Source organism: Flavobacterium rhamnosiphilum (assembly GCF_004349195.1).
In the GTDB taxonomy this organism is placed as follows: domain Bacteria; phylum Bacteroidota; class Bacteroidia; order Flavobacteriales; family Flavobacteriaceae; genus Flavobacterium; species Flavobacterium rhamnosiphilum.
In genome coordinates, this window is the sequence record NZ_SMLG01000005.1 from 115,343 (window position 1) to 230,685 (window position 115,343).

Consider the following 115,343-nt stretch of genomic DNA (forward strand, 5'->3'; position numbering starts at 1 on the left):
CCTGATCCGGAATTACCTTTACTTTTCCTTCTCCACTTACGTTTATTTGAGGAACTTGTTTAACTTCTTGTCCATAAGACATCGAAACAAACAGAATAGACAGAATTAGTAGTGCTTTTTTCATTTTTTATATAATTTAATTAATTGAATTGATTTCTAAACAAAAGTTGTGCCATTATAGCTTTCCCATTTTTTCCATCATAAAAAGAATAACTATTGGAATAGCTAATAATATCACCATCAAAGTGTGATCTACTAACAAAGTAGGTTCTTTGAGCAATGTAATCAAATAACCTCCTACAGCGCCTCCAAAATGAGCCGTATGTCCAATATTATCATTCTTAGCCTTCATACCGTAAATGGAATACAATAAATAAAGGATTCCAAAAATATAAGCAGGCATTGGGATAATAAAAAAGATTCCCAACATCATATCCGGCTGTAATAATATTGCTGAGTACAAAACTCCGGTTACCGCTCCAGATGCACCTACAGCTCTATAACCATAATCATTTTTATGAAAAACCATCGTCAGTAAACTTCCAAAAATTAAACTTCCAAAATAAATCAATCCAAAAGAAAAAGCACCTAAATAACTAATGACTACTGGCGCAAAAAACCAAAGCGTCAACATATTAAAAATCAAATGGGTCATGTCAGCATGAAGAAAACCTGAGGATAACATTCTAATTTGTTCTCCTGCCCGAATACTCCCAACATGAAATTCATATTTTCTAAAAAAAGAAAGGTCGTTAAACCCCTTGTAACTAATTAAAACATTTACTACAATTATTGCTATTAAAACGGTATTCATAAAGTGTGTTTATTGTGAATTGTAAATATAGTCATTCTAAAATACCGATACAGTAAGCGGTCAAAATTAATATCAATCTACATTTTTGACTTATATTTGCAAGAAAAATAACGGCATGCAATTTCTTGTTTTTATCTTGACCTTTCCGCTTTTATGGATTATTTCCATTCTGCCATTTAGGGTTTTCTATTGGTTTTCTGATTGTATCTATTTAATCGTTTATTATATTATTGGCTACCGCAAAAAAACGGTTAAATATAATTTAGCCTTGGCTTTCCCCCATCTTAGTGACAAGGAACGTCTTGTCATCGAAAAAAAATCATACCACCATTTGTGTGATATGTTTTTAGAAATGATAAAAACGATGACTATTTCATCAGATGAGATGAATAAAAGATTTGTGATTACCAATATTGAATTGGTGAAAGAATTCGAAGACAAAGGAAAAAGTACCGTTTTATTGGCATCCCATTATGCGAGTTGGGAGTGGTTATTGTCTTTCAACGCTAAAACAAATTTTAAAGGAATAGGCGTTTATAAAAAAATTGCCAATAAATACTTTGATAAACTGATACGAGACATTCGATCCAAATACAATGCTGAATTAGTGGAAACAAAAAAAGCGATTCCGTTGATGGCAGAAAATCAAAAAAAGGGTATTCTTAGTATGTATGGATTAGCCAGTGATCAATCTCCAAAATTGAATAGAGCCTTTCATTGGGATAAATTTATGGGTGTAGAAGTGCCTGTTCATACCGGTGCCGAAATGCTTGCCAAAAAATACGATTTGAATGTTCTTTTTGTAAAAGTAAAAAAAGTAAAAAGAGGTTTTTATGAAGCTACTTTTGTACCCATTACAGATAATCCCAGATCAATTCCTGATTTTGAAATTACCAGTACCTTTTTACGAGAAGTAGAAAAACAGATTCTGGAAGCTCCTGAATATTATTTCTGGACGCATAAAAGATGGAAACACAGAAGATAGTGTTCCGTTAGCAGTATTCAGTCAAGGTGTTCAGAAAAAAAATCACTTATCATAAACAATAGTGTTGTATGATAAGTGATTTTTTTTTAACTCTTTTAAAACGGCAACAATTATAAAGAAAACCAGTTTTTTACCAATTCATCTTCTAAAGGTTGTGCATTCTTATTTATAAACTCATTGGTGGCAGGATTATAATCATAATCCAAAGCCCACGTTTTATGATTTTCAGCCAATGCTTTTATTCCGTTACAAACAAATTCAATTTCGGTATTTGTAGTTGTAGGATGAATAGACATTCTAATCCAGCCCGGTTTTCTGATTAAATCTCCAAGAGTAATTTCGTCAATTAATTTATGGGATGTTTCCTGGTCTACGTGCAATAAAAAGTGACCGTAGGTTCCTGCACAACTGCAACCGCCACGGGTTTGAATTCCGAATTTATCATTCAGTAATTTCACACCCAAGTTAAAATGCAAATCTTCCACAAAGAAAGAAATCACCCCTAACCTATCATGGTGCTGTCCTGCAAGAATTTTAATATTGGAAACATTTCCTAATTCCGAAAAAATATAATCTACTATTTCGTGCTCTCTTTTTAAGATATTTTCAATTCCCATTTGCTCTTTCAACTGAACAGCCAATGCAGTTTTTATTACCTGAAGAAACCCCGGAGTACCACCATCTTCCCTATCTTCAATATTATCGATGTATTTGTGTTCTCCCCAAGGATTCGTCCAACTTACTGTTCCGCCACCCGGATTATCCGGAACTAAATTTTGGTATAATTTTTTATTAAAAACCAAAACTCCACAAGTTCCAGGTCCGCCAAGGAATTTATGAGGCGAAAAGAAAATCGCATCCAAATAACTTTCCGCATCTTCAGGATGCATGTCGATTTTCACATAAGGTCCTGAACAAGCAAAATCCACGAAACAAAGTCCGTTGTTTTGATGCATTATTTTCGCCACTTCATGATACGGAGTTCTGATTCCCGTAACATTCGAACAAGATGTGATCGAAGCTATTTTAAAAGGTCGCTCTTTATATTTTTCTAATAACAATTCAAGATTTTCTATACTGAATAAGCCATCTTCTGAAGAAGGAATAACTTCAACATCAGCAATGGTTTCTAACCAAGACGTTTGATTCGAATGGTGCTCCATGTGCGAAATAAAAACAATTGGTTTCTTTTCGGCTGGGATAGTGATGAAATTTTTTAAGTTTTCAGGAACTTTTAAACCCAAAATACGCTGAAATTTATTAACAACACCTGTCATTCCTGTTCCGTCAGTAATCAAGACATCGTCAGCACTGGCATTTACGTGATGTTTGATAATATGGCGCGCCTGATGATACGCTTTCGTCATTGCTGTTCCCGAAACCGTAGTTTCTGTATGGGTATTGGCCACAAAAGGACCAAATTGATTCATTAATTTTTCTTCAATAGGACGATACAAACGACCACTCGCCGTCCAATCCGTATAAATAATTTGTTTTCGTCCGTAAGGAGATTCAAACTCTTGATCTATTCCGATTATGTTATCGCGAAACTGTTGAAAGTATTGCTCTAATTGTGTTGGTGCTACTTTAGTAATCATTCTATGTCTAATTTGAGTTCAAAGATATTGATTTTTACTAAATAGTCATTTTCAAATTTTGTTAATACTGATGATTAAGTAAATTTATAAACATGGTCCAAATGAAAATCATACTTTGACCACGAAAAAAACTGTTTTTATATTACCAATTCTCTTTATTTTACTTTCGAAAACACTTAAAAAAATGCCCAAGAAATTTTCTTGGGCATTCTATTTTTAAAGCTATTTAAATTACAAATCAAACCCTAATGAGAATTGCCAAACTCTGTTTTGTGCTTTGCCTTCATCATACAAATCTCCTAAACCTAAATGATAGCGCACTCCTAAACTGATACCAGAATCGGTTTTAAATCCTCCTCCAAAGTTAACTCCCCAATCAAAATTATTAGGATCATACTCTTGTGAACTACTAAAAAATCCATCATATTCTTCTTTATGCGAAACTGCCAAGCCAATTTGTGGACCCGCTTCCAAAAAGAAATTTTGAGAAGGATAGGCTTTAAGCATTAGCGGCAAATTGATGTAATCCAATTTTTGCGTAAAAGTCCCACTGCTATTTGTTATTTCATAGCCTTGTTGAGAATACATTAGTTCAGGTTGGATAGAAAAGCTTTCGCTAATAAAAGACTCGCCATAAACTCCTATATGAAAACCGTGTCGTTGTCCTGTTTCTCCATCTCCGTCAAAACTTACGGCTGCTAAATTATAACCTCCTTTTATTCCTCCATTCGATTTAGGAATAGTATTGTCCTGTGCATTTATTGTTGTTATTATACCAAAGAATAAAGCTATTGTTATATATTTTATTTTCATCTGTTTCGTGTTTTAATTATTCAAATTATACTTTTATTTTCCTCCGTTGGCTCGAAGGTCTGCAATACATTGCGCATCTAATTGTGGAGCAGCATCACCTGAAACCATATTTCCAATACCGCTTCCAGTTTCGGATGACCAATACATTAAACAGGTATTTACATTACAATGTTTTGGATGTTCTGCATCTTCATGACTGCTTTGCAAGGCTGTACCAAGGTTCGTCAGTCCAAGAATATGTCCAAATTCATGGGTAATCACTGTAGTCTCTAATACGTTTCTACTGGGTTTAAATGGACTGTCGCTCAAACCTTGAATAGTTTGTTCGAAAATAACAAAAGAAGTATTTCTATAAGCCGTTCCTAGAATAACTCCTGTATCAGTGTCTTTCGAAGATTTCCCATCTGCAAAAAATGCCCAAACTGCTATTTGATCCGAAGTGTTGTATTTTGTTCGGTTAGCATCTTCAATACTTACAATCTCTGCATCAGTATAAGGTGAATTTCCCGGTGATGGTATAGATCGCTTTATAACATTAATACCGTTTGGCTTGTAGGTTCTTGCCGTAAGAAAGGTCACAAAATTACTGATCGCTGTACTGCTTGGCTCAAAACCGGCTACATACACCACTTCAATAATCATACTCTTAAACTTTTTATCAGATAATAAATCGTTAGAAGAACTTCCCGTTTGCTGTTTATTCGCGTTAGGATTTACTGCAACTGAGTTATCTATGGAATCATCTTCTTTTGAACAGGATGCTACTGACAGGAACAAACCTATAATTAGTAGAGTAATTACTTTTTTCATTATTATTTTTATATTATATATTTATTTTAAAGAACAGCTACAATGCGTTTAGTAGCTGTTCTTTGAAAAAACTAACCAATCTAAACCAACTTATATTTGTTTCAACACTAATGTTAATCCTGCATTAGTTGTACTTTGCAATGTGATTGTCGAAGCAGTAAAACTTGTTACTTTCCAAGTATTATTCAATAAAGCAAACGAAGCATTTCCTGAAAAATTTAGTTTTAGAAAAACATTTAATTCCGATTTTACCGCATAAGTCCCATTTACTGTTGTATTCAATAGATTTATGGCTGTTACCGATAAATTATTTGCAAAATCTATCGTAAAATCTTTATAGTTTGTTGCTGAGTTTACTCCTGCATTTACAAATGAATCTACTTTAAACTTACCGTTAACCAAAATCGTTTCTAATTTTTTTCCATTTTGAACTGCTTCTGCCATCGCTGCTTCTGTTTTTAGAGATGCAGTAATAGCTGCTTGTAATTCAGCATCACTTGAAACAGTCAGTTTTGTTCCATCCGCAATTGTCACTGAAACTGGGTAGTTTACCGAAAATAATTCCGTGCTGCTTACATTAGACATATACGCATATAATTGTTGTTCGGATGTGATGACAACACTTCCTGTTTGTTGAAAACTTAAATTATACGTAAAAATTGTAATTGGGAAACTGATATTTACAGAAGAAATTGCATCTTGACCAGAAGCCTCGGCAGAACTACAAGCATTAAGAATAGCATTATACTCGGTTTGATTAGTAACGGTGACCTCTGTATAATTACTTAATTGAACTCTTAAAGGAAATTGTAATATTACTGAATCTTGGTCATTATTAGACTGTGCCAAAATTTCAATAACCCGTTGATAATCTAATTTAGTCGACACAGCAACCTGAACTCCATTCACTTTTGCAATAGCGGGTAATAGGATAGAAGAACATGATGCTCCATCCAAGAAATCATCAAATGAACCATCATACATCGAAGTACGTTTCAGATTACTTGTTGTAGTTGAATTAGCCGAATTGGTATTTGGATTTTCTCCTTCTACCTCATCTACTTCACTTTGGCATGATGTAAAACCTAAGATAGCCATCAATGCAATTCCTGTAACAATTTTTAATGTTTTCATAATTTTCAAATTTAATGTATTTTTATATTTACAAGCGATGTTTTTAGCGCCTTTCTATTAGTAAGACAACTACGCTTATTTTTACCCTACCAAAATTTTAAAAAAAATATAAAATTTTACAAATAAATTCATAAAATACTACAAATCAATCAATTATATTTTAAACTATTTTTCATAAAAAAGCAATTATAATTAACGCAACTGCTTTTTGAAAAAATAATTTACATTTACAACCTACAAAAAATGAATTAATACTCAATGAGCGACGAAAAAAGTACACTTTGCGAAGAAAATCACTTTAGAGACTTTTACTTAAAGCACGTGCAATCAGCAAATAATTTTGCGTATTACAAATGTGGTGATGATGAAGCTGCATTAGATTTGGTACAAGATGCGTTCACTAAAATTTGGGAAAATTGTTCCAAAATCGACTTTAGTAAAGTCAAAACGTATTTGTTTACCAGCATTAATAATTTATTCCTGAATAACATAAAGCATCAAAAAGTAGTATTAAGGTATGCTAAAGATGCGCCTAACTTAGATACGAATAATCAAAGTCCCGAATATTTATTCGAAGAAGAAGAATTCAAACAAAAACTCACAAAAGCAATCGCATCATTAAGCGAAGTACAACGGGAAGTATTTTTATTGAATCGAATAGATGGAAAAAAGTACCGGGAAATAGCTGAATTACTCGATATTTCTCAAAAAACTGTAGAAAAAAGAATGTCTGGAGCACTCCAAATTTTAAAAGCCCAAATAGAAAATATATAATTAGTCATTTAGCTGTAGGGTAATTTAAAAGTTAGTTGTCTTATAAACATAGAGAGATAAAATGAAAACCGAAAAAGAGATATTAAAATGGTTGAATAATGAGCTTTCAAGCCAAGAAATTGAAGATTTGAAACAATCCGAAGATTTGCAAACACTTGAAAAGATAGCTCATTATGCATCACAATTGGAAACTCCAAAAGTAGATGCCCACGCTGCTTTGGAAGCTTTTAAAGCCAGAAACCATTCTAGAAAGAAAACAAAAGTCAGAACTTTAAACTTCAAGGCATTCTATAGAGTTGCCGCAGTTCTGGTCGTTATGTTAACCTCTGCTTATTTCTTGTTTTTTAATAACATTACCTCATTTGAAACCCAAATAGCACAAACAAAATCAGTAACATTACCGGACAATTCTGAAGTGATATTAAACTCCGCTTCAAAATTAAGTTTTAACGAAAAAAAATGGGCTGATAAAAGAGCTTTAACGTTAGAAGGAGAAGCTTTTTTCAAAGTTCAGAAAGGCCAAACTTTTAGTGTAAACACAACTGCGGGAGTCGTTACCGTTTTAGGGACACAATTTAACGTAAAAGAGCGCAAAAACTATTTTGAAGTAAATTGCTACGAAGGTTTGGTGAGTGTAACATATAATAACGAAACTATTAAATTACCTCCCGGAAAAACATTCCGAGTTATAAATGGCACCATCGAAAATGTTGAAGATTTTGATGCCCAAAATCCTTCGTGGATTCAACAAGAATCAAGCTTTAATAAGATTCCATTAAATCAGGTTATTGCAGAATTGGAGCGTCAATATGATATAAAAATTAAAGTGGAGGGTGTCGATACTTCAAAACTCTTTACGGGAAGTTTTACACATACTGATAAAGAAATAGCGCTTCAGGCGGTTACAATTCCGCTTAAATTAAGTTACAAGATTGAAGGCAAAACCATTATATTTTACAACTATGGTGTTAAATAAATGGCTGATTTATTTTCTCCTTTGCATTAGCAGTATTTGTTATGGACAAAATACAGCTAAAAAAACACCTTTGACTGAGGTTATCATTTCCATCGAAAAACAATTCAATATCAAATTTTCGTATGCCGTTGAAGATGTGGCCACCATTACAATTGACAAACCAAATGCTTCTTTTACGTTACAAGAAACTATTGATTATCTAAACTCGAAAACGCTTTTAAATTTCAAAGCTTTAGACAATCGATATGTTACCGTTTCAGTGTTAAACAAAACAATATCAGTTTGTGGCATTGTTTTTTCCGATGAAAAAAAATCTCGTTTGATTGGTGCTTCAGTACTTGTAAATGACATCGAAAAAAGTACAATAACCGATAAAAACGGTACATTTAGCCTGCAAAATATTCCGATTAATGCAACGCTGACCATTTCCTATTTGGGTTTTGAATCCAGACAGTTTTCTGCTAACGAATTGTTTTCGGCACAAAACAATTGCAAAGACATTGTTCTTTCCACAAAAAACGAAGAGTTGAATCAGGTTTTGATAAATGTCTATTTAACGCCTGGATTACAAAAATACCTGGATGGAAGCACCGTTTTAAACACTAAAAAATTCGGTATTCTTCCCGGATTAATAGAACCTGACATTTTGCAATCCGTTCAAGCGCTTCCCGGTGTTGAAAGCACCAATGAAAGTATTGCTAACATCAACGTACGAGGCGGAACTAATGATCAGAATTTAGTGCTTTGGGATAATATAAAAATGTATCATTCCGGTCATTTCTTCGGGTTAATATCTGCTTACAATCCAAATCTTACCAATAAAGTTATCGTCAGTAAAAACGGAACAAGTGCTGAATACAGTGATGGCGTTTCCAGTACTATCAATATGTATACGAAAGATCTGGTCACCAATACCTTTTCTGGTGGCGCAGGAATTAACTCCATTAGTGCCGATGCCTTTTTAGAAATTCCAATAACTAAAAAATTAGAACTTCATATTTCAGGACGTCGATCGATTACTGATTTGTTTAAATCACCAACCTACACTAAATACTTTGACCGTAGTTTTCAGGACACTGAAATCAATGCCGATAGTGACCAGAATAATACGTCTTCTGATTTTTACTTTTATGATTATACCGCTAAATTACTTTTCGATTTGAATGAAAAACATCAATTCAGAGCGAATATTATTGGTATTAATAATGCATTGGATTATTCCGAAAGCCGCATTACAAATTCAAACGAAACCCAATCTAAAACCAGTAATTTATCCCAGAAAAATATCGGTTACGGAGGAAATTGGAAAGCGCAATGGAATCCAAAATTAAGCTCAAACGTCATCACTTACTTTTCCAGATACAATATTGATGCTACCGATTACAGAGTAGAAACGGATCAGCGCTTAACCGAAGCCAATGAAGTTTTGGAAACTGGAGCTAAACTCAACACCTATTACAAAACTAATGACAACTTAAATTTCTTGTTTGGGTACCAATTCAATGAAACGGGAATGTTAAACCAAACCACCGTTAGTGCTCCGTTTTACTCTAGCACTAAAAAAGATGTTTTGTTGAATCATGCCTTATTTTCTGAGGTGGAATACAATAAAAACAATACCTATTTAAGAGTTGGATTGCGTTTGAATTATTTTCAAAAATTCGAAAAGCTTTTGGTCGAGCCAAGAATAAACATTCGACAAAAATTATCAGATCAATTTGCTTTAAAATTAGAAGGGGAATTTAAAAATCAATCTACTACTCAAATCGTGGATTTTGAAGATGATTTTCTTGGTGTCGAAAAAAGACGCTGGGTTTTAGTAACCGATAAAGACATTCCAATTGCAACGAGTAAACAAGGCTCTTTTGGTGTGGAATTCAATAAAAACAAACTAAATATTGAGGCTACAGGTTTTTATAAAATTGTTGACGGCATTACGGCTTCTAATCAGGGTTTCTATAACAGTTTTCAGTTTACTAATGCGAATGGAAGTTACACTGCTAAAGGTTTTGAATTTTTAGCCAATAAAACAGCGCGTCAATATAGTGTTTGGGTGAGTTACACGTTTAGTACAAACGACTATGAATTTGATGCTTTTATACCTTCAACTTTTCCTAATAATGTAGATATAAGGCATTCAGTATCGCTAGGTTTTTATTACGACATTCTTAAAAATCTAAAAATAGCTGTTGGCGGTGTTTGGAGAAATGGGCAGCCGTATACAAAACCAATTGAGGGAAATGAAACCGTACAAAACGGAAATAATACCATGGTAAATTATGATTCTCCAAACAATGAAAACTTAGATGATTTCATGCGTTTAGACGCTTCTTTAAATTACAATTTCAACCTGTCACAATCTATTAAAGCTTCGGTTACTGCCGGTGTCATTAACGCAACAAACCAGAACAATCTGATCAATCGCTATTATAAAGTCAATCCAAATGACTCGAATGATGCTATTCAAGTAGACAATAAATCCCTTGGCTTAACGCCAAATATAAGTTTTAGGGTGAATTTTTAATATTTGCCTTAACTTTTAAGTAAATTTATAATTTTACCCTTTGTCAAGCTCAAAACTGGCAACAATCGGTTTCAAATGTATTCCAATAAATTTTATGATGAATTATAGAGATCGCTTTGTATATTCGCAAATTCTTACTTTTTATAAAAGGTATAGCCCTCGATTTACACAAGCAATTATACTATAAGTAAAGGAGACCTTAGCCCATATTGAAATCAAAACACAGAAATTAAAATGACCGAAAATAATCAAAGGAAACAACAAGCTAAATTGCTCAGGGTATTCAGGAAAATTCACCGAACAACTGGAGCTTTTTTATTTATTTTTTTCTTTTTTGTTTCCGTGACCGGAATTCTGTTAGGTTGGAAAAAAAATAGTGGCGGGTTGCTGCAATCAAAATCATTTCAGGGAACTTCAGTACATTTAAAAGACTGGCTTCCTATTGACAGTTTACACAAAAATGCCTGCAAAATTTTACTGGACTCTATTTCAAAAGACGCAACGCTGGAACTGGAACGAATTGAGATTAAAAAAGATAAAGGAATGGTGAAATTTATTTTTGCCGAAAACTTTTGGGGAATTCAACTTGACGGGGCAACAGGGCAATTATTACATATTGAAAGAAGACGGTCTGACTTTATTGAAAAGGTACACGATGGATCAATTCTTGACGATTATTTCAAGACTGGCAATGGACTTATTAAACTGGTTTACACCACCATCATGGGACTGGCACTTTTGATATTTACCATCACAGGATTCTGGCTCTGGTATGGACCAAAGAGGATGAAACGAAAATAACGAATCTGTAATAATCTAAATTCAAATCCGGTTCAGGATAAGACAAAAAAAAGCCTGTTCAATTAATCGAACAGGCTTGCTATATTTAATTTTTAGACTACTCTTATAATCCAGCCACTGCTTTAATTTCGTCAATAATTCTAAGTGCCAAAGCATCCGCTTTTTCTTGTGAAGCCGCTTCGGTATAAATACGAATAATAGGTTCTGTATTCGATTTTCTTAGATGAACCCAGTTTTCAGCAAAATCAATTTTCACACCGTCAATAGTGGTAATATCTTCATTTTTGTATTTCTCAGTCATGGCAACAAGAATCGCATCAACATCAATTTGTGGTGTCAATTCAATTTTATTTTTACTCATATAATATTCAGGATACGAAGCACGCAAAGCAGAAACTGTCATTTTTTTGTTGGCCAAATGCGTTAAAAACAAAGCTACTCCCACTAAACTATCACGTCCGTAATGCAATTCCGGATAAATGATTCCGCCATTTCCTTCACCACCTATTACAGCATTATTCTTTTTCATCAATTCCACTACATTCACCTCACCCACCGCACTGGCTTCATAGCTTCCGTTATGCATTTTAGTCACATCACGCAAAGCACGGGAAGAAGACATATTCGAAACGGTGTTTCCTGGTGTTTTACTCAAAACATAATCAGCGCAAGCTACCAAAGTATATTCTTCTCCAAACATTTCTCCGTCTTCGCAAATGAAAGCCAAACGATCTACATCTGGATCAACTACAATTCCTAAATGTGCTTTTTCTTTTACTACCAATTCTGAAATATCAGTCAAATGCTCTTTCAACGGTTCCGGATTATGAGGAAAATGTCCGTTTGGTTCGCAGTATAATTCTACTACTTCAACGCCCATTAATTCCAATAATCTTGGTATAATAATTCCTCCAGAAGAGTTTACGCCATCAACAACTACTTTAAATTTAGCCGCTTTTACCGCATCGATATCCACTAAAGGTAAATTCAATACTTCATCAATATGAATATCCATGTACGCATCGTTAATCATAATGGCTCCTAAATCATCCACATCCGAGAAATCGAAAGCTTCCGCTTCAGCAATTTCAAGAATTTTAAGTCCTTCTGCACCATTCAGGAATTCTCCTTTTTCATTCAATAATTTCAAGGCATTCCATTGTTTTGGATTGTGGGAAGCCGTAAGGATAATTCCACCTTCCGCTTTTTCTAACGGAACAGCAACTTCAACAGTTGGCGTTGTTGAAAGACCCAAATCAATCACGTCGATTCCTAAACCAATTAAAGTGTTTACCACCAAATTGTGAATCATTGGTCCCGAAATACGGGCGTCACGACCTACAACAACTGTGATTTTTTCTTTTCCAATATATTTTTTCAACCAAGTTCCATAGGCCGAAGCAAATTTAACTGCATCAACAGGTGTCAGATTATCACCAACTTTACCTCCTATTGTTCCACGAATTCCTGATATTGATTTTATTAAAGTCATTGATTATTATTTTAAATTTTGAATTATAAATTTTAATTTGTCCACAAATATAATAATTGGCGGTTTATAAAAGTCATTTAGAATTCAAAATTCATCATTTAAATTCCTAAATTAGGCGAATGAATTTTTTAGCACACATCTATCTTTCCGGTGACAATGATTTAATCAAAATTGGCAATTTCATGGCCGATGGAATTCGTGGAAAACATTTTGAAAGTTATCCTTTAGAAATTCAAAAAGGAATCATTCTGCATCGTGCCATTGACACTTTTACCGATGCGCATCCCATTTTTAGACAAAGCACCAAAAAACTACATGAAAAATACCATCATTACGCCGGTGTTATTGTAGATGTTTTTTATGATCATTTTTTGGCTAAAAATTGGAACACATATTCTGATGAGAGATTGGAAGATTTTGTAGCACGTTTTTACCAATCTTTACAGGATAACCATATCATTCTTTCGGAAAGAACCAAGGGAATGATGCCTTACATGATTGAACATAATTGGCTGGTGAGTTATCAAACAGTCGAAGGTATTAATCGAATTTTGACGCAAATGGATCAACGCACCAAAAACGAATCTAAAATGCGGTTTGCTACTAATGAACTTTCCGAATTTTATCTTGAATTTGAAGATGAATTCACCAATTTCTTTCAAGAATTAATCCTATTTTCGAATACTAAAATAACCACCTTATGAAAAAAATACTTTTTCTCCTTGCCTTTGCCGTTTTAGGTTGTAAATCGAATGAAAAAACGGTAGAACCAACTGGTTTAGTAACTTCAAAAGCCATGGTAGTTTCAGCTCGTGAAGAAGCTTCGCAAATAGGAGTTGAAATCATGAAAAAAGGCGGAAATGCTTTTGATGCGATGGTTGCCACAGAACTGGCTTTGGCAGTTTCACATCCACAGGCAGGAAATATTGGTGGTGGCGGTTTCATGGTTTTCAGAAAAGCCAATGGCGAAACTGGAGCTATCGATTACAGAGAAAAAGCACCTTTGGCAGCCTCAAAAGATATGTTTCTGGACGAAAAAGGAAATGTAATAGAAGGCAAAAGTACAGCAACCGCTTTGGCATCTGGAATTCCGGGTACCATTGCAGGAATATTTGAAGTACACAAAAAATACGGTTCTTTACCCTTAAGTGAGATTCTGAAACCTGTAATTGCCTTGGCAGAAAGAGGCGTTGTTGTCACTAAATTTCAAGCCGAAAGTTTGGCTTATTACAGAGCTTCCTTTATAAAAAGCAATGGAAAGAATAGTTTGTTTTCCAAAGCATATAAAGAAAATGATACCATAAAATATACTGCATTAGCAGCAACATTAAAACGAATTGCCAAAAACGGTCGGGATGAATTTTACAAAGGGGAAACAGCTCAAAAGTTAGTTGCTTTTCTTGCTAAAAAAGGTGGCAATGCTACATTAGAAGATTTAAACAGTTATAGTGCCAAATGGAGAACTCCAATTACTTTTCAATATAAAAATTTAAAAATCACCTCGATGTCTCCACCAAGCAGTGGCGGAATTTGCCTGAATCAAATCATGGAAATGATTGAGCCTTTCAATCTTTCACAAATGGGACACAACAGCGTAAAAACGATTCAAGTTATTACAGAAGCAGAACGTAGAGCGTATGCCGACAGGAATTATTTCTTGGGTGATCCTGATTTTGTAAAACTTCCGATAAAAGAATTACTAAGTCCATCGTATTTAGAAAAAAGAATGAGTGATTTTTCATTCGATAAAGCTTCTAAATCTTCTGATATTGCCCCTGGAGAAATTAAAGGTTATGAAAGCAAGCAAACCACTCATTATTCCATTGTAGATGCTGCTGGAAATGCTGTTTCGGCAACAACCACTTTAAATGATAATTATGGTTCTAAAATATATTGCGATGAATTGGGTTTCTTTTTGAATAATCAAATGGACGATTTCAGTGCCAAACCAGGAGTTCCAAATTTATACGGATTGACTGGAAGTGAAGCCAACAGCATTGCTCCCGGAAAAAGAATGTTGAGTTCCATGACACCAACGATTGTAGAGAAAGACAACAAACTGTTCATGGTTGTAGGTACGCCTGGAGGTTCCACCATTATCACATCGGTTTTACAAACGATATTAAACGTGTATGAATTTGATATGAGCATGCAAGAAGCGGTAAATGCACCACGTTTTCACCATCAATGGTTACCGGATGAAATTACTTTTGAACCAAATTCATTCGATAAAGAATTATTAACCAATTTGAAGAAAAAAGGATACATCATCAATGAAAAAAACAAAGAAATCATTGGCGAAGTCGATGCTGTTTTGGTATTACCAAATGGTAAATTGGAAGGTGGCGCAGATAAAAGAGGTGATAATAAAGCCGTTGGTTTTTAAATTTTAATATTCGAATGAAAAAAATTATTATTCTATTGAGTCTTCTTTCTATTGGTTGTAAAACCCAAAATGTAATGGTCCAACCCACTGGACTTGTTGCCAATGAAGCAATGGTTGTTTCGGCACGCGAAGAAGCTTCCAAAATTGGAGTTGAAATCATGAAAAAAGGCGGAAATGCTTTTGATGCGATGGTGGCAACCGAATTGGCTTTGGCAGTAGCTTATCCTTATGCAGGAAATCTTGGCGGTGGCGGTTTTATGGTGTATCGCAAAGCAAACGGTGAAATTGGTTCTTTGGATTACCGGGAAAAAGCACCATTGGCATCCACAAAAGACATGTTTCTGGACGAAAAAGGAAATGTTATAAAAGGAAAAAGCACAGAATCTCCTCTTGCCATTGGAGTTCCTGGAACGATTGCCGGAATTTTTGCAGTTCATGAAAAATTGGGTTCCTTGCCTATCGAAGAAATTCTGAAACCTGTAATTGAATTGGCAGAAAGAGGGGTTATTGTTACCAAAAAACAAGAAGATCGATTGGCTGCTTATCGAGCAAAAATCATAAAAGTAAATGGTGATAAAACGTTATTTGCAACTGCTTTCAAAGAAAATGATGTAATAAAATATCCTGCGCTGGCAACTACATTGAAAAGGATTTCAAAAAATGGCAGAAATGAATTTTACAAAGGGAAAACTGCTGAAATATTAGTCAAATATCTTCAGGAAAAAGGAGCAATAATCACCTTGGAAGATTTGGCTAAATACGAAGCCAAATGGAGAACGCCACTCACTTTCGATTACAAGGATTTAAAAGTGATTTCTATGCCTCCACCCAGCAGCGGCGGAATATGTCTCGCTGAAATATTCAAAATGATAGCGCCTTTCGACCTGGCTAAAATGGGACATAACTCAACGGAAGCCATTCAAGTTATTGTGGAAGCCGAAAGAAGAGCCTATGCAGACCGAAGTTATTATCTGGGCGATCCTGATTTTGTAAAAATTCCTTTGAAAGCATTAATGGATGATGATTATTTGAAACAAAGAATGTCAAATTTTAGTTTTGAAAAAGCCACTTTATCATCGGATATAAAAGAAGGAAAAGTAAATTATAATGAAAGTACGGAGACTACCCACTATTCGATTGTGGATCAATTTGGTAATGCCGTTTCGTCAACTACAACATTAAATGACGGTTATGGATCCAAATATTATTGTGATGAATTGGGCTTTTTTCTCAACAATGAAATGGATGATTTCAGTGCCAAACCAGGTGAACCGAATATGTTTGGATTAGTGGGAAATGAAGCCAACAGTATTGCGCCTCAAAAAAGAATGTTGAGTTCCATGACGCCAACTATTGTAGAGAAAAACGGGAAATTATTTATGGTCGTGGGTTCTCCGGGCGGTTCTACAATTATTACATCAGTATTGCAAACGATATTAAATGTTTACGAGTATCGTTTGAGTATGCAAGAAGCGGTAAATGCACCTCGTTTTCACCACCAATGGTTACCTGATTTAATTACTTTTGAACCTAATACTTTCGATACAAAAACCTTTGAAAACTTGAAATCAAAAGGATATATCATTAATGAAAAAACAACACCTGTAATAGGAAAAGTGGATGCTATTTTGGTTTTACCAAATAAAAAACTCGAAGGTGGTGCTGATTTTAGAGGAGACGATAAAGCGGTGGGGTTTTAGGTTATGGGTTTTGAGTTATCGACTATGTTAAGCATTTTAATTGATATTGCTATTGAATTTTGCCATTGAAATTTACTATTTATGAACTTTATACTTGCCTTAGAAAACGCTTTTGCAACAAATCAAAATCCTGAAAATGCTTTTGCAATGGCAAAATACATGAAGAATAACTTTCCTTTTTTTGGAATAAAAACAGAGGAACGAAGACGCATTTTCAAGGAAATTTGGAAAGAAAACAAGCAAGAAGTTTCAGCAAACGCAAGAGCAATTGCATTGGATTTATATTCAAAACAAGAACGGGAATTTCATTATTGCGCGATTGAAATTTTAATAAAAGAACTCAAAGGGAATTATAAAAAAGAAGACATTCAACTGATTGAAAAACTGATACGCAACAATTCCTGGTGGGACAGCGTGGATACGATTGCTAAGTACATTTTGGGTGAATATCTATTGGAATTTCCATTGGAAACCAAAAATGTAATAGAACGATTTTCAAAGTCAGAGAATATGTGGTTGAATCGAAGTGCCATTTTATTTCAATTGGGCTATAAACAAAAAACGAATACTGATTTTTTGTTTTCAGAATGTTTAAAGCAGGCTCATTCTAAGGAATTTTTTATTCAAAAAGCAATTGGCTGGGCATTACGGGAATATGGGAAAACAAATCCCGAAACGGTGAAGAACTTTGTTCTAAACAATAATTTAAAACCATTAAGTACAAAAGAAGCGTTGAAAAATATTTGTTGAAATTAAAATAATAGTAGTTTTGCACCCCTTTTAAAAATTGTCATGTTCAAAAAATATTTTTCGAAATTAGAAACCATAATAGCTTTTGCGCAATCCATGATGACGCCAAAGCAGTTTATATTTTTATCGTCGGTTTTGGTTGGTATTTCTGCCGCTTTTGCTGTAATTGTATTAAAGTCTTTTGCGCACTGGGTATTTTCTTTTGCTACGTATGTCAGTGGAATTTTAAAATTAGGCTTCATCAATAGTATTTTGCCCATAATTGGTATTTTGCTTACTGTTTTTGTTGTCAAAAGAGTTTTGGGAGGAACAATCCAAAAAGGAACTTCGCAAATTTTATATGCTGTTGCCAAAAAAGCGAGTATTATCCCCAAAAAACAAATGTATGCTCAAATCGTCACAAGTTCCCTGACAGTTGGTTTAGGAGGTTCTGCAGGTTTAGAAAGCCCGATTGTAATTACCGGTGCTGCTTTTGGTTCGAATTATGCCCAAAAATATAAATTAAGTTATAAAGACCGGACGTTACTTATCGGTTGTGGAGTTGCTGCAGGAATAGCCGCTGCTTTTAATGCACCAATTGCCGGAGTTTTATTTGCTATCGAAGTGCTGTTGGTTGATGTTAGTATTGCAGCATTTACCCCCATTATGATTGCCGCTGCAACAGGTGCTTTAGTTTCAGTAATTGCATTAGATGAAGAAATTTTGCTTTCGTTCAAACAACAACAAAGTTTCGATTATCATAACATTATTTTCTATGTCCTTTTAGGTTTGTTTACCGGATTTATTTCGGTTTATTATTCCCGTAATTTTCAGAGAGTAGAACATTTTTTCGCAAGACTTAAATTATCTCCTTATAAAAAAGCTTTGTTTGGTTCTTCGATTTTGGCTATTCTTATTTTTATTTTCCCGACGCTTTTTGGTGAAGGTTACGAAAGTATTAAAACATTATCTGACAATGATCCAGGGAAATTATTGGAAAACACATTATTTAGCGGTTTTCGAGACAATAGTTGGGCTTTATTGGTATTTGTTGGCTTGACCATGATGCTGAAAGTTTTTGCAACTGGAATAACTTTAGGCAGTGGTGGTAATGGAGGTAATTTTGCGCCTTCCCTATTTCTGGGATCTTATGTTGGTTTCTTTTTCTCTAAATTTTTAAATCTGACAGGACTTACTAAATTACCAGTAAGTAATTTCACATTAGTTGGAATGGCAGGAATTTTAAGTGGTTTGTTTCATGCACCCTTGACTGCGATTTTCCTAATTGCTGAAATTACTGGAGGGTACAATTTGATGATTCCTTTGATGATTGTTGCTTCAATTAGTTTTGCGATTTCAAAACGATTTGAAAAACATTCTATGGATGTAAAGAATTTAGCCAAAAAAGGACATGCTTTTACAAGTAATAAAGATACCAATATCCTTTCGACCTTAGAGACCACTTCCATAATTCAAACGGATTATTTAACGGTTTCACCTGATGAAAATTTAGAAAGGCTGGTGGATTTAATTTCTCATTCCAATCAGGTAATATTTGCAGTTGTGGATACTGAAAAAAACTTATTGGGTATTGTTCATTTTAATGATATTCGAGAAATAATATTCAATACGTACCGAGTAAAATATACTTTGGTTAGAGAAATAATGATAGAACCTACAGAAATCATTTCTCCTGATGACAGCATGGAAATAGTCATGAATAAGTTTGAAAAATCGAAAAAAGCCTTTTTACCCGTTCTCAAAGAAGGGAAATATTATGGTTTTATTTCGAAATCTTTTGCGCTAGAAGCCTATCGAACAAAACTAAAATCAATGACGATTGAATAAATTAAACATCCGACATTAGTTCGAACAGGAGAAAAATGATACTTACAAAGAAGGTCGAAACTGGCTTACGACCAGAGAAGCTGTCTAGGATTATATAGCATCCACAAAAAGAAAACGCTAACTTAGGTTGGTGTTTTCCTTATAAACTGAAGGAACAAAAAATATCAGAGCATCAAAGTATCCAATAATACAAATTATGAGTTAACATTAAAATAATAAGAAATAAAAGAGATAAGTATTAAGAAAGTAACTAAAGAAAAAGCACCTAGATAATTGATTAATTTCCTTTGCTTATTTTGAATTTTAACAAAGTGTTCTTCTGATTTTGAATTTAATAATTCTGGAATTAATACTATTTCTTTATTATTTTCAATATTATTAACGTTTAATTTAGCATTTAGTGATTCTTGAATTAATGCTATTTTTTTATCATTTTCAATATTGATAGCATTTAAATTTTTATTTAACTCTTTCAAATTGTCATTAATAATACCAAAATTAAATTCAATTCTATCCGCTTTATTTTTCTCTTCCTTGATTTTATTAATATGAGCTAAAATAACCCGTTTAATTTGTCTGGCCTGTTCTGTATTACCGCTAGAATTTTGTTCGAAATTCTTAGCCATTTCCTCCAACTGTGCAGTTGTTTCACTGTTTTTCTCAAAAGACAAACCTGAAAGCATGGCTAACTTACCAATCATTTCGGCTAGTAGTTTTGAATTATCATTATTATTTTGAATAAGCTTAGAAATTGAAGAAACTGAAGAATGCGTTGCATTATTACTTTCGATAATAAAACTAAATAATGTTTCCGTTGACCATTTAAATACTTTTCTAGTTATGCTATTGTCATTCTTTGCTTTTTGTAGTAAATTGGACGATTGATTAATATTTTCAATTAAATTTTCTGCTGTTTTTTTTGATTCTTCTATTTTATTATTTATTACTGATATAGAATCAATAATTTTTTTCGCATTGACAATACTCGTAACACTTTCTGAAATATATACTTCTTTCATTTTTATATGCTTTCTAATAGATTTAACAAATCATCATTTTCGTCAATAATACTTTTTGTTTCTAAAATATTGTTAGTTATCAATAGATTTGAGTTTTTAATATTTACTAAATTTTCTTCAATAAAATTTTTAAACGATGCTATTAAAGGCATTGAATTATCAAAAATAACTATTGCCTGAATTACAGTTTCTGTAGTTTTTACATTACTTATACCTAATTGAGCTAAATTAACTTTAGCAATTTTTTCTAAGCCAGAATTTTCAAGCCCTTGAAGATTTCTAAATTCTATATTATTCTGATATTTCTGAAACGCTTGAAGTACCAAGACTGAACCAATTCCCACAATCAAACCACTTAGTATTGAAGAAATAAATCCAGCAAATGGAGCAGTAAAAGGCAATGCTGCAATTAATGCTTTTTCAATTGTCTGTTCTAACGCTACACTTAGCATTCCTAAAACAGCTACTCCTAGAATTTTAAGTGCCTCATTTATTCTTTCTTCTATGGTTGCATTTGAAGATAAAAGAGTTTTAATTGCACTTAAAATTGAGTTGAATGCCATTTTTATAAATTTGAAAATATCCTTAGCAATTTTAAAAAGACTATTTAACAAAGCATCTACCAAAGTTGAAACAAAACCATTAATTGAATGATTTTTAAAGGTATCCAAGACATCTTTAGCTTTTATCATTATACTATTTGTGATATTTTTTATACTCTCTTTTATGTCCCTTTCCTCTTCTTTTTGATACTCATTAATTATTTCAACTACAGTAATGGATAATAATTTACCCACAGCAGCTTTTGCGACACCTTTCGCTACATTTCCTACAACTATTTTACTTTTAGTTTTTAGACTATAATCAACGATTTTGCTTTCTTTTATGTCATTTACATTATTAACTGATTTATTAATAGTTTCCTTGATTAATTCTTCATCTGCTTCATGATACTCTTTATTTGTTTTATTAGGCTCTTTACTTGACATCTTTCCAGCCCATTGTGGTTTGTCATCTACTTTCGTTTTGCCTAAAGATTGATTTACTTCACGACCAATTACAACTATATTTTCAGAAGAGTTAGTAATTTCTCTTCTTTCTTCAACATTTGCAATATAATTTAGTACTCTATCTTGGCTAATTTCGTGAGCAGATATTACATGTTCATAATCATATTTTTCCCCATGTTTATAAAATTTTCCAGTGTAAGCACAAATAAATCCATCAGGATTTTCTATTCTTTTATTTTTAATTGCTTTTTTATAAACATCACCTGTAAGTTCATCTCTGTTGTAAACTAAGTTATTTGTTTGATCTATAAATTTTTTGAATTCATCTGGATGAATATTTGTAGCCTTATACTCTTTAGATTTTTCATTTGCTGGTTTTTTTTCCCATTCTAAATAATTTTTATATTCCTTTTCTAAGTCAAGCCCATTCTTAGAAGAAATACCATCCATTACATCTGAAACTCCTAATGATAATGCAATTGTTTCTATAGCTTTGTTTTTAATAGAGTCGAGAAGTTGTCCATTTAACTTTTTCGGGTCTACATCATCCATTTTATCTCTGAGATCATCAATTTCTTTTAATAATTGCACTTCCTCTTTATTTAATTCAATTTCAATTTTTTCAAAATCCATTTTTTTCACTCTTTATAAATTATTTTAATAATTTGAATTGTTCATCTTAGATTTTTAATTGATTTGCAAAATCAATTAATCAAATGTAGTATTTTTTTTGCAAGTATTTTTCAATTAATAACGCTCAAATGCCTTTCTCTGTTCTTCTTTTATTTCTTCCGCCAACCATTTTGGTTCCAGAACTTTAACTAAACTTCCATATTTTAAAATTTGTTGTCTGAATTCAAAATTGGGATGAATACGTAATTCGATATCAAAAGTTTCTCCATTCTCAAGATTAATTTCCTTTTGAGAACGGTGCAAAGGCAGTGATTCCAAATACGGTTTTTGAGAACTATGGAATGAGAGTTTTATGGTTTCCAACTTATGATCCACGTAGTTCAAACCAATAACATTACTGAATTTTTCTTTGGCTTCTTCTGTTTTGGGTTTGAATTTTTTGGTACCTATTGTGATATTTTCGATTCTGTCAATTCCAAAAGTACGATAGCCTTTTTCGGTTTCGCCAATCGCATACCAACGGTTTTGATATTGCTTGAGAAAATAAGGCTTTAGTGTATATTCTTCTTCTTTACGATGATAAAAACTGTTGTGAATGAAGCTTATTGGCAAGTTTTTTTGAATAGCTTCTAAAACAATTTTAAAATTGGGAATAGTTGCTGTTATCGCTTTTGTTTCAAATTCAACTAATGAGAGTGGATTACTTTTATCTTCAAAATTAGAAGTAAAAAGCTCTGCTGTTGCTAATATTTCAATATGACTCAAAAATGATTCTGTATTACTGCTTTCTTTTTCATCAATAAAATAACCACCGATACTATAATCAAATCTTATTTTAATTCCATAAATAACAAATAGTTTGTCTATAAGTCTGTAAAAAGTACGTTCGCTGATTTCGGGTTTTGTGATGCCTAACTTAACTACCAATTGTCCTATTTTCTGATAGGGTCTTTTCTTTAGACTATCAATTAAAATACTTGTTTGTGCTACTTGAGTTGAATTAAGAGGTTTATGCTCTGTGATGTCTTTTTCCATAACTCAAAAATAGAAAAACAAACTGACAATCTCTGTCGTTATAGTTGATTTTTAAATTCATTTAATACTGCCACAAATTGTCATTACTGGGTTTTAATTTCACCCCGAATTTTAAAACATATATAATGAAAAATCTATTTAAAAAGCAAAACACCGAAATGGACTTTAGCAGTTTAAGTACCATTCTAACTTCGGGAGCGGCTGCTGGGATTGCAATTGCAAATCATCTTGGTAAAAACCCAAAAACGGGTGGCATTATTGGCGTTGGGCTGTCACTGTTAGTTACTGGTTTAATCACCGCTATGGACGACACAATTCCTAATCATAATTCCAACAACTAAAAATAGTTATTCTTATCCAAATTTATCATTTTTAACCAGACGAAAGTCACAACACATTCACAATTATGTTATTTCAAGTATTATTAAATTTCATCGCATTTATTATAAAATGCATTGTATGGTTTGTATTCGTATTGGCTGCAATACCATTTGGTATTTATATGTTATTAAATAAAATGTTTCCCGTTTTTACCCAAGATGCTGGTTTTTGGTTTTGGTCAGTCTTCTCCATATTGTCAATAATAGGTTTTATAGTACTTTGGAGACCTATCATGTGGATTGTTGGAGTTTTACAGGTATTGGGAGCTGGTGCTGAATAAATTCAGCTCGCTCTAAACTAGAAAATCAATTCAAATCAACAAAAAACGCTAACTTAGGTTGGCGTTTTTTTATATCCTAATTTAACATAAACTTCTAAAGTGTTCCATCGAAAGAATAAATCAAAATGTGCTTTTCGAAGAAATATGATAGGTGACTGACCCCCTAACAATCACATACTGTTATAATTATATTTTCTTTGTTTCATACTTTATTAATTAATATCTTTAAACATAATTATAATCTCTAAAATTAATTAACAAGAATATCATTTCATCTTGTAACTTTTTAAAATAAATTTATACTAACACAATAAACCAAACAAAAAATTATGAAAACATTAAAATTATCGATCGTTGCATTCTTATTTTCTATTGTAAGTACTTCCGTTTTTGCACAAAGTGCAGATGAAGTTATCTCTAAATACTTTACAACTATTGGAGGTGTAGAAAAATTAAAACCCCTTAAAGGTGTTAAAATGGAAATGAGCATTAATGCTCAGGGTATGGAAATTCCAGTTGAAATGGTACAATTAGCTGGAGGTAAGATGTATGTTAAAATTTCTTTACAAGGAAAAGAAATCACTCAAATGGCATCGGACGGTAAAACCATTTGGAATACTAATTTCATGACGATGAAAGCGGAAAAAAGTGATGCTGAGACAACAGCCAATGCTATTCTAAGCAACAACGACTTTCCGGATGCATTGTTAGACTATAAAGCTAAAGGATACGCCGCAGAATTTATAGGAAAAGAAACTAAAGAAGGTACGGAATGCTTCAAGATAAAATTCACAAAGAAACCAGTCACTGTTGATGGTGTAAAAATGGATGATATATCCTATTACTATTTTGACACAGAAAACTACTTAGCAATAGCAACAGAAACAGAGATTAAACAAGGCCCAATGAAAGGTCAAAAATCGGTTTCAACAATGAGTGATTATCAAGAAGTTGACGGTGTGTTTTTTCCATTTTCAATGAATATGGGGGGACAAGATATGAAAATTAAAAAAGTAACTTTAAACCCTACAGTTGCTGACAGCGCTTTTGCTTTTCCAGCGCAATAATATCAAGCTATAACCATCAATCCTCAACCTGCGTTGGGGATTTTTTTAAAACTCTTTTTATGAAATAGCCATGTTTCTTAAAACACAAATTGTGTATAAAGATATTTCCTCATGGTGCATAACCTATTCCTATAAAAAAAATAGTATCAACATATGAAAAAAACTAATCTATTAATAGCAACTTTACTTCTTTTTGCATCATCAGCAGTTAGTGCACAAGAAAAAGTAATCCTTAAAGGAAAAGAATTATTTGGTGACATTTCCGCAAGACATCTTGGTCCGGCGTTGATGAGCGGTCGTATTACCGACTTGGAAATGCACCCAACCAATAACAAAATAGTCTATACGGCTACCGCTGGTGGTGGTGTCTGGAAAAGTTATGATGGAGGAGCCTCATTCGCTCCAATTTTCGATGGACACATTCAGTCTATCGGTTGTGTAGCCATTGACCCATCAAAACCCGATCAGAATATTTGGGTAGGAACTGGTGAAACCTGGACACGAAACAGCGTATCCGTAGGTGACGGAATTTACAAATCTACAGATGGAGGACAGAACTGGAAAAATATGGGATTGCCAAAATCGGATCGTATCAGTTCTATTGTAGTCGATCCAAAAAACAGTGATGTGGTATGGGTGGGTGTATTAGGAGCCTTATGGGGAGACAGCGAAGAAAGAGGTATTTATAAAACTACAGACGGCGGAACCACTTGGAAAAAAGAATTTTACGTTGATGCAAAAACAGGTTGTTCGGATCTAATTATGGATCCAAAAAATGCTAACATCATGTATGCCAGTTTTTGGGAATTCCGTAGAACGGGATGGTCATTTAGTTCTGGAGGAACACAATCTGCATTATACAAATCGGTTGATGGTGGCAAAACATGGAACAAAATCCACAATGGTTTTCCTCAAGGCAAATTAGGAAGAATCGCAATCGCCGTTGCGCCTACAAATTCAAATATTTTATATTCCGTACTTGAAACTGAAAAAAGTGATAAGAATGGCTTATACCGTTCCGATGATGCAGGTGCAACATGGAAACATTTAAACAGTGATTTTGGTTTGGTGGTGCGTCCTTTTTATTTTTCAAGAATTGTGGTAGATCCAAAAAATCCTGAAATCGTGGTTAAAGCCGGATTAATGGGTTCTATTAGCCGAGATGGCGGAAAGACTTTTAAGAGTTTAGGAAATATGCATGGCGACATTCACGATGTTACTTTTGATATTAATGACAGTAATCGCATGTATTCTGGAACCGATGGCGGTGTATATAGAAGCTGGGATGGTGGCTCAACCATGGAAATGGTAAGTAGTTTACCCGTTTCCCAATTTTATCATGTAAGTATAGACGATAATGAACCTTATAATGTATATGGCGGATTGCAAGATAATGGTTCTTGGTATGGGCCTTCAAAAAGTCCGGGTGGCATTGAAGCAAGAGATTGGACTCGCGTAGGTTATGGAGATGGCTTCAGAGTAGTGAAACATCCATCCAAAAACATTATTTATAGCGAAATGCAAGGTGCCGAAAATGTTTGGCGTTTCAACATTGACAGTCAAGAACTTATTACTATACAGCCACTTGCCGTAAAAGGAGATCCTAAACTGCGTTTCAACTGGAATACCCCTATGGAAGTCAGCAAAAAACAAACTGACCGCCTTTATATCGGTAGTCAATTTGTTCATAAATCGGAAGATATGGGGCGCACCTGGACAAAAATATCACCAGATTTAACTACAAATGATCCTAAGAAAATGAATCAGGAAAATTCAGGTGGTTTATCCAAAGATAACTCGGGAGCCGAAAATCATTGTACGCTTTTCACCATTGCAGAATCACCGCTAAACGAAAATATCATTTGGGCAGGAAGTGACGATGGTAACATTCAGGTGACAAAAGATGGCGGAAAAACATGGACAAATGTTGTGGCTAATATCATAGGATTACCAAAAAACACTTGGTGTTATCATATTGAAGCCAGTGTTTTTGGAGAAGGAACAGCTTATGCCGTTTTCGAAGGGCATACCAAAAACGATTATGCGCCATACACCTATAAAACAACGGATTTTGGTAAAACTTGGAAATCTATAATCACGGCTGATGTGGACGGATTTGTACGCAACATTCAGGAAGACTATATAAATGAAAATTTATTGTTTTTAGGAACCGAAAAAGGATTATATATAACTATTGATGGTGGAAGCAATTGGTCGCATTTTACAAACAAAATGCCATCAGTAGCGATTCACCACATGGAGTTAAACAAAAAAACCAACGATTTGGTTATGGCTACCCACGGAAGAGGAATTATCATTCTGGACGACATTAGCCCGCTGCGTCAAATTAACCAGGTAGTATTAAATAAAGACTTGCATTTCTTTGATTTAAAACCAGCGGTAATAGAAGAACAGTCCAGTTTTGGGACAACGGCAACCGAATTAGAATTTGTTGGAAATAATCCATCTTCGAGTGCCCAGATTATTTATTACCTAAAAAAACGTCATACTTTAGGGAAAATGGATCTTGAGATTCAAGATGAAAATGGCAACAAAATAACTACTCTAACACCTGGAAAACAAAAAGGAATCAATGTTGTAAATTGGAATTACAACATGAAAAACCCTAAAATTGCAGCAGGAAAAACGCTCTCCTATTATGGATTTACAGCACCAAGAGTAGCCGAAGGGAACTACAAAGCGGTCCTTACAAAAGGAAAAGAAACCTACACGTACATGCTAAAAGTAGTAAACGACCCAAAAAGTAGTATTTCTGCAGCAGACCGTCAAAAAGAAAGAAAAATTACGCGTGTATTATTCAACATGAACGAGGAATTGGCCTACACAGTATATGAAATTGATCAGACTAATAGTTTGCTGACCGAACTTATGGCAAAAGACAAAGCATATACCAAAGAAGCTACCAAAATAAAAACCGCTTTTGATAATTTAAAAGCAAAATTGGTGGTGACAACTGGTGATAACTACGTAGGTGCGGCAGAACCACAATTAAGAGAAAAATTGGGAGAATTATATGCTAATATCGCCAGCAGTTTTACGGCACCGTCCCCTTCACAACTGGAGAACATGGAAGCGATAAAACAACGATTTGACAATTCAATAAACGAGTTTAAAACGTTAAAATCAAAACACGAAGCTTCTTATCAAAAGAAAGCAAAAGAAAGTAATATTCCTTTCGTGCTTAAGCCTTTTAATGAATTTGTAACCGAATAATATTTATCAAAATTCTTCAAAGAAAGCGTTAACAATTATGTTGACGCTTTTTTTATATGCTGAACTTTTTATTTGCGCAAATCTAATTTCAGAAAGAATCTTTAACAAAATCTTCCAAACCGTTGGGTGAAAAGAACAACTCAAAATTGTAACTTTGCTTTTTTGCAAAAATTATGTTAGATAAAGACAATACCATTGAAGTTCAAGGCGCTCGCGTTCATAACTTAAAAAATATAGATATTTCCATTCCTCGTGAAAAACTGGTCGTAATTACCGGTCTTTCTGGTTCCGGAAAATCATCCTTAGCTTTTGATACCATTTATGCCGAAGGGCAACGCCGCTATGTAGAAACTTTTTCTGCTTATGCGCGTCAATTTCTGGGCGGTTTAGAACGTCCCGATGTCGATAAAATCGACGGGCTTTCGCCTGTAATTGCTATTGAACAAAAAACGACCAGTAAAAGTCCGCGTTCAACTGTGGGAACTATTACTGAGATTTATGATTTCCTGCGTTTATTGTACGCGCGTGGTGCTGATGCATACAGCTACAATACCGGCGAAAAAATGGTTTCCTATTCTGATGAGCAAATCAAAGATTTGATTATTCAAGATTTTACAGGAAAACGAATCAATATTCTAGCACCTGTTATTCGTGCTCGAAAAGGACATTATGCCGAGCTTTTTCAACAAATTGCCAAGCAAGGTTTCCTAAAAGTTCGAGTAAACGGCGATGTGCTGGATATTACTTTGGGAATGAAATTAGACCGTTATAAAACACACGATATAGAAATTGTTGTGGATCGAATGGTGATTGAAGACACGCCAGATAATGAAAAACGTTTGATTGAAAGCATCAATACGGCCATGCATCACGGAGAGAATGTGTTGATGGTTTTAGACCAAGATTCTAATGAAGTACGTTTTTTTAGCAGGAATTTGATGTGTCCAACCACCGGAATTTCATACCAGAATCCCGAACCTAATTTATTCTCTTTCAATTCCCCAAAAGGTGCCTGTGATCATTGCAACGGATTAGGAACAGTAAATGAAATTAACCCCAAGAAAATTATTCCAAACCCGAAATTATCCATAAAAAGTGGCGGTTTTGCTCCTTTGGGAGAATATAAAAGCTCCTGGATTTTTAAGCAACTGGAAATCATAGGAGAAAAATATGGTTTCAAATTGACCGATGCCGTAGAAACTATTCCGCAGGAAGCCATGGAAATGATTTTGAATGGCGGAAAAGAAAAATTCACCATCAATTCTAAAGATTTAGGCGTTGCCCGCGAATATAAAATTGATTTTGAAGGAATTTCGCATTTTATCAAAAATCAACATGACGAAAGCGGTTCTACAAGCATAAAACGTTGGGCAAAGGAATTCATGGACGAAATAAAATGTCCGGTTTGCGAAGGTTCTCGTTTGAAAAAAGAAGCCCTATTCTTTAAAATCAACGAAAGAAATATTACCGAATTGTGCGATATGGACATTTCGGATTTGACAGCTTGGTTTTTGGATTTAGAAAATCATTTGTCTGATAAACAAAAACGTATTGCTACTGAAGTAATCAAAGAGATTAAAGATCGACTGAACTTCCTGATGAATGTAGGGTTGGATTATTTGGCTTTAAGCCGAAGCTCGAAATCCCTTTCGGGTGGTGAAGCACAACGTATTCGATTGGCAACACAAATTGGTTCGCAGTTGGTTGGTGTTTTGTACATTTTGGATGAGCCAAGTATTGGTTTACACCAAAGAGACAATGATAAATTGATTCATTCACTCGAACAATTGCGCGATATTGGAAACTCGGTAATTGTGGTGGAACACGATAAAGATATGATTGAACGTGCCGATTATGTAATTGACATTGGACCAAAAGCAGGAAAATATGGCGGTGAAATTATCAGCAAAGGAACGCCAGCTGAAATTCTGAAACATCATACTATTACAGCGATGTACATGAATGGGGAGATGAAAATTGAGGTTCCTGCAAAACGTCGAGAGGGAAATGGAAAATTCCTAAAACTGACCGGAGCAACAGGAAATAACTTGAAAAATGTTTCGATAGAATTGCCTTTGGGCAAAATGATTTGTGTGACCGGAGTATCTGGAAGTGGAAAATCAACTTTGATTAATGAAACGCTCTACCCTATTTTGAATGCCTATTATTTCAATGGTGTCAAAAAACCACAACCGTATAAAAAAATAGAAGGATTGGAACATATCGACAAAGTGATTGATATTGACCAAAGCCCGATTGGTAGAACGCCAAGAAGTAATCCGGCAACTTACACCGAAGTTTTTACCGAAATCAGAAATCTGTTTACGATGACTTCTGAAAGTATGATTCGGGGATATAAAGCAGGCCGATTTAGTTTTAATGTAAAAGGCGGACGTTGCGAAACCTGTGAAGGTTCGGGCGTACGAACGATTGAAATGAACTTTTTACCTGATGTGTATGTAGAATGCGAAACCTGTCAAGGGAAGCGTTTTAACAGAGAAACACTGGAGATTCGATACAAAGGAAAATCCATTTCAGATGTGTTGAATATGACGGTAGACGAAGCGGTCCCCTTTTTTGAAATGATTCCGAAGATTTACAGAAAAGTAAAAACCATTCAGGATGTTGGTTTGGGTTATATTACGCTTGGACAACAAAGTACCACACTTTCCGGTGGTGAAGCACAACGTATCAAACTGGCGGGTGAATTGTCTAAGAAAGATACCGGAAACACGTTTTATATTCTGGATGAACCTACAACAGGATTGCATTTTGAAGACATACGGGTGTTGATGGAAGTGATTAATAAACTGGTTGACAAAGGGAATACGATATTGATTATCGAACATAATATGGACGTGATTAAACTAGCCGATTATATTATAGACATTGGTCCTGAAGGCGGAAAAGGCGGCGGACAGCTTATTGCCAAAGGAACGCCAGAAGAAATTATAAAAAATAAAAAAAGCTATACGGCGCAATTCTTGAAAAAAGAGTTGTCTTAATTCCCCTCCTCTGGAGGGGTGCCCGTAGGGCGGGGTGGTTTTTCGTTACAACTACCATTTTTCTGTAAATTCAACCGTAAAAAACGTTCAAAAAGGGAAAAATAAAAAGTGAATTGTATGGAAAACAATAGAGAAATAACAGCTTATATAAATGGACTGCCCGTATATAGAAACTTTATTGAAAACCTACCTTACAACATAAAACTAAAGTCCCGATCCCGATCCTTACGCAAGGCAGGTGTATTGTCGGAAGTCATTTTTTGGTTGCAAGTTCACAAAGGGATGTTTTGGAAGATTGACTTTGATAGACAAAGAATCATAGGTAATTATATCGTAGATTTTTATGTAAAAACCTTAGGATTAGTAATCGAAATTGACGGATCGAGCCATGACAATAAAGAAGCATACGACCAAAAAAGAGAAGATTATCTCATTTCATTAGGATTAAGGGTATATAAAATTTCGGATTTAAGAGTGAAACACGATTTGAATAATGTGATGATGGAACTAGAGAAATATATTGTTGTAGAATTTGGAAATAAAGCGACTAATATCTGAAAATTTTCGACAATAAAGCCACCCCGCCCTCCGGGCACCCCTCCAAAAGAGGGGAAAAGCAGGCAGAATAATTATAACGAAAGGAACTCCCGAAGAAATTATAAAAAATAAAAAAAGCTATACGGCGCAATTCTTGAAAAAAGAGTTACTTTAGTAAAAGTTGAATTTCAACCCTGTTAGGGTTTTGAACCCTAACAAGGTTAAAATAAAAAATAAAATAAATATGAGATTAGAAGATTTTGACAATGATGAGGATAAAGTAATCCAAGACCGACTGAAGAGAAAGACTTGGAATGAGATTAGAACCAATGACAGTTGGGCGATTTTTAAAATTATGGCCGAATTTGTAAACGGTTATGAAAGTATGGGACGTATTGGTCCGTGTGTGACAATTTTTGGTTCGGCACGAACGAAACCGGAAGATGCGTATTATTTGCTTGCCGAAAAAATTGCCTATAAAATCAGTAAAGCCGGTTATGGCGTGATTACTGGTGGTGGACCCGGAATTATGGAAGCAGGAAATAAAGGCGCACATCTGGGTGGAGGAACATCAGTGGGATTGAATATTGAACTGCCTTTTGAGCAACATTTCAACCCGTATATTGACAGCGATAAAAACCTGAATTTTGATTATTTCTTTGTTCGAAAAGTGATGTTTGTCAAATATTCCCAAGGTTTTGTGGTGATGCCGGGAGGTTTTGGAACGATGGATGAATTATTTGAAGCGATGACCTTGATTCAAACTAAAAAGATTGCACGATTCCCGATAATATTGGTTGGTTCCAGTTTTTGGGCAGGATTAATCGATTGGATCAAAACGGTTTTAGTAGAAAAAGAAGCTACTGTAAGTGCCGAAGATTTGAATTTATTTAAAATTGTGGATACCGAAGATGAAGTCGTTGATGTGTTGGATAAATTCTATAAAAAATACGATTTAACTCCAAATTTTTAACATAAAAAAGCTGTCTAACCGACAGCTTTTTTATGTTAATAAGATAATTTATATAGTGTTTTAATCTAAAAAAAAGTATATTTATTTTTTTAATAAAATTAATACCGGAATTTGAACTCATTCTTTAAAATTACGCTTTACACTCTTGTTTTATTACTTTCTATAAAACAATATGCACAACATCATTCTGATATAAAAGCGGAGTTGAATGCCGAAAATAAGACATTGAATATTCAACAGGAAATTACTTTTTTTAACCAGTCAAATGATACGCTAACCTCGATTGTATTAAATGATTGGAATAATGCTTTTTCTACTAAAAATACCCCTTTAGCCAAACGATTTTCTGATGAATTTTATAGAGGTTTCCACTTAGCCAAAGAAGAAGAGCGCGGTAGCACTAAGAAACTGATCCTTTTAGACGCAAATAAATCGGTTTTGTTATGGGAAAGAACGGATAAAAATCCTGATTTAATTGAAGTTAAATTAACTGAAAATTTACTTCCGAATCAAAAAGTCGTTTTACAGCTGACTTATGTCACTAAAATACCCAGCGATAAATTTACAAAATATGGGTACAATAATAGCGGAACTATACATCTTAAAAACTGGTTTCTTACGCCAGCCCGTTATGAAAACCATAATTTCATCCGATACAGCAATACTAATTTAGATGATATTGCCAATGCCTATTCCAGTTTTGAAATTGATTTAAAAGTACCTAAAAATTCAGAAGCCATTTCTGATTTAAAAAGTAGTAAATCAAGTGCTAATGAAACTTTTTTAAACTATAAATTATCCGGGAATAACAGAACTAATTTTAGCGTGATTATAGAACCAAAATCCAGTTTTGAAAGTTATAAAAATAGTGCTGTTGAGGTGCTGACTGATTTAAAAAACAATAAATTGAATACTATTCAAAAAGCGATTGTAATAGACCGAGTTGTGAATTTCACAAACGATTTAATCGGAAAATATCCGCATGAAAAAATTATTGTTTCTCAAACCGATTACGAGAGAAATCCTTTTTATGGATTGAATCAACTTCCTTCTTTTATAAGTCCGTTTCCAGATGAATTTCTTTTTGAAATTAAATTTTTGAAAACCTATCTGAATGAATACCTAAAAACAAGTTTACAATTGGACCCTAGAAAAGACAACTGGATCTATGATGGGTTACAGGTCTATGCCATGATGAAATATATGGATGAAAATCACCCCAACACAAAAATGATGGGAAGTGCTTCTAATATCAAACTGCTAAAAAGTTTCAATCTTGTCAATATTGGTTTTAATGAACAGTATAGCTATTTCTATATGTTAATGGCTCGAAAAAATCTGGATCAACCTCTTGGAGATTCTAAAAACACTTTAATTAAATTCAACGAGCAAATTGCCAGTAAATATAGGGCTGGATTAAGCATCCTGTTTTTAGATGATTATTTACAAAATGATGCTGTTACCACTAGTATAAGACAATTTTACAATCAAAATCAGATCAAACAAGTTTCCAGAACTGATTTTGAAACCATACTAAAATCAAATACCGATAAAGACATTAACTGGTTTTTTAATATCATCATTAATTCCAGGGCTATTATTGATTATAAATTTTCCAGTGTTTCAAAAACTAAAGACAGTATCACTTTTTCAGTAATAAACAGAACCGGAACTCCTATTCCCATTCCTATTTATGGTACAAAAAAAGGAGTTGTTGTTTTTAAGCAATGGCTGGATATTGAAGAACGCGACAGTACTTTTACCATCCAAAGAAAAGGTGCTGATAAAATTATCTTAAATTTAAAAAATGAAGTTCCTGAATATAATTTAAGAAATAACTGGAAAAAACTAGATGGTTTTTTTCCAAACAATCGTCCGGTAAAGTTTGTATTTATGAAAGATTTAGAGGATCCGTATTACAATCAGGTTTTATATGTGCCCACTTTATCCTATAATTTATACGACGGTTTGACTCCGGGAATGCGATTGCATAATAAGACTATTTTAGACAAACCTTTTACTTTTGACCTCAACCCATCCTACTCTACTAAATCCAATAATTTATCCGGATCAGCTTCTTTTGTGGTAAACCAAAATTATAGAAACACTACACTATATAACGCAAGATATTCGTTAAGTGGCTCCTACTTTCATTATGCACAAGATGCCACTTATCTAAAACTAAATCCCACAATCCAATTGCGGATTAGGGAACCTAATTTCAGAGACAACAGAAAACAACTGATTCTATTCCGACAAGTTATTGTAAACAAAGAAAAAAGCGCATTTGTTACTGATAACTCCCCATCCAATTATTCGATTTTTGATGCCCGATATGTGAATTCAAAAACGGAGGTCACCAATCATTTTAACTTTAGTTCTGATGTTCAAATCTCAAGTAATTTTGGAAAAGTTACCGGCGAAATAGAATACAGAAAACTCTTTGAAAACAATCGTCAAATTAATCTGCGGTTTTATGCCGGAAGTTTTTTATACAATAAAACAGCATCCGATTTTTTTAGTTTCGCACTAGACAGACCTACCGATTACCTCTTTGATTATAATTATTTTGGACGATCTGAAAGCACCGGTTTTTTTAGTCAACAACACATAATGGCTGAAGGCGGCTTTAAATCAAAAATAGCAACACCTTATGCAAATAAATGGATTACCAGCTTAAATGCAAGTGTTAGTGTATGGAACTGGATAGAAGTTTATGGTGATGTAGGATTCATCAAAAATAGAGGTCAAAATGAAAAATTTGTATACGATAGCGGTATCCGTCTCAATTTAGTGACGGACTACTTTGAGTTGTATTTTCCGATATATTCGAACAATGGATGGGAAATAGCCCAAAACAATTATAATGAAAAAGTACGTTTTATAGTTACTTTTTCTCCTAAAACATTAATCAATCTTTTTAATCGAAAATGGTTCTAATCCAAAACAATTATCCTCATTTATTAAACTATTCTTATTAAAACGTAAATAAAATTACACATAGTAAAAAAATAAAGTTCTTTTTATTAGAATAAATCGAAATAATTTAATTTTATTTTTTCAATGAACTATGAAAATAGCTAGTTTTTAAGTAAATTTGTCCCATAAAGTTATACTTTTCAATTATGATAAAAGAAAAAACCAATACTACATTGACATTTGAAGATTTCAAAATCGAGGTGTTGAATGACTACAAATTAGCTATAACAAGCCGAGAATGCAGTCTTTTAGGACGTAAAGAAGTATTGACTGGAAAGGCTAAATTTGGCATTTTTGGTGATGGAAAAGAAGTTCCGCAACTAGCGATGGCGAAAGCCTTCAAAAATGGAGACTTCCGTTCTGGATATTATCGCGATCAGACTTTTATGATGGCCATTGGCGAATTGACTATCCAACAATTCTTTGCCGGATTATACGGTCACACTGATATTGAACAAGATCCCATGTCAGCAGGAAGACAAATGGGAGGCCACTTTGCCACGCATAGTTTAAATGAAGACGGTTCTTGGAAAGATTTAACAAAACAAAAAAATTCAAGTGCTGATATTTCTCCTACAGCCGGGCAAATGCCTCGATTATTAGGACTCGCTCAGGCTTCAAAAATATACAGACAAGTTTCCGGAATACCAAATGCGGCTAATTTCTCTAATGAAGGAAATGAAATTGCATGGGGAACGATAGGAAATGCAAGCACATCTGAAGGTTTATTTTTTGAAACCATAAATGCTGCAGGTGTATTACAAGTACCTATGGTTATGAGTGTTTGGGATGATGAATATGGAATTTCTGTCCATGCAAAACACCAAACTACCAAAGAAAATATTTCTGAGATTTTAAAAGGATACCAAAAAGAAAAAAATACGAACGGTTTTGAAATACTAAAAGTAAAAGGTTGGGATTATGCTGACTTGATTGCTACGTATGAAAAAGCAGCTGATATTGCCCGAGAAAATCACATTCCTGTCCTGATTCACGTAAATGAATTGACGCAACCACAAGGACATTCCAGTTCAGGTTCCCATGAAAGGTATAAAGATGCAAATCGTTTGGCATGGGAAAAAGATTTTGATTGTATCCGTCAAATGAAATTATGGATGATTGCCATCAATATTGCTTCGCCAGAAGATATTGAAGCGATTGATGCTCAAGCCAAAAAAGATGTTTTAGAAGGCAAAAAAGCGGCTTGGAATGCATTTATTGAACCTATCGTTGAAGAGCAAAAAGAACTTGTCACTTTATTACAAAAAATTGCTGAAACCAGTAAAAACAAAGACATAATTTTACAATTCACATCTGATTTAAGTAGTATTAAATCACCTTTGAAAAAGGAAATTCTGGTTACCGCCCGAAAAGTATTGCGTTTAATACTGAATGAAAATAGTAAAGAAGAATTGTCGCATTGGATAACATCATATACTACTAAAACTCAAAAGAATTTTAGCAGCAACTTATTTTCAGAAACAGATTTAAATGTATTTTCTGTAGAAAAAGTTTTACCGGTATATCCTGAAGATGCTAAAGAAGATACGGATGGTCGCATGATTTTACGTGATAACTTTGATGCCATTTTTACAAAATATCCTGAAACATTGATTTTTGGTGAAGATGCCGGAGCCATCGGAGATGTGAATCAAGGTTTAGAAGGAATGCAGGAAAAATATGGAGAGCTGCGTGTTGCCGATGTTGGAATACGTGAAGCAACCATATTAGGTCAAGGTATAGGAATGGCATTAAGAGGTTTACGCCCTATTGCCGAAATTCAATATTTGGATTACTTATTATATGCCATTCAAATCATGAGTGATGACTTGGCTACGTTGCGATACCGAACTGTTGGAAAACAAAAAGCCCCTTTAATTATACGTACACGTGGTCACCGTTTAGAAGGAATCTGGCATTCCGGTTCACCTATGGGAATGATCATAAACGCCATACGAGGAATTCATGTGTTGGTTCCAAGAAACATGACACAAGCAGCCGGTTTTTATAACAGTTTGTTAGAATGTGACGAACCAGCTTTAGTAATCGAATGCTTGAATGGATACCGATTGAAAGAAAAAATGCCTTTAAACTACGGAGAATTCAAAACTCCAATTGGGGTTGTGGAAACGTTGAAAAAAGGAACTGACATCACACTCGTTTCCTATGGTTCTACGTTGCGATTAGTTCAACAAGCAGCAAATGAGCTTCTGGAAGTAGGTATTGATTGCGAGATTATCGATTTGCAATCGTTACTTCCATTTGATGTGAATCAAGATGTTGTAAAAAGTATTGCCAAAACAAACCGTCTTTTAGTGATTGACGAAGATGTTCCAGGTGGAGCTTCGGCTTATATTTTGCAACAAATTATTGAGCAACAAGACGCCTATAACTATTTAGACAGTAAACCGCAAACCTTAACAGCAAAAGCACACCGACCTGCTTATGGTACAGATGGTGATTACTTCTCAAAACCTTCTGCAGAAGATATTTTTGAAAAAGTATACGGAATGATGCATGAGGTTAACCCTTCGAAATATCCAAGTTTGTATTAAAACATCATAAATAATTAAAAAAGCCAGACAAAATTCATTTTTGTCTGGCTTTTTTTATTGTGAATCAAAATTATATTTTAGCAAAAATAATGGTGTACTATTTTTTCCGGTAACAGGGTTTTCTCTTATTGAAATTCCAAAATGAGTATAATCATTCCTTACATTGTTTATAATTTGAACAATTAAAAAAAACTCATTTTCACAATTAAAAGTTATAATGCTACTCTAAATTCTTTATGTTGGCCTATTTTATTTTAAATTTAGAATTTATAAAAATTTACAAAAATATGACAGTACTGGAAACTATCTTAAAAGACATACAAAATGTAAAAGTGATAGCCGAATCAATTGATTATAGCCAATATACTCCATTGGATTTATCCATTACAAATGAAGCTTTTAGAAAACAGAATGTAGATAATGCAGCCGATTTTGAAAAACACATCGAAAACCATTTAGCTGAAAGTAATGCCAAAGTGGCTTTTGGAGGTTACAATGAAGTTAGAGATTTGTATAAAAGAAGTGAAATTTTTAACGGATCTAAAACGGAAGAAAGAAATATCCATATTGGTTTAGATTTATGGATTAAAGCCGAAACTCCAGTATTAGCAGCACTTGATGGATTTATACATAGTTTTAATTACAATACTGGTGTGGGTGATTATGGTCCAACTATTATCTTAGAACACAAAATAGAAAATCAGGCTTTTTATACTTTATACGGACATCTTTCGTTAGAAAGTATCACTGAAATTGAAATTGGAGACGTTGTCAAAAAAGGGCAGCAAATAGCCACTTTGGGTGATGCATCCGTTAATGGGGATTATGCACCACATTTACATTTTCAGATTATAAAAAACATCGAAAATAATTTTGGAGATTATCCGGGAGTTTGCAGCAAAAGCGATTTGGATCATTATTTAGAAAACTGTCCAGATCCGAACTTATTATTAAAAATTACATAAATTATGAGAAAGATAATTATCATTTTAAGCATTGTTTTGCTAGTCGGTTGCAAATCTAAAACTGTTGTTACAGAGCCAGAAGAAGCTAAAATCGTAAAACTACTGTTTTCTGAAGTCAGTGAATCTCAAAAAAACAAAGCCTACGAATTAGGGAAGAGAGTTCTAATGACCTGCAATACTTCTAAGTTTAAACCTTTTAACGAAAGTGAAGCAACAGCTTCTGTCATTAAAAACACAACCGAGGAAAGACTGACAAAAACATGTACACGATTTCGTCAATATTATGGGACTTTTATAGACCTACAATTAGTTGAAATTTATAAAGACAATTTTGACAAGTCAACTATTTACCGTTATAAAGCACAGTATTCAAAGAAAGTAGCTAACAAGGAACTTCGGGTTTCAATGAATCAAGAAAACAAAGTTTCGTCTATTAAATCATTGGATTGGGCAACTCCATTCTCGATGAAATAATTTCAAATAATAGAACTGAATTCATAAATCAAAAACATTTTTTTTAATGTTTTGTATGTAGTAATTTGTTCCTCATATTTCAAGATTATTACAATTCCACAATACTGCTCTTTTTATTAAAACTCAAATCACCTTTCTTTCTCGCTGTTTATTTGTAAATTTATGCACATAAGAACAGTGATTAAGTGAAACTGCTTTAAAAGCGGTTCTTTTTTAATTGCCTATTTTTTCTTCGAAAACTACATTATTAGAGATATATTAAAATTAATAATGTGTGAATTATATAAGTTTTTTTTTTAGTTATATAAGTTTTTTTGATAAAGTTTATTCGATTTTTACATAATCTGTTAAAAAAAATAATTTGAAACTATACATAAAATACATGGTCAGTAATCGCTGTAAAATGGCGGTAAAAGAGGAATTAAAAAAACTTGGACTACACTTCATTGTTGTTGATTTAGGCGAAGTTGAAATCATGGAAAACATTTCTATGGATCAGAGACAACGATTGAAAATTGCACTTTTAGACTCCGGACTTGAATTGATGGATGATAAAAAAGCCATGCTCATCGAGAAAATAAAAAATGTGATTATTCAGATGGTTCACCATTCAACTGAAAATATAAAAATCAATTTTTCTGATTATTTGAGTCAACAATTAAATCACGATTACACGTACTTATCCAATTTATTTTCGGAAGTACAAGGTACTACTATCGAACAATTTATAATTTCCCATAAAACAGAGCGCATAAAAGAACTGATTATTTATGGAGAATTGAACATCACTGAAATTGCCTGGAAAATGAATTACAGTAGCGTTGCTCATTTATCAAGTCAATTCAAAAAAGTTACCGGCCTCTCTCCTTCCCATTTTAAGCAATTAAAAGATAAAAGACGCAATCCGATTGAAGATATTGGAAATTAGTAAAATTCGAGACTACCAATTTATATAAATTTTATAAATAAAAATAGAAATCATAAAAACTCAAGAATCACAATACGCCAGAAGTTTAATTGAAGCTAGTTTAGATCCCTTAATTACAATAAATACGGAAGGGAAAATTACGGATGTAAATCAAGCAACAGTAAATATTACGGGACTCAATCGAGATCGTTTAATAGATTCTGATTTTTTCAATTATTTTACCGAAAAACAAAAAGCACGTGAAGTATATCAGGAGGTGTTTGAACAAGGTTCTGTTTGTGATTCTCCGCTGACACTTAAACATAAAGACGGGAAATTGACAGATATATTGTTCAATGGTTCCGTTTACAAAGATCATATGTCAAATGTGCTAGGAGTAGTACTTGTTGCCCGAGATATTGCCGAACAAAAATGGGCTTTAGATTTACGAATTGCGAACACAGAACTGGCACATCAAAACAATGAGAAAGAAAAAAGAGCAGCCGAATTAGTCATTGCTAATGAAGAGCTTGCTTTTCAAAATGATGAGAAAGAAAAAAGAGCAGACGAATTAATTATTGCTAATAAAGAGTTACTATTTCAAAATGATGAAAAAGAAAAACGGGCTGCTGAATTAGTCATTGCCAATGAAGAATTGGCGTATCAGAATGATGAAAAAGAAAAACGGGCAGCCGAATTAATTATTGCAAATAAAGAGTTACTATTTCAAAATGATGAAAAAGAAAAACGGGCTGCTGAATTAGTCATTGCAAATAAAGAATTGGCCTATCAAAATGATGAGAAAGAAAAGAGAGCAGCTGAATTAGTTATTGCAAATGAGGAACTTGCTTTTCAAAACAAGGTAAAAGAAAAACGGGCAGCTGAATTAGTCATTGCCAATAAAGAATTGGCCTATCAAAATGATGAAAAAGAAAAACGAGCTAACGAATTAATCATTGCCAACAAAGAACTTATATTTCAAAATAAAGAAAAAGAAAAACGGGAAATTGCAAATAAAGAACTGGAAGAACTTAGCTATACCGCTAAATTAGCGTCGCAATATTCTCTTAGTTTGATTGAAGCAAGTCGGGATCCATTAGTAACTATAAATACCAATGGAAAAATTACGGATATGAATGAGGCATTGGTAAACATTACGGGTATGACTCGGGAAGAACTTACAGATTCTGATTTCTTCGATTATTTTACCGAACAACAAAAAGCCCGTGAAGTATATCAGGAAGTGTTTAAAAAAGGTTCTGTTGCAGATTCCCCTCTTACACTTCGCCATAAAGACGGTAAACTAACAGATGTATTATTCAATGGTTCCGTTTATAAAGATGACCGAGGAAATGTGCTCGGTGTTGTAATTGTGGCAAGGGATGTAACGGAGCAAAAAATAATTGCTGATGAGTTGATTGAAGCAAGAGTTTTTGCAGAGTTAGCCACCGGAATTGCTGAAGAAGCTAAAATAAATGCGGAAAATGCAACTATCATAGCGGAAAATGCAGTAAAAGCAAAGCAACAATTTTTGTCGAATATGAGCCATGAAATTCGTACACCGATGAATGCTATTATCGGATTTACAAAAGTGGTTTTAAAAACAGATTTGACAGCAAAACAAAAAGAATATTTAAACGCAATTAAAATGAGTGGTGACGCTTTAATCGTACTCATAAACGACATACTCGATTTGGCAAAAGTAGATGCGGGTAAGATGACATTTGAAAAAACACCTTTCAAAATGAAATCTTCCATATCAGCGATGCTCCATTTATTTGAAACAAAAATTCAAGAAAAAAATTTAAGATTAGTTAAGGAATATGACGACAATATTCCTGATGTTCTTATAGGTGATCCCGTTCGTTTGCATCAAATTATTTTAAACCTGGTCAGTAATGCCGTAAAATTCACAACAATAGGAAAAATTACGGTAAGTGTTCATTTATTACACGAGGATGACGATAAAGTAATTATTGAATTTGCAGTGACTGATACGGGAATTGGTATATCCAAAGAAAAAATAGGAAAAATATTTGAAAATTTTCAACAAGCTTCCAGCGGTACATCCAGATTGTATGGAGGAACAGGATTAGGTCTGGCCATTGTAAAACAATTAGTAGAACCCCAAGGTGGAAGTATTCGTGTAAAAAGTATCGTTGACGAAGGTTCTACATTTAGTTTTACATTAAGTTTTCAAAAAACAAATGCCGATGCAGAATTAGAAAATGAAATGATGGAATTGGATACTGAAATAAAAAATATTAAAGTATTGGTTGTAGAGGATATCCCTCTTAATCAATTGCTAATGAAAACATTGTTAGATGATTTTGGATTTACCAGAGATATTGCCGAAAATGGTAAGATTGCTGTCGAAAAACTAAAAGAAAATGACTATGATATCATTCTAATGGACTTACAAATGCCTGAAATGAATGGATTTGAAGCTACAGAATACATTCGCAATACGATGAAATCAAAAATTCCAATTATTGCCTTAACTGCTGATGTCACAACTGTTGATTTAGCTAAATGCAAGGCGGTAGGAATGAATGATTATATTGCAAAACCTGTTGACGAAAGGCTGTTATACAGTAAAATTGTTGGGATATTAAAAAAGCCTAAACTGGCAAAACTTACGACAAAGCTTAATGAAAATTTAGAAGATAATAATACCCAGAAAAAAATAAAATGTATTGACTTGGTTTATTTAAATCAGAGAACTAAATCGAATCCAACATTAATGATGGAAATGATATCGCTGTATTTATCCCAAACACCTTCTTTAATTAATACTATAAAACAAAGTTTAGAGGAAAAAAATTGGCCATTATTAGGAGCTGCAGCACATAAAATGATTCCGTCTTTTTCAATAATGGGTATCAGCACTAATTTTGAAAATATTGCAAAAAAAATTCAGGAATTTGCAACTGCACAAGAAAAATCAGAAGGAATAGATGACTTAGTACTACAACTTGAGGAAATTTGTTTGCAAGCTTGCATTGAATTAGAAGAAGAACTTAACTTAATTAAAAATACATAATGACAAAAAACGAAAATAAAATAAAAATTTTCCTGGTAGATGATGATGCGTTATTTTTAAAATCTTTAGAAATTGAATTTTTAGAGAATGCAGATTTTACCGTTGAAACTTATGCTACAGGAGAACTCTGTATAGACAATATATCAAATAATCCAGATGTAGTAATTTTAGACTATCAACTTGATGGTATTGTAGAAAATGCTATGAACGGAATTGAAACATTAGATAAAATAAAAGCGTTCAATCCAGAAATTCCAGTTGTAATGCTGTCTTCACAAGATAAAATTGAAGTAGCTATAAACTGTATGCATCATAAAGCATTTGATTATGTAGTGAAAAGTGAAACTGCTTTTGTTCGCTTGCAAAAAATAATCACCACCATTTTTAAATATCAAAAAATGGAAAAAGAATTAAGTTGGTATATGGACAGGATGTAAATTCCATTCCTAATTACTTGTTTTTATATTGTAAAAGCCATAATTTATTAAATCTCTAAAAGTATTACCTGAATCTTTATATTAAATATTCGGGAACACAATGCGTTCAAATTTGATTTTATTTTCAAATCGAAGTTTTCAAGAGTGACAAAGTATAACAGTTTAGACAACATTTCATAGGTCATCATCAAACTATGAATTAAAAATACAAAACTAAAAAATGAAATTAGTTCAAAAGTCCTCTCCTAAAAAATTGATACCCGAAAAAGAAGCAACAAAAAAATCTTTTACGGTTGTAGCAATAGGTGCCTCAGCGGGAGGACTGGAAGCTTTTAGCCTTTTATTAAAAAAATTACCTCCAGATACTGGTATGGCATATATTTATGTCCAACACCTAAGTCCTGACCATAAAAGTTTACTGACTTCAATTCTTTCTAAGATTACTAAAATGAAAGTGCAGGAAATTGATAATATGGAAAAAATGGAGCCCAATAATATATATATAATTCCTCCTAATAAAGTAATTGAAGTAATTAACGGCCACATTCAATTGCTTCCACTTATTAAAAAAAACATTCCTAACCTCACCATAGACTTTCTTTTTTCCTCACTGGCTGAAACTCACAAAAAAAATGTTATCGGGATAGTACTTTCGGGTTATGCCAGTGATGGTATGATTGGGCTCAAAGCGATTAAAGATGCTGGAGGAATAACCTTTGCACAAGACGAAACGGCTCAAGCCAGCAGTATGCCTAAATCTGCTATTGCATCAGGAGTGGTAGACTTTATTTTATCACCTGAAAAAATTGCCGATAAATTAGTCCAGATTAGCAAAAATGATATTCTTGAAAATGATGTCAAACAAAAAGATAAAAAGAAAGAAATTGCTGTTGAAAATAACAACTATGATTTAAATACCATTTTTGAACTTTTACTCAAACAAACCGGTGTGGATTTTAGTCATTATAAAATGCCCACCATTAAGAGACGAGTAAGCCACAAAATGCAGCAATATGGAATAAAAACAATAGAAGAATATGTAAAACTTTTACTTAAAAAAAATAATGAAATTGAAATTCTTTATACTGACTTACTGATTAATGTAACCAGTTTTTTTAGAGAAACCGAAACCTTCAAATTTTTAAAAACGAATCTTTTTCCAAAACTTTTAAACAGTAAATCTTCCGAAGAAACATTGAGAATATGGGTTCCCGCCTGCTCCACAGGACAAGAAGCCTATTCTATTGCAATGATTATTGCCGAATTACAGAATGATAAAACGAATAAAATACCTGTCCAGATTTTTGCAACTGACCTAAGCGAAGAAGCAATAAGGGATGCTCGTATAGGAGAATATTCGCAAAGTGATATCGATGCCATTCCCAAAAAATATTTGTCCCGTTTTTTTACTAAAGAGGGTGATAATTATCGTATTGTAAAAGAACTTCGTGAAATGTGCATATTTGCCCCTCACAATATTTTACGTGATCCTCCTTTTTCACGGATGGATTTTGTTAGCTGCTGTAATCTTCTTATTTATTTTGATTCAGCTGCACAAAAAAAAGTCTTCGCATCCCTACATTTTGCATTGAATGATGGTGGATTTTTAATGCTTGGTAAAGCAGAAAGTATAGGAACATCATCTCTACTTTTCACTCTAATAAATAATAAATTTAAAATCTATTCTCGAAAAATTAATTTGGGAGTGAGAAAGATACTTGAATTAACACCTCGTTTTACGCGTACTAATATGTCCAGTAAAAAAACAAACACTACCTCTAAAAATATAAGTGTGAATCAAGAAAGTTTAGAAAACGCTATTGATTCAACGCTTCTTTCTAATTATATGCCTGCATGTGCGGTAGTTAATAAAGACATGGAAATCTTGCAGTTTAGAGGTCCCGTTTCTTCCTATCTTGAGCATGCTTCAGGTAAAGCCAGCCTTAATATTTTAAAAATGGCACGGCCAGAATTTGCTTTTGAACTTCGCAATGCGATTAATAAAGTAATAGAAACGAAACATTCCGTATACAAATCAGGCATTGAAATAAAAATAGACTCCGTTTTAAGATTGATGTCTTTTGAAGTTTGCCCCCTTAAAATTGAATGGGACGAACCCTTGCTGCTTATTGTTTTTAAACCTCAAGAACAGATAGAAAAATTTATCGAAAGTGATTCCGATAAAAAAAATAATACGACACTAAAAGACATAAAAATAAAAAAACTGACCGAGGAGTTAAATACTACCCGCACAGAAATGATTACTATCATTGAATCGCAAGAAACTATTTATGAGGAATTACAGGCTGCAAATGAGGAGATAGTTTCCTCAAATGAAGAATTCCAAACCTTGAATGAAGAACTGGAGACCTCAAAAGAAGAAATTGAAGCCACTAATGAAGAGCTTATTTCGACCAATCAAGAATTACAAATGCGACATGATTTATTAATAGAATCACATGAGTATTCTGAAGCCATTATTGCTACCATACATGAGCCTATGCTTATTCTGAATAAAAATTTTCATGTAATCTCAGCTAATAAATCTTTTTACAAAAAATTTCTGGTTGATAAAGACGAAACGGAAGGGAAATTACTATTTGATTTAGGAAATAAACAATGGAACATTATAAAACTCCGTGAAGTTCTAAATGAAATACTTTCGAAAAATAGCAGTTTCGAAAATTTTGAAGTAACGCACACTTTTTCTGGAATTGGGGAAAGAATAATGTTGCTCAATGCTCATTTGATTATTCAAAAAACAAATAGTGAACAATTAATTCTTCTTGCTATAGAAGATATTACGGACCGTTCTCGCTATTATCTCAAAGAAAAATATTTCCTTAATCTTATTGAAGCTAGTCTCGACCCTTTAATGACAATAAGTAATGAAGGAAAGATTACAGATATGAATCGAGCTACAGTAAATATCACTGGCATATCCCGTGAAAAATTAAAAGGATCTGATTTCTTTGGATATTTTACTGAACCTGAAAAGGCCCGAGCTATTTATCAGGAAGTATTTGCTAAAGGCCTTATTACTAATTCTCCACTCAAGCTACTTCACAAAAATGGCAAACTTACTGACGTATTATTAAACGGATCAGTTTACAAGGATGATAGCGGAAACGTTCTCGGTGTAGTTATTGTTGCCCGAGATGTAACGGATCAAAAAAGAATTGAATCCGAATTAATAGAATCAAAAGTATTTGCAGAATTGGCAACTTTGATAGCTGAAGAAGCTAAAAGTAAAGCAGAAGATGCCACAAGAATTGCTGAAGATGCGATGAAAGCAAAACAACAATTTTTGTCAAATATGAGTCACGAAATCCGGACTCCAATGAATGCCATCATTGGATTTACCAGAGTGATCTTAAAAACCGATTTATCTGATAAACAAAAAGAATATTTAAATGCAATAAAAATGAGTGGTGATACATTAATTGCATTGATTAATGACATACTTGATTTAGCAAAAGTTGATGCAGGTAAAATGACTTTTGAACAAAAACCATTTAAAATGGAAGTTTCTATAACTTCAATGCTTCAATTATTTGAGACAAAAATTCAAGAAAAAAATTTAAAATTAGTTACAAATTATGACCAAAAAATACCTGCTGTACTTTTAGGAGATCCTATTAGATTGCACCAGATTATTTTAAATTTAGTAAGCAATGCCGTGAAATTTACTTCTCAGGGTAAAATTATGGTTAGCACCAGTTTATTGTTTGAAGATGAAGAAAAAGTAATTATTGAATTTGCAATTACAGATAGTGGAATTGGTATTCCAAAGGATAATATCGATTTAATATTTGAAAACTTTCAACAGGCTGCCAACGGAACTTCAAGTCTATATGGAGGGACCGGTTTAGGGCTTGCCATTGTTAAGCAACTGGTCACATCGCAAGGAGGAAGTATTCGTGTCAAAAGCAAAATTAATGAAGGTTCTACATTTAGTTTTACTTTGCCTTTTCAAAAAACAAAAATAGATACTGAATTAGAAACTACCCTAAAAGTAGTAGATACAGAAGTAAAAAATATAAAAATATTGGTTGTAGAAGATATGAAACTCAATCAACTCTTGATGAAAACAATATTGGATGATTTCGGATTTGAACGTGATATTGCTGACAATGGAAAGATTGCCATTGAAAAGCTGCTGGTAAAATCGTATGATATTATTTTAATGGACTTGCAAATGCCAGTAATGAATGGATTTGAAACCACAGAATACATTCGTAACACTATGAATTTAAAAATCCCAATCATTGCTTTGACAGCTGATGTTACAACAGTTGATTTGGAAAAATGTAAAGCTGTAGGAATGAATGATTATATAGCTAAACCCATCGATGAAAAATTATTATTCACCAAAATTGTTGAGCTAACAAAATAAAATCCTATTTAACTGAACCTCAAAAGGAATTTAGCAATTCTCAATTATTTTTAATGTAACATTTGGTTCTAAATATTAGATTCCCATTTTTTAAAGTGTGTGAATGATGTAACTTTTATTGGCAATTATGTAACATTTTTAAAGTCAAATCAAAATACATTTGTTTTGTAATTAATTCAAAAATAACCATTTGAAAATAATTAATTCAAAGTATTTCTCGTTTTATCAAGTAGACTTTGAAAGTTTAACATGAAAATAAATTACACTATCAATCTTTAAAAAATAAAATTATGAATCTTAAAAGAATCTTTGGAGCATTACTTACTGCACTTGGAATAGGTGGTCTTATTTATACTGCAGTATTATTTGCTGGAACCTCTGGCGACATGACAGATATTAAATCGTTAATTATTTACGGTGTACTTGGCATTATTTTCTTTGTTTCAGGAATCAGCCTAGTTCGTACAACAAAAGACGAATCATAGAATATCATTTATGATGTACATTTTTTAAAATCACACATAACCATCTTAAAATAAAATACTTACCTCTATAATATTAAATTTATTTCGTAAATTTATTCTTCAAAAAAATAAAAACTACAGAAACGGGAATGAGCAGAGCGCTAAACTCAAACAGACATCTATAGTCTTAATAGACAATGGCCTGATATTTAAAGAAGACAAAAAAGGAAAAGTGCTTGAAAAACCCCAAAATCAAGCATTGGTAAAATAAAAAAGAATTACATCAAATTATTGCAGCGGTTTAATCATTTCCCTTTTGAGAAAGATACCGTTGCAGAAGTGTTCGTTAAACAGTATTTTTTTATTGTTTAACAAAAAATAAATCTATAAAAACCATCCAAAATGAAAAAAGCAACGACATTTTTTTCTGTAATCACAGTGATGATTGCGGTACTAATTTCCAGTCCTTCCTTCGGTCAAATGAAAATGGAAAGTAAAAAGACAGTTTCGACAGTAAGTGCTGCAGCACTCAAAACCAACATGCGCAAGCTTTGGGAAGATCATGTTACATGGACTCGTAATGTAATTTTGTGTCTTGTTGACGAACTTCCCGGAACGGATCAAGCAATAAAACGACTACTTCAAAACCAGGTTGACATTGGTAACGCCATCAAACCATTTTACGGAGAAGCAGCCGGAAATAAATTGACAAAATTACTGAAAGAACATATTATCATCGCTGCGGATGTAGTCAACGCGGCAGAAGCCGGTAATACTGTTGCACTTAATAAAGCAAATAAAAAATGGTATGCCAACGCTGACGAGATATCTGAATTTCTCTGCAAAGCAAATCCTAAATGGGCTTTAAAAGATATGAAAATGATGATGAACGATCACCTCAAACTAACTACGAATGAAGCAGTACAACGCATCAAAAAGAATTACGATGCTGATGTTATTGCTTATGATAAAGTACATAATGAAATTCTAGAAATGTCAGATATGCTTGCTAATGGTATCATTAAACAATTTCCGGAAAAATTTAAAACAGGAGGCAATATGAAATCTTCGAGATAAAATTGAAGATTACTTTCAATAAAAAATCAAATATACTTTCGAAAAAAAGAATTTTCTAATAGTTTCTAAAAAGGATACAATCATTCAAATCAAAGTTAAAATGAAAGATATAGCCCAATTATTAGCTTTATTAGGCGATGAAAAAGACTCTTTATTGAATCACGTCTGTAAATCAATTTCGAAAAATCAAATTCATTTGCCCAATCCATCACATATAGATACTGTTTTTTTACAAAGCAATCGGAATGGGCAAACGATTCGGAGTTTAGCGCAGTTGTATCATCATGGCCGGCTTTCGGATACTGGCTATATTTCTATTTTACCCGTAGATCAAGGCATTGAGCATACTGCGGGAAGTTCCTTTTCTCCAAATCCAATTTATTTCGATCCTGAAAATATTGCAAAATTAGCCATTGAGGCAGGTTGTAACGCTGTAGCTTCTACAATGGGAGGACTTGCAATGTTATCCAGAAAATATGCCCATAAAATTCCGTTTGTAGTGAAGATTAACCACAATGAACTCCTGACCTATCCCAACAAATACGATCAAATTATGTTTGGGAGTGTTCGAGACGCTTGGAATATGGGTGCTGTAGCCGTGGGCGCGACTGTTTACTTTGGTTCCGCCGAATCGGACAGGCAAATCATAGCAGTGGCAAAGGCTTTTGAGGAAGCGCATAATTTAGGTATGGCTACCATTCTTTGGTGTTATTCCAGAAATGATGCATTTATAAAAGATGGCATGGATTACAATACAGCAGCTGATATTACCGGTCAAGCCAATTATTTAGGGGTTTCTATTCAGGCAGATATTATTAAACAAAAGCTACCGACACATAACGGTGGTTTTACTTCGATAAAATTTGCCAAATCAAATCCAGATATGTATACCAAATTAGCCAGCGATCATCCCATAGACTTATGCCGCTATCAGGTAATGAATTGTTTCTCCGGACGTATCAGCATGATTAATTCAGGAGGCGAATCAAAAGGCGAAACTGATTTAGCCGAAGCCATAAAAACAGCCGTTATAAACAAACGAGCTGGTGGTGCAGGAATGATTATGGGTAGAAAAGCTTTCCAACGTCCCTTTGGCGAAGGCGTAAAACTTATAAATACTGTACAGGAAATTTATCTGGCAAAAGAAGTTTCAATTGCTTAAAACTGCATTTTAAAAAACTTCCCAAATAAACTAAAACATTGATTCTATAATTTCTACACTACTTCAAGGTGTGAATCATGTAACTTATTTTCACAATTTTATAATACTTTAAGAAAGGAATAAAATGACCTTTGTAATAATAGGATACTTTCTTACTTGTTGCATACCGTTTAAATAATTCCAAAAAAAAACTTGTATGAAGTCATTAAAAAAGTAGCACCAATTAAATAAAAAAATACAGAAAATATGAAATTACAAATTGGAATTACACAAGAGCATTTAAAAAATAGCATTTCTATCCTGTCCTCAATTTTAGCGAATGAAATGACACTGTATGTTAAATTACGAAAATTTCATTGGAATGTTTCCGGCGAAAGTTTTATGGAATTTCACAAATTATTTGAAAGCCAATATACGCAACTGGAAGCTTCAATCGATGAAATTGCAGAACGCATCAGCAAATTAGGAGGAAAAACTATTGGAACAATGAAAGAGTTTTCAGATTTGACTATAATCAAAGAATCGCCTAATCATTATCCATCTCAAAAAGATATGGTTAAAGAATTATTAGAAGATCATGAAACCGTTATTATTCATTTGAGAAAAGATGTTGACCTAAGCGCGGAAGAAAATAAAGATGCCGGAACGGCTGATTTCCTTACGGGTTTGATGGAAGCACACGAAACAATGGCTTGGACACTAAGACGATATTTAGAATAATAAAAAACATAAACAGATGGAAAATTCAGAAAACGAAGTTTATTCAGCTTCTAAAAGTCATTGTAGAGTTGGCAAAATAACTCCAAAAAAAATAGAAGAAGATAAATCTATAACAAAGGTGGACATACAAAAATATTAAAATTAGGTTGGTTTTCTTGTTTGGTTAAGGGCTATTGTTTTTGCAATAGCCTTTTTTAGTATTATAATTAATGCTCGTTAAGAACGTATTATTTCAATCGTTATTCAAATTAAGTTGATTCACTATCCAATTTAAAACATGTAAATTATATAATCTTTACCTAAAGTAACATAACATTTTTTTAGATTAAAAAACTGAACTTTAAATAGTTGTAATTAATTATAAAAACAGTTACATCACACAACACTAAAAAATAACTATGAAAACAACAAAAAAATTAGGCATTTGGATGGATCATTCCATGGCCCATTTAATGGAATTTACCACTAAGCATTTTGAAATAGAAACTATCGAATCTAAACTTAGCAACCAAGAAAAAATTGCAAGTTTAGCAAAATCCGAAAACTCAAATTTCAGTAAAGAGAAAAAACAACTCTTTGATTACTATAAAAAAATTGGAGAAACGATAAAAAATTACAAACGCGTAATTCTCTTTGGACCAACGAATGCAAAAATAGAACTTTTTGATCTTTTGAGTGAAGACATCCGTTTTTTAAAAATTAAATTCGAGATTAAAGATACCGATAAAATGACACAAAATCAGCAACATACTTTTGTGAAAGAATACTTTTCAAGAGCTTAATTCAAAACTTCCTCAAATTATATATCAACTTAAAAACTTTAAAAATGAAAATAAGAACTATAGGAATCGTTATGATTATTTTAGGAATAATTATGTTGCTGTATAACAGTTTTAATTATGTGACAACTGAAAAAGTGGTTGACATTGGCCCAATTCAAATCAACAAAGAAGTTAATCATCCCATAAAATGGTCTCCAATTATAGGAATTGTACTCGCTGTGGGAGGTATCGTTTTGATAGTAGCAAGCAAAAAAGAAGCCTAATTCTGATGCAAAAATACTAATCCACTGAATGTGTGAATAATGCAACTTTAAATAATAGTTATATAACACATTTACCTGCAATTATAATGAATTTTGTAAAGCAGATTATTTTAAATAAAATATTGTTTAGTTACTGTTAAAAAAGAATAAGATGAATAAAGAGAAATCAATCGTGGTATTAAATAATCTTATTGAAATCAATAATGATAGAATTCAGGTTTATGAAACTGCAACAATAATTACTGAAGAAAGCGATTTAAAAGATTTGTTTTCTGAATTCCAAGAAACAAGCAAAATTTTTAAATCAGAATTGGCAGAAGAAGTTCAAAAAATGGGTGGAATTCCTGTTGATGTAATGAAAAAAAATATTTTTTTGGTGCGGCTTTGGATTAATTTCAAAGCAAGTCTTATCGATAAAGACCGAGAAGATATTTTGAATACTCTTGAATACAAAGAATTCGTAGCCATAAAAAACTATAAAGACACCTTGGCAGAAAATTTTGATCATCTTACCGCTGAACTCCTTATTATGCTTAAATCACAACAAGTTTTATTAACTGCACATCATGATAAAGTCAAAAAACTGGGAGATTTAATGTTGTCTTAAACAAAATATTTTCTTCTCTGATTTACTTTATGTAACGGATTAATTCGCGTCCATAAAAAACACAATAATAAATGAATAATATAGTAACAGCCAAAAAAGAAAGTATAATCATCTATTTGAAAGAAACTTTTAATGATGTAGGCAAGATTACATTATTTGCAATGCGTTTTTTTAAAGAAGTGATTAAGCCTCCTTATGAAATCAAGGAATTCATAAAACAATGTTATGTTATTGGGTATAAATCTTTGCCATTAGTAACCATAACAGGCTTCATAATGGGATTAGTGCTTACGTTGCAATCAAGACCTACATTGGCCAAGTTTGGTGCAGAATCCTGGTTACCAAGTATGGTTGCTCTTTCTCTAATCAGGGAAATTGCCCCCGTAATTACCGCTTTGATTTGTGCCGGTAAAGTTTCATCCGGTATTGGTGCTGAGTTAGGTTCCATGAAAGTCACAGAACAAATAGATGCGATGGAGGTTTCGGCCATAAATCCATATAAATATTTAGTCGTTACAAGGATTTTGGCCACTACGCTTATGATTCCGCTTTTAGTGATTTATGCTGATGGTATTGGTATTATCGGAGGATATGTAGGTATAAATATTCATAGTGATGTTAATTTATACCGTTATATCTCTCAAGTTTTAGAATCCATTACATTTTTAGATATTTTTCCGGCGACTATAAAAACCTTTTTCTTTGGTTTCTTTATTGGAATGATTGGTTGCTACAAAGGTTTTAATGCCGTTAATGGAACCGAAAGTGTTGGAAAAGCCGCTAACTCTGCCGTAGTGACTGCATCGCTTACAATATTTATTATTGATATGCTTGCCGTACAATTAACCGATTTATTTTTCTAAAATGATACAAGAAAAAACAATAATAGCTCCTGCTCCTATTTCTAAAACGAATGCTCCAGTTATAGAAATAAAAAAACTTTATAAATCCTTCGGGAATAATGAAGTTTTAAAAGGAGTTACTTTCTCTGTAAAAAAAGGCGAAAACCTAGTGGTATTGGGAAAATCAGGTTCTGGCAAATCAATAGCAATAAAATGTTTAGTTGGTTTAGTAATAGCTGATAAAGGCGAAATAAAAGTACTGGGTACAGATATCACTAAACTGGATACTAATGAGCTTAACAAAATTAGAGTTCGAATTGGTTTTCTTTTTCAAAATGCCGCTTTGTATGATTCCATGAGTGTTAGAGAAAACCTTGGATTTACCTTAAAAAGACATGCTAAAGATTTATCTGCTGAAGAGGTAGAAAATCAAATTAAAGAAGTTTTAGAAAGTGTCGGTTTGAGTGAAGTAATTGATAAAATGCCTTCGGAATTATCAGGAGGAATGCGAAAAAGGATAGGACTTGCCAGAACTCTTATTCTGAAACCCGAAATAGTATTATATGATGAACCTACCACCGGATTAGACACTATAACGTCAAGAGAAATCAGCGAATTATTGTTAGAAATCCAAAAAAAACATAAAACCTCTTCCATTATTATTACTCATGACATGGCTTGTGCAAAACACACCGCTGATCGACTGGTGATTTTAAAAGACGGTATAATACATGCCGAAGGAACTTATGAAGAATTAGAAAAAAGCGACGACGAATGGGTTCGTTCTTTTTTCCTATAACCAATAAAGAAAGAAAAAATGAATAAAGAATCTGGATACCAATGGAAATTAGGAATGTTTGTAATTATAGGGTTGGTACTTTTTGTTACAACAATTTATTTTGTTGGAAAACAGAAAAATCTATTTGGTGCTACATTTGAATTAAATTCAAAATTTAATTCGGTGAACGGACTTGAAGTAGGCAATAATGTTCGTTTTTCCGGTATCAATATCGGTACAGTGGAAGAGATTGAATTTCTTACGGACACCTCAGTGGTTATCAAATTAGTCATAAAAGAAGAAGTCCGTAAATACATAAAAAAAGACGCTATTGCAAGTATCAATTCAGATGGTTTAATGGGCGATAAAGTACTCACAATATCCTCAGGAAAAAACTCTAATATCATTGTAGAAGACAATGATAATATTGCTTCAAAGCAAGCTATAGAAATGGATGATTTGATGGTTAGTGTTAAAAAAAGTGTTGATAATGCAGGTGTAATTACAGCTCAACTTGCCCAATTCAGTTACAGCATGAATAATGGAAATGGAGCTTTGTCTAAATTAGTCTCCGATGAGGAATTTGGAAACAGTATAAAAAATATGGTTTCTAATCTTGAAAAAAGTTCAAGTGAATTCGAAAAATTCACAATCAAAATGAATAATGGAAAAGGAGCGCTGTCAAAATTAGTAAGTGATGAAAAAATGGGTCGAATGATTGACTCTACCTTAACAAATGTAAAAACAGGAACAGAAGGCCTTAATGAAGTTATAGAAGCTGCAAAACATAATTTTCTGTTGAGAGGTTATTTCAACAAAAAGAAAAAAGCAGAAGATAAAAAACTAGAGGATCTGGAAGATCAGGAAGAAATGGAAATGAAAAAGGAATTAAACATAGGTGTGAAATTTGATACCATAAAATAATCCTCAATAAAAACTTTCTGAAACGGCAAACTTATTACTCTCAAAACAGTAACAGCCAATAATCTACGAAAAGCCTTATTGTTTTTATATCAAAAGTGTGAATCCTATAACTTTATGGCAAAGTTCTATAACACTCTCTTTTAAAGCCGGCATTATCTTTACAAAACTATAAATATTTTGAACCCCTAAATTAAAATGAAAATGAAAAAAATGAAATTTATTCTGTCTTTCATCATGCTTGGATTATTAATCTATTCATGTAACGATGATGATACCAATGCGAGTTACCCATATGCTGTGAGATTGACTGACGCTCCGGGACCATATGATGAAGTGAATGTAGACATCCAAGGTGTAGAAGTTATTGGTGCAGATGGCAAAACTGTAGCACTAAATGTAGAAAAAGGTATTTATAACTTACTTGAATTTTCTAATGGTGTCGATACATTAATTGCAACTGATTCACTAGAAATATCCTCAGTAAAACAAATTAGACTTATTCTAGGTGCTGATAATACAGTTGTTCTTGATGGCGTGAGTTATCCTTTGAGTACTCCAAGTGCGGAACAAAGCGGATTAAAACTTCAAGTTAACCAAACACTTCAAGAAGGGATATTGTACACTGTTCTTTTGGATTTTGATGCCAATAAATCAGTTGTTAAATTAGGAAATGGCGGGTATCAATTGAAACCGGTTATCCGAACAATAGAAAAAGCAATTAGCGGTTCTATAAAAGGTAAAATTACTCCAATAGGAACAATGGCGGTAGTTGAAGCAACTTCATCAACAGCTGTGAGCTATACGAGCAATGTAAATGAAAACGGTGATTTCTTAGTAATGGGACTTCCTCCAGGAACTTATACCATTACCATCACTCCTGCTCTACCGTTATTGCCTGTAACAAAAACTGACATAGTAGTTACAGCCGGTATTACAACTGATATAGGAGCTTTTATTTTATTATAAGAGGATTGTTTAAACTGTTGGTTTTTAACTAAAAAACAGCATTTACATACAACCTGATCAATCTAAAATCATTAAAAACATCATTCAATATTACGATGTTTTTAATGATTTTATTTTTTTAGGTTCAAATAAAAATACCAATCTAAATAATCTCAATTTTAATTCAACATGAAAACCGAAAAAGAACTCAATGAAGCTATTCTTAAAATTACAATGAATATACGGAATGACTATCCTGAATTATCTAAATATTTATTAGAGATGCCCGTAACTATTCCGGACATTTCAAATCCTGAAATAAACAGTAAAGCGCTAACGGATTATTACGAATCATTAGAAAACATGTTAAAAAAATACATCCCAAATCATAACAAGACTTCCTAATTAATCCGTAAATTAAGTATTGATTTTCGATGTCTTGAAAAATGTTTTTTTTAGTCTACTAGTCTTTTTTCCAGGAATTCTGTTAATTTTTATAAAATCAGTGAATAAAACAACTTATTCCAAAAGTTATATAACCGATTTAATCCCTAAACACACCAACTTTGTAAAGTGAAAACTATTTCGCATACAATACATAAAAAAAAATGAATTCAATAGAACTAACAGGAAATTGGGAAGAGCAAAAAGGAAAATTAAAACAAAAATTTGCAGCTTTGACCGAAAATGATTTACTTTTTACAGAAGGTAAGAAAGAGGAAATGATCGGTAAACTTCAAATCAAATTAGGCATAACAAAAGAAGAATTACTTAAGATTATTGAGTCCATCTGATACTTGAATTTCAAAAAAAAACCCTTGTTTGTCCCTATTACTACATTGTTTACTTTGGTTAACCGTTGCATAATTCAAACTAGCTGCATAAAATTCTACTAGTTTGAATTATAAAACGGTATTTTAAAAAGCCTTTTAATCACATCCAAAAATTTAATATTAAAGTTATATAAAATGAAAAAGACACTTTTTACCCTTGCAATAACAACCTTCATGGCTGGAACCATTTTAACAGGTTGTCAAAATTCTTCCAAAAAAGAAGAAGCTGCTCTGGATAATGTAGAAGACGCCAGAGAAAATCTTGATGATGCAAAAGAAGAATTGACAGATGCGAGAAAGGCTGCAACTCAGGAAGAATGGGATGCATTCAGGGAAAGTACTACTGCTACAATTGCTCAAAATGAAATGCGAATAGCAGAAATGAAAGCCAGTATGAAAAAAACGGGCAAATCAATCGATGAAGAATATGCTAAAAAAATTGTGGATTTAGAACGAAAAAATAATGAAATAAAAGCTAAGATTCAAACTTATAAAAATAACGCTAATAGTGATTGGGAATCTTTTAAACAGGAATACAATCGTGATATGGACGAACTTGGTCAGGCATTGAAAAACTTGACAGTAGATAATAAATAGTGGATTAAAAAGACAAGTTTTTCAACTTGTCTTTTTTTTGCCTAATTATTTTTTTGATTAAAAAAAAACCGCTGGAAAATATTTGATAATAAATCATTTAAGGTGTGAATAATGTAAACTTAACCAAAAGTATTGTAACAAAATTAGAGCGTAAGATGTTGATATTTGTAGTATAGTAATTCATAAAAAACAAATAAAATGAAAAATTCAAAAAAACTGATTTTTACCTCATTAGTCATAACGTTCATGACTTTAACTAATGCTAATGCTCAAGAAAACGTTGCGAAATTTGGTGTAAAAGGTGGTGTAAACTTCTCTAATTTATATACTGAAGATGTTGATGACAATAATATGTTGACAGGATTTAATGTTGGTTTTTTTGCCAAATTACCTATTGCGAATAATATCGCTTTGCAGCCTGAAATCTCCTATACTGGAAAAGGAGCAGAACTAGTTTACAATAACGCTTTTGTAAGTGGAACTGCTCAGTTTAAATTAGATTATATTGAAGTACCTCTTTTATTGGTGGTCAATGTTACTAAGAATTTTAATATCCATGCTGGTCCTTATGCTGCTTATATGGTTAGTGCCAAAACGACTAATAAGTCAGATAGTGGCAGTTATAATTTTGAAGACAACATTGACACAGATGATTTTAACAAGTTTGACGCAGGTCTTGCCGGTGGTGTTGGGATTGATTTAGAACCCGTTAGTTTTGGAGTACGTTACAATTATGGATTGACTAAAATTGGGAAAGAGGACTCATCGACTAGCTTTAGTTCTCCGGATGCTAAAAATAGTGTCTTGAGTTTCTACGCTGCTTTTGCATTTTAATTAATTGCAATGAGCCTATCTTAATTGCATTAAAATTCATCATAACAAACACCTAAAGCTTTGCAAAACAATACGATACGTGTTTGTTTTATTTGTAACTTTACTAGATTTCAACTAAAAATTAATCATTAAAAACTAAAAATCATGAGCAATCTTCTTTACACTATCGCAGTAATTTTGGTCCTTTTTTGGGCAATTGGATTCTTTGCATACAGCGTAGGATCTATTATTCACATACTTCTCGTTATTGCAGTTATTGCAGTTATATTGAGAATTATTCAAGGAAGAAAAATCTAACACTTCTACCTATCAATTGAACTACGAAAACAAATAGAATAAAATACAAATCATTAAAAACTAGAAATCATGAGCAATCTTCTTTACACAATCGCAGTCATTTTAGTCATTTTTTGGGCAATTGGATTCTTTGCATTCAGCGTAGGATCAATTATTCATGTACTTCTTGTTATTGCAGTTATAGCAATACTATTTAGACTAATACAAGGTAGAAGCATCTAATAAAAACAATCAAATAATAAAAACAATAAAATACATAATTATGAAAGCAGATAAAATAATATTAGGAGTTTTAGGAGGCGTAGCCGTTGGAGCATTATTAGGAGTATTGTTTGCACCTGAAAAAGGGGATAAAACAAGAAAAAAAATTATGGATAAAAGCAACGATTATGCTGATGAATTAAAAGACAAATTAGATACTTTATTGGGAACAATCAATAAAAAGTATGAAAAAATTTGGAACGAAGGCGAGAATTTAATCGCTGAAGGAAAATCAAAATTGAATGATGCAAAGCATGAAATTAAAAATACAAGTCTCTAAAAAGACACTTCAATATTAAAATTTCACAGTAAATACCTTTACAATTGATACCATGGAAAACAACGCAACTACAATAGAAATGCTTTTTGAGAAAGCGGAGGACTATACCCGAACTACCGTAGAATTGGTAACGTTAAATGCAGTAGATAAAACTGCTGATGTTTTATCCTCACTTCTTTCTCGATTAACTGTTTCTATTGTTTTTGTTATGTTTGCTTTCCTTGCTAACATTGGTCTTTCCTTATGGATAGGCGAATTATTAGATAAAGTATATTATGGTTTTTTTATAGTATCCAGCGCTTATTTTCTGATTTCAATAATGTTATACATTTATAAAGATCAATGGCTTAAAATGCCAATCAGCAATTTTATTATTGTCAAAATGCTTAAAAAAAGTTAATATGAAAACGATTAACGAGACAGATCTTCTTAAGGAAACGATACAATTACTGAGAATAAAACAAGCAAACGAATTAGTACACCTCAAAGATCAGTACTATTATACGTATGAAAGTTTAAAACCTTTGAATTTAATCAAAAATGCCTTTGGCCAAATGGCTACCTCATCTGATTTTAAAGGAAATATACTTGGTAATGTTATTGGCATATCAACAGGTTATTTGACTAAAAAAATTTTATTGGGGTCAACCCATAATCCCGTCAAAAGAATATTAGGTACACTACTACAATTCGTGATTACTAATGTTGTCACAAAACATTCCGATACTTCAAAATCATAACTACGATTAGAACTTTAGTTTTGAATTGATTTGTTCAAATACAACATTCTCAATAAATCGATAAATCCTGTATAATAAGGATAAACTATTTATTTGTTCTCTTTTAAATAAGCTCATAAACAAAGGTTTTTAACTTGATGATTTATTTAATTTAAGATATATGGCTTGAAAACTAATTTGAAAGAGCATGGAAAAAAGAATAAAAAAAGAAACCTTACTATTAGTAAATAGAGAACTTGCTTTTCAAAACTCAGAAAAAGAAAAACGAGCTGCTGAATTAATTATAGCCAATAAAGAACTTGTTTTTCAAAACTTAGAAAAAGAAAAACGAGCTGCTGAATTGATTATAGCCAATAAAGAACTTGCGTTTCAAAACTTAGAAAAAGAAAAACGGGCAGCTGAATTAATTATTGCCAATAAAGAGCTTGCGTTTCAAAATCAAGAAAAAGAAAAACGGGCCGCTGAATTGATTATTGCCAACACGGAACTTGCTTTTCAAAATGATGAAAAAGAAAAACGAGCTGCTGAATTAATTATTGCCAATAAAGAACTTGCCTTTCAAAACGAAGAAAAAGAAAAACGTGCCAATGAGTTAATTATTGCTAATAAAGAACTTGCTTTTCAAAACGAAGAAAAAGAAAAACGAGCTGCTGAATTAATTATTGCTAACACAGAACTCGCTTTTCAAAATGATGAAAAAGAAAAACGAGCAATTGAACTGATTATCGCTAATCGAGAACTTGCGTTTCAAAACCAGGAGAAAGAAGAGCGTGCTAAAGAATTAGACCTTGCAAACAAAAAACTTGCGTTTAAAAACAAAGAAAGAAGAATTCAAACAGCGGAACTAAACATTGCTAACAGAGCACTTCTTTTTCAAAATGAAGAAAAAGAAAAGCGATCAGCTGAATTAATTATTGCTAATCAAGAACTGAAAAGAGCCGAAGAATACCAAAAAGAATACATCAATGGACTGGAGGAAATGATGTTCATGACTTCCCATAAAGTGAGGCAGCCCGTTGCTAATATTTTAGGTTTATCATATTTGCTAAATAATCAATCTGTAAATTCACCCGATGAGCTGAAAGAATCGTTAGATTACATCAAACAATCTGCTTTGAGTCTTGATACTTTCACAAAAGAACTTACCCAGTTTATTTTTAATTTGGGAGAAAAAGGGAAAATCGTATTCAAATAAAAACATTTCGGATATTACAATTCAATAATAAACACTACTAATCAAAGTCTGTCAGTTTAAAAATAACAGGGTTTAACTTTTTCATTAAAGTTGAACCCTTTTTTCATAAATAGTTAAGAAGTGATAGAGAATTAATTTTCAGTTAGGAATTGGCATCAACTATTATTTTTTTATGCTTTCCAAATATTTATATCAGTTCTTTTCTTCAAAAGCACTTCTGCTACAATACGTTTCGGATTAAACTTTTTTGACATTTCTAGCCTTTTGTAGAAAACAAATTTAAGCACTATAATCTATTTTTAAGATATTTAAAATTATAATAAATTGATTTACAGTAATGTAAATAAAATTTAACATTTTAAATAAGTGAATCTTACAACTTCCATTTTTAATTATGTAACACTTCTAGCCAATAACTAAACAATCTTTGCTGTACAAAATACTTAATCCCCTAAAATAAAAAAAAATGAAAACTAAAAACGTACTATTAACCTTTGCAATACTATTTATTGCATTAATTTCTGGTTGTGCAGAAGACAATTTTGAAGAAATCGAAGGCGTATGTCCAGTTGTGCTATCAACAGATCCTGACAATGGCACCATCAATGTTCCACTGGACAAAACTATTACAGTAATCTTCAATGAAGAAATGAATGCGGCAACTTTTAACCAATCCTCTTTTACTTTACAAGGGACGGCGGCAGTTGCAGGAACAGTTTCATTTAGCGGAACAACTGCTACGTTTGACCCAACAAGCCCACTTGCTGCAAATACTACTTATACTGGCGTAATTAAAACATCGGTTAAGGATATAATGGGTAATGCTTTACAAGCCGATTATGTTTGGACATTTAGTACTGGTTCAACTATAACACCTATGGTGATTTCCACAGATCCAGCAAATAATGCTACTAATGTATTCCTTAATAAAATAGTTACTGCTAATTTTAATATGCCAATGAATCAGGCAACTATAAACGCAACAACTTTTACATTAAAACAAGGAACAACAACAGTTGCAGGATCAGTTTCCTACAATGGAACAACTGCCAATTTTTCCCCTACTGCTCCTCTAGCAACCAATACTATTTATACGGGTACCATTACAACTGGAGTAAAAAATGTTCAAGGAACAACAATAGCCAGTAGCTATACATGGACATTTACTACAGGATCTGTTACGGCTCCTAATGTAACTGCCACTGACCCTGCTGACAATGCCTCGGGAGTTGCGCTTAATAAAAACATTACGGCTAATTTTAGTATGGCAATGGATCCTTTGACTATTAGCACTACAACTTTTACTTTAAAAAATGGTTCAGCAATAATTACAGGAACTGTTTCTTATTTAGGCACAACAGCCACATTTAATCCAGATAGTGATTTATTACCCGGAACTACTTATACTGCTACAATTAATACAAGTGCTAAAAACGTTGCCGGTGTTTCTTTAGCTAATGATTACGTTTGGAACTTTAATACTAATGCAGCTGTAGTTGGAAATATCGTAAATCTTGGATCAGCTGAAAGATTTGGAATTTTATCAGGTGTTGGAGTAAGCAATAACGCTGGTTTCAGTATAATTAATAATATGGACGTAGGCATAAGCCCAGGTGTTCGTTCTTCAATTACAGGATTTCCTCCTGCAGTTATAGTGAATGGTGCAATTTATGCTTCTGACGATATTGCTCCTGTAGGGATTGCTGCCATGCTAACGCAAGCTAAACTTGACCTTACCAATGCCTATCTTTTTGCCGAAGGAGCTTCTTATAGCGCGCCAATAACAGTATCTGGTGATCAAGGTGGAAAAACACTTGTTGCCGGTATTTATAAATCAACATCTACACTTTTAGTCCAAAATGGTGATTTAACTCTTAGCGGTAGTGCAACTGACGTTTGGATTTTCCAAGTAGCATCTGCTTTCACCACTGTTGGTGGAGCTGGTGGAAGTATAAAACTTGCTGGAGGGGCACTTGCTAAAAATGTCTTTTGGCAAACGGGAAGTTCTGCAACTATTGGAGATTACACTTCATTTGTAGGTAACATATTGGCCTTACAATCGATAACAATGGGATCACATTCAACAGCCCAAGGTAGAATGCTTGCCAGAAATGGATCCGTAGTAATGACTCACACTAACATAATCACTAAGCCTTAAAAAATGAAAACTAAAACTAATTTTAAAAGTGGATCATGCATTGCATGGTCCTCTAATAAACGGATCCTTAAAAGTGCTGCAATAATTGCTTTAGCATGGCTAAGCAATCAAACTCCGGTTCAAGCTCAAGAAGTTCAAGCAGTTAAATATGCAAAACCTTCTTGGTACTTTGGAGTAGCAGGCGGAGCCAATTTTAATTTCTATCGTGGTTCTACTCAACAATTAAATGCTGGTTTTACAGCTCCAGCTGCGTTTCATGATGGAAACGGTACAGGACTTTTTATTGCGCCACTTTTAGAATATCGTCCTGCGGATTCAAGATGGGGTGTAATGTTACAGGCGGGATATGATAGCCGTAAAGGTTCTTTTGACCAAATAGTAACGGCATGCGACTGTCCTGCTGATTTAGCTACTGATCTTAGTTACATCACCGTGGAACCAAGCGTACGTTTTGCTCCTTTTAAATCTAATTTTTATCTTTATGGTGGGCCGCGATTGGCTTTCAACATAGACAAATCATTTACGTATCAATTAGGTATTAATCCGGCTTTCCCTGACCAAGCTCCTTCTCCTGCAGTGACAGGTGAATTTAGTGAGATAGAGAAAACTATTTTGTCAATGCAAATTGGTGCAGGATATGATATTCCGCTTTCTTCAGATAATAACAAAACACAGTTTGTATTGTCTCCTTTTGTTTCTTTCCAACCTTATTTTGGTCAAAATCCACGTTCAACAGAAACTTGGAATATAACAACCGTTAGAGCCGGTGTTGCACTTAAATTCGGACAAGGAAAAAATATTCAAGAGGCTACTGATATGGCTAAAGACCGTGAAGTTCAGTTCTCCGTAAATTCTCCTAGTAATGTTCCCGGAGAAAGAAGAATGACTGAAATTTTTCCACTTAGAAACTATGTTTTCTTTAATGAAGGATCAACGGAAATTCCAAATCGTTATGTTTTATTGACAAAAGATCAAGTGAAAGACTTCAAAGAAGATCAATTGGAAACATTTGCTCCAAAAAATTTATCAGATCGTTCTAAACGTCAAATGACTGTCTATTACAATGTGCTGAACATCATTGGAGACCGCATGCAAAAAAATCCTTCTGCAACTATTACTTTGGTGGGTTCATCAGAGAAAGGTCCTGCTGACGGTCTTGTTATGTCAGAATCAATCAAAACGTATTTGGTAAATGTATTTGCAATAAATCCATCTAGAATTACCACTAAAGGTCAAGATAAACCAAATATCCCATCAGAACAACCCGGTGGAACATTAGAATTAGTTCTGCTACGTGAAGGAGATCGCAGAGTTTCTATTGAAAGTAATTCTCCAGATTTATTGATGGAATTTCAAAGTGGTCCTGATGCGCAATTGAAACCAGTTCAAATTGTTGCACTACAAGAAGCACCAGTTGAAAGTTATGTTACGTTCAATAATAAAGGCGCTAACGAAGCTTTATCTTCATGGTCATTACAAGTAACTGATGAACAAGGAAAAGTACAGTCTTTTGGACCTTATACTCAAGATGAGGTAAGCATTCCTGGAAAAACAATTCTAGGTAGTCGTCCAGAAGGAGATTACAAAGTAAAAATGATTGGCCAGACTAAAAGTGGTAAAATTGTAGAAAAAGAAACTCCTGTACACATGGTACTTTGGACTCCTACAAAAATGGAAGAAGGGATTAGATACAGCATTATTTATGAATTTAATAAATCAAAAGCGATTTCTATTTATGAAAAATACCTTACCGAAGTGGTTACACCAAAAATTCCTGTAGGAGCAACAGTCATTATTCATGGCCATACTGATATCATTGGTGAAGAAGTCCACAATCAGGATTTGTCTTTAGCTCGTGCTAATGATGTTAAAAAAATTCTTGAAAGTAGCTTATCTAAAGCGGGTAGAAATGATGTTAAATTTGAAGTAACCGGAGAGGGTGAGAATGAAAACAAATCACCTTTTGAAAACAAAACTCCAGAAGAACGTTTTTACAATCGTACCGTAATAATTGATATTATTCCTGCCGTTAAATAAGTCGGAATAATACCGTATACAGTTTAAAATAAATTATAAAAGAGGATAGAAACTTAAAAGTCTATCCTCTTTTTTTGTTTAAATGTCCCGTCCTGAAATAATGAATCACAACCAACCAACACTATTGATTGGTCCAAAGTAGAAATAAACCACATCTATTTTTTTACATTAGTATTTTAAAACCTAAATTTTAACAAAAAAATTATTATTTTTACTACTCACTTTATGTAGATATGACCCCAAACGAAAAAACCCTCATTAAGTTCTATACCGCTTTTGCAAATGCCGATGCTTCAACAATGTGTGAATGCTATCATTCTAAAATTGTGTTTCGTGATCCTGCTTTTGGTTTGTTAAAAGAAAAGGATGTTTGCCGAATGTGGAAAATGCTTATTGAAAAAAGCAAAGGAAATATAAAAATTGAATTCTCAGATATAAAAGCAGATGAATACGTTGGTTCCGCGCAATGGATCGCTACCTACAACTTCAGTAAAACCAATAGAAAAGTAGTAAATGTTATTCGTTCGCAGTTTCAGTTTAAAGATGGATTAATAAAGAAACACACGGATGATTTCGACATTTGGAAATGGTCCAAACAAGCTTTTGGAATTACTGGATATTTATTAGGCTGGACTGGTTTTTTTCAGCAAAAAATACAACAACAAGCACTGTTATCATTGAAGAAATACAAAGAAACTAAAAATGCTAATTGAAAGTTTAAAAACACTGTTCAACCGAGATTTAAATCAGCTAAAAACCGAAATTGAGTCGTACCAAAATGAAAGTGATATTTGGAAAATTCAAAAAGGAATAGCTAATTCAGCCGGGAATCTATGCTTGCATTTGGTGGGAAATCTGAATACGTATATTGGCGCCGAATTTGGAAAAACCGGATATATCAGAAATCGAGCACTAGAATTTTCACTGAAAGATATTCCAAGAGCAGAATTAATACAAAAAATCGAAGAAACCATTGTTGTCGTTGACAATTCGCTTAATAACATCTCAGAAGAAGAATTAAAGATGGAATTTCCACTTTTAGTTTTCGAAAACAAGACTTCAACTGAGTTTATGCTTATCCATTTGACCACGCACCTAGCCTATCATCTGGGACAAATCAATTACCACAGGCGATTATTGGAATCTTAGAACATTCGCGAAAACAAACAATTTAGTGCCCTGTTACACGTTTTAAATGTATACTTTAATTGCAAATAAAAGCATAGAAGAGTAAGAAATAACGGTTATAATACAAATTTGTATGTTACAATCTTCTAAAACACCCGTTCCTTTTCAATCCAACAAGAGATATTCTGTTTTAGAAATACTTCAGTTTATAGTAGTATCTTCTTTGATACTCTATTTTGGCAAAACACTATTTATTCCATTGAGTTTTTCATTACTCATTGGCTTCATTCTGTATCCAATCTGTAAATGGATGGAAACAAAAGGGATCAATAAAGGAATTGCAATTGTTATTTCTATTTTAGGAGTCACACTTTTGGTGGGAGCTGTACTCTATCTATTATTCGCACAGTTCTCAGAGTTCTTGCAGGAATGGCAATCTTTAAGAACCAAACTAACCGAAACGATACATCAATTGAGTCTTTTTATTTCGGAACGATTTGATATTAGTTTGGAAAAACAAACGGAATTTATCAATAACACACTCAACAACTCCGGTTCTCAAGCTTTTTCAATAGTACGAAACACAGCTTATTCCCTGTCTGAATCTGTGTTTTTTCTATTAATGATTCCTGTTTTCTCGGCATTGATACTTTTCCATCGCCGGATGTTATCGAATGCTTTGTATGAACTTTTCCCTCCGGAGCGAAAAAAAACCATTCACGAAATCCTCGTTGAAACCATTCACGCGTATTACAATTTCATCAAAGGAATGTTAGTGGTCTATTTAATCGTTGGATTATTAAACAGCATTGGACTATTGATTATAGGAGTGCCACATCCTTTTCTGTTTGGTTTTATAGCCTCAATCCTGACTTTTATTCCTTATGTAGGTATTATGATATCCTCGCTCTTGCCCATTGCAGTTTCCTGGATAACGTACAATTCGATTTGGTATCCTTTAGCCGTTATTGCCGTTTTTTCTATTGTTCAAGCACTCGAAGCCTATATTATATTTCCTTTTGCTGTAGGAAGCCGTTTGAAAATAAACACACTTGTCATTATTATTGTGGTAATCGTAGGAGGTATTATTTGGGGCGCTGCAGGAATGATTCTGTTTATTCCGTTCATCAGTATCATCAAACTGATTGCGGACCGCACACCAAGCTTAAAGACGTTATCCGTGTTATTGGGAGATGGCGAACAAAAGAAAACTACAAAATAATCTATTTCAAAAGGGCAAAATCGAACGCCCAATCCAGCTCCTTTTTGTACCACAATTGCCCTTCTGAAACTTCCAGCGGACAGTCAAAATTATTCGTGTAAAGTGCTCCGGTTCCTAATCCCTGAGGCATCAAATTGTACTGCAAAAAAGTCCATTGCGCGATGGCATTCAGTCCAATATTACTCTCCAAAGCAGAGGTAATCCACCACCCGATTTTATGCTTTTCAGCCAATGAAATCCACTCTTGTGTGCCTCGAAAACCGCCTATAAAACTAGGCTTCAAAATGATGTATTGTGGCTTGATTTTCTCCAGTAATTGCTCTTTTTCGGCTACTGTAAACACACCAATTAACTCTTCATCCAACGCAATGGGAAAAGGAGTGGTTTTACACAGCTCTGCCATCCTGTCAGTATGGTTTTTTTGTATCGGTTGCTCTATACTATGCAACTCAAATCCAGATAATTGATTTAATTTATCTAAAGCTATATTTTCATCAAAAGCACCGTTTGCATCCACCCTAATTTCAACTTGTTCCGAAGAGAAATGCTGTCGAATAAACCGTAATAATTGCAGTTCTTTATCGAAATCTATCGCTCCGATTTTGAGTTTAACACAACGAAAACCTTGAGCTAGTTTTTCCTCGATTTGTTGCTTCATAAATGACTCCTCACCCATCCAAACTAAACCGTTTATCAAGATTGATTTTGTACCGTTTGTAAAGTCCGAAGGAAACAACAAAAAAGGGTTTTCACTCTCCAAAGATTGGAACGCCATTTCGACTCCAAACTGTATCGAAGGAAAGGCTAATAACGCTTCCCAAAGTTGGTCTTTTCCTAAGTGAATATTATCGCAAGTCCATTGTAATTTTTCTTCATAATCCGAACGATCATCAATACTCAATCCGCGCAGGATTCCACACTCTCCTATTCCTTTTTTACCGTCTTGTTCCAAGACAATAAACCAAGTTTCTTTTTCGGTCATAACGCCACGGGAAGTTCCTGATGGTCGTTTGAAATCCAGAATATATTTGTGATATGTTGCTTTCAAGAAAAATCTTTTTTTTGATAATTTACCGTAAGTGATTATTATAATTGAGAATCTTTTGTGAAACTAATTTTACGAAAATTGTTCTATATAATTTTCAAATAACAATTTCCTCCATTCCATTACAATTTTTAAAACTTCAAATAAGTTCCATTCATTATTCAAAAGATCTAAACCTTTAAAAATTGGCGACTTATCAATTTCATCAAAATTATTTAAGCCAAAACATTCAAGAATTACTTTTGTTCCATTGTGTAATTTTTCATCTTCTTTATGTTTTATATAATTCGCAAGTCCAATAATCAGTTCAATGTTTGATTTTTGAAAATTTCCTAAGTTTGGTTGTAATCTATAATATCTTATTTTTTCATCTGTAGTTTCATAAAAATCCTTTATAGTGCCATTTATATAATTTTGAAATGCAATGAAAGCTAAGCCATATATTGGCTCACTATCTTCTAAAAACCACAATGCATCATACCAACCATTCGCTTCAGTTCGAAGTTTAAGAGAATTGATTGAATTTTCAAGTCCTGAAATAATCTGAGACAAACTCTCTGCTCGATAATCTCCCCTAAGCCAATGATGTTCTATTATATCCATTTTACGAGCTAACTTCAATATTAATTTCAAATATCACATTTCAAGCTATTTACCCATCAACTTCAGAATTCTTTCAAAATCACTGGAAGCTATTCCTACCTTTTTGAAAGCAGCAAAATCTTGTTTTATTTTTTGAGTCCAACTCAAACTATCCGTAACGTTTTGAGATTGATACTCTTTATAAATGGCTTTTGCCGAAGCGTAATTATCATTCAATAAATAAGCATGCGCTAAATTCATCTTTATCAATAACTCCGTATCATCAAGTTTTTCGCCTTCTTTCAGGAATTTAATCGCTTTTCCGTATTGCTTCGTCAACACATAACTATTTCCTATCGCATTGTAATCCAAAACGGTTGCTTTGCCATCATTGATAATTGTTGTCAGTTTCAGGATGGCTTCGCCTTGTTTTCCTTGTTTTGCTAATACAGCGGCTTGTTTGCGCAAATCACCATAAACACTTTTTGAAAGACTAGTTTCACCAAAACAACTGTTGCCAAAATCCTTGAACGCTTTAGCGCGCTCTACAGCCAATAATTTCTGGAATTCCTTAAACTTGTACTTAGATTGGATTTTATCGAGAATACAAACGCAAAAATCATCTGAATTGGTCATTTTTTGAGCCAAATTGGAGGTTTTGCATTGATCGATGATTGCTTTTCTGTTTTCAAACGTCCAGCCACGACTGAGTTTATTATCAACCCACGGCACAACTTCTAGAATAATTTTTTGATTCATGATCCAGTTTTTACTTTCAAAACCAAACCATAAATTCCCAGAATTCGATTGCATACAAGCTGATTTCTCAGTAGAAAGTCGCTTAGCATCTTTGCTAACCGGCGTATCTTGTACCAAACACGCATCATCCGTTTTTCCGTTTTCTTTGTATTTTATAGCCAAGTCAGCACTAGAAAAAACGGCATATTTGCATTTGTCATCTCCAGAGATTTTAGACAAGATAAAAACCGCTCCTGCCGAACCTTGACTAATTCCCGTAGGATCCGGAATAGCTTTTAAAACAGAAACCAAACTACCAGCCATTTGCTGATTTTTATCCAAAAGTGTTATCCTATACACCACTTCAGTGGTGCCTTCAGGGAAATCTTGGGTTTTTATGATGATTCTGTCTCTGGCTGAAACCGTTATTTCTTCCGTTGTAGCACGGGTTTTATCCCAATAGCCGTCTTTTTGAGAGAAAACGGTATTTGCAGTAAATAGAAACAGAAATAAAACGATGAAATTCTTTTTTTGCATAATTGTTTTAGAATTCTTTAAAATTTAAACACGAAGTCCACAAAGTTTTTCGCAAGGTTCACAAAGTGTTATGTCAACAATAACCCTAGCCCAGATTACTTCACTTATTTTTTATTTACATAGGAGTTCAGTGAACTTCGTTTGAAGTGGAAATCCTTTTTTAAAGCTTCCAGCCTTTTGAAGACTGGAAGCTTTAAAAAAGATTGCAACGGATAGCTGGAGATTGCTTCGAAAAACTCGCAATGACATTACAATTCGATGGAATTTCCTATTTCCAGCAACATCAAATCTTTACCTTTATTGAAGAATTTACGAATGGATTCCTCGTGGTCGATTTCGATATATCCAAAAGTATCGTAATGATAGCCCAGAATTTTATCGCAATCCAAGAAATCAGAAGCAACAATAGCATCCTCGACATCCATGGTGAAATTATCACCAATTGGCAGAATAGCTAAATCTAATTTGGTGCGCATAGGAATGAGCTTCATATCCATAGAAAGTGCCGTATCACCAGCAATATAAACATTTTTATGCTCGCCTTCGATTACAAAGCCGCCCGGATTCCCTCCGTAACTGCCGTCAGGAAAAGAACTGGAATGAATCGCATTTACATATTTCAGTTTCCCAAAATCGAAATTCCAGCTTCCGCCGTGATTCATAGGATGTGTCTGAAAACCTTTTTGACAATAATGACCAGCAATCTCAGCATTGGAAACAATTACCGCATTGGTTCTTTTGGCAATTGCCTCGACATCCAGAATATGGTCTCCGTGCGCATGTGTCACTAAAATATAATCCGCTTTTAAGGCGTCAATATCAATATGCGAAGCATTTGGATTAGCAGAAATATAAGGATCTACAATGATGTGTTTTCCGCCAACTTCTATCCCCAATGCTGCGTGACCGTAAAATGTTATTTTCATTTGAACTTAATTTTTGAAATTTAAAAAACTTAAAGATTGAAATTGATTTTTGAAATTGTCATTGCCATTGAAATTCACTTCAATAATTATTCACAATCAAATCCGAAAAGAAGAAAATCATGCACAACGCCAACAATACTGAAAGTGCAAAAGTACTCAATGCCAGTTTTTTCAATTCTGGATCTAATTCCTTAGGGTTGTTGTTTTTATAAACGGTAATTAAATGTTTAGTTAAAGGGATGTAAGCCAATAAAAACAAGTATTGATCAAAGTGAAAATCGTCTATAATTGCAAAAATCAACACCAAAACCATCGCTGTTACAATCAGAATATAATGGTATATTTTAGCTTTGGCTCCGCCAATTTTCACGACAATCGTATTTTTATTTGATTTTCTATCCGAAGCTTCGTCTCGCATATTATTCAGATTTAAAACACCGACACTCAATAATCCAATGGCTATTGCAGGTAAAACCAATTCGAAATCCAACTGTTTGGAGTATAAAAAATTCACTCCTAAAGTGCTTACCAAACCGAAAAACACAAAGACAAATACATCGCCAAATCCACGGTAGCCATACGCCGTATTCCCGACCGTATAGCGAATCGCAGACACAATTGAAAGAATTCCTAACACTAAATAAAACAAGGAATACCATAAATTAGTATCGGTAAACGCATAATAAATCAACAACATCGCCGAAAGCAACGTTAATGCCGAAGTAATTATAATTGCGCGCTTCATAGCCTGCGGAGTAATCACACCGCTTTGTATGGCACGTTTTGGACCTACTCGATCCTCATTATCCGTTCCTTTCATGCCGTCACCATAATCATTCGCAAAATTGGAGAGTATTTGCAATCCTAATGTTGTCAATATGGCAAAGCCAAACAGTCTCCAGTTAAAAACTTCTGTAGGTGTCAAAATCGTATCTGTTGGGTGCGCCAAAGCATACATACTCCCAACTATTATTCCAGATACGGATAATGGTAATGTTCTCAATCGTGCCGCTTCAATCCAATGTTTCATTTTTTTTATGTTATGTGTTATTCGTTATGAGTTATAAGTTATGGGCTATACGTTATGCGTTATAGACTATACGTTATGGGTTATTGTTATTGTTTCGAAAAACAGCCTTTAACTTCTAACCTCTAACCTCCAATTTCTTCTTCACATCCAATTACTATCGGAAGTTTCTATTTCATACAACCAAAGGTTGACTTGTTGTTTTAGTATTGAATAATTTCCTAGCTGAAAAGCTATATTTCCTCCTGCAGTATGCAATGTTATTGAACCGATATTCAACCTTTTATGCCAGAAAAGCTGCGAAGTTGTAATCGCTTGTATTTTACTGGGCTCAATAATATCATTGCTGACATCCCAAGCGCCACTTTGTTTTATTATAAAATTCTCGTTAATGAATAACCGGTTATTTTTAAATTTAAAATATTGGATCAATCCAATAAAAACAACATAAACCGGCACTACATAACTGTATTCAAAAAATACGGGTTCAAACCAATGCCCAATCGCCATAAATCCCAACAAAGGTAATCCTATTGAAAGAAAAACAGAAAAAACAAGTTTACGAAAATTAGGCTGAAGCATCAATCCTTTTTCCGGAATTTTATGGAACAATAACTTTAAGATAGAATCTCTCTCCGTCTCGCTGCATCCCGGAATTTCTATTACCGACTTGCGTTCTTCTTTTTCGCCGCTGGTCGCTTGTCTGATTTTTAGTTCTAAAATCCCTATTTTCTTTTGGAAATAATTTCTGGTAACGGTCGTAATCTGAACTTTTTCAGGTTTGATGATGGTGCTTTTAGTATTCAACAACCCAAAAGACAATAACAAAGATCCTTTTTGTCGGGTTATTTTATAATTATAATACTTAAAAACTATTCGTATTACATTTATAACCAAAACAATACCGAACAACAATACTATCGATATTAAAATAGTTTGCAACACTAAGTTTTCATCTATATAAGACCCCACTTTTTCTTTGTAAACATTGCTTTCGTCTCCAAAATTTTGAAAATTCTCATAAATTGTACTAAAGAAAATAAGCAATAAGGCGATACTTCTCTCGTAGTTCGAAGTTATTCCAACTTTTAACAAACTCAAAAAACGTATCTTTATGAAAGGATGCGCAGCTTCAAATAGTTTTTGCTCGGTTTCCTCCAATGAAATTTCTTCAGTTTCAATGATGCTCTTCTTTCCTTCATTCTCTAACAAACGAGATTTTAATTCCAAAGCCAATTCATGCGAAATCGCTTTTATGGCGCCTTCTTTTTTATTGCTTCCTGCGGTATCCACATCCAATTCATAAACACCAATTAACTTTTGAATAAAAGACTGATTGATATTTACCTGTTGGATTTTACGCAACTGAATAGCAGTTTTGGTTTTATTGAAAACTCCATCTGTAATGATAAATTCTTCGTTTTCTGAATCTAAAGTAAATGTAAAATTCAGATATTTTAAATAAGAAACGACTCCAATACTTACAAAGACGGCAATCATTCCAAGGAAAAGATACAATTTGTTAATCTCATCAAATTTAAAAATCCAAATCACAATCATAGGCCACAACGCTCTGGCATATTGCTGAAGCGTGTAAAAAAACATCACCAAAATTCCTATTACAGATTGCCTTTGTGGCTGACTAAAATCGGCTCCCATTACAATTGCTTTTGTATTTTACCCATCAACAACTGTTTGATATTTTCGGCTTGTTCTTTTCCGATTCCCGGAATTTCAATATCACTTGAACTTCCGCCGGCAGTAAAAATTTCTATTTTGGCCAGACCAAAATAACGTGGAACTAATCCTTCATGCAAAGCTACATGTTGCACTCTATTATAAGGAATTACAATGGTGTTTGTAGCGATAATTCCGTGTCTGAAAAGCACATCATGTTCCCTAAATGCAAATCCTTTTTTCTGGAATCCAATATAAGAAAACACAATAATCAAAAGTGAAAGTATCGGAATTACAACTCCTAAAATCAACCAGACTCTTCCTGAAAACAGCTCTGGCTCGAAAACAGAAATTAGTACCGGAACAAGAATAAGTATTCCTATTATTATGGCGACATTGATTAAAACCACTCTTATGTATTTAGGATGCAAATTCGTAAAAGTGACTTCCTCAAATTTAGGAAGTTGGCCGGTATCAATTGTTTCGTTTGTGAAATTTTCCATTTAAACTATTTTTTTTACCGCAAAAGCGATACTTTTTTTTTTGCTGCAAAGGCGCTAAGTTTTTTTAATGCATTGTTTGAGCCTGAACACTAATCCCAAAGTGTCGGAACTGAACACTGATTACTAAATTACGGCAACCATTTTTTCTCAAAATTCGGTTTTCTTTTCTCAAGAAATGCATTTCTGCCTTCTTTAGCTTCTTCGGTCATATAGGCAAGTCTTGTGGCTTCACCGGCAAAAACCTGTTGCCCTACCATTCCATCATCCGTAAGATTCATCGCGAATTTTAGCATTTTAATAGCCATTGGAGATTTTTGCAAAATTTCCTGCGCCCATTCGTAAGCCGTATCTTCTAATTCAGCATGCGGAATCACAGCATTCACCATTCCCATATCCATAGCATCCTGAGCCGAATAATTGCGTCCCAAGAAGAAAATCTCGCGCGCTTTTTTCTGTCCCACCATTTTAGCTAAATAAGCCGAACCGTATCCACCGTCAAAACTCGTTACATCGGCATCCGTTTGTTTGAAAATCGCGTGTTCTTTACTCGCCAAAGTCAAATCGCAAACCACATGCAAACTGTGTCCTCCGCCTACAGCCCAACCGGGAACTACGGCAATAACTACTTTTGGCATAAATCGGATTAAACGTTGTACTTCCAAAATGTTCAAACGATGTTGTCCATCATCGCCCACATATCCTTGATGTCCACGTGCGTTTTGATCGCCGCCGCTACAAAAAGAATACACGCCATCTTTAGAAGAAGGCCCTTCGGCAGAGAGTAAAACGACACCAATAGACGTATCTTCCTGCGCGTCATAAAATGCATTATACAATTCGGCAGTCGTTTTTGGACGGAACGCATTGCGCACATCCGGCCTGTTGAAAGCAATTCTGGCAACGCCATTGCATTTCTTATAAGTGATATCTTCGTATTCTTTAGCAGTGATCCAATCCATTACAATTGATTTAAATTATTTTAGTGTAAAAATAAATCATTTTTTACATTTTATCTATTCTATTTAGACAAGCTTATGGTAATCCTTCTCTGATTAAAGGCTTTAAAATGTTAAAAAACAATAAAAAAGTACCATTTTAACAGTCGGTAATTCAAATTATTTTTAAATTTAAATAATGCTAATCAGATGAATACAAATTGTTTATCTTGATTAATTATTGATTCTTCACTGATTTATTAACCTAAAAAAAGAATGTATTGAATGTAATTAAAAATGTTGTCGCTCCTTTTTCTACGGTAATAACTTATAAAAATATTTTTAAAGCCCCGATTAACGAGTTAATGCTACAACCATTTGCCCCAGCAGTAAAAAATAAAAAGTAACACCTACGGTTAAATAAAGATTTATTTTTCTTGTTCTTGCAAAAGTGAGACATTAATAAACAATTGTTTTAGAAAATTATCTTCCAATATATACAAAACCAACGGCTTTATCGTGAAATTATTTCTTAACTCCTAAGCAAGTGATTGGACATTTAAAGACAAACTATTCTTTAAAGTACTTTACGCTTAAGTTAATATTTTTAAAATAGTATAGAGCATACTATTATTCTTAAAGGCGGATAAAGCTACTTTAAACTTCAAATTTATTTTAGTGCTGCTAGAATTTAATATTCTAAAACAGCATTAAAAAGAGAAAGACTAACCGTTACGATTAGTCTTTCTTTTTTTTTATTCCTTAACCAAGTAAATTCCGTCTTCCTTGATTTCGATTAATTTCTCTCGGTACAAAGCACCAATGGCTTTCTTGAAGGTCTTCTTACTCATTTTCAAAACAGTTTTAATGTCTTCCGGATGTGAATTATCAGTCAAACGCAAGAAACCTCTGCTGGCTCTTAGTTCGTCAAGAATTTTCTCGGCATTCGGCTCTATACTTTGATATCCTTGAACTTGCAATGCCACATCAATTTTATTATCGGGACGAATCGTCTTAATATAGCCACGCATGCGGTCTCCCGTACGAATCGCATCATCATAGACTTCATCTTTGTACAGCAAACCTTTGTACTTTTCGTTGATGATCACGTTAATTCCTAATTCAGTGATATGGGAAACGATTAAATCTACTTCTTCTCCTTTTTCAACTGTAAGGTGGTCATTTTTTAAAAACTGATTCAATTTACTGGAAGCCACCAAACGATTGGTTTTTTCGTCCATATAAAGGTACACCAAGTAGCGTTTCCCTTTTTCCATAGGACGCGCCTGCTCTTTAAACGGAACCAAAATATCTTTTTCCATTCCCCAATCCATAAAAGCACCAATCTGATTGGTATAATTCACACGCAAAAGTGCAAATTCATTCAATAATATATACGGCTCTAATGTCGTGGCAACGGGTCTTTCTTCGTGGTCCAAATACACAAAAACAATCAACTCCTCACCTATTTCAAATTCGTTTGGCACGTATTTGTTTGGCAACAGAATGTCATGAATTCCTTCGGGATCTTCTTCTGGATTTCCCAGAAACAAACCCACTTTGGTATCGCGTAAAATGGTAAGCGTATTGTATTTTCCTATTTCAATCATTTTCTTTCAATTTCTAAAGCGCAAAGGTACGAAGTTTGAAAATAGTAAATTAAGAAACTGTCCACAAAAAAATAAAGCCCAAATCCGCTGGATATTTTCTTTTTTAGGAGCATAACTTTCCGTTGTTTCATCACGAGTTGTCCCGCTGTCCGCAGTATCTTTTTAATCGCAACCCTTTCAGAGTTCAAAACTCTGACAGGGTTAAAAGCGTTTATAAAAAGGATACTTGCTCCCATCGGGGCTAGATTAGAACGTTTTGTTTATCAAAATGATTAATTCATAAAAATCTTGAACACACTAAGGATGAACAAATCCTAAAATCCAATTTCCCCACAATTTCTTTTTCCCTAACTTTGAGAAAACTAAAAAAATCCTATTAATGAAACCAACCTCAATTCTCTGTTTATTCCTACTACTATTCATTTCTCATACCAATTACGCACAAACCATAGTCGATGACCCGGAAATTAAAAAAATGATAGCCGAAGTAAAATCGGAAAACATGGAAGCTACAGTTCGAAAACTCGTGTCTTTTGGAACCCGACATACGTTGAGCGATACCAAAAGCAACACACGCGGCATTGGCGCGGCGCAACGCTGGGTAAAATCGGAATTTGATAAATATGCTTTGACATCTGACGGAAGACTGACTTCGGTTATTGATTTTTTCACCATCAAAGCCGATGGAAAACGTATTGCAACCGACAGTCAATTGGGTAATGTGATGGCAACCTTAAAAGGAACTGATCTTACGGATGACCGCGTATTAATTATAAGCGGCCATTTAGATTCCCGTGCTTCCGATGTAATGGATGCTAAATCAGATGCGCCTGGTGCCAATGATGATGCTTCCGGAGTAGCTGCCATGATGGAACTTGCCAGAATAATGAGCCTGAGAGAATTCCCTTTTACACTGATTTTTGTGGCCGTAGTTGGTGAAGAGCAAGGATTGTACGGAGCCAAACATTTAGCTGATGTGGCCAAAGATGGAAAATGGAATGTTATTGCCATGATCAATAATGATATGATTGGAAACAGTTTGTCCAGTGGTACTTTATTGCGAGACAATACTAAAGTTCGCGTTTTCAGTGAAACAATTCCATTCTTAGAAACGGAAGCCGAATCAAAAATGCGTAAATCGACCAATCGTGAGAATGACAGTCCATCCAGACAATTAGCCCGATACATCAAAACGGTTACCAATCAATATGTGGAACAACTGGATATTAATTTAGTGTATCGCAACGACCGTTTTTTACGTGGTGGTGACCATACGCCTTTCAGTCAAAATGGATTTACGGCCATTCGTTTTTGTGAAATGAATGAAAACTACGATCACCAACATCAAAATGTGAGAAAAGAAAATAACATCCAGTATGGTGATCTTGCCGAGTTTATGGACTTTGAATACCTGAAGAAAGTAACCTGTTCTAACTTGGCTACTTTCAGTAATTTGGCTTGGTCTCCAAAAGCACCAACAAACGTAGGAATTGAAGTAAAAGACCTGACTAATTTTTCAACTTTAGTTTGGACTGCTTCGGAAGGAAAATCGGTTTACGGATACAACATTCTTATCAGAGAAACAGCATCGCAACATTGGGAAAAAACAATATTCGTGAAAGATACTAAAGCTGAAATTCCCTATTCTAAAGATAATTTTTTCTTTGCTGTACAAGCTGTAGATGCATTAGGACATTCCAGTTTACCAGTTTTCCCAGTGCCTATTCGTTAAAACGCAAGAAGATTTTAAACCATTAAGACATTTAGAAAATTACGTTTTTCTCTATGAATCTTAATTTCAAAATAGTTTAGATGTATAGTATTAAACAAAAAAGCGTTTGCTGAGGCAAACGCTTTTTTTATGGGTACCATTTACAAATTAAGTATTAATTGTAAACACTTTCTTTTTTGAAATGAACAGCCAATAAATAATAGATCACTGCTCTATATTTATTTTTATTGGAACGACCGTACAGTTCCATAACAGCTTCTATTCCGGCATCTAAATGGGCTCCGTCAACTAGCTCTAATTTTTTGATTAAAAAGTTGTTTTTCACCGTATCCAATTCTGATTGCTGGCTTCCGGCGACAGTGGCTGAATCCGCATTATAAATGGACGGACCACAACCAATAGTTACTTTTGTCAACAAATCCATGTCTGGATTTACGCCACATTTGTCTTTCAAATCGGCAGCATACTTTACAATTAATTCGTCTCTTGCACTCATAAATAAAAGTTTAATATTTGATTAATAGATTTTTACACTCTCAAATTTAAACATTTAATCATGCCTTTTAACGGACACCAAAAAAAATTAGACCAATTCTTTAAAATATTGCAGTAAAATGCTGTTATTTTCCAAAGTGGGTGTGAAAATTTCCAAAATACTCGGCTTTTCATTTTGAGCATACAAAGCGTTCAAACTTGTTTCTAAACCCGTTTCATTGCTGGCAATACTATAGTCAAATCCATACATTTTTGCCAAATGTTCCGCGGTTAGACAATGGGAAGTTTCAAAGAATGTATTAAAAACGGGACTTTCTTCATGACCGGGTAAAATCCTAAAAATCCCTCCACCTCCGTTATTGATTAGAATAATCTTGAAGTTTTTTGGAATGTAATTGTTCCATAACGCATTGCTATCGTACAAAAATCCAACATCTCCCGTTATGAAAACGGTTTGTTTTTCATTGGCAACAGCCGCACCAATTGCAGTAGAAGTACTTCCATCGATTCCGCTGGTACCGCGATTGCAATACACTTCAATCGAAGGATGGACATCTATTAATTGTGCGTAACGAATGGCCGAACTATTGCTGATTTGCAATTGACTGTTCGTAGGCAAACGCTGAATCACTTTTTCGAAAACTTTAAAATCCGAAAAAGGAATTTTAGAAAGATACAAGTCACTTTTTAGCTTTCGCAACACTTTTACGGCGTCTAATTGCTTAAAATAATTACTTTCTATTGAATTTGTAAGTGGCAAAAAAGTATCAAAAAATACATTTGGATCTACTTCAAAATGTTTGGTCAAAGCGCCAAAAGTGTCATACGCTCTCCAAGAATCAACATGCCAATGGTGTTTTGGTTTGTATTTTCTTAAAAAAGCCTTGATCCGTTTCGAAACGACCATTCCGCCAAAAGTGACTAAAATTTCCGGACGAAAATCCTCAAAATCGGCATTTGTAAAAGGCGTAATTATCGTATCTATATTTTTGATGAAAGTATCGTGATGCAAGTTAGAAGTCGTTTCAGTCAAGACTACAACCGACTCGTCTTTCGCAAAAGCTTCAATTATTTTTTCGTTGATTGCATTGGGTTCATTTACGCCAACTAAAATCATTTTTTTAGTGGAATTGTTCCAAATTGTTGCAAATTCCGAAACGTCTTCGATGGAAATCGTCTGAGTTACATTTGCGGAAGCGATAGTATTCACTGCAACGGAAAGGGCTGAAACGGTTTCGTACAAAGGCTCTTCAAAAGGCGCATTGATGTGAACGGGACCTTTTTGAGTAATTGCCGCATTGATGGCTTCGTTGATTTTTAAATTATTTTCGACCGAAACGTCCTCATGCAAATTAGCATTGTATAACGAATGCTTTTCGAATACATTTTCCTGGCGAATCGTTTGTCCGTCGCCAATATCAATTTTGCTTTGCGGTCGATCTGCCGAAATCACTATCAAGGGAATCTGACTGTAAAATGCTTCCGCAAAAGCCGGATAATAATTCAATAAAGCAGAACCTGAAGTACAAACCAAAGCCACTGGCTGTTTGGTTTGTTGCGCCATTCCCAATGCAAAAAAAGCAGCCGCACGTTCATCGGCAATACTATAACATTGAAAGGCTGGGTTGCTCACAAAACCTATTGTTAACGGTGCATTTCTAGAACCCGGAGAAATAATTATGGTGGTGATTCCTTTGGCCAAACAAATTTCAATAATGCTTTGTGCTAAAGGTATTTTGGGGTAAATCATTGTTTCAGTTTCAAAAGAACAAAGATACAAAGTTGCAAAGGTTTTTCTCTTATCTTAAATAGTTTTCTTAAATTTGATGGAAAATAGATTCTATATGGAAATCAAGATAAGACCGGCTGTTTTTACCGATTTAGATACAATATTGGAAATCATCAATCACCAAATACTTCACAGCACTTCGATTTATGATTATGAGCCACGTGATTTTGAAACCCATAAATTGTGGTTTGAAGAAAAATTGGCCCATGATTTACCTGTAATTGTAGCTGAAACTGAAAACGGAACTATTGGATACGCTACTTATGGCTCTTTTCGTCATAAAATAGGCTACCGTTTTACAGTGGAACATTCTGTTTATGTTGCGGAAGAATTTTTAGGAAAAGGTATTGGAAAATTATTATTGGCTGAACTTATCCAATTGGCAAAAAAACAAGGATATCACACTATGATTGGCGTTATTGACTCCGAAAACAAAGGTAGTATTGCTTTTCATAAAAAATATGGTTTTGAAACCGTTGGCGTTATTAAAGAATCCGGTTATAAATTTGATCGTTGGCTGAGCTCCGTTTTTATGCAGTTGATTTTAGAGTAAATCAATTTGTACCACAATTTGGTTCATTTTCTACTATGTTTGACTTTAAAAACTTTATGACTTTAAGACCTGAGACTTTATAGTATATTTGCACAACTAAAAATTTAATGGACTATACCTTACTCTCATCGCCTTTACAGGGATTTACCGACTTTCGTTTTAGAAATGCCCAAAACAAAATTTTTGGAGGAATTGACACGTTTTACTCGCCCTATATCCGTTTGAATGGAAAAATGGTTATTAAACCGTCTTACGAACGCGACCTGCTTCCTGAAAATAATCTTGGTTTAGAGGTAATTCCGCAAGTAATAACGAACGATGCCGATGAATTTTTGTTTGTGGCGAAATACGTTCAAGAATTGGGTTATAAAGAGTTAAACTGGAATTTAGGATGTCCTTATCCTATGGTTACCAAGTCTGGCATGGGTTCCGGTTTGATCAGCAATCCCGAAAAAATTAATAATATCCTTCACAGAGCGCACTCAGAATCAGACATTATTGTGTCTATGAAAATGCGTTTGGGTTATGAAAACAGTGAAGAAATTCTGGATGTTTTGCCTATTTTAGATACCTATCCTATTAAAAATATAGCGATTCATGCGCGTATTGGGAAACAACTGTATAAAGGTGGCGTGAATCTGGATGCGTTTCAGCTATGTATTGATAATACCAAGCATAAACTGTATTACAATGGTGATATCACTTCGGTGGCTAAATTTCATGAAATGCAACAACGATTTCCAAGCATTGACCATTGGATGATTGGTAGAGGATTAATTTCGGATCCTTTTTTACCAAGTATGATAAAAAACAATACTTCAGAATATCCTGCCAACAAAATGGAACTATTCAGTGCGTTTCACGATACTTTGTATGCAATTTATAGTGAATCGCTTTCTGGATCAACACATATTTTATTGAAAATGTACCATTTATGGGAATATTTTTCCGCTACGTTTTCAAATCCGCACAAGGTGTTGAAAAAAATAAAAAAAGCGCAAAGTATCCGAAATTACGAAGCAGCTGTTTCGGAAATTTTCAAAAATGAAAAGTTTTAATTAAAAATAAACCATTAAGAAATTAAGGTTCATTTAGACTCTCTTAATGAACCTTAATTTCTTAATGGTTAAATTTAAAAGATGCTCAATTCTTACTTAAAAAGTAAAAAAAATGAGATTCTCATTTGACTGAAAATCTCATTTAAATTATTTACTTTCTAAAAATTAGCAAATTAGCGGTAGTAAATTATGCTTTTATCCAGTTTACCACTTCAGGATCTGTAGGTAACGTTTTTGGAGAAATCACTTTTTCCAATTCCCCTTTTTCGTTGATTAGGTATTTTTTAAAATTCCATTCCACAGTTGAATCTTGCAATCCGTTTTTAGATTTTTGAGTCAAAAACTGATAAATAGCAGCCATATCATCGCCTTTTACAGAAACTTTGTCCATCATAGGAAAAGTCACTCCGTAATTCAACTGACAGAAAGTAGCGATTTCTTCATTCGTTCCTGGCTCTTGTGAAGCAAAATTATTAGCAGGAAATCCAACAATCACCAATCCTTTATCTTTGTATTCTTTATATATTGCTTCGAGATCTTTGTATTGTGGCGTCAATCCACATTTGGAAGCAGTATTCACAATCATAATTTTTTTCCCTTTCAAAGAAGCAAAATCAAAAGTGTTTCCGGATAAATCTTCCACTTTAAACTGATAAATATTCTGTTTCGTTTGAGCTTCACTTTGAATACTAAAAAGGAATATGGCGCAACTGGCTAATACTATTTTTTTCATATTTATTTTTTTATAAAATTAAGTAATAAATTGTCTTCTGAAAATTTATTTTGGTTAAACACACGTTAAAAAACAAAGAAGCCTGACATTATGAAAATGCCAGACTTCCAAACAAATAAACAACAAACCTTAATGTGGTATTTAAAAGGTATAGGTAATTTTTCCTTTCATAAAGAAAGGCGTTCCTGGAGTTAAATGAATTTCTTCTACACTTTGTGGTTCATTTTGTAATCTAGATTCAGTGGCAAACTGCGTTTCATTCCATTCGGTATCAAAAATATTCTCTACTGCTATTCCAAAATTCACATTCTTATATTGATAATTAACATTTAAATCCGAAATAAAATAGCCTTTGGCAACAATGGAATTATCTTCATTTGCCGGACGATTTTTTAAATAACGATACCGTATTCCACCTGAAAAACCATTCACTTTTTGGAAACTTAATCCTCCAGTAGTGGTGAAATCTGGCGCTAACGGAATGTAATCCTGACCTTTTGGTTCATCACTACTTCTGGCGTAGGTATAATTGGCATCAGCATCAAAATACAACCAATCATTCAGTTGGTAACGCAATCCAAGCTCTGCTCCCATACGTTTTGATTTTCCGCTTGGCTCAATGATTCCGGCATCTCCCACGTAAACAAATTCCTGCTCCAAAAATAAATACCATAAAGCTGCATTCACGATTAACTTTGGAAATGGTTTCCAAATAGTACCAATATCGGTTCCGATAGCGGTTGGTAAAATTTGTTTTCCACTGTTTTGAACCACCACTCGGGCATCATTGGAATGAAAACCCATTCCTGATTTTATAAAAAACTGCAAATTGTTATTTTGTGAATAAATGAAATTCAGTTTTGGAGAAAACTTAACTTTCGATTCCGATTGTGTTTTATAATTCTCAGTCAACTTATCTTGATAATTGAATTTGAAATAATCCAATCGAATGGCCGGATTAATCATCAATTTTCCAAAATTGAATTCTGAATTCAAGTACGAAAACAAATTTGACTCATCAATATCTCCTAATTTTATATTCTCAAGAACCGTTCTTCTGTTCAAAGTGTGTGAAAGCTCCGTATCTTTTGTAGCATCAGCACGAAAACCAGCTCCAAATTGCAACAAAACATCCACCTCATTTAATTTGATTTTCTTGTTCAACTCGGTATTCATTCCGTAAATACCCCTGTTTTCTTTCTGTTTAATTTGGTCTCCGTTTATTGGATCTTCCAAAAAGAACGTAAAATTCGAATACAATTCAAATTGATAATTCGAATAAAAAGCATTGGCCTTCAAGAACGTATTTTCATCAATTGGCTTGCTCAAACTCGTATTGAAGTTCGTTCGGGACGTATTTCCGCCTTCGGTATCATCAACGGAACCAAATCTTGAAATCGTTCCATTGTCAATCAGTCTTTGAGGAATTTGACCCGAAGCATCCCATTTGCTGGAAAAGCGAGAAGCCAAAATTGAAAACTTACTGTTATCATTCAAAATAGCGGAATATTTACCTAACAGATTGATTCGATTAAAATTTTGGGGAGAATCAAAAGGACCATCCGTTAGAATATATTCCGTAGCGATGTAGGCACTTTGTGTTTTTTGGTTTCCCAAAAGATTAAACAATCCTACCGTTCTCATCGTGTTGAATTGTCCTATTTCAAGACCAATACTGCTTTTTTCTATTTTATCTTTAGTTTGAAAAGCAACGTATCCTGCCGTTGCAAAATCCCCTTTGTTAGCATAATATGTTCCTTTTCCAAAATCTATTTTTTCAACTGTTTCCGGAATTACAAAATGCAAATCGGCATAACCTTGACCATGCGCATGAGAAACCATATTTACTGGCATTCCGTCGACTGAAATGGCAATATCTGTTCCGTGATCGATATCAAAACCCCTCAAAAATATTTGCTCCGCTTTTCCCCCGCCGGCATGTTGCCCGATGAATAATCCGGGTACTTTTCGTAAAATTTCCTGCGAAGAATTAACCGGAGTGGTTTCTAAATCTATCTTTGAAATCACGTTCATCGCTGAAAGTTTTGGCTGAATTACTATTTCATTCAATCTAAAAATATCATCTTCCATGATAATTGTATCATCCGAAGAAACAATGGTAAAATTTGACTTTTTATAGCCTAAAGCAGTAATTTTGATAACATCTCCCAAAACCGTTTTATCTAAACTGAATAATCCAAATTCATTTGTATGGGCATGACTTTCAGAATTTGTATTCACTAAATAAGCGTTTTCAACAGGATCCCCATCACTATCCAACACTTTTCCTTTTTGGATTTGACCATAAGAAGACAACCAAAAAAAGGTAATCATCACTAAAATAATATTTTTCATACGCTACAGTTGGTTTACCTTTTTGTCAAAATTAGGGCCCAATTCATACAAACTGGATAGTAATTCTTCTTTAATAGGTTTCGTTTTGAGCGCTAAATTATTCGATTTGTAAATCATTGCCAAGTGGTATTGTACCTTCGGTTCAAAGGATTTTCCAACCACATGGTTCTGAGCAATTTCTAATGCTTTTTTATTTTCGCCTACATTTAGGTACGCCCAAGCCAATAAATCATAGGAATCAGCAGTAGGTCTGTGCTCCACTTCAATTTTTGCAATTTCTAATGCTTTTGAAGCTGTTTTTTTGTCATCGGCATAAATCAAAGCATTGTATTTGTTGTACATCGCGCCATAATTATTATTTTTCATCATAGAAAAATAAGCGTTTCTGTTTTTTATTTCCTCGTTTTTATCTCCTTTAAATTGGGCAATTTGAGATTTCAACAAATAAAAATCAGGCGTATTATGAGTTAAAGCAATAGCATCAATAATTCTATTTGCCTCCTTTATATTTCTTTCTTTAGAGAAAACTATCCAAGCAATTCCTTTTAAAGCATAGGAATAATTAGGGTCTAATGCCAATGTTTTTAGGAAACTGTCATACGATTCCTGAATTCTTCCGGCATGACCATAAAAATCTCCCAGATTAGAATAGGACCAAATTTTAAGTGCTTTGTTGTCTTCCTTTTCAGCAATATCTCTGGCTTTTTCCATGAAAGTTATGGCCGTATTCAAATCACCTTTGTGATCGTTCCATTTTGCCAAACGAATCAAATAATCAAAACTATTCATGTCTCTTATCGCATTCAGATTTTTAACCGCTTCAGGATAATTTCCCAATTCCATTTGAATGTCGAACAATAATTTTTGAGTTTCTTTTTTTCCTTCGCCTATTGCTAATGCTTTATTTGCTAACACTAACGCTTCTTTAAAACGGTGTTGCGAAATATAATTTCTGGCCAAAGATCGAACAGTTGAAACTCTGGAATAGTTATACGCTTCATTTGATTTTGTCAATAATTCTTCTGTTTTATATAGGTTTCTAATATCACCTGTATATTCAAAAAGTGTGTTATAGTTTGATGCTAATTGACTTAAATAACTAATTTGATTTGGAGCAGCATCAAATTTTTTCTGCCAAAAGTTAATTTCTTTATGTACAAAAGCCACTGATTTATTCTCTTTTAAAGTCAAATATGTATTGTAGTCTTCCGTATTTGTAATTTGTTCTGATTTAGTCTCGCAACCGAATAGGAATAGGGTTGTGAAAACTAAAAATGATATTGTTTTTAAAGTTTTCATACTCTAATTGTTTATTTGTTTGTTTTGTAAAAAAACAGAGCGAAGATTATTACATACACTCTGTCTTTTTTTTATAAAAATATTACCAAGCTGAAGCTAAGTAAGGGAAAGTTGTTCCAAATGCTTTATCATTTGCATTTACATTATCCTTTGTAAGAGTAGGATTTGAAACACCTGTAGATCCTCCAAAAATCAATAATAATTCCACATCAATTACATCATCGGCCAAAGCTCTTCCTGTTAAAACATTGGTTCCGTCAAAGAATGTTGTTTTTTTAGTTGTAGAAACATTTAATACATCAGTAGCCAAAAGACCCGTAAACTGAACAGCCGTTTGTCCTAAAGCATTAGTTGTAAAAGCTGGGTTTAGAGCCAATAACCTGGATTGAAAAATAGATTGGTATTTAGCTCCCATTGCTGAAGGAATTGCAGCATTAAAATCATCTTTAGGTTGCCCTGAAGCAACGAATACAGTGTTGATTGCCGGTCTTGCCATTTGATCTTGCTGAACATAAGTTCCTGAAAAATCAAGACTTACCCCAGAACCACCGTATGAATCGTCATTATCACAATTTACTGAAACAACTGCAACTACTAGTGCGATTGTTATAATTTTGAATTTATTTATTTTACTCATGATGTTTATATTTAAGTTTTTTTTGGAATTGCTTCGCCTGTTCGCAAAAGTTCGAGTCGTGAATCTCGATTTCATGTTTTTACTTTTTTAAATAAAATTAATTATTGTTTTTTCTTAGTTTCAGCCCAAACATTTACGGTACTTGATGAACCCAACATTGCTTTTGGAACTTCGACTACTATTGCCATTACATTCGTTCCTGCAAATGTGTCTGTACCGGGATTATTAAATCCTGAAGCTGTTCCGCCAAGAATTGCTTTAAATTGACCTAAATCAAAAAAGAAAGGATCGTCTCTTGGTCCTGCAAAAAATTTCATTCCGTTTTGCTCAGCAGTTAAAGCAATTGCACCATAAGAAGATATTGCAACACTTCCTGAAGCAGCAGCAGTTTTAACCATACTTGATGTTCCTGTAGTTCCCGGAGCAACCGGTCCAAAGAAATACATCTTGTCACCTCTCTTGATTGCTTGAATCACTAAGTCTTCAACATTGTCACCTGTGTTATCAATGTTGATTTCGACCATCACATTTTCTTTAAATGTAGCAGCACCTGTAGCATTAGGACTTAACAATCCTTGAGTATTTACAGCAAATACTAAATTGTTAGTGTTTTGTCCTTGAAAAGCGTACACATCAGTAATATCACCTGCATCACCAGACATTGTTGCCGGAGCATCGATGTGATCCGCAGCTACTAATATTAAGCCCGAAATCGCCACTAGCGATAGACCTAAAATCATTTTTGTTTTTTTCATTTTGTTATGAGTTAAAAGGTTATAAAAGCATTTACGGGATTGTATCTGTTTTGGTTTTAAAAATCATAACAAAAAATTAATTTATTTTTCAAATTACTGATAATCAATATTTTAAATATTTAAAAAATTCACAACTATTTTACTTTTAATTATTTTTTTATGTTGACAATCATAAAATCAATCATTTGTAAATAAGAATGTATAAGTTTGTAATAGTAAAATATAAGTATATGAGTCAAGATGAGTTATTAGTATTAATTTATAAGAAAGACGAAAGGGCATTTACACATCTATATGATATGTATTCCAAAAGTTTATTTTCGGTTATTAATGTTCTTGTAAAAAATAGAGAAGAAGCAGAAGATGTGCTTCAGGATGTATTTGTAAAAATCTGGAAAAACATTGATTCCTACCATGAAAGTAAAGGAAGATTCTACACTTGGATTCTTAATATTGCCAGAAATACTTCTATTGATAAGCTGCGTTCCAAAAACTTTAATAACAGTCAAAAAAACCTTTCCTCTGATAATTTCGTAAATTATTTTGAAGACAGTTCTAAACTGGTTGACAAAATGGATACTATCGGATTGCAAGAGTTTGTAAAAAGACTAAAACCGAAATGTATTCAAATAATTGACTTGCTTTTTTTTAAAGGCTACACCCAGCAAGAAGCTTCGGATGAATTGGAGATTCCTTTGGGAACGGTAAAAACACAAAATAGAAATTGTATTAATGACTTAAGAAATTATTTGAAAGTATAATGGAAACAAAAGAATATATAGAATCAGGCATACTAGAACTCTATGTTTACGGTTTACTCAGTGAAGCCGAAAACGAAGAAGTTACCACTATGGCAAAAAATAATCCGGAAATTAACGACGAAATTATAGCGATTGAAAAAGCAATTGTTGCTTTGTCTTCCAGCTTTTCGCCGTTTCATTCTGTGGCAAATTTTGAAAAAATAAAAGAAAAACTAGAACTTAAACATGCTAAAGTAATCGAGTTGGAACCATCCAAAAATTGGTCTCAATACATTGGTTGGGCAGCGGCAATACTATTATTAGTGGGAATTGGTTACCAATACAATCAATTGGATCAAACCAATACACAAGTAGTCAATACTGAAATTGAGAAAGCCAAATTAGAAAAAGAATTTAACGCCTTAAAATTAAAAAACACAACAAACGAAACCAGTTTGGCGGTTGTAAGAGATACTAAAAACACTGTTGTTGCTCTAGGAGGGCAAGCAGTTGCTCCAGAATCTTTTGCAAAAGTATATTGGAATCAAGAAACTAAAGTAGTTTATATTGATGCTGCCGGTTTGCCGGAACCACCTAAAGGAATGGTATATCAGGTTTGGGCATTGAAATTAAGTCCATTGACTCCAACAAGCATTGGATTATTGGAAAACTTTGAAGGGAATGAACAAAAATTATTTGCGGTCAATAATGCTAATGAAGCAGAAGCTTTTGGAATTACATTAGAACCTGCCGGTGGAAGTTTGACTCCTACAATGGAACAATTATATACTTTAGGAAAAGTATAAAGAATATCCGTTGGGTGCAATTGATTTTTACCACATAGAAACATAGAAATTATAGTATTTAAAAAGAGTTTGATAGATGTTTTACTTTTCACATAGTCAAACTATGCGAAAAATAGTACTATTTTCTATTATTTCTTTAATTATAAGTTTTATTTCTATGTTTCTATGTGGTAAAAAGAAATGTTTTTTGGAATTACACCCAACGGATTAAATAATATCTTTTTCTATACTACTAAAAAAGGTTCAACTTTGCAGTTGAACCTTTTTTTATGAGAATAATCAAATTTTATTTCTTGTAATACTTCTTGTATTTTGGATACGAAACAGCTCCAAATAAAGCTATTACTCCTAATGAATACCAAATCCAGTTTAAGGAATGGGCTTCTCCGCTTGCGTAAGAATGCAATCCTACTAAGTGAAAATTCACACCATAATAGGTAAACAATGTAGAAATAAAAGCGAACATACTCATCAAATTGAAAATCCATTTACCTCGTAAAGAAGGAACAAATCGGGCATGAATGACAAAAGCATATACCATAATAGTAATCAATGCCCAAGTCTCTTTTGGATCCCAACCCCAATAACGCCCCCAACTTTCATTGGCCCATTGTCCTCCAAGGAAATTTCCAATAGTAAGCATAATCAAACCTACTGTCAATGCCATTTCATTGATATACGTGATTTCCTTAATATTCAAATCCATTTTGGTTTTGTTTTTTTCATTGGTAAACAAAATCAGTAACAGTGAAACAGCTCCTAAAATCATTCCTAAAGCTAATGGTCCATAACTTCCAACGATAACAGCAACGTGAATCATTAACCAATACGAATTTAAAACAGGTTGCAAATTTGCAATTTCTGGATCAATCCAATTTAAGTTAGCTGCAAATAAAATCATTGCAGTTACAAATGCTGAGGATGCTACAGTAAGTTTCGATTTTCGGTCAAAGGCCAATCCAAAAAACATAGTTGCCCATGCAATATAAACTATAGATTCATACGCATTACTCCAAGGCGCATGTCCTGAAATATACCAGCGTGCAATTAATCCTACCGTATGTAGAATGAATAGTAAACCTATTATAATATGCATAGCATTCACAGAGAATTGCAACCACTTACGTTCTTTGAAAATTTGTAAAATGGTAAAAAGCAACATTGCAATAGCTGCTAAAATATACCAATTCGTTAATTTACTAAACACATCATATGTATTATACAATATTTCCGTCGTGATTCTTTCCTCGCTTGGTCTCACTTTGCTGCCAAATCTTTTTTGGAAACCATTCATGCTTTCCAGTAATTCATCGGCTGTTTTATAATCATTGGAAACGGAAGCATTAGCCAAAGAACCAAAATACAATGGCAATACATTTTTAGTATAGGTAGCTTCCATTCCTTTCAAGCCTGATTCATTCAATTCTAAATAAGAAATCCACTTATTATTTTTATCCTCCGGAATTGGGAAAATTTTCAATATTCGTCCGCTTAGCGCAGATTCCATTAGATTTACTTTTTTGTCAGTTTCGATAAAACCTTTTTCAAAACTATTCGGATTCGCTGATTTGAATGATTCTTCTAAATACTTAGAAAGCTTGTAATTTCCTTTTTCGTCAAAAAAGGATACAAAAGGAGCGTATTTTGCTTTTTTATCGATACCAATAATTTTTCGGATACTATCGTTTTCCGGTTTGATATAGATTATTGGAATTTCAATCCAATAACTTGCGTATTGTGTCATGGACAAAAATACCTGATCAGAATTCATTCCGTTATAAGAATCATCATGACTTACTTTTCGCAACAATTCAGATGAAAACGTATTGATAGGTTTCATTCTTCCACCAGCATCCTGAATAACTAATCTTCCAAATTTTGCAGCATGCACTTCCGGAACTTTATATTTAGTAATTAAAGCATTCAGTTCGTCTTGACTCAATACTTTTTTATTGTGATTTGCATGTGTTGCAGGCGCAGCTTCGGCTTCGGTATGTGCGTGTCCTTCATGATCTGCGTGATTGTGTTCTTGTTCTTGCGCAAAACTATTGAAACCGAACAACAAAATCAAAATCGTCAAAAGCTTCGCTTTCTTCATTTTTACAACCTCCAATTTTCTTTTTACATCCGCAAAACGGGAATATTTAGTAAACATAATCGCCATCATTGCAAAATATAACATAAAGTAGCCAATATAGGTAATTGTAGTTCCCCAGAAATCGTGGTTTACAGATAATATTGTTCCTTTTTCATCAGGATCAAAACCCGATTGAAAAAAGCGATATCCATCATGATCCAAAACATTATTCATATATATTCTGGCGTCAAAAGGTTCTTTGTCCATAACAGTAACTTTACTCTCAAATGAAGAATAACTTTTCTCTGTTCCCGGATATTTCTGAGCAATAAAATCATTCAATTTTATCTTGAAAGGCAATACATACGCTTTACTTCCGTAGAAAAAAGTATAATCAATTTTGCCAATTTTCACTGTTTTAGAATCGCCTAATTTACCTTTAGAACCTAGAACAGTAACCGTTTTTTCTTGACCGTCGGCAGTGATTTTTATCGATAATGCATCTTCATGGTTCTTTGCTTTAAAATCATTTTGAGATTCATAATCAATAACACCTTTTACCGCAGGATCAGGAAATACAAATCGCATTTCACCAATGCTGTATAACGAACGCATCATCAACGGTTGTGCATTATCCTTAGTCACTTTTCCTTGCAATTTATCAGCCATTCTCATGAAGTTTCCTTCAAAAGGTGTTAGAATCGTATAAACACTTCCTGTAGTATTAATATTTATGGCACCGTCCGTATATTTATTTAAAGCAAATAATACATTATGAATATTCTGAACTTCACCATCTTTCAAAAAATGCTCGTGACGACCACCGTCTCCGGCTTCTACAATTTTTAAAAATACAGTTCCATTAGGATCTGGTTTGATGTATTCTTTGGCTCCCATGATGAAATTTTCATATTCTACTTCAAATGGCGTATCAGCAAACTTACCTGAAATACTGAAATCATTGTTGGTCGCTGGAGAAAGCAGTACTTGTTTTTCAAAAACCCTGCGTTTCATTTCCCCTTTAAATTCCCCGTCTGCAAAAACAGTCAGGAACGTTTTATCCGAAAAAATTTGATTTTCAGCGGCGCCTTCGCGAATGGGCATCATCCCTTCATAACTGATGTAACGTGTTACAAAAGCACCAGCAATAATGAAGATAAAAGATAAATGGAGTAATAAAGTAGCCCATTTTTCTTTTTTTAATAGCTGATAACGCTTGATATTTCCAATGAAATTAATCATAAAAAATACATGTATGGCCTCAAACCACCAGGCATTATAGATTAAAATTTTTGCTGTGTCGGTATTGTACTTGCTTTCGATAAAAGTTCCGGTAGCCATTGCAACGGCATAAGAAATAAATAAAAGGGCCATTAATCGAGTAGAAAACAAAAAAGAAAATATTTTTTTATCCATTTTTATGGGATTATGTTTTGTAAAAGTGCCACAAAAGTACTTAAAATTGTTGACTTCTATATTCGCGCATTTGTTAATTTAATCCAAAATTAAATGACTCCGTTTTCTGGGATAAAAGTATATTTTAATTGGAGTTACAGTTTGTTACCCAATCGAAAATTGAATAAAACTCTTAATATTTTTTTGCTAATTTTGTCACATGACTAAAGTTATTATTATTGGTTCCGGAAATGTAGCGCAACATCTGATTGCGGCATTTCAAAATTCCCAAAATCTGGGAGCTGAAATCGAATTGGTTCAAGTTTTCGCAAGACAAACAGCAAGCGTCTCTCACCTACTCGATTTAAGTCATATTACAAATGATTTAGATGCTTTAGCTGAAGCTGACTTGTATATTATTGCCGTTTCTGATGATGCTATTGCTAGCATATCTTCGCAACTTCCTTTCAAAAATCGCTTGGTGGTCCATACCTCCGGAAGTGTTCCTTTGAATGCTTTGGATGACAATAATCGGAAAGGAGTTTTCTATCCTTTGCAAACTTTTACCAAAAACAAGGCGGTTGATTTCAGAACAATTCCAATCTGTTTAGAAAGTGAAAATGCAACGGATTATCAATTATTGGATAAAGTGGCCAAATCAATTTCTGATAAAATCTTCGCTATCAACTCCGAACAGAGAAAAGCATTGCATGTTGCAGCGGTTTTTGTCAATAATTTCACCAATCATTTGTACCAAATAGGTCAGGAAATTTGTCAGGAGCATCAGGTTCCTTTTGAAATTTTAAACCCTTTGATTGCGGAAACAGCTCAGAAAATAATGTTACTTTCGCCATCCGAAGCTCAAACCGGCCCGGCTAAACGCAATGATACTGCAACTATCGAAGCACATGAAGCTTTTTTGTCCAATGAAAATCACCTTAAAATTTATAAAACACTAACACAATCAATACAAGAGAATGGCAAAAAGTTATAAAGAAATAATGAATGATATTACTACGTTTATATTTGACGTAGACGGCGTACTTACTGACAGTTCTGTTTTTGTAACCAATGAAGGAGAAATTCTTCGCACCATGAATATTCGTGATGGTTACGCCATGAAAGCTGCGGTAGAAAGCGGTTATAATGTTTGTATTATTTCGGGAGGAAGCAACGAAGGTGTTCGCGTTAGATTACGAAATCTGGGCATTACAGATATTCATTTGGGCACACCAAACAAAGTAGAAACATTTGATGAATATACTGATGTTTACAATATCAATCCAGAACATGTTTTGTACATGGGCGATGATATTCCTGATTATCACGTGATGAAATTAGTGGGATTACCGGCTTGTCCGCAAGATGCAAGCCCAGAAATTAAAGCTATTTCCAGATATATTTCACATAAAAACGGAGGAAAAGGAGCTGCACGAGATGTTATTGAACAAGTGATGAAAGCACAAGGAAAATGGATGGCGTATTTTGATGGGAAACACGATTAGTTATTATTTATAAATTTTAAATGAAATAAATGTTTCCATTTCTAAAACTAATCCGATACCAGAATCTACTTATGCTTGCTTTTATGCAACTTATTTTCAGGTTTGTTTTTTTTAAATTTCAGGATATTCCTTTGGCATTAGCCGATTGGCAATACGGATTATTGGTTTTATCAACTATTTTAATCGCTGCTGGAGGGTATGTTATCAATAATATTTTTGATCAAAATACGGATACTATCAATACTCCGAACAACGTAATTGTAGGCAAAACCATTTCTGAAACCAATGCGTATAACCTGTACATTGGACTTACAGTTACCGGTGTCGCTATCGGCTTTTATCTTTCAAATGTTATAGTAAAACCTGGCTTTGCGTCTATTTTTATTTTGATTGCAGCCACGCTTTATTTGTATGCTACAAGCCTTAAACAAATGATGCTTATTGGCAATATTATTGTGGCATTGTTGCTTTCTTTTAGTGTGATTATCATTGGAATTTTTGATTTATTCCCAACGATTCATGAAGGAAATCAACAACAAATGGGAGTTGTTTTTTCTATTCTTTTAGATTACGCGCTATTTACCTTCTTTCTTAATTTTATGAGGGAAATAATTAAAGATATAGAAGATGTTGATGGCGATTATAACCAAGGAATGAATACTTTGCCAATTGCAATAGGCAAATTGAAAGCCGCAAAAATAGTTTTTGGATTGAGCTTTATTCCTATTCTTTTTATGCTTTATTACATCAATAAATACCTACTTGAGTTAGTATTTACAACTGTATATTTATTGCTGTTTGTTGTGGGACCATTGCTTTATTTCACCGTGAAAATTTGGACTGCAAAATCTAAAAAAGAGTTCCATACGCTGAGTCTGCTGTTAAAATGGATTCTGCTATTTGGAATCCTATCGATTGTTGTTATAAGTTTAAATATCAAATACAATGCTTAAAAATAAATTAAAAAAATACACTTTAATTCTGGCTTCGGGTTCACCGAGACGTCAGCAATTTTTCAAGGATTTAGACCTGGATTTTGAAATTCGATTGAAAGAAATTGAGGAAGTTTATCCTCCGGAATTGAAAGCGGAGCAAATCACCAATTATTTGGCTGAATTGAAAGCCAGCGCTTTTGAAGGAGAGTTAAAACCGAATGAAATTCTGGTTACCAGCGACACCATCGTTTGGCATAACAATACCGCTTTGGGCAAACCAAAAGATGAGCAAGATGCTTTTGAAATCCTGAAATCATTGTCAAATGCAACGCATGAAGTAATAACTTCTGTTTGTTTTAAAACCAATGAAAAAATTGATTTATTGCATGAAGTTACCAAAGTTACTTTCAATAAATTAAGCGACGAGTCTATTCGTTATTATTTAGAAAACTACAAACCTTATGATAAAGCCGGTGCTTATGGTATCCAGGAATGGATTGGTTTTATAGGTGTTTCAAAAATTGAAGGTTCGTATGCAAATGTGATGGGAATGCCTACGGATAAAGTGTATGAATATTTGAGTAAATTAGCGTAATTAAATTATGAATATGGCCTTTTTTCAAGAATACACAAGAGAACTAATTGCTACAGGAATTCTGGGAATTTTGCTGATTATATTCCGTATCATTTCAACAAAACTGGTACGACGCTATGCAAAATCAAACCAAACTCTGGAGCATAGAACCAATTTAGTGATTAAATATATTCACTTATTTATCAATATTTTGGTAATTATTGCTTTAATAGTAATTTGGGGAGTTCAGACTAAAGATATTACTATTGCACTTTCTTCTATCACAACCGTTGTGGGTGTTGCCATGTTTGCCCAATGGTCTATTTTGAGTAACATTACATCCGGTGTTATTTTGTTTTTTTCTTTTCCGTTTAAAATTGGGGATGTCATAAAAATCCATGATAAAGATTTTCCCATTGAAGCAGAAATTGAGGATATTGGTGCTTTTCATGTCTACTTAAAAACCATTGATGGAGAAAAAATCATTTATCCTAATAACCTGCTTTTGCAAAAAGGAATTTCGATACTGAAAGATCATTTTGAGGATAGAGAATTCATGGATTAATTGTAATTTTATAAAAAATTAATTATCAATTCATTCTATTTTGCAAATCAATTGATTAAAAGTGATAATTTTACAACTATTGATGAGAAATATATAATACTTTACTTTCTTTAATGCTTCATATTTGTCAATTAGAAACCGTACGATTCATAATTGAATAGTAGATTCTTATATTTAAAAAAGTAAGAGAATATGAATGAGATCTTAAAACTTCCATTTTATGCTAAATTAACCCTGATTTTATTGGGATTGATGGCTCTTCTTTTTATTTTTTATATTGGTCAGGATATATTGGTTCCCATAATGATGTCGTTTTTATTTGCAATATTATTGTATCCTATCGTTCAGTTTTTAAAATCAAAACTCCATTTTCCGCATGTTCTGGCGGTGATGATAGCTGTAATTTTATTTGTATTCGTTTTTATTGCTCTTTTTGTATTCCTCTCCTTTCAGATTAGTGATATTGCCAATGATTTTGATAAAATTGAAAGAAATATAAATATTCATATTAGAAATATTCAAGGGTTTATCAAAGATCATTTTCATTTAAGTTCTAGGGAACAAAAACAATATTTGGATACTGCCACCGAAGATTCCATGGAAAAAGGAAAAGAAATGATTGGTACGACTATAATGTCATTTACGGATACCTTAGTCAATTTGACTTTAATACCCATTTATACTTTTTTAATACTGCTGTACAGAACACATTTCATGCTGTTTTTATCAAAACTTTTCAAGAAAGAGAATCATGAACAGTTAAAAAATATTTTAACTAATATTAAAATAGCCATCAACAGTTATATTGTTGGATTAATTATAGAAATGATTTTAGTTTCGGTAATGACTACGCTCGGATTCATGCTTATTGGTGTTAAGTATGCTATTTTGCTAGGTATAATTACAGGGATTTTAAATCTAATTCCTTACATAGGTATACTTTTTGCCGGAGTGCTGAGTATTGTGGCTTCGCTTACGGGTTCACCGGATTTATCCATAATAGTTGGGATAATTATTATTACCATAATTGTTCAGTTAATTGATAATAACATTTTAGTTCCTATGATTGTAAGTTCTAAAGTAGAGATAAATGCGTTTGTATCGATTATTGGAATTATTATCGGTGGCTCAATTGCAGGAGTTTCCGGTATGTTTTTAGCACTTCCGGTTCTGGCTGTGCTTAAAGTAATTTTTGACAGGATAGAATCCTTAGAGGCTTGGGGATACTTGATGGGTGATCATTTGCCAAAAACGTATACCTGGCGCAATATTAAATTACCGCTGTTTGATTCTGAATCTACACCAAAAAAAACTATCATTAAAACAGATATTATAGTTCCGGTTTTTACTGAAACTACAACAGAAAAAGACGCTAATAAAACCAATGAATAGCTTCTAAAAATAGTAAATTCGAATATTCAAATTCTGAATTTTGTTAATTCGAACCAGTACGTAAACCATTTTTTCTTTTGTTTCGTTAACAATGTTTAAAATTAATTTTTTTATAATGTTTAAAAAACAAAAACTGATTCTAACTATTTTGATCTGCTGTTGCTATCAGATTTCTTTTGCTCAAGTTGACAAAAAGGAAAAAGATTCTTCAGTAGTGTATAAACAAATTCAAACCTATTCCAAAAAAAATAAATTCACCAAACTTCTTCATAAATTAGTTTTCAGACCTGTTAATGCCAGAAACAATAAGGAAAAAGTAGTACCAAAAAAATTTGATCTCTTTGAAGGAAAAATCATCAGGAACATCACTATTGTCACTTTAGATCCATTTGGCTATTCTGAAATTGACACTACAAAAAAACCTAAAAATTGGGCGGAGCGAACCGGAAACAGAATTCACATCAAAACGAAAAGGCTTGCCATTAGGAATTTATTGCTTATCAAAAAAAATAAACCCTTGGATTCCTTGTTAGTAAAAGAATCGGAACGTTTAATAAGAACTCAAAGATATATCGGTCGGGTTGATGTAACCCCACAATTGATTCCCAATAATAAGGATTCAGTAGATGTTTACATTCGGGTTTTAGATACCTGGAGTATTATTCCAAAAGGGTCTATTTCAAGTTCAAAAGTCAATTTTGAACTAAATGATCGTAATATTTTGGGTTCAGGCCATGAATTTAATACTGAATTCACAAACAGATTCAGCGATGGCAAAAATGCTTATCGCGTAGGGTACATCATTCCCAACTTCAAGAATACATTCATTAAAACCACCGTGAATTATCATATCGATTTAGATGATTATTATAGTAAAAGTATAAACATCGAACGACCATTTTATTCTCCGTTCACAAAATGGGCTGGCGGAATTTATTTTGACAAACAGTTTAGAAAAGATTCACTTCCTGATAGTAATGCAACATTTGCTATACAAAATTTCAAATACAATTCGCAAGATGTATGGTTTGGCCGTGCTTTTAGGATTTTCAAAAGTAATACAGAGAATGACAGAACAACAAATTTAGTAGTTGCAGGTCGGTTTTTGAATGTAAAATACATGGATCGTCCACTAATTGATTACGATCCTAATGCTTTTTATTCCAATGAAAAATTTTCGTTTTTAGGAATTGGTATCACTTCCCGTAAGTTTGTTCAGGACAGCTATATTTTCAAAAATGGAATTATTGAAGATGTTCCTATTGGAAAAATATTTGGAATAACTTCGGGCTATCAATATAAAAACAATCTCGGCCGTTACTATTTAGGAGCTCGGGCAGCCTTTGGAAATTATTATAAATGGGGATTTCTAAGTGCTAATTTTGAGTTGGGTACTTTTTTTGAAAAATCAAATACTAAACAAAATGCTTTTTCTTTTCAGGCTAATTATTTTACTAATTTAATGAGTCTTGGAAAATGGAAATTACGACAGTTCATTAAACCACAACTAGTTATTGGTTCCAATCGTGTGAATATTATTGGCGATCAACTTAATATTAATGAAAACTACGGTATTCAGGGATTTAATAGTGCTGACTATGGAACCGAAAAAGCAATACTGACTTTGCAAACTCAAGCCTATGCCCCATGGAATCTTTGGGGATTTCGTTTAAACCCCTATTTTAACTATTCAGTTGCGATGCTGGGAAATCCCGAAAAAGGATTACTGGAAAATAAAGCATATTCTAAAATTGGGATTGGATTAATAATAAACAATGATTTTTTAGTATTTAGTTCTTTCCAAATTTCACTTTCCTATTATCCATCGATACCGGGTAATGGCGAAAATATTTTCAAAACGAACGCCTTTGAAACTACTGATTTTGGTCTTCAGGATTTTGAATTAGCCAAGCCGCGTACCGTGATTTTCAAATAACAAAAGGTCTGTTTAGCACTCTTAGCTTGGCGTAAAAAGCAACTTAAAACTCTAATTTAAAAAACATTACAAACACAACCAATAATCCAATAGTGTAAATTATGTAATTTAATATCATAATTATATAAGATTACATTAAGTAATATTGTTTACTTTTATAGTACAGAAATTAATAACTAAAAACCTATAAAGAAATGAAAAAAGTCACTTTTTATTTAATGATGATGGTATTGTCATTAAGTATCATTCCAACTCAAATGTTAGCAGCTGAAAAAAATCCAACTTCGGTTTCAAACACGCCAAAAGAAGTTCCTCCAGAAGTTAAGGTTTTGCTTAACCGTCTTAACGAAATAAAAGCAATGGACAAGTCTTCTTTGAGTTCTTCAGAGAAAAAAGAACTACGTAAAGAAGTACGTGCCATCAAAGCGGAATTAAAATCTACAGGAAATGGTGTATACTTATCTGTAGGTGCAATTATAATAGTTATTCTTTTATTGATTCTTTTATTGTAAATAAATTTATAGCTGTAGAAAAAGGAAATGAATCATCGTTTCCTTTTTTTTATGAAATCTTACAGAACCCAATTAAATGTTAATGAGTTGCTATTGGCACAATTGTTGGCTTTACTATAAAATGGAATAGAAATAGTAATTGAAAAATTACTATAAATTGATTACTAATTAAAATTTTGAAAAATGAAAACATTAAAATTAATCATCGCAGGAATTATACTTTTAGTATCAAGTAATACGATGCAAGCACAAGTTTCAGTAAATGTAAATATAGGTAGTCCACCAGCATGGGGTCCAGTTGGATACTCATCTGTAGATTATTATTATTTACCGGATGTTCAAGCTTATTATGATATAAGAGCTACTCAGTTTATTTATTTTGGTGGAGGAAAATGGATTCGTTCCAGAAACTTGCCGTATCAATACCGAAACTATAATTTATATAATGGTTACAAAGTAGTATTAACCGATTATCATGGTTCAAGACCATACAGTAACTTTAATACACATAAAGTAAAATATTACAAAGGATACAAAGGTAAACCTCAAAAATCAATAGGTTCCAATCGTAGTCGTAACAACAAAGTGTATAAAAATAATGGGAACAATGGAAATGGGAATAAAGGAGGAAAAGGAAATAATGGCCATGGAAATGGGAAAAATTAATACTGATTTCATATAATTTAAAAAGAGAGTTCCAAAATTGGGACTCTCTTTTTTTTAAAGCAAAAAGTCTTAATTAAATGGTATTTTTTTTGTTTTGGCACAGTTGTTGGCTTAATAAAAAAAGCACCGTAATAACGAGTTATTATAAAAAGCTATTACTAATTAAATATTTGAAAAAATGAGAACATTAAAATTAATCGCCGTAGGAATTATCCTTTTTGCATCAAGTTCAATACATGCACAAGTCTCAGTAAGTGTAAACATAGGTACGGCTCCATCATGGGGACCTGTAGGATATGCAGAAGCTGAATATTATTATTTGCCAGATGTTGAGGCGTATTACGATGTAAGAGCAACTCAATTCATTTATTTTGGAGGCGGAAGATGGATACGTTCAAGACATCTACCTAATCAATATAGAAACTATGATCTCTATGGTGGATACAAAGTAGTATTAAACGATTATCATGGTTCAAGACCGTATAGCCACTTTAACAATCATAAAGTAAAATATTACAGAGGATATCATGGAAGAGAACAAAGAAATATAGGCTATAACAATAACCGTAGAGTATATGTAAAACAAAGAGGGAATGACGATCATAGAAGATATGATGACCACAGAGAATATAGAAAACATGATAATCGAAATAATGGAAATGGAAATGGACGTGGGCATGGAAACGGACGTGGAAATGGACACGATAGAGACTAATCACAAGTTTATTTAAAAAGAGAGAGAACCAAAATTGGTTCTCTCTCTTTTTATATAACAGTCCCGTAACTAATATTAATTATTTCAGCCACGAATTACACGAATTGCCACGAATTCCTATTTTAATTTTTAAAAAATTAGTGTAATTCACGGTTAACTTTTTCAAAGCGTTTGTATCCTGTAAATTTAGTCCGCTTTGCGGACAGTCCTATTTTTTATTATTAAAGAAAACCCAAAACATTTCAGAAAAAATTATTTAATTCCTACATTTGAAGTTACTGCAAATTAAATTTAAAAAAATGCAAAAAAAATACGTATCAGCTATTTTAATATTTCTTCTCTGTTGCCAAATAACAAATGCGCAACAACCACAAAAACCAAATTCTGTTGAAATTTACAATCAAATTCAAAAGCTTAATTTTTTAGGTTCTGTACTTTATATCGCAGCACATCCTGATGATGAAAATACCCGATTAATTTCTTATTTATCCAATGAACAAAAAGCCAGAACGGGCTATTTATCTTTGACACGCGGTGATGGTGGCCAAAACTTAATTGGTACACAATTACGGGAATTATTGGGAGTGATACGAACTCAAGAACTTATTGAAGCCCGAAAAATTGATGGAGGAGAACAATTTTTTTCCCGTGCCAATGATTTTGGATTTTCTAAAAATCCAACAGAGACTTTAGAAATTTGGGATAAAGAGAAAGTATTGGCTGACGTTATTTGGGCAATCAGGAAATTTCAACCTGATGTAATTGTCAACAGGTTTGACCATAGATCTGCCGGAACTACACACGGTCATCATACGGCATCGGCAATGTTGAGCGTAGAAAGTTTTGAACTGGCCAATAATCCTGCTATTTTTCCGGAGCAATTACAATTTGTAAAACCTTGGCAAACCAAACGCCAGTTTTTTAATACCTCTTGGTGGTTTTATGGAACTGTCGAAAAATTTAATGCCGCCGATAAAACGAATCTAATTGCCCTGCAAACTGGAGTTTATTATACCGGATTAGGAAAATCAAATCAAGAAATAGCGGCATTAAGTCGCAGCCGTCATCAATCGCAAGGTTTTGGAAGCACTGGTACGCGTGGCGAAGAAACGGAATATTTAGAGTTTATAAATGGAGATGCTTTAAAAGATAAAAAATCACTTTTTGAAGGAATTGATACCTCTTGGAACCGAGTAAAAGGAGGAAAAGCCATTGGAGAGTTATTGACAACTATTGCAGCTGAATTCGATCATAATAATCCTTCGGCAAGTATTCCAAATTTGGCGAAAGCCTACTCCATGATGAAAGCTTTGGACGAAAATCACTGGGCACCACTGAAATCCGCAGCCATAAAAGAAATTATAGCGGCCTGTTCCGGTTTGTATCTTGAAGCCGTAGCCCAAAATCAGGAAGCGACTCCCGGAAGCATTATTAAATTAAAACTTGAAGCTATTAACAGAAGCTCTGCGTCAATACAATTAATGAGCGTGACCGCTTTGCCAGAACAAATAAACACCCCTCAAAATCGCAAGTTAAAAAATAATATTCTAAATAACATCAATTTAGATTTAAAATTACCCGAATCAATTAACTACACACAACCGTATTGGTTAAGAGAAAATGGAACCGTTGGGATGTATGCCGTAAATCAGCAACAAAACATAGGGATTCCGGATATAATTCGGGAAACTAAAGTGGTCTTTAATATTCAAATTAACGGAATCGAAATCCCATTTGAGCGAACCGTTGTTTATAAATACAATGATGATGTAAAAGGCGAAGTGTACAATTATCTCGACATAGTTCCTGAGGTTACCACTTCAATTTTGGACAAAGTATTACTTTTTAAAGACACAAAAATTAAATACGTAGGCGTAAAAATTAAAGCGGGTAAAGATGCTGTAAAAGGAAATTTACAACTTGAACTGCCTCAAAACTGGGGTGTTTCTCCAAAATCAATTCCTTTTAATATTGAAAAAAAGGGAACGGAACAAATTGTTTATTTTGAAGTAACCGCACCAAATAAATCCGAAGAAGCTGTAGCCAAAAGTGTTGCAATTATTGACAATAAACGATTTGACAAAGAACAAATCATCATTAATTATGACCACATCACTAAACAGCAAGTTTTAAAATCAGCTGAAGCCAAATGCATCAAAACGGATTTAAAAACGAATGAAGAGAGAATTGCATACATTATGGGTGCCGGAGATGAAGTTCCTAGCAGCCTGACTCAGTTGGGATATACTGTTTCACTGCTAAAACCGGAAGAAATAACACCCGAAAAATTAGAGAATTTTGATGTAGTTATGACTGGTGTTCGTGCCTACAATACCGTTGCAGCATTGGCAAATAAGCAAACGATACTTTTTGACTTTGTAAAAGGAGGAAAAACAATGCTCGTTCAGTACAATACTGCGGGTGATCTTGTAACCGAAAATATCGCGCCTTATCCGTTGAAACTGTCCCGCGACCGTGTAACTGAAGAAGATGCCGAAGTCCGATTTTTAGCACCAAACCATCCCGTTTTGAATTTTCCAAACAAAATTACCGCTAAAGATTTTCAAGGTTGGAAACAAGAGCAAGGATTGTATTACCCAAGTGAATACGACAAAGCCTTCACTCCTATTCTATCTTCAAATGATAAAGGGGAAAGTCCTAAAAATGGTGCTTTACTGATCGCTCCTTACGGAAAAGGATACTATATTTATACGGGTTTAAGCTTTTTCAGAGAATTACCCGAAGGCGTTACCGGTGCCTATAAATTAATTTCCAATATCATTTCGTTACAATCATCCGAAAAAATTCCTGTTCAAAAAATCAAGCCCTAACCCAATCTAAAATGGAATCAAAAAAAGTAAAAACCTGGAAGAAGAACTATACCTGGGTACTTGTAGCCAACGTTATATACATCCTGATCTTTTGTCTCATCATGAAATTATACTCTTAAATTATGCAATTATTTGATTGGATTATACTCATAGTTACTTTATTGTTCATTGTAATTTACGGTGCTTGGAAAACCAAAGGAAGTAAAAATGTGGAAGACTTTATTCTGGGTAGCAATGAAACGCCTTGGCATATTGTGGGACTTTCAGTTATGGCAACACAAGCCAGTGCGATTACATTTCTTTCCACTCCAGGACAGGCCTATCATGACGGAATGGGTTTTGTACAATTCTACTTTGGATTGCCAATTGCCATGGTTGTAATTTGCGTCACATTTATCCCTTTGTACCACAAATACAAAGTATATACAGCTTATGAATACCTCGAAGAAAGATTTGATTTAAAGACCCGTTCCCTTGCAGCCATTCTTTTCCTGTTCCAAAGAGGTTTAGGAACTGGATTAACCATTTATGCGCCAGCGATTATTTTGTCGGCAATATTGGGTTGGAATCTTACCTACATGAATATTATTATTGGTGTATTGGTCATCATTTATACCTTTTCGGGCGGAACCAAAGCAGTGAATGTAACTCAAAAACAGCAAATGTTTGTGATTATGTCAGGAATGCTAATCACCTTTTTTCTGATATTACATTATTTACCTAATGATATGACATTTACCAGTGCGTTGCATATTGCTGGTGCAAATGATAAAATGGATATTGTCAATTTCTCTTTAGATCCAGAAGAAAAATATACTTTTTGGAGCGGAATCACAGGCGGTTTTTTCCTTGCATTAGCTTATTTTGGAACCGATCAATCTCAGGTAGGGCGTTATTTATCAGGGAAATCAGTTCGGGAAAGTCAAATGGGACTGATTATGAACGGTCTTTTAAAAGTACCTATGCAGTTCTTTATTTTACTTACCGGAGTTATGGTTTTTGTTTTTTTCCAATTCAATCCTGTTCCGTTAAATTTTAATCCAAACAACAAAGCCATGATTGAAAAGTCGGCTTACAAAGGCGAATACAATGCTTTGGAGAAAAAATTAGACGATTTATCCGAGGATAAAAAAGTAATTAATCTGTTGTACATCGATCAGCTCAATCAAGATTATGACAACCCAATCCTTCGAAAAGAATTAGTGGCTTTGTCCAATAAAGAAAAAGATTTAAGAGATCGAGCCAAAGAAATAATCCTGAAAGCCGATAGCAACAGTGAAACCAACGATAAAGATTATGTGTTTTTCCACTTTATCTTAAATTATCTACCCAAAGGACTTATCGGTTTATTGCTGGCTGTTATCATTTCAGCCGCCATGTCGTCTACCGCTTCGGGACTGAATGCATTGGCATCTACAACAGCAATTGATATTTACAAACGCAATCTGAAAGAAGAAAAATCAGAACGGCATTACCTCTATGCTACAAAATTCTTTACATTATTGTGGGGAGTTATTGCAATACTATTTGCTTGTATTGGAACGCTGTTTGAAAATTTAATTCAATTGGTAAATATCATTGGATCTATATTTTACGGAACTGTATTGGGAATTTTCCTGGTTGGTTTTTATTTAAAAAATGTACAGTCCAAAGCTATTTTTTACAGCGCCGTAGTAAGTCAGATTACTATTTTTATCATTTACTATTACGCTATTTATATTTTCCCTAGCGGTGAAGAAAAACTGGGATATTTATGGCTTAATTTCATCGGAGCGATGTTAACGATTGTAATTTCCTTGCTATTGCAATGGACCATCTTCAGAAAACAGAGAGCGATTACAGCCTAAATTAAAATGTTAAAACTAAATGATTGTTTAGTTTCTAAAAACTATTAACCGCAGATTCACAGATTATCAATATAAAAATCTGTGAATCTGCGGTTATTTTTTTAACTTCTGAATGTTCCTTATGTGACCTATATTAAAAGAATCTCTCCTTCTTCGGACACGATCGGCAGCGAACTGGCGAAGCAATGATAATACATATAGATCATTAATGTTCTACATTTAAAATCATAATTCCTTGTTTTTCAAACAAAAAAAATCCCGTCTCGATAATTCAAGACGGGATTTTTTTGCAAAACAGTTAGAATAATTAGTTTTTACTCCACTCTGCAATACTATCTTTATTCATTTTTACGTAGTCTTGGTTTTTAGCAATTTCAGCCGCTGCAAGAGATAATTTTGCCGTTTCGATCGCTCCTTTTTTATCTCCAAGTTTTGCTTGAATCAACGACTTCAATCTGTTATACCAAAACGGTTTGTCATTAGACATATCCAACGCTTTGTTTACATAAACCAACGCTTTTGCATTGTCACCATTCGATTGAAATAAAAATTGGGCTGCAGAAAAATAATCCGCGGCAGTTGGTCCCGCTAATGCTTTCTCGATATTAGCCGTTGCTTTTTGTTGTGTAGGCACTTCAAATTTCACAGCTGCATACGAATTCTCCCAGTACATTTCTAAAAATGCAAAATTGTTGTCTAAACCACTAACTCCAATAGTAAATGTTTCCACACTTCTATTTAACGTTTCCGTTTTAACAGTAGCTCTAAGGGCTACATTTTCTTCTTTCCACTCTTCTGGATTACCCCAGTTATCAGTAGTTTTATAAAATATTATTTCCCAGCTTTCTATTTTTGGAATCGTATACAATGAATATTTTCCTTTTTTCAAGGTTTTACCATCAATAACAACATCGTCGCTAAAAGATACTGTTGTATTTTCATTAGCTCCCGTTCTCCATACTTTTCCAAAAGGGATTAAATTACCAAAAACTGCTCTTCCTCTTGCACTTGGTCTTGAATAATTAATTTCTACATCTGTCAAACCTACTGCTTGCATGATTGTAGATTTTGGACTTGACTGAGGTGTTTTAACTTGTGCCTCAATGGTGAAATTTGCTATAATAATGGCAAATACAATGATTATTTTTTTCATGTTCTAATTTTTTTATGATTTCCAAATTTACAAATTCAATGGCTTTCAAATGTTAATTATTCCTTAATTTAGAATCAATATTCTTAACGGCATCAAAACCTAATTCGTTAAAATGATTAATCACAACATCAGCTTCCGATAAATCTTGCGCCTCAGAGTGAATACTGTTGTACCCCACGCACAAAATTCCCGCTGCTTTCGCCGCTTTTATCCCATTTGTGCTGTCTTCAATCACAATACAGCTTTCTTTTGGCGCAACTGATAAACTTGCGGCATGTTCAAAAATAGCAGGATGTGGTTTCGATTTAGGAAAATCTTCCCCGCTTACCACATGTGTAAAATAGTCATGCAACTTAAACCGGCTAAACACACGTTCAATAGTAACTTTGGATGCCGAAGAAGCCAAAATCAATTGCATTCCGTTTTCGTGTAATTCTTTAATCAGATTTTCAACACCTTCCAATAATTCCAAATCAGCTTTACTATCAAAAGCGTCATTAAAAATATTGCGTTTTCTTTGAATCAAATCTTCAACTTCGTGTTCAATCACAAAAACCTCTTTCAATTTCTGAAACGTATTTCTAGTAGAAAAACCGGTAAATGAAGTGTACATTTCCTCTGTAACAGTAATATTTAATTCATTGAATTGTTTGAAATAAGCATAACGGTGTACGGGTTCTGTATCGACAATTACACCATCCATGTCAAAAATTACGGTTTGTATCATTTGAGTTTTTTGGGGTTATGGGTTATGGGTTAAAAGTTATGGGTTACGCTTTCTTTACACTTAACTCTTAACTTATAACACTGAACACTATTTTTTAAGTAAATAGCGAATCACGGTTTCTGCAGCATACAAACCAAATAATCCCGGCATGTAACTGTTTGTTCCGTAAAATGATTTTTTAAAATTGGATCCATCAGTCATTTTCAAACTCGTTTCGTCTTGAATTTCAGAAGAAAAAACCACTTTCAGTTTATCAATTTTTACTTCTTTCAATCGTCTTCTAATGGTTTTAGCAAAGTAACAATTCACGGTATTGGTAATATCTGTCACTTTCACTTTAGAAGCTTCCATTTTTCCGCCAGCGCCCATACTGCTGATAATTTTTACTCTTTTTCGCTTGGCACCAATAATCAAATTCAACTTTGGAGTTACACTGTCAATGCAATCCAAAACATAATCAAATTCCTCTGAAACAATTTCAAAAGCACGCTCAGGCGAAAGAAATTCTTGCACACGAGTCAATTTCAATTCTGGATTGATGTCCATTAATCGATCACCGACAATAGTCACTTTGGGTTGTCCCACTGTCGAATGTAAAGCAGGTAATTGTCGATTTATATTGGTAATATCAACTACGTCACCATCTACAATAGTCATGGTTCCCACTCCTGCTCTTGCCAAAAATTCAGCTGCAAAAGAACCAACACCGCCCAATCCTACAACCAATACATTTGCATTTTTCAAATTATCTAAACCTTCTTTTTTGAATAAAAGTTCGGCTCTTTCTGTCCATTCTGCCATTTTTTTTTGTTTAAAGTTTAATGTTTAAAGTTCTAAAACTTCAACTCTTATAATATCTAAATTCTAATCTTGAATACTTCCAAAAAATTACTATTCACCTGTTCCTGTATTTCTTTGATAGAAACTCCTTTGTATTTTGCTGCCAATTCATAAACTGCCTCAATTCCCTCTTCAACCGTATCCGTTTCCAAAAAAAATCGATTATCAGGAACGCTTTTAAAAACCGTTTCTAATTCCTTATTTAGCAATAAATATTTTCCAAACGAAATATAAAATCCATTATCCACTAATTGTTTAGCAACTTGAGTATTTTTGGAAAACCCATGAATCAACATTGGAACTGAAATATTCATTTTTTTCTTCATGGTAATCAATTCCTGAAAAGCCGCAACACAATGTATTACAACCGGTTTTTGATATTGCTGCGCCAAAAGCAATTGCTTTTCGAAAACCATTTGTTGCATTTCCATTGGAATACCGATGCGTTTATCCAATCCGCATTCGCCAACAGCGAGACAATTTGCCTCATATAATTTACTTTTGATTATCGCCAAGTCAGCTTCTATTCTTTCTTCAACGATAAACCAAGGATGAATCCCGATGGAATAATACGGAATTGTTGCATCAAATTCCTGTGGATATTGATTCACTAATTCCAACACATTGGGCTGATTAGTCCATTTATGCGTATGCAGATTAAAGAATTCCATTAGTCGTGAAACTTTTTAACCCCAGCTTTTATTTCAATATTCAAATCGTTTTCCAGCGGGACTTTTGGGCAGGAATACTTATGATTATAAGCGCAATACGGATTGTATGATGTATTAAAATCAATCACAATCGTATTTCCTTTTGGGATTCTTAAATCGATATATTTCCCGCCAATGTAACTTTCGGTACCTGAAGTCAAATCAGAAAACGGCAGAAATAAATAGTCTTTGTATTCCTCCTTTTTCGAAAGCTCAATATTCTTGTACACATTCAGTTTAAAATCCCGACCATCGATTGTAAAAGAAAGTTCACCATATTTTACATACAATGGTTTCCTGTCCGTTGATGTTTTCATTTCAAAAGGCTGCTCGTTTTCTGTTCTGAGAAATGCAGCTGTCACAAAAAACTTTTCGTCAATAGGATAAAAATCAAGTGTTTTAAATTCTGCTAAATCTTCTGTAGTCAAAGGACTTGTCTTTGCATCCGCATATTCTGTATTTAATTCCTTTTGAAATTTGGCTACAGCCGAAACGTCAAATTGTTCTTGGCCAAAGCCAAAATTCAATTGTACTAAAAACAACAAAGTGAATAGCGTTCTCATGTTCTGATTTTTATGCAAAAATAGTTTAAAAGTTACTAGGACACAAAGACGCATCGGTACAAAGTTTTCTACCTTTGTGAAATTATAACTTTAGATATGCTCAAAACTGCTTTTCAACGCTACATAAATAATTTCAGAGGATTTACAAGAGAAGTTTGGATTCTTACGCTGATTACTTTTATCAATCGTGCCGGTACGATGGTTTTGCCTTTTTTATCCAAATATCTGAAAGAAGATTTAAGCTTTTCTTATGCTCAAGTAGGATGGATTATGGTTGCTTTTGGTTTTGGTTCTATGTTAGGATCTTGGCTTGGTGGCAAATTATCCGATAAAATAGGTTTTTACAGAATCATGGTTTTCAGCTTATTCACCAGCGGAATATTACTGTTTTTAGTACAATACATACGAACTTTTTGGGGATTGTGTTTTGCAATGTTCTTCATAATGACCGTTGCTGATATGTTTCGTCCCGCTATGTTTGTATCTCTGGGAACGTATGCAAAACCTGAAAACCGTACCAGAGCATTGACTTTAGTTCGATTAGCAGTGAATTTAGGGTTTACTGCCGGACCGGCTTTAGGAGGTTTAATCATCATGAATTTGGGCTACAGCGGATTATTTTGGGTAGATGGAAGCTCTTGCATTGTATCTATTTTGATTTTCACCTTATTGGTAAAAGAACGTAAAAAACCAGCTGATTTGAATACGGCAAATAGTGAAACTGAAATACCTGCTTCTGTTTTCAAAGACAAGATATTCTGGATTTTTCTCTTTATCTGTTTTATAACGGCAATGCTTTTCTTTCAACTTTTCACCACTTTACCCTTGTATCACAATGAAAAATTTGGGCTGACTGAATTTCAAAGCGGACTTTTATTATCCTTAAATGGACTTTTGATTTTCTTCCTGGAAATGCCAATTGTGAGCATTAGCCAAAGAAAAAACATCGATAAACTCAAAATTATTCTTTGGGGTTCGCTGTTAATGTCCATTAGTTTCTACGTTTTAATGATCAATATTTGGGCGGGAATATTAATTGTCAGTATTCTTTTTATCACTTTTGGAGAAATGTTCATCTTCCCTTTTTCCAATTCTTTCGCTTTAAGCCGTGCACCAAAAGGGCATGAAGGCCGCTACATGGCTTTGTTTACGATGAGTTTCAGCTTGGCGCACATTGCAAGTTCCAAAACCGGACTGGAAATCATTGCTGCCTTTGGCTACCAAACCAATTGGTTTGTCATGGGAAGTTTAGGAATTCTCTCGGTAGTCGGTTGTATTTGGCTGCAAAAATTAATCAAACAGGAAAACAAATAGTTCTTCAATTTACTTGTTTGATTTTGCTGTTTTTGTACTAAAACAAATTTGATTTTAGCATGAAACCTGTTTTTTTAGTTAATTAACTATGTTTTTAGTTGTGTAACTAAAAATATAGTTGTAAGTTTGATTCAAATAAAAAAATCATGCAAAAACTGACGAACAAAGAAGAAGAAATCATGCACATTTTATGGAAGCTCAAAAAAGCATTCGTAAAAGAAGTCATGGCAGAAATCACAGAAGAGCAACCCCATTATAACACGCTTTCTACTATTGTGCGCAATCTGGAAGAAAAAGGTTTTGTGTCGCACAATGCTTTTGGAAACACACACCAATACTATCCTATCGTGAGTTTAGAAGACTATAGAAAACGCTTCATGAATACGGCAATCGATAATTATTTTAACAGTTCCTATAAAAATATGGTCTCCCATTTTGCCAAAGAAGAGAAAATTTCTGCAGCCGAATTACGTGAGATTTTGGCAATGATTGAAACCCAAAAAGAAGAAAAATAATCCTTCTTTAAAAAAACAACTCCAGAATAAAATCAAGAATCGTTATGGAAGCACTATACATTTACCTCATCAAATCCAGCGGATTAATCGCACTGTTTTATTTGGCTTATTATTTTATGTTGCGAAAAGAAACCTTTTTCACAAGTAATCGTTGGTTTCTGTTATTGGGTTTATTCACTTCTGTAGTTTTGCCGTTAGTCGTTTATACCAAAATAATAGTGGTAGCATCAAGTTCTAAAAACATTGACTGGTCTAGGATTCCAGTAACAACAAGTATCACAAATGAAGCTTTTGAGATCAATTGGTATTTAATTTTTGGAATTGCATACGGAATTGGAATAGTTTTATTTCTGATCAAATTTGCTTTTGATTTTTATAGCTTAAATACCGTTTTGAAAGGTAAAACTATTCAAAATCAAGCAGATTTTAAATTTATTGATACAACTGAAAACGTTGCCCCATTTTCTTATTTTAATATTATCGTTTACAATTCGTCATTATACAGCAGCTCCGAATTAGAAAATATTTTGGAACATGAAAAAGTGCATAGCGAGCAAAATCATACCGTTGACGTATTGATTTCAAGACTATTTTGCATCCTTTTTTGGTTCAATCCGTTAATTTGGTTGTATAAAAAAGCGATTCTACAAAACTTGGAATTCATAGCCGACAACGAAGCCACAAAAAAGATATCCGACAAAAAAGCATATCAATTCACGCTTTTAAAAATAACAACGCATGAGAATTGTGTTGCCATTACCAATCATTTTTATCAATCCTTAATCAAAAAACGAATCGTTATGTTAAACAAAAATCAATCAAACAAAAGAAATTCTTGGAAGTACGCCTTGGTAGTTCCAGTATTAGTGGCATTTATGCTTTATTTTCAAGTGAAAGTTGTGGCGCAGGAGAAAGCAGGGACTATATCAGATAGCCCGAAAAACTATGACATGTTAGGAATCATAATTGAAAATGATTTTAAAGATGATGCTTTTGAATATTTTTCAAAAAAAATTAAAAAAGAGAAAAATATAGATGTTAAATTCTACGCCATAAAAAGAGATGAAAACAATAAAATAATTGCCATTTCTATATCTTGTAACAATAATATTGATCAAAAAACTACTCATGAAATCAAAGGAGATTTACCAATAAAAGCCTTTGAATTAAGTTTTAAAAAAAATAAATTAGGCCAAAATAGCGTAAGCTTCAAAGATGTCAATATAGATGAAATAAATAACGCTCCAAGAGGCTATGCTGCTCCTATTTCTGACACAGAAGAAGGCATCATCAAAAATGAAGATTTTGTTTCAGATATTAAGGCTCCTAAACCACCAACGACTCCAACGCCTCCTAATCACAGTAAAATACCTGTTCCAGCGGTTAAAATGCCTGTATTACCAAAAACAACAGCAGCAACAAACCTTACTTATAAAAAAGGGGGTAAAACAATCCACAAACAAATTACTATCGTCAACGATAAAAAGGAAGTAAAAACAGAAATAGTTTCAGATTCTGACCCACAAACTGTGGAATTGAATACCGAAGACGATGCAACACAAGTAAAACGCGACATCGA

At 33.5% G+C, this 115,343-nt stretch carries 103 protein-coding genes and 1 pseudogene (2 of these 104 running past the window's edge); 72 read left to right on the forward strand and 32 right to left on the reverse strand.

The genetic code is table 11. The features are described from left to right. Together E0I26_RS08390 and E0I26_RS08395 are read right to left on the reverse strand one after the other, a co-directional pair. Positions 1-124, reverse strand: partial view of an SIMPL domain-containing protein gene (locus tag E0I26_RS08390; RefSeq protein WP_131916043.1) — the 5' portion only. Its footprint begins 566 nt before the window's first position; the window shows 124 of its 690 coding nt (coding positions 1-124); its start codon is at positions 122-124; the stop codon falls past the left edge of the window. A gap of 51 nt (positions 125-175) precedes the next feature. Further along, positions 176-814 carry a rhomboid family intramembrane serine protease gene (locus E0I26_RS08395; protein ID WP_131916044.1) on the reverse strand — a complete coding sequence of 213 codons (639 nt, stop codon included), beginning with the start codon at positions 812-814 and terminating at the stop codon, positions 176-178. Positions 815-929: 115 nt separating this feature from the next. Here E0I26_RS08395 and E0I26_RS08400 point away from each other — a divergent pair, with 115 nt between their 5' ends. After that, positions 930-1,799, forward strand: a complete 870-nt coding sequence (locus E0I26_RS08400; RefSeq protein ID WP_131916045.1) for a lysophospholipid acyltransferase family protein — start codon at positions 930-932, stop codon at positions 1,797-1,799. A gap of 110 nt (positions 1,800-1,909) precedes the next feature. On the opposite strand, the gene E0I26_RS08405 is transcribed toward E0I26_RS08400, so the two are convergent. The 4 genes from E0I26_RS08405 to E0I26_RS08420 all read right to left on the reverse strand — a co-directional run bounded on the left by E0I26_RS08405 (position 1,910) and on the right by E0I26_RS08420 (position 6,154). After that, positions 1,910-3,397, reverse strand: a complete 1,488-nt coding sequence (locus tag E0I26_RS08405) for an aminotransferase class V-fold PLP-dependent enzyme (protein WP_131916046.1) — start codon at positions 3,395-3,397, stop codon at positions 1,910-1,912. Between the two features lie 231 nt (positions 3,398-3,628). Next, positions 3,629-4,210, reverse strand: coding sequence for a porin family protein (locus tag E0I26_RS08410; protein WP_131916047.1), 582 nt, complete (start codon positions 4,208-4,210; stop codon positions 3,629-3,631). A gap of 33 nt (positions 4,211-4,243) precedes the next feature. Further along, entirely contained in the window at positions 4,244-5,020 is a 777-nt protein-coding gene (locus E0I26_RS08415; RefSeq protein ID WP_131916048.1) for a zinc metalloprotease, read from the reverse strand. Positions 5,021-5,110: 90 nt separating this feature from the next. Continuing rightward, entirely contained in the window at positions 5,111-6,154 is a 1,044-nt protein-coding gene (locus E0I26_RS08420) for a hypothetical protein (RefSeq protein ID WP_131916049.1), read from the reverse strand. Positions 6,155-6,412: 258 nt separating this feature from the next. Between E0I26_RS08420 and E0I26_RS08425 the strand changes: the two genes are divergently transcribed. The 4 genes from E0I26_RS08425 (at position 6,413) to E0I26_RS08440 (ending at position 11,229) form a co-directional block, all read left to right on the forward strand. Then, the gene (locus E0I26_RS08425; protein WP_131916050.1) at positions 6,413-6,928 is read left to right on the forward strand and encodes an RNA polymerase sigma factor; all 516 of its coding nucleotides are present in this window, start codon (positions 6,413-6,415) and stop codon (positions 6,926-6,928) included. A gap of 61 nt (positions 6,929-6,989) precedes the next feature. Beyond that, positions 6,990-7,904 carry a FecR family protein gene (locus tag E0I26_RS08430; protein WP_131916051.1) on the forward strand — a complete coding sequence of 305 codons (915 nt, stop codon included), beginning with the start codon at positions 6,990-6,992 and terminating at the stop codon, positions 7,902-7,904. After that, positions 7,891-10,428, forward strand: a complete 2,538-nt coding sequence (locus E0I26_RS08435) for a TonB-dependent receptor (protein WP_131916052.1) — start codon at positions 7,891-7,893, stop codon at positions 10,426-10,428. Before E0I26_RS08430 ends, E0I26_RS08435 begins: the two co-directional genes overlap by 14 nt. Positions 10,429-10,662: 234 nt before the next feature. Then, positions 10,663-11,229: a PepSY domain-containing protein gene (locus tag E0I26_RS08440; RefSeq protein ID WP_131916053.1), complete on the forward strand. Its 567-nt coding sequence runs from the start codon at positions 10,663-10,665 to the stop codon at positions 11,227-11,229. A 103-nt stretch (positions 11,230-11,332) separates the two neighbouring features. On the opposite strand, the gene glmM is transcribed toward E0I26_RS08440, so the two are convergent. Beyond that, on the reverse strand, positions 11,333-12,721 hold the full coding sequence (gene glmM / locus E0I26_RS08445; protein ID WP_131916054.1) for a phosphoglucosamine mutase: 1,389 nt from the start codon (positions 12,719-12,721) through the stop codon (positions 11,333-11,335). 119 nt (positions 12,722-12,840) lie between these two features. Here glmM and E0I26_RS08450 point away from each other — a divergent pair, with 119 nt between their 5' ends. From E0I26_RS08450 to E0I26_RS08470, 5 genes are all read left to right on the forward strand, one after another. Beyond that, a complete protein-coding gene (locus tag E0I26_RS08450; RefSeq protein WP_131916055.1) occupies positions 12,841-13,425 on the forward strand; it encodes an acyl carrier protein phosphodiesterase in 585 nt (194 codons plus the stop codon). After that, on the forward strand, positions 13,422-15,107 hold the full coding sequence (gene ggt / locus E0I26_RS08455; RefSeq protein ID WP_131916056.1) for a gamma-glutamyltransferase: 1,686 nt from the start codon (positions 13,422-13,424) through the stop codon (positions 15,105-15,107). Before E0I26_RS08450 ends, ggt (E0I26_RS08455) begins: the two co-directional genes overlap by 4 nt. A gap of 14 nt (positions 15,108-15,121) precedes the next feature. Then, entirely contained in the window at positions 15,122-16,807 is a 1,686-nt protein-coding gene (gene ggt, locus E0I26_RS08460) for a gamma-glutamyltransferase (RefSeq protein ID WP_131916057.1), read from the forward strand. 81 nt (positions 16,808-16,888) lie between these two features. Further along, the gene (locus tag E0I26_RS08465) at positions 16,889-17,557 is read left to right on the forward strand and encodes a DNA alkylation repair protein (protein ID WP_131916058.1); all 669 of its coding nucleotides are present in this window, start codon (positions 16,889-16,891) and stop codon (positions 17,555-17,557) included. A 42-nt stretch (positions 17,558-17,599) separates the two neighbouring features. After that, on the forward strand, positions 17,600-19,384 hold the full coding sequence (locus tag E0I26_RS08470) for a chloride channel protein (protein ID WP_131916059.1): 1,785 nt from the start codon (positions 17,600-17,602) through the stop codon (positions 19,382-19,384). Positions 19,385-19,578: 194 nt separating this feature from the next. On the opposite strand, the gene E0I26_RS08475 is transcribed toward E0I26_RS08470, so the two are convergent. The 3 genes from E0I26_RS08475 to E0I26_RS08485 form a co-directional block, all read right to left on the reverse strand. Further along, complete coding sequence (locus E0I26_RS08475) at positions 19,579-20,403, reverse strand: hypothetical protein (protein ID WP_131916060.1); 825 nt, start codon at positions 20,401-20,403, stop codon at positions 19,579-19,581. 2 nt (positions 20,404-20,405) lie between these two features. Beyond that, positions 20,406-22,046, reverse strand: a complete 1,641-nt coding sequence (locus E0I26_RS08480; RefSeq protein ID WP_131916061.1) for a hypothetical protein — start codon at positions 22,044-22,046, stop codon at positions 20,406-20,408. A 114-nt stretch (positions 22,047-22,160) separates the two neighbouring features. Further along, entirely contained in the window at positions 22,161-23,081 is a 921-nt protein-coding gene (locus E0I26_RS08485) for a helix-turn-helix transcriptional regulator (RefSeq protein ID WP_131916062.1), read from the reverse strand. A gap of 125 nt (positions 23,082-23,206) precedes the next feature. Here E0I26_RS08485 and E0I26_RS08490 point away from each other — a divergent pair, with 125 nt between their 5' ends. From E0I26_RS08490 to E0I26_RS08690, 42 genes and pseudogenes are all read left to right on the forward strand, one after another. After that, positions 23,207-23,422 carry a hypothetical protein gene (locus E0I26_RS08490; protein WP_131916063.1) on the forward strand — a complete coding sequence of 72 codons (216 nt, stop codon included), beginning with the start codon at positions 23,207-23,209 and terminating at the stop codon, positions 23,420-23,422. 65 nt (positions 23,423-23,487) lie between these two features. Next, positions 23,488-23,742, forward strand: coding sequence for a hypothetical protein (locus E0I26_RS08495; protein ID WP_131916064.1), 255 nt, complete (start codon positions 23,488-23,490; stop codon positions 23,740-23,742). A gap of 329 nt (positions 23,743-24,071) precedes the next feature. Then, the gene (locus E0I26_RS08500) at positions 24,072-24,809 is read left to right on the forward strand and encodes a LolA-like protein (RefSeq protein WP_131916065.1); all 738 of its coding nucleotides are present in this window, start codon (positions 24,072-24,074) and stop codon (positions 24,807-24,809) included. Positions 24,810-24,962: 153 nt separating this feature from the next. Continuing rightward, positions 24,963-28,043: a VPS10 domain-containing protein gene (locus E0I26_RS08505; RefSeq protein ID WP_131916066.1), complete on the forward strand. Its 3,081-nt coding sequence runs from the start codon at positions 24,963-24,965 to the stop codon at positions 28,041-28,043. Between the two features lie 173 nt (positions 28,044-28,216). Next, the gene (gene uvrA, locus E0I26_RS08510; RefSeq protein WP_131916067.1) at positions 28,217-31,048 is read left to right on the forward strand and encodes an excinuclease ABC subunit UvrA; all 2,832 of its coding nucleotides are present in this window, start codon (positions 28,217-28,219) and stop codon (positions 31,046-31,048) included. A gap of 117 nt (positions 31,049-31,165) precedes the next feature. Continuing rightward, positions 31,166-31,606 (forward strand): endonuclease domain-containing protein, encoded by a 441-nt coding sequence (locus tag E0I26_RS08515; protein WP_131916068.1) that lies wholly within the window; start codon positions 31,166-31,168, stop codon positions 31,604-31,606. A 223-nt stretch (positions 31,607-31,829) separates the two neighbouring features. Beyond that, on the forward strand, positions 31,830-32,558 hold the full coding sequence (locus tag E0I26_RS08520; protein ID WP_131916069.1) for an LOG family protein: 729 nt from the start codon (positions 31,830-31,832) through the stop codon (positions 32,556-32,558). Between the two features lie 192 nt (positions 32,559-32,750). Next, positions 32,751-35,498, forward strand: coding sequence for a gluzincin family metallopeptidase (locus E0I26_RS08525; protein ID WP_131916178.1), 2,748 nt, complete (start codon positions 32,751-32,753; stop codon positions 35,496-35,498). A 185-nt stretch (positions 35,499-35,683) separates the two neighbouring features. Beyond that, a complete protein-coding gene (locus E0I26_RS08530) occupies positions 35,684-38,092 on the forward strand; it encodes an alpha-ketoacid dehydrogenase subunit alpha/beta (RefSeq protein ID WP_131916070.1) in 2,409 nt (802 codons plus the stop codon). Between the two features lie 287 nt (positions 38,093-38,379). Further along, positions 38,380-39,057 (forward strand): peptidoglycan DD-metalloendopeptidase family protein, encoded by a 678-nt coding sequence (locus E0I26_RS08535; protein WP_131916071.1) that lies wholly within the window; start codon positions 38,380-38,382, stop codon positions 39,055-39,057. A gap of 3 nt (positions 39,058-39,060) precedes the next feature. Next, complete coding sequence (locus E0I26_RS08540) at positions 39,061-39,531, forward strand: hypothetical protein (protein WP_131916072.1); 471 nt, start codon at positions 39,061-39,063, stop codon at positions 39,529-39,531. 382 nt (positions 39,532-39,913) lie between these two features. Next, a complete protein-coding gene (locus E0I26_RS08545; protein ID WP_131916179.1) occupies positions 39,914-40,459 on the forward strand; it encodes a helix-turn-helix domain-containing protein in 546 nt (181 codons plus the stop codon). 67 nt (positions 40,460-40,526) lie between these two features. Then, positions 40,527-43,481: pseudogene (locus E0I26_RS08550) on the forward strand (PAS domain S-box protein); the annotation flags it as partial. After that, positions 43,481-43,918, forward strand: coding sequence for a response regulator (locus E0I26_RS08555; RefSeq protein ID WP_131916073.1), 438 nt, complete (start codon positions 43,481-43,483; stop codon positions 43,916-43,918). The pseudogene E0I26_RS08550 and the gene E0I26_RS08555, both read left to right, overlap by 1 nt. A 220-nt stretch (positions 43,919-44,138) precedes the next feature. Further along, positions 44,139-48,314 carry a CheR family methyltransferase gene (locus E0I26_RS08560; RefSeq protein WP_131916074.1) on the forward strand — a complete coding sequence of 1,392 codons (4,176 nt, stop codon included), beginning with the start codon at positions 44,139-44,141 and terminating at the stop codon, positions 48,312-48,314. Between the two features lie 290 nt (positions 48,315-48,604). Next, positions 48,605-48,799 (forward strand): hypothetical protein, encoded by a 195-nt coding sequence (locus tag E0I26_RS08565; protein ID WP_131916075.1) that lies wholly within the window; start codon positions 48,605-48,607, stop codon positions 48,797-48,799. 381 nt (positions 48,800-49,180) lie between these two features. Next, positions 49,181-49,855 (forward strand): hypothetical protein, encoded by a 675-nt coding sequence (locus E0I26_RS08570; RefSeq protein WP_205728786.1) that lies wholly within the window; start codon positions 49,181-49,183, stop codon positions 49,853-49,855. A gap of 100 nt (positions 49,856-49,955) precedes the next feature. After that, on the forward strand, positions 49,956-51,017 hold the full coding sequence (locus tag E0I26_RS08575; RefSeq protein WP_131916076.1) for a class I fructose-bisphosphate aldolase: 1,062 nt from the start codon (positions 49,956-49,958) through the stop codon (positions 51,015-51,017). 246 nt (positions 51,018-51,263) lie between these two features. After that, positions 51,264-51,737, forward strand: a complete 474-nt coding sequence (locus tag E0I26_RS08580) for a Dps family protein (protein WP_131916077.1) — start codon at positions 51,264-51,266, stop codon at positions 51,735-51,737. 16 nt (positions 51,738-51,753) lie between these two features. Beyond that, positions 51,754-51,876, forward strand: coding sequence for a hypothetical protein (locus E0I26_RS16670; protein WP_262712052.1), 123 nt, complete (start codon positions 51,754-51,756; stop codon positions 51,874-51,876). Between the two features lie 259 nt (positions 51,877-52,135). Continuing rightward, on the forward strand, positions 52,136-52,519 hold the full coding sequence (locus tag E0I26_RS08585) for a hypothetical protein (RefSeq protein WP_131916078.1): 384 nt from the start codon (positions 52,136-52,138) through the stop codon (positions 52,517-52,519). 44 nt (positions 52,520-52,563) lie between these two features. Next, positions 52,564-52,782: a YidH family protein gene (locus E0I26_RS08590; protein ID WP_131916079.1), complete on the forward strand. Its 219-nt coding sequence runs from the start codon at positions 52,564-52,566 to the stop codon at positions 52,780-52,782. Positions 52,783-52,933: 151 nt separating this feature from the next. Further along, the gene (locus E0I26_RS08595; protein WP_131916080.1) at positions 52,934-53,389 is read left to right on the forward strand and encodes a PA2169 family four-helix-bundle protein; all 456 of its coding nucleotides are present in this window, start codon (positions 52,934-52,936) and stop codon (positions 53,387-53,389) included. A 104-nt stretch (positions 53,390-53,493) separates the two neighbouring features. Beyond that, positions 53,494-54,252, forward strand: coding sequence for an MlaE family ABC transporter permease (locus E0I26_RS08600; RefSeq protein WP_131916182.1), 759 nt, complete (start codon positions 53,494-53,496; stop codon positions 54,250-54,252). A gap of 1 nt (position 54,253) precedes the next feature. Next, positions 54,254-55,030: an ABC transporter ATP-binding protein gene (locus E0I26_RS08605; protein WP_131916081.1), complete on the forward strand. Its 777-nt coding sequence runs from the start codon at positions 54,254-54,256 to the stop codon at positions 55,028-55,030. A gap of 18 nt (positions 55,031-55,048) precedes the next feature. Next, positions 55,049-55,933, forward strand: coding sequence for an MlaD family protein (locus E0I26_RS08610; RefSeq protein ID WP_131916082.1), 885 nt, complete (start codon positions 55,049-55,051; stop codon positions 55,931-55,933). Between the two features lie 201 nt (positions 55,934-56,134). After that, positions 56,135-56,899, forward strand: a complete 765-nt coding sequence (locus E0I26_RS08615; RefSeq protein WP_165929430.1) for a DUF4382 domain-containing protein — start codon at positions 56,135-56,137, stop codon at positions 56,897-56,899. A gap of 168 nt (positions 56,900-57,067) precedes the next feature. Beyond that, complete coding sequence (locus tag E0I26_RS08620; protein ID WP_131916084.1) at positions 57,068-57,283, forward strand: hypothetical protein; 216 nt, start codon at positions 57,068-57,070, stop codon at positions 57,281-57,283. 203 nt (positions 57,284-57,486) lie between these two features. Next, complete coding sequence (locus tag E0I26_RS08625; RefSeq protein WP_131916085.1) at positions 57,487-57,672, forward strand: CsbD family protein; 186 nt, start codon at positions 57,487-57,489, stop codon at positions 57,670-57,672. Between the two features lie 174 nt (positions 57,673-57,846). Continuing rightward, a complete protein-coding gene (locus tag E0I26_RS08630) occupies positions 57,847-58,308 on the forward strand; it encodes a sll1863 family stress response protein (protein ID WP_131916086.1) in 462 nt (153 codons plus the stop codon). A gap of 198 nt (positions 58,309-58,506) precedes the next feature. Further along, positions 58,507-59,142, forward strand: coding sequence for a porin family protein (locus E0I26_RS08635; protein ID WP_131916087.1), 636 nt, complete (start codon positions 58,507-58,509; stop codon positions 59,140-59,142). 144 nt (positions 59,143-59,286) lie between these two features. Next, the gene (locus E0I26_RS08640; protein WP_121342222.1) at positions 59,287-59,439 is read left to right on the forward strand and encodes a lmo0937 family membrane protein; all 153 of its coding nucleotides are present in this window, start codon (positions 59,287-59,289) and stop codon (positions 59,437-59,439) included. A gap of 69 nt (positions 59,440-59,508) precedes the next feature. Further along, complete coding sequence (locus E0I26_RS08645) at positions 59,509-59,661, forward strand: lmo0937 family membrane protein (RefSeq protein ID WP_131916088.1); 153 nt, start codon at positions 59,509-59,511, stop codon at positions 59,659-59,661. 40 nt (positions 59,662-59,701) lie between these two features. Then, complete coding sequence (locus E0I26_RS08650; protein WP_131916089.1) at positions 59,702-59,980, forward strand: YtxH domain-containing protein; 279 nt, start codon at positions 59,702-59,704, stop codon at positions 59,978-59,980. 52 nt (positions 59,981-60,032) lie between these two features. Further along, the gene (locus tag E0I26_RS08655) at positions 60,033-60,380 is read left to right on the forward strand and encodes a hypothetical protein (protein WP_131916090.1); all 348 of its coding nucleotides are present in this window, start codon (positions 60,033-60,035) and stop codon (positions 60,378-60,380) included. 1 nt (position 60,381) lies between these two features. Then, complete coding sequence (locus E0I26_RS08660; protein WP_131916091.1) at positions 60,382-60,720, forward strand: hypothetical protein; 339 nt, start codon at positions 60,382-60,384, stop codon at positions 60,718-60,720. Between the two features lie 187 nt (positions 60,721-60,907). Then, on the forward strand, positions 60,908-61,915 hold the full coding sequence (locus E0I26_RS08665; protein WP_235831746.1) for a diguanylate cyclase: 1,008 nt from the start codon (positions 60,908-60,910) through the stop codon (positions 61,913-61,915). Positions 61,916-62,381: 466 nt separating this feature from the next. Further along, complete coding sequence (locus tag E0I26_RS08670; RefSeq protein ID WP_131916092.1) at positions 62,382-64,073, forward strand: Ig-like domain-containing protein; 1,692 nt, start codon at positions 62,382-62,384, stop codon at positions 64,071-64,073. A gap of 3 nt (positions 64,074-64,076) precedes the next feature. Continuing rightward, positions 64,077-66,110: an OmpA family protein gene (locus E0I26_RS08675; protein ID WP_131916093.1), complete on the forward strand. Its 2,034-nt coding sequence runs from the start codon at positions 64,077-64,079 to the stop codon at positions 66,108-66,110. A gap of 233 nt (positions 66,111-66,343) precedes the next feature. Beyond that, complete coding sequence (locus E0I26_RS08680; protein WP_131916094.1) at positions 66,344-66,823, forward strand: nuclear transport factor 2 family protein; 480 nt, start codon at positions 66,344-66,346, stop codon at positions 66,821-66,823. Next, complete coding sequence (locus E0I26_RS08685) at positions 66,813-67,259, forward strand: DUF1572 family protein (RefSeq protein WP_131916095.1); 447 nt, start codon at positions 66,813-66,815, stop codon at positions 67,257-67,259. Before E0I26_RS08680 ends, E0I26_RS08685 begins: the two co-directional genes overlap by 11 nt. Before the next feature lie 112 nt (positions 67,260-67,371). Next, on the forward strand, positions 67,372-68,460 hold the full coding sequence (locus E0I26_RS08690; RefSeq protein WP_131916096.1) for an AI-2E family transporter: 1,089 nt from the start codon (positions 67,372-67,374) through the stop codon (positions 68,458-68,460). A 1-nt stretch (position 68,461) separates the two neighbouring features. On the opposite strand, the gene E0I26_RS08695 is transcribed toward E0I26_RS08690, so the two are convergent. The 9 genes from E0I26_RS08695 to E0I26_RS08735 all read right to left on the reverse strand — a co-directional run bounded on the left by E0I26_RS08695 (position 68,462) and on the right by E0I26_RS08735 (position 78,040). Then, the gene (locus E0I26_RS08695) at positions 68,462-69,508 is read right to left on the reverse strand and encodes an o-succinylbenzoate synthase (RefSeq protein ID WP_131916097.1); all 1,047 of its coding nucleotides are present in this window, start codon (positions 69,506-69,508) and stop codon (positions 68,462-68,464) included. 69 nt (positions 69,509-69,577) lie between these two features. Continuing rightward, positions 69,578-70,108, reverse strand: coding sequence for a hypothetical protein (locus tag E0I26_RS08700; protein WP_131916098.1), 531 nt, complete (start codon positions 70,106-70,108; stop codon positions 69,578-69,580). A gap of 45 nt (positions 70,109-70,153) precedes the next feature. Further along, entirely contained in the window at positions 70,154-71,362 is a 1,209-nt protein-coding gene (locus tag E0I26_RS08705) for a tetratricopeptide repeat protein (RefSeq protein WP_131916099.1), read from the reverse strand. Positions 71,363-71,610: 248 nt separating this feature from the next. Next, on the reverse strand, positions 71,611-72,288 hold the full coding sequence (locus tag E0I26_RS08710) for a metal-dependent hydrolase (RefSeq protein ID WP_131916100.1): 678 nt from the start codon (positions 72,286-72,288) through the stop codon (positions 71,611-71,613). 79 nt (positions 72,289-72,367) lie between these two features. Next, a complete protein-coding gene (gene menA, locus E0I26_RS08715) occupies positions 72,368-73,318 on the reverse strand; it encodes a 1,4-dihydroxy-2-naphthoate octaprenyltransferase (RefSeq protein ID WP_131916101.1) in 951 nt (316 codons plus the stop codon). A 141-nt stretch (positions 73,319-73,459) separates the two neighbouring features. Continuing rightward, complete coding sequence (locus tag E0I26_RS08720) at positions 73,460-74,974, reverse strand: PH domain-containing protein (RefSeq protein WP_131916102.1); 1,515 nt, start codon at positions 74,972-74,974, stop codon at positions 73,460-73,462. After that, the gene (locus E0I26_RS08725; RefSeq protein ID WP_131916103.1) at positions 74,974-75,495 is read right to left on the reverse strand and encodes a PH domain-containing protein; all 522 of its coding nucleotides are present in this window, start codon (positions 75,493-75,495) and stop codon (positions 74,974-74,976) included. Before E0I26_RS08725 ends, E0I26_RS08720 begins: the two co-directional genes overlap by 1 nt. 128 nt (positions 75,496-75,623) lie before the next feature. Continuing rightward, positions 75,624-76,454 carry a 1,4-dihydroxy-2-naphthoyl-CoA synthase gene (locus tag E0I26_RS08730; protein WP_091170323.1) on the reverse strand — a complete coding sequence of 277 codons (831 nt, stop codon included), beginning with the start codon at positions 76,452-76,454 and terminating at the stop codon, positions 75,624-75,626. A 731-nt stretch (positions 76,455-77,185) separates the two neighbouring features. Further along, a complete protein-coding gene (locus tag E0I26_RS08735; protein WP_114754132.1) occupies positions 77,186-78,040 on the reverse strand; it encodes a CvfB family protein in 855 nt (284 codons plus the stop codon). A 379-nt stretch (positions 78,041-78,419) separates the two neighbouring features. Here E0I26_RS08735 and E0I26_RS08740 point away from each other — a divergent pair, with 379 nt between their 5' ends. Beyond that, positions 78,420-79,772 (forward strand): M20/M25/M40 family metallo-hydrolase, encoded by a 1,353-nt coding sequence (locus E0I26_RS08740; protein WP_131916104.1) that lies wholly within the window; start codon positions 78,420-78,422, stop codon positions 79,770-79,772. A gap of 154 nt (positions 79,773-79,926) precedes the next feature. On the opposite strand, the gene E0I26_RS08745 is transcribed toward E0I26_RS08740, so the two are convergent. After that, a complete protein-coding gene (locus tag E0I26_RS08745; protein WP_131916105.1) occupies positions 79,927-80,268 on the reverse strand; it encodes a DUF2853 family protein in 342 nt (113 codons plus the stop codon). A gap of 87 nt (positions 80,269-80,355) precedes the next feature. Beyond that, the gene (menD, locus tag E0I26_RS08750; RefSeq protein WP_131916106.1) at positions 80,356-82,017 is read right to left on the reverse strand and encodes a 2-succinyl-5-enolpyruvyl-6-hydroxy-3-cyclohexene-1-carboxylic-acid synthase; all 1,662 of its coding nucleotides are present in this window, start codon (positions 82,015-82,017) and stop codon (positions 80,356-80,358) included. A 94-nt stretch (positions 82,018-82,111) separates the two neighbouring features. Between menD and E0I26_RS08755 the strand changes: the two genes are divergently transcribed. Both E0I26_RS08755 and E0I26_RS08760 read left to right on the forward strand, forming a co-directional pair. Further along, complete coding sequence (locus E0I26_RS08755; protein WP_131916107.1) at positions 82,112-82,609, forward strand: GNAT family N-acetyltransferase; 498 nt, start codon at positions 82,112-82,114, stop codon at positions 82,607-82,609. Between the two features lie 107 nt (positions 82,610-82,716). After that, positions 82,717-83,667, forward strand: coding sequence for a tRNA dihydrouridine synthase (locus E0I26_RS08760; protein WP_131916108.1), 951 nt, complete (start codon positions 82,717-82,719; stop codon positions 83,665-83,667). 187 nt (positions 83,668-83,854) lie between these two features. Here the strand turns inward: E0I26_RS08760 and E0I26_RS08765 are convergent, their stop codons facing one another. The 5 genes from E0I26_RS08765 to E0I26_RS08785 form a co-directional block, all read right to left on the reverse strand. Further along, complete coding sequence (locus E0I26_RS08765; RefSeq protein ID WP_131916109.1) at positions 83,855-84,400, reverse strand: glutathione peroxidase; 546 nt, start codon at positions 84,398-84,400, stop codon at positions 83,855-83,857. A 141-nt stretch (positions 84,401-84,541) separates the two neighbouring features. Further along, complete coding sequence (locus tag E0I26_RS08770) at positions 84,542-86,755, reverse strand: TonB-dependent receptor (RefSeq protein WP_131916110.1); 2,214 nt, start codon at positions 86,753-86,755, stop codon at positions 84,542-84,544. A gap of 3 nt (positions 86,756-86,758) precedes the next feature. Further along, positions 86,759-88,054, reverse strand: a complete 1,296-nt coding sequence (locus E0I26_RS08775) for a tetratricopeptide repeat protein (protein WP_131916111.1) — start codon at positions 88,052-88,054, stop codon at positions 86,759-86,761. Positions 88,055-88,136: 82 nt separating this feature from the next. Then, on the reverse strand, positions 88,137-88,691 hold the full coding sequence (locus E0I26_RS08780; RefSeq protein WP_131916112.1) for a DUF4331 family protein: 555 nt from the start codon (positions 88,689-88,691) through the stop codon (positions 88,137-88,139). A 101-nt stretch (positions 88,692-88,792) separates the two neighbouring features. Further along, on the reverse strand, positions 88,793-89,446 hold the full coding sequence (locus tag E0I26_RS08785; RefSeq protein WP_131916113.1) for a DUF4331 family protein: 654 nt from the start codon (positions 89,444-89,446) through the stop codon (positions 88,793-88,795). 230 nt (positions 89,447-89,676) lie between these two features. On the opposite strand from E0I26_RS08785, the gene E0I26_RS08790 reads away from it, so the two are divergent. Both E0I26_RS08790 and E0I26_RS08795 read left to right on the forward strand, forming a co-directional pair. Further along, positions 89,677-90,207, forward strand: a complete 531-nt coding sequence (locus tag E0I26_RS08790) for an RNA polymerase sigma factor (RefSeq protein WP_131916114.1) — start codon at positions 89,677-89,679, stop codon at positions 90,205-90,207. Further along, positions 90,207-90,992: an anti-sigma factor gene (locus E0I26_RS08795; protein ID WP_131916115.1), complete on the forward strand. Its 786-nt coding sequence runs from the start codon at positions 90,207-90,209 to the stop codon at positions 90,990-90,992. Before E0I26_RS08790 ends, E0I26_RS08795 begins: the two co-directional genes overlap by 1 nt. A 286-nt stretch (positions 90,993-91,278) precedes the next feature. Here E0I26_RS08795 and ccsA read toward each other — a convergent pair whose 3' ends face one another. Beyond that, the gene (ccsA, locus tag E0I26_RS08800; protein ID WP_131916116.1) at positions 91,279-94,485 is read right to left on the reverse strand and encodes a cytochrome c biogenesis protein CcsA; all 3,207 of its coding nucleotides are present in this window, start codon (positions 94,483-94,485) and stop codon (positions 91,279-91,281) included. Between the two features lie 199 nt (positions 94,486-94,684). On the opposite strand from ccsA, the gene E0I26_RS08805 reads away from it, so the two are divergent. The 12 genes from E0I26_RS08805 to E0I26_RS08860 all read left to right on the forward strand — a co-directional run bounded on the left by E0I26_RS08805 (position 94,685) and on the right by E0I26_RS08860 (position 107,942). Continuing rightward, positions 94,685-95,458, forward strand: coding sequence for a Rossmann-like and DUF2520 domain-containing protein (locus E0I26_RS08805; RefSeq protein WP_131916117.1), 774 nt, complete (start codon positions 94,685-94,687; stop codon positions 95,456-95,458). Beyond that, positions 95,442-95,969 (forward strand): KdsC family phosphatase, encoded by a 528-nt coding sequence (locus E0I26_RS08810; RefSeq protein ID WP_131916118.1) that lies wholly within the window; start codon positions 95,442-95,444, stop codon positions 95,967-95,969. Before E0I26_RS08805 ends, E0I26_RS08810 begins: the two co-directional genes overlap by 17 nt. Positions 95,970-95,998: 29 nt before the next feature. Then, a complete protein-coding gene (locus tag E0I26_RS08815; protein WP_131916119.1) occupies positions 95,999-96,922 on the forward strand; it encodes a geranylgeranylglycerol-phosphate geranylgeranyltransferase in 924 nt (307 codons plus the stop codon). Continuing rightward, on the forward strand, positions 96,915-97,499 hold the full coding sequence (locus tag E0I26_RS08820; protein ID WP_131916120.1) for a Maf-like protein: 585 nt from the start codon (positions 96,915-96,917) through the stop codon (positions 97,497-97,499). Before E0I26_RS08815 ends, E0I26_RS08820 begins: the two co-directional genes overlap by 8 nt. Positions 97,500-97,512: 13 nt before the next feature. Further along, positions 97,513-98,043, forward strand: coding sequence for a mechanosensitive ion channel domain-containing protein (locus tag E0I26_RS08825; protein ID WP_131916184.1), 531 nt, complete (start codon positions 97,513-97,515; stop codon positions 98,041-98,043). Positions 98,044-98,235: 192 nt separating this feature from the next. Then, positions 98,236-99,435, forward strand: a complete 1,200-nt coding sequence (locus tag E0I26_RS08830; RefSeq protein ID WP_131916121.1) for an AI-2E family transporter — start codon at positions 98,236-98,238, stop codon at positions 99,433-99,435. Between the two features lie 115 nt (positions 99,436-99,550). After that, positions 99,551-101,371 carry a BamA/TamA family outer membrane protein gene (locus E0I26_RS08835; protein ID WP_131916122.1) on the forward strand — a complete coding sequence of 607 codons (1,821 nt, stop codon included), beginning with the start codon at positions 99,551-99,553 and terminating at the stop codon, positions 101,369-101,371. A gap of 194 nt (positions 101,372-101,565) precedes the next feature. Then, positions 101,566-101,883 (forward strand): hypothetical protein, encoded by a 318-nt coding sequence (locus tag E0I26_RS08840; RefSeq protein ID WP_131916123.1) that lies wholly within the window; start codon positions 101,566-101,568, stop codon positions 101,881-101,883. 183 nt (positions 101,884-102,066) lie between these two features. Next, a complete protein-coding gene (locus tag E0I26_RS08845) occupies positions 102,067-102,549 on the forward strand; it encodes a hypothetical protein (RefSeq protein ID WP_131916124.1) in 483 nt (160 codons plus the stop codon). A 178-nt stretch (positions 102,550-102,727) separates the two neighbouring features. Further along, positions 102,728-103,264: a hypothetical protein gene (locus E0I26_RS08850; RefSeq protein WP_131916125.1), complete on the forward strand. Its 537-nt coding sequence runs from the start codon at positions 102,728-102,730 to the stop codon at positions 103,262-103,264. Between the two features lie 299 nt (positions 103,265-103,563). Then, a complete protein-coding gene (locus E0I26_RS08855; RefSeq protein ID WP_131916126.1) occupies positions 103,564-106,095 on the forward strand; it encodes a PIG-L family deacetylase in 2,532 nt (843 codons plus the stop codon). A 122-nt stretch (positions 106,096-106,217) separates the two neighbouring features. Then, positions 106,218-107,942 carry a sodium:solute symporter gene (locus tag E0I26_RS08860; RefSeq protein ID WP_131916127.1) on the forward strand — a complete coding sequence of 575 codons (1,725 nt, stop codon included), beginning with the start codon at positions 106,218-106,220 and terminating at the stop codon, positions 107,940-107,942. Between the two features lie 307 nt (positions 107,943-108,249). Here E0I26_RS08860 and E0I26_RS08865 read toward each other — a convergent pair whose 3' ends face one another. From E0I26_RS08865 to E0I26_RS08885, 5 genes are all read right to left on the reverse strand, one after another. Beyond that, positions 108,250-109,095: a DUF2911 domain-containing protein gene (locus E0I26_RS08865; protein ID WP_131916128.1), complete on the reverse strand. Its 846-nt coding sequence runs from the start codon at positions 109,093-109,095 to the stop codon at positions 108,250-108,252. A 52-nt stretch (positions 109,096-109,147) separates the two neighbouring features. After that, entirely contained in the window at positions 109,148-109,822 is a 675-nt protein-coding gene (locus E0I26_RS08870; RefSeq protein ID WP_131916129.1) for an HAD family hydrolase, read from the reverse strand. An 87-nt stretch (positions 109,823-109,909) separates the two neighbouring features. Beyond that, complete coding sequence (locus E0I26_RS08875; protein WP_099715259.1) at positions 109,910-110,623, reverse strand: tRNA threonylcarbamoyladenosine dehydratase; 714 nt, start codon at positions 110,621-110,623, stop codon at positions 109,910-109,912. A gap of 56 nt (positions 110,624-110,679) precedes the next feature. Continuing rightward, positions 110,680-111,333 carry a TatD family hydrolase gene (locus tag E0I26_RS08880; protein ID WP_131916130.1) on the reverse strand — a complete coding sequence of 218 codons (654 nt, stop codon included), beginning with the start codon at positions 111,331-111,333 and terminating at the stop codon, positions 110,680-110,682. After that, positions 111,333-111,935, reverse strand: a complete 603-nt coding sequence (locus E0I26_RS08885) for a DUF1684 domain-containing protein (protein WP_131916131.1) — start codon at positions 111,933-111,935, stop codon at positions 111,333-111,335. Before E0I26_RS08885 ends, E0I26_RS08880 begins: the two co-directional genes overlap by 1 nt. A gap of 96 nt (positions 111,936-112,031) precedes the next feature. Here E0I26_RS08885 and E0I26_RS08890 point away from each other — a divergent pair, with 96 nt between their 5' ends. From E0I26_RS08890 to E0I26_RS08900, 3 genes are all read left to right on the forward strand, one after another. Further along, a complete protein-coding gene (locus E0I26_RS08890; RefSeq protein WP_131916132.1) occupies positions 112,032-113,249 on the forward strand; it encodes an MDR family MFS transporter in 1,218 nt (405 codons plus the stop codon). Positions 113,250-113,395: 146 nt separating this feature from the next. Further along, entirely contained in the window at positions 113,396-113,764 is a 369-nt protein-coding gene (locus E0I26_RS08895; protein ID WP_099715255.1) for a BlaI/MecI/CopY family transcriptional regulator, read from the forward strand. 44 nt (positions 113,765-113,808) lie between these two features. Next, positions 113,809-115,343, forward strand: the 5' portion of a protein-coding gene (locus tag E0I26_RS08900; protein WP_131916133.1) for a M56 family metallopeptidase. The gene runs 193 nt beyond the window's last position; only the first 1,535 of its 1,728 coding nucleotides appear in the window; the start codon lies at positions 113,809-113,811; its stop codon lies beyond the right edge, outside the window.

Bases quoted from the DNA above. Each gene is read 5' to 3' on its own strand.
- E0I26_RS08395 (WP_131916044.1), bottom strand. From the start codon at position 814: ATGAATACCGTTTTAATAGCAATAATTGTAGTAAATGTTTTAATTAGT.
- E0I26_RS08400 (WP_131916045.1), top strand. From the start codon at position 930: ATGCAATTTCTTGTTTTTATCTTGACCTTTCCGCTTTTATGGATTATT.
- E0I26_RS08405 (WP_131916046.1), bottom strand. From the start codon at position 3,397: ATGATTACTAAAGTAGCACCAACACAATTAGAGCAATACTTTCAACAG.
- E0I26_RS08410 (WP_131916047.1), bottom strand. From the start codon at position 4,210: ATGAAAATAAAATATATAACAATAGCTTTATTCTTTGGTATAATAACA.
- E0I26_RS08415 (WP_131916048.1), bottom strand. From the start codon at position 5,020: ATGAAAAAAGTAATTACTCTACTAATTATAGGTTTGTTCCTGTCAGTA.
- E0I26_RS08420 (WP_131916049.1), bottom strand. From the start codon at position 6,154: ATGAAAACATTAAAAATTGTTACAGGAATTGCATTGATGGCTATCTTA.
- E0I26_RS08425 (WP_131916050.1), top strand. From the start codon at position 6,413: ATGAGCGACGAAAAAAGTACACTTTGCGAAGAAAATCACTTTAGAGAC.
- E0I26_RS08430 (WP_131916051.1), top strand. From the start codon at position 6,990: ATGAAAACCGAAAAAGAGATATTAAAATGGTTGAATAATGAGCTTTCA.
- E0I26_RS08435 (WP_131916052.1), top strand. From the start codon at position 7,891: ATGGTGTTAAATAAATGGCTGATTTATTTTCTCCTTTGCATTAGCAGT.
- E0I26_RS08440 (WP_131916053.1), top strand. From the start codon at position 10,663: ATGACCGAAAATAATCAAAGGAAACAACAAGCTAAATTGCTCAGGGTA.
- glmM (WP_131916054.1), bottom strand. From the start codon at position 12,721: ATGACTTTAATAAAATCAATATCAGGAATTCGTGGAACAATAGGAGGT.
- E0I26_RS08450 (WP_131916055.1), top strand. From the start codon at position 12,841: ATGAATTTTTTAGCACACATCTATCTTTCCGGTGACAATGATTTAATC.
- ggt (WP_131916056.1), top strand. From the start codon at position 13,422: ATGAAAAAAATACTTTTTCTCCTTGCCTTTGCCGTTTTAGGTTGTAAA.
- ggt (WP_131916057.1), top strand. From the start codon at position 15,122: ATGAAAAAAATTATTATTCTATTGAGTCTTCTTTCTATTGGTTGTAAA.
- E0I26_RS08465 (WP_131916058.1), top strand. From the start codon at position 16,889: ATGAACTTTATACTTGCCTTAGAAAACGCTTTTGCAACAAATCAAAAT.
- E0I26_RS08470 (WP_131916059.1), top strand. From the start codon at position 17,600: ATGTTCAAAAAATATTTTTCGAAATTAGAAACCATAATAGCTTTTGCG.
- E0I26_RS08475 (WP_131916060.1), bottom strand. From the start codon at position 20,403: ATGAAAGAAGTATATATTTCAGAAAGTGTTACGAGTATTGTCAATGCG.
- E0I26_RS08480 (WP_131916061.1), bottom strand. From the start codon at position 22,046: ATGGATTTTGAAAAAATTGAAATTGAATTAAATAAAGAGGAAGTGCAA.
- E0I26_RS08485 (WP_131916062.1), bottom strand. From the start codon at position 23,081: ATGGAAAAAGACATCACAGAGCATAAACCTCTTAATTCAACTCAAGTA.
- E0I26_RS08490 (WP_131916063.1), top strand. From the start codon at position 23,207: ATGAAAAATCTATTTAAAAAGCAAAACACCGAAATGGACTTTAGCAGT.
- E0I26_RS08495 (WP_131916064.1), top strand. From the start codon at position 23,488: ATGTTATTTCAAGTATTATTAAATTTCATCGCATTTATTATAAAATGC.
- E0I26_RS08500 (WP_131916065.1), top strand. From the start codon at position 24,072: ATGAAAACATTAAAATTATCGATCGTTGCATTCTTATTTTCTATTGTA.
- E0I26_RS08505 (WP_131916066.1), top strand. From the start codon at position 24,963: ATGAAAAAAACTAATCTATTAATAGCAACTTTACTTCTTTTTGCATCA.
- uvrA (WP_131916067.1), top strand. From the start codon at position 28,217: ATGTTAGATAAAGACAATACCATTGAAGTTCAAGGCGCTCGCGTTCAT.
- E0I26_RS08515 (WP_131916068.1), top strand. From the start codon at position 31,166: ATGGAAAACAATAGAGAAATAACAGCTTATATAAATGGACTGCCCGTA.
- E0I26_RS08520 (WP_131916069.1), top strand. From the start codon at position 31,830: ATGAGATTAGAAGATTTTGACAATGATGAGGATAAAGTAATCCAAGAC.
- E0I26_RS08530 (WP_131916070.1), top strand. From the start codon at position 35,684: ATGATAAAAGAAAAAACCAATACTACATTGACATTTGAAGATTTCAAA.
- E0I26_RS08535 (WP_131916071.1), top strand. From the start codon at position 38,380: ATGACAGTACTGGAAACTATCTTAAAAGACATACAAAATGTAAAAGTG.
- E0I26_RS08540 (WP_131916072.1), top strand. From the start codon at position 39,061: ATGAGAAAGATAATTATCATTTTAAGCATTGTTTTGCTAGTCGGTTGC.
- E0I26_RS08545 (WP_131916179.1), top strand. From the start codon at position 39,914: ATGGTCAGTAATCGCTGTAAAATGGCGGTAAAAGAGGAATTAAAAAAA.
- E0I26_RS08555 (WP_131916073.1), top strand. From the start codon at position 43,481: ATGACAAAAAACGAAAATAAAATAAAAATTTTCCTGGTAGATGATGAT.
- E0I26_RS08560 (WP_131916074.1), top strand. From the start codon at position 44,139: ATGAAATTAGTTCAAAAGTCCTCTCCTAAAAAATTGATACCCGAAAAA.
- E0I26_RS08565 (WP_131916075.1), top strand. From the start codon at position 48,605: ATGAATCTTAAAAGAATCTTTGGAGCATTACTTACTGCACTTGGAATA.
- E0I26_RS08570 (WP_205728786.1), top strand. From the start codon at position 49,181: ATGAAAAAAGCAACGACATTTTTTTCTGTAATCACAGTGATGATTGCG.
- E0I26_RS08575 (WP_131916076.1), top strand. From the start codon at position 49,956: ATGAAAGATATAGCCCAATTATTAGCTTTATTAGGCGATGAAAAAGAC.
- E0I26_RS08580 (WP_131916077.1), top strand. From the start codon at position 51,264: ATGAAATTACAAATTGGAATTACACAAGAGCATTTAAAAAATAGCATT.
- E0I26_RS16670 (WP_262712052.1), top strand. From the start codon at position 51,754: ATGGAAAATTCAGAAAACGAAGTTTATTCAGCTTCTAAAAGTCATTGT.
- E0I26_RS08585 (WP_131916078.1), top strand. From the start codon at position 52,136: ATGAAAACAACAAAAAAATTAGGCATTTGGATGGATCATTCCATGGCC.
- E0I26_RS08590 (WP_131916079.1), top strand. From the start codon at position 52,564: ATGAAAATAAGAACTATAGGAATCGTTATGATTATTTTAGGAATAATT.
- E0I26_RS08595 (WP_131916080.1), top strand. From the start codon at position 52,934: ATGAATAAAGAGAAATCAATCGTGGTATTAAATAATCTTATTGAAATC.
- E0I26_RS08605 (WP_131916081.1), top strand. From the start codon at position 54,254: ATGATACAAGAAAAAACAATAATAGCTCCTGCTCCTATTTCTAAAACG.
- E0I26_RS08610 (WP_131916082.1), top strand. From the start codon at position 55,049: ATGAATAAAGAATCTGGATACCAATGGAAATTAGGAATGTTTGTAATT.
- E0I26_RS08615 (WP_165929430.1), top strand. From the start codon at position 56,135: ATGAAAAAAATGAAATTTATTCTGTCTTTCATCATGCTTGGATTATTA.
- E0I26_RS08620 (WP_131916084.1), top strand. From the start codon at position 57,068: ATGAAAACCGAAAAAGAACTCAATGAAGCTATTCTTAAAATTACAATG.
- E0I26_RS08625 (WP_131916085.1), top strand. From the start codon at position 57,487: ATGAATTCAATAGAACTAACAGGAAATTGGGAAGAGCAAAAAGGAAAA.
- E0I26_RS08630 (WP_131916086.1), top strand. From the start codon at position 57,847: ATGAAAAAGACACTTTTTACCCTTGCAATAACAACCTTCATGGCTGGA.
- E0I26_RS08635 (WP_131916087.1), top strand. From the start codon at position 58,507: ATGAAAAATTCAAAAAAACTGATTTTTACCTCATTAGTCATAACGTTC.
- E0I26_RS08640 (WP_121342222.1), top strand. From the start codon at position 59,287: ATGAGCAATCTTCTTTACACTATCGCAGTAATTTTGGTCCTTTTTTGG.
- E0I26_RS08645 (WP_131916088.1), top strand. From the start codon at position 59,509: ATGAGCAATCTTCTTTACACAATCGCAGTCATTTTAGTCATTTTTTGG.
- E0I26_RS08650 (WP_131916089.1), top strand. From the start codon at position 59,702: ATGAAAGCAGATAAAATAATATTAGGAGTTTTAGGAGGCGTAGCCGTT.
- E0I26_RS08655 (WP_131916090.1), top strand. From the start codon at position 60,033: ATGGAAAACAACGCAACTACAATAGAAATGCTTTTTGAGAAAGCGGAG.
- E0I26_RS08660 (WP_131916091.1), top strand. From the start codon at position 60,382: ATGAAAACGATTAACGAGACAGATCTTCTTAAGGAAACGATACAATTA.
- E0I26_RS08665 (WP_235831746.1), top strand. From the start codon at position 60,908: ATGGAAAAAAGAATAAAAAAAGAAACCTTACTATTAGTAAATAGAGAA.
- E0I26_RS08670 (WP_131916092.1), top strand. From the start codon at position 62,382: ATGAAAACTAAAAACGTACTATTAACCTTTGCAATACTATTTATTGCA.
- E0I26_RS08675 (WP_131916093.1), top strand. From the start codon at position 64,077: ATGAAAACTAAAACTAATTTTAAAAGTGGATCATGCATTGCATGGTCC.
- E0I26_RS08680 (WP_131916094.1), top strand. From the start codon at position 66,344: ATGACCCCAAACGAAAAAACCCTCATTAAGTTCTATACCGCTTTTGCA.
- E0I26_RS08685 (WP_131916095.1), top strand. From the start codon at position 66,813: ATGCTAATTGAAAGTTTAAAAACACTGTTCAACCGAGATTTAAATCAG.
- E0I26_RS08690 (WP_131916096.1), top strand. From the start codon at position 67,372: ATGTTACAATCTTCTAAAACACCCGTTCCTTTTCAATCCAACAAGAGA.
- E0I26_RS08700 (WP_131916098.1), bottom strand. From the start codon at position 70,108: ATGGATATAATAGAACATCATTGGCTTAGGGGAGATTATCGAGCAGAG.
- E0I26_RS08705 (WP_131916099.1), bottom strand. From the start codon at position 71,362: ATGCAAAAAAAGAATTTCATCGTTTTATTTCTGTTTCTATTTACTGCA.
- E0I26_RS08710 (WP_131916100.1), bottom strand. From the start codon at position 72,288: ATGAAAATAACATTTTACGGTCACGCAGCATTGGGGATAGAAGTTGGC.
- menA (WP_131916101.1), bottom strand. From the start codon at position 73,318: ATGAAACATTGGATTGAAGCGGCACGATTGAGAACATTACCATTATCC.
- E0I26_RS08720 (WP_131916102.1), bottom strand. From the start codon at position 74,974: ATGGGAGCCGATTTTAGTCAGCCACAAAGGCAATCTGTAATAGGAATT.
- E0I26_RS08725 (WP_131916103.1), bottom strand. From the start codon at position 75,495: ATGGAAAATTTCACAAACGAAACAATTGATACCGGCCAACTTCCTAAA.
- E0I26_RS08730 (WP_091170323.1), bottom strand. From the start codon at position 76,454: ATGGATTGGATCACTGCTAAAGAATACGAAGATATCACTTATAAGAAA.
- E0I26_RS08735 (WP_114754132.1), bottom strand. From the start codon at position 78,040: ATGATTGAAATAGGAAAATACAATACGCTTACCATTTTACGCGATACC.
- E0I26_RS08740 (WP_131916104.1), top strand. From the start codon at position 78,420: ATGAAACCAACCTCAATTCTCTGTTTATTCCTACTACTATTCATTTCT.
- E0I26_RS08745 (WP_131916105.1), bottom strand. From the start codon at position 80,268: ATGAGTGCAAGAGACGAATTAATTGTAAAGTATGCTGCCGATTTGAAA.
- menD (WP_131916106.1), bottom strand. From the start codon at position 82,017: ATGATTTACCCCAAAATACCTTTAGCACAAAGCATTATTGAAATTTGT.
- E0I26_RS08755 (WP_131916107.1), top strand. From the start codon at position 82,112: ATGGAAATCAAGATAAGACCGGCTGTTTTTACCGATTTAGATACAATA.
- E0I26_RS08760 (WP_131916108.1), top strand. From the start codon at position 82,717: ATGGACTATACCTTACTCTCATCGCCTTTACAGGGATTTACCGACTTT.
- E0I26_RS08765 (WP_131916109.1), bottom strand. From the start codon at position 84,400: ATGAAAAAAATAGTATTAGCCAGTTGCGCCATATTCCTTTTTAGTATT.
- E0I26_RS08770 (WP_131916110.1), bottom strand. From the start codon at position 86,755: ATGAAAAATATTATTTTAGTGATGATTACCTTTTTTTGGTTGTCTTCT.
- E0I26_RS08775 (WP_131916111.1), bottom strand. From the start codon at position 88,054: ATGAAAACTTTAAAAACAATATCATTTTTAGTTTTCACAACCCTATTC.
- E0I26_RS08780 (WP_131916112.1), bottom strand. From the start codon at position 88,691: ATGAGTAAAATAAATAAATTCAAAATTATAACAATCGCACTAGTAGTT.
- E0I26_RS08785 (WP_131916113.1), bottom strand. From the start codon at position 89,446: ATGAAAAAAACAAAAATGATTTTAGGTCTATCGCTAGTGGCGATTTCG.
- E0I26_RS08790 (WP_131916114.1), top strand. From the start codon at position 89,677: ATGAGTCAAGATGAGTTATTAGTATTAATTTATAAGAAAGACGAAAGG.
- E0I26_RS08795 (WP_131916115.1), top strand. From the start codon at position 90,207: ATGGAAACAAAAGAATATATAGAATCAGGCATACTAGAACTCTATGTT.
- ccsA (WP_131916116.1), bottom strand. From the start codon at position 94,485: ATGGATAAAAAAATATTTTCTTTTTTGTTTTCTACTCGATTAATGGCC.
- E0I26_RS08805 (WP_131916117.1), top strand. From the start codon at position 94,685: ATGACTAAAGTTATTATTATTGGTTCCGGAAATGTAGCGCAACATCTG.
- E0I26_RS08810 (WP_131916118.1), top strand. From the start codon at position 95,442: ATGGCAAAAAGTTATAAAGAAATAATGAATGATATTACTACGTTTATA.
- E0I26_RS08815 (WP_131916119.1), top strand. From the start codon at position 95,999: ATGTTTCCATTTCTAAAACTAATCCGATACCAGAATCTACTTATGCTT.
- E0I26_RS08820 (WP_131916120.1), top strand. From the start codon at position 96,915: ATGCTTAAAAATAAATTAAAAAAATACACTTTAATTCTGGCTTCGGGT.
- E0I26_RS08825 (WP_131916184.1), top strand. From the start codon at position 97,513: ATGGCCTTTTTTCAAGAATACACAAGAGAACTAATTGCTACAGGAATT.
- E0I26_RS08830 (WP_131916121.1), top strand. From the start codon at position 98,236: ATGAATGAGATCTTAAAACTTCCATTTTATGCTAAATTAACCCTGATT.
- E0I26_RS08835 (WP_131916122.1), top strand. From the start codon at position 99,551: ATGTTTAAAAAACAAAAACTGATTCTAACTATTTTGATCTGCTGTTGC.
- E0I26_RS08840 (WP_131916123.1), top strand. From the start codon at position 101,566: ATGAAAAAAGTCACTTTTTATTTAATGATGATGGTATTGTCATTAAGT.
- E0I26_RS08845 (WP_131916124.1), top strand. From the start codon at position 102,067: ATGAAAACATTAAAATTAATCATCGCAGGAATTATACTTTTAGTATCA.
- E0I26_RS08850 (WP_131916125.1), top strand. From the start codon at position 102,728: ATGAGAACATTAAAATTAATCGCCGTAGGAATTATCCTTTTTGCATCA.
- E0I26_RS08855 (WP_131916126.1), top strand. From the start codon at position 103,564: ATGCAAAAAAAATACGTATCAGCTATTTTAATATTTCTTCTCTGTTGC.
- E0I26_RS08860 (WP_131916127.1), top strand. From the start codon at position 106,218: ATGCAATTATTTGATTGGATTATACTCATAGTTACTTTATTGTTCATT.
- E0I26_RS08865 (WP_131916128.1), bottom strand. From the start codon at position 109,095: ATGAAAAAAATAATCATTGTATTTGCCATTATTATAGCAAATTTCACC.
- E0I26_RS08870 (WP_131916129.1), bottom strand. From the start codon at position 109,822: ATGATACAAACCGTAATTTTTGACATGGATGGTGTAATTGTCGATACA.
- E0I26_RS08875 (WP_099715259.1), bottom strand. From the start codon at position 110,623: ATGGCAGAATGGACAGAAAGAGCCGAACTTTTATTCAAAAAAGAAGGT.
- E0I26_RS08880 (WP_131916130.1), bottom strand. From the start codon at position 111,333: ATGGAATTCTTTAATCTGCATACGCATAAATGGACTAATCAGCCCAAT.
- E0I26_RS08885 (WP_131916131.1), bottom strand. From the start codon at position 111,935: ATGAGAACGCTATTCACTTTGTTGTTTTTAGTACAATTGAATTTTGGC.
- E0I26_RS08890 (WP_131916132.1), top strand. From the start codon at position 112,032: ATGCTCAAAACTGCTTTTCAACGCTACATAAATAATTTCAGAGGATTT.
- E0I26_RS08895 (WP_099715255.1), top strand. From the start codon at position 113,396: ATGCAAAAACTGACGAACAAAGAAGAAGAAATCATGCACATTTTATGG.